The sequence below is a fragment of the Clostridium sp. UBA5988 genome, assembly GCF_002435615.1.
Lineage (GTDB): Bacteria > Bacillota > Clostridia > Clostridiales > Clostridiaceae > Clostridium_J > Clostridium_J sulfidigenes.
In genome coordinates, this window is record NZ_DJBA01000014.1 from 1 (window position 1) to 115,343 (window position 115,343).

The following is a 115,343-nucleotide window of genomic DNA, read 5'->3' on the forward strand; positions in this document are numbered from 1 at the left end:
ATCGCAATCAAGCCAACTCATATTACGATTTTACAATTAGAAAAGTTAATCGTAAAGGAGGAGCATAATGTTACAATTAAAAAACATATTTAAAAGTTATACTACAGGCGAATTTACTCAAGTTGCATTAGATGGAATAAGCCTAAAATTTAGAAAATCTGAATTTGTTGCAATTCTTGGACCAAGTGGCTCTGGAAAAACAACATGTTTAAATGTTATAGGTGGTCTTGACCAATATGATGAAGGTGATTTAATTATCAATGGTAAATCTACAAAAAATTTTAAAGACTCAGATTGGGATGCCTATAGAAATAATAGTGTTGGATTTATTTTTCAAAGTTATAACCTAATTTCTCACTTAAGTATAGTAGATAATGTAGAAATGGGAATGACCCTTAGTGGAGTTTCAAATACAGAGAAGCACAAGAAAGCTCTTGAGGTATTAGAAAAGGTTGGCCTAAAGGACCATGTTCACAAAAAACCAAACCAATTATCAGGAGGACAAATGCAAAGAGTTGCTATAGCTCGAGCTCTAGCTAATGACCCTGATATAATTTTAGCAGATGAACCTACTGGTGCTTTGGACACTCATACAAGTATTCAGATTATGGAGCTTATTAAAGAAATTTCAAAGGATAAACTTGTTGTTATGGTAACTCATAATCCAGAGTTAGCTAATGAATATGCTGATAGAATTGTTGAATTTAGAGATGGTGAGATAAAATCTGATAGCAATCCATTTTATGATGACTTAGATACTTCTGATTATAAACTTAAGAAAACAAGTATGAGTTTCTTTACTGCTTTAAAACTATCTGGCAAAAACATATCTACAAAGAAATGGAGAACAGCACTTACTGCTTTTGCCTCAAGTATAGGTATAATTGGTATTGCCTTAATACTTTCATTATCAAATGGATTCGATAAACAAATTGGAGAATTTGAAAATAGTACATTATCTGGTTTTCCAATAATGATTAATCAAAAAACCGCCGAAGTTGATATGGATGCAATGAGAGAGCAACACAAAGAAGCAGTGAGTAATTCCGTAAATGAAAATCAATTTCCAGATGTGGATTACATTTATCCTTATGACCCTAGTAAAAATAGTATTGAACACACAAATGTATTTACTGATGAATACATAGAGTATATTGAAAATATTGATTCATCTCTGCTTTCTGGAATGTCCTATACAAGACTTGTTAATATGAATCTTTTAAAATCTGATGGAAAAACTGCAACTCCAGTAAATACATCTCTAATTAACTTTTCATCATATCCCAATAGTCTAAATTTAGATACTAAAGGATACCTTGAAAGCAATTATGATTTATTAGCTGGGTCATATCCTAAAGAAAAAACAGATCTTATTCTTATTGTCGATAGCTATAACAGACTTGACAACTCTATGCTAGAAGCTTTGGGTATAGATTCTAAATCAGATACTGTAAGTTTTGATGATATTATAAACAAGGAATTTAAATTAGCTTTAAATGATGATTACTACAAACAGATGGGCAATATATTTACAATAAACGGTACTCCAGACAATCTTATAGATATTTATAATAACGATAATGCTATTACTCTTAAAATTGCTGGTATAGTTCGTTCTAGCAAAAATTCAAAGCTAGAAATTCTTTCACCTGGACTTTCATATTCAGATGAATTATCACAATATTTTATTGATAATGCTAAAAACTCTAAAATTGTTAAAGCACAGCAAGATACTAATTATAATGTATTAACTGGAAAGCCTTTTGGAGATGCCACAGCTGGAACTAGTATGCCTACTAATCCAATGGCTGCAATGTCACCAATGGGAGGAGCTAGTAGTAGTACTCCTAATGTTACTAAAGATGACGTACTTTCTCAATTAGGTGCTACTTCTACCCCATTTGCTATAACCCTTTACCCTAAAGATTTTACTACCAAGGATAGGGTACTTAATTACTTAAATTCATGGAATGATGGAAATGCTGTTGAAGACTCTATAATATATACAGATTTAGCAGCTACATTCACAAAATTATCTGGCGGTATTATGGATTCAATAACCCTTGTTTTAATTGCCTTTGCCGCAATATCACTTGTTGTATCCCTTATTATGATTGGGATAATAACATACATTTCTGTATTAGAAAGAACAAAGGAAATTGGTGTATTGAGAGCATTAGGTGCAAGGAAGAAAGATATAACCCGTGTATTCAATGCTGAAACATTCATAATAGGTTCTTGTTCAGGATTACTTGGAATATTAATATCATACTTATTAACATTTCCAATAAATAGCGTTCTTAAGAATTTAACAGACCTTGAAGGTGTAGCAAAACTTAATCCAGTTCATGCTATAATACTTATAATTATAAGTGTTTCTTTAACATTGCTGGGTGGTGCTATTCCAGCAAAAATGGCTGCACGAAAAAATCCTGTAGAATCATTACGTACAGAATAGTATATAAATATATTTTTCCTCCTGGAGGATCATTTATTATTTTCTTATCCAACCCAGAAACTCCAAATGAACTTGCTCAAGGTAGAGTCGCATTTGAATGGTGGGAAGAAAAAATAAAGTAAATCCTACTAATAATTAATAATATTTCTAATGTACTATTATTCCTATGAATAATAATGAATAAGGCAATATAATTGTAGTGGATACCTTTCTCTAATAAAGTAAGGCTCTATAAAATTAAAAAATTAATTTTATAGAGCCTAATTTTATTTAGAAGTAATCTTTTCAAATCCTGCTATTCCAATAGCTCCTGGGCCACTATGAGATGTAATTACGCATCCTGCTTGAATCCATATAATCTTTCTAAATCCCTCTTCTTTAGCAATTCCCTCCATGTTATGTTTTATAGATTCATCAAGACCCAAAGTATAAATAAGATATAATTGTTCTTTATCAAAATTATATCTCTTAATATATTCTTTCATATACTTATCAGCAACACTACCCATTTTTCCATGAAGCTTTTGTGTAGAAATTAACTTTCCATCTATAATTTCAATGAGGGGTTTTATTTGTAGTAAAGTCCCTCCCAAGTATGCAGCATTGGATACACGCCCTCCAGCTCTCAGATATGCTAGATCACCAGGGATAAAAGATACCCTAGCTCTTGCCACGTAATCCTGAATTTCTTCAATTAAATTAGTTATCATTATATCTGGATGTTTTTCTATGATTTCAGCTGCTTTTAAAACAATTGATCCTTGACCACCAGTGACATTTAAAGAATCAACATGATAAATATCTTCCATTCCTTCTGAAGCAATAAGCGCATTTTGGTAAGCACAAGAGGCTTTAGATGTATATCCAATATGAAGAATAATACAACCTGGATTTGTTGCTGAAGTTGATGGTATTTTTTTAGTTTTTTTATAATAATCATAGACTTCTGTTACAGGTATTGAACCATCTAAATAAGATGAGTCTCCCATTATCACGTGCATGGGGATAACCTGAATATTATGTAATGTGGCTAAATCTAATGGAATATCTGCTCCACTCTCTGCTAAAATAATTATTTTTTTCACAAGTTTACCTCCATAAAATTCATAACATTTTTCATTTGTATAATTGACTGAAAAAGCTTTGCTAAATTTCTAAGATAAGGTTCTATTAATAATTTACTCGCATATTCTCAGAAACTCTACTAAGAACTTAGATACTTATATTTTACACACAATAATCCAGAAACATTCAAAATAAGCGAAACATAAAATCTTAAATCTTATAATTGACTTATATTTATTTTAGCATATGCTCCCAATGAGATTTTTGTTGATTCTCTGTAATAAAATACTCATTAAGTCTATCCTCTAACATTATTTTAACCATCCTATCAAATCCATGGGCAAGATTTAATAAATGAAGTTTATCTATATCATGCCAAAATACATGCCCTTCTTCACCATGCTCTATTAAATCTCCCTGGTATGAATGAGTTTTAAAAAGAAAAACCATATACCTTTTATTATCTTCTGCCCTATACCAATCTTTAACACCGCAAATTTCTAAATTATTTACTACTAGGCCAGTTTCCTCATTAACTTCTCTGATGGCTGAATCTACAATAGACTCACCCTTTTCTACATGTCCCCCTGGAAAAGCTATGCCAGTCCAATTTCCTTTAATACGGTTCTGAACAAGAACTTTATTATTTAATTTATCCATTATCATAACCATATTTGTTAGTTCTACATTCTCCATATATTACACCTCTTAAGTACAATTACATTTTGTAAATCCTATTTAAATACATTATATCACTATATAGTAAAATCCCTATCATATAATTATGTTATAATATAAGAATTAATGAAATTATTTACACTTTAACTATGATAATTTAAATGTGAGGTAAATATGAGTACTATAACTAAAACAGATATAGTTAATACACCAGTAAGTATTAACTTTAAGACTATTGATATGGATACAAATGATAAAAATATAATTAAAGATGAGATTATTAAAGCTAGTGAAACTGGTTTAGTAAATAGCTTAATCCATTCAAATTTAGCTTTAACACCAAAGTTAATAGTAAATGACTATTCAAAAGGTAGCAAGGTTTTAAATGAAATAACCTCTGAATTAACTAAATGTAAAGAGTTTTTTATTTCCGTTGCCTTTATTACAAGTAGTGGCATAACCCCCTTACTAGAAACCTTGAAATACTTAAATAAAAAAGGCGTTAAGGGTAAAATTTTAACTACAGATTATCTGAATTTCAGTGAGCCTAAAGCATTAAGGAAGCTACTTGAATTTTCAAATATTGAAATTAAGTTATATAGCAAAGAAAACTTTCATACTAAAGGATATATATTTAAATATGAAGATCATTATAAATTAATTGTAGGAAGTTCGAATTTAACTCAATCAGCATTAACAAAAAATAAGGAATGGAATTTAAAAATTTCCTCTTTAGAGGCAGGTTCCTTAACTGAAAATGTAATTGATGAATTTCAGGAGCTTTGGAAGGATGCTGATGACTTAACTTTAAATTGGATAGAAACCTATGAAGATATTTATAAAAAGCAAATTGAATACGCAAGAAAAAGTAACGTTCCAAGACTAGCACAATATAAGCTTAAACCAAATAAAATGCAGGTAGCTGCTATTCAAGGATTAAATAAGCTCAGGGCAAACGGTGCAGATAAGGCTCTCTTAATTTCTGCTACTGGTACTGGAAAGACTTATCTATCTGCTTTTGAGTTAAGAAATTATAATACTAAAAAAGCTCTATTTATAGTACATAGAGAACAAATAGCCAATCAAGGTTTAAATAGCTTTCAAAATGTATTTGGTGATACTCGAAGCATGGGAATTCTCTCTGGAAGCCGAAAGGAAATTAATAAAGACTTTATCTTTTGTACAGTCCAAACACTATCAAAGGATGAGGTGCTTCAAAGTTTTAGCAAAGATGAATTTGATTATATTATCATCGATGAAGTTCATAAGGCAGGAGCTAATAGTTATCAAAAGATAGTTGAATATTTTAATCCTAAATTCTTACTTGGCATGACAGCTACCCCTGAAAGAAGTGATGACTTTGATATTTTTAAAATGTTTAACTACAACATTGCCTATGAAATACGTCTTCAACAGGCCTTAGAAGAAGATTTACTTTGTCCATTCCATTATTTTGGTGTATCTGATATTAGTGTAAATGGCGTGGAATTAGAAGAAAAATCAGACTTTAGAGCTTTAGTAGCTGAAGAAAGAGTTAATCATATCATTGATAAAATTAATTTTTATGGATATTGTGGTGAAAGAGTAAAGGGGTTAATATTCTGTAGTGATAAAAAGGAAGCCATTCAACTTTCAAATATATTTAATACTCGTGGTTATAAAACAGTAGCCTTAACTGGAGAAAATACTCAGGATGAAAGAGAAGCAGCAATTCAACGTTTAGAGCAAGAAGAATTAAATAACTCTCTAGATTATATTTTCACAGTTGATATATTTAATGAAGGTGTAGATATACCTGCTGTTAATCAAGTTGTTATGTTAAGGCCAACTAAGTCAGCTATAATTTTCGTTCAACAATTAGGTAGAGGTCTTAGAAAACATAAATTTAAAGAATATGTTGTTATTATAGATTTTATAGGAAACTATAGCAGCAATTTTTTAATTCCCATTGCCTTATCTGGAGATAGAACCTTTAACAAGGACTCCATTAGAAAATATGTTATGGAAGGAACAAGGATAATACCTGGTTGCTCCACTATTAATTTTGATGAAATATCTAAAAAGAAAATATTTGAATCCATTGATAAAGCTAACTTTAATGATATTAAGCTAATTAAAGAAAATTACAATAATCTTAAGCAAAAGATTGGTAGAATACCAAGTTTAACAGATTTTGATACTTATGAATCTATTGACCCTTTAAGAATATTTGATAATAAAAGCCTGGGTTCATATTATAAATTCTTAAAAAAATATGAGAAGGACTATTATATAGAGCTTAATGAGTCTGAAGAATTATTTATTGAATTCATATCTAAAAAGCTAGCTTCCGGTAAAAGAATTCATGAACTGCTTATGCTTAAGCTTGCTATTAACCATGAAACTAATCTAATTCATAGACTAAAAAAAGAGCTAAAAGATGATTATAATATAGATTTTAAAGCTACCACTGAAACCAATGTAGTTAACGTTCTTACAAATGAATTTCCCACTGGCTCTGGTAAAAAAACTTATGAAAAGTGTGTTTTCTTAGAAGCGTGGGATTCTGATTATAGAATTTCTAAATCCTTTAAGAACCATCTTGAAAATAGGAATTTTAAATATATAGTTGAGGAGTTAATCCATTTTGGTATGGAAAGATATATGAAATTCTACAGTAAAAGTTATATGAATACTAGTTTTCAGTTATATCAAAAATATACCTATGAGGATGTTTGTAGATTACTTCAGTGGGAAAAAGGTGAAGTTGCACTTAACATTGGTGGATATAAATTTGATAAGACCACTAAAACCTACCCTGTATTTATAAACTATGAGAAATCTGAAGATATTACTGATACTATTAACTATGAAGATAGATTTCTATCTCCATCTCAGTTAATTGCTATATCAAAGTCAGGTAGAACAATAACTTCTGATGATATTGTACAAGCTTATAGAGCTGAAGAAACCGGTGTTGAAATGAGCTTATTCCTGAGAAAAAATAAGGATGATAAAATTTCAAAAGAATTTTACTTCCTTGGAAAAATTAAAGCTGTAGGAATACCTGTCCAATTCATTATGAAAAACACTAATAAAACTGCTGTGGAAATTAAATATCAATTAATTACACCTGTAAGAGAAGATATTTATGAATATATTACTTCATAAAGTAAAAGGACTTAGCAAAGTAATTTAATTTGCTAAGTCCCTTTTCTTACATATTCTTCAGAGCATCAATAACTAAAACATCCGCTGGAATCCACTTTTCACCGTCTAATTCATGAAAGGTAATCCACTTAGCATCATTATGAGCATTTAGATTTAATTTCCCACCAGAAATTTGGCAAATAAAACAATGCATAATAAGATGGAAACTATGATAATCATATTCTACTGTGGTTAAAAAACTTGATATTTTTATATCTAATTCTAATTCTTCCTTTATCTCACGAATAAGTGCTTCTTCTTTTGATTCACCAATTTCTATTTTCCCTCCAGGAAATTCCCACATATCAACAAAGTCACCGTATCCTCTACGTGTAATAAATATTCTATCATTATGTTTTATTACTGCTGCTACTACTTCTATTGTCTTCATATGTTCCCCCTCTTTTACTATGCTTTTTGTAAATACTAATCTACTTTTATTATATAATTAAGTTCATCTATTTTTCTATACTGTAGTTGATAAAGCTAATTCAATTTGTTGTTTATTTTAGTTAATTCAATATATATTTTCTTTATAGCTTGACCAATGATTAGTAAAAATGGTGCTATTATTATTAATATATTTGAAACTCCTACAATTTCAGTCCTGAATATACTAAACCATGAATTAGTTGGCACAGCTATAAAATTTAGCAATATTATTAAACCTAATAGTACAATGATAAATATTCTACCTCCCCATAAAAGTATATCTGAGCAAATCTTTAAGTATTTCATAATACCCTCCACCTATAATTAATTTCCTCTTTACAATTTATTTTAATTTTATAATATATTGTATAATACATTATATCATTCTGGTATAATAATTAGTTTGAAACATAAAATTAATAAGCACATGATTAATATTTATTTTTGTTAATCATGTGCTTTAGTGTAATCAATCTATTTAATTCTTTCATAAAATAAAATCAAATACTATAATAAATTAAGTTTATATTAAGTTCCACAGTAGGTTCGGTATGGGCACGTTGATGTTTCTGGTAATGTAGTGTAATAATCCAGTTCTCTAGAGTGATCATATGGTTTTGAGAGAGCATCTAATAGTCTTTCCATGACCCTATAATCTCCTTGATTTACTGCAGCTTCTAGTGCTTCTTCTACCCTATGGTTACGTGGAATTACCGCTGGATTACTTCTTTCCATAAGCTCCTTTGAGGAAATTTCCGATTCTTCTTGTCTCGTTAATCTCTCCTGCCATCGCTTATACCATTTATCAAATTCCTCTTTGCCAAAGAGTACATTATCCTCTATCTTTCCACTAGTTAATACACGGAAGGTGTTGGTATAATCTGCACCATGCTTTTTCATAGTACTTAAAAGTTCCTCAATTAAAGCTTCATCAGCAACTTCTTCATTAAAAATTCCAAGTTTTGCTCTCATTCCTCTAATCCAATTATTTTTATATAAATCAGCAAAATGTGAAACTTCTTTTTGTGCTAGCCTTAATGCCTCATTCTCATCAGTGTGTAACAATGGTAACAGAGTCTCCGCAAATCTGGCAAGATCCCATGCACCAATATTAGGTTGATTACCATAAGCATATCTACCCTGAATATCAATAGAACTAAATACAGTAGAAGGATCATAGGCATCCATAAAAGCACATGGCCCATAATCAATTGTTTCTCCACTAATTGTTACATTATCAGTATTCATTACACCATGAATAAACCCAACTAACTGCCATTTTGCAATAAGCTCAGCCTGCTTCCTAATTACTTGCTGAAGTAATAAAAGATATGGATTTTCTTTATCCTTTACCTGTTGAAAATGCCTTTGCAAAGTATAATCAGCTAAAGCTCTAACCTCTTCAATCGTACCCCATTTTGATGCGTATTGAAATGTACCAACACGAATATGACTAGCTGCTACACGAGTGAGAATTGCACCAGGTAACTCTGTTTCTCTCATTATTGACTCACCAGTTGTAACCACAGCTAAACTACGAGTAGTAGGAATACCTAGTGCATTCATTGCTTCACTTATGATATATTCCCTCAGCATTGGACCTAGTGATGCTTTTCCATCACCTCCTCGTGAATATGGAGTTCTACCTGAACCCTTAAGCTGAATATCAACTCTCTCACCTAAGGGAGTAATATGCTCACCTATGAGAACAGCTCTCCCATCACCTAACATGGTGAAATGGCCGAATTGATGTCCTGCATATGCCTGAGCAATAGGCATAGCTCCTTCTGGAATCTTATTTCCTGCAAGTATATCTACTCCATCAGTATTTTGTAGTTCCTCGGCATTCAATCCTAAAGATTTTATTAGCGGATAATTTAACATAACTAGTTTAGGTGATGGCACATGACTAGGTCTTTGCATTGCAAAAAATTTTTCTGGAAGTCTAGCATAACTGTTTTCCAAGTTGAATCCTGTATCTATTAATGCTTTTTTTTCTTTCATCCTGTCTCCTTTTCTTCTTCGTTTTATATAAATTATAGATATAAACTTCTATAATAACTACCCTCTTTTTAGTTTATACTTTTAATAATTATTTATTCTAATATGTTATTCATTAAATACTTATGTCTTTGTTTACTATTGAAATATCAAATTAAAGCTATCAATCTTAATATGAAATAAAAAGCAAAAAAGATGCTTCATCCTAAGATGATTAGCATCTTTTACCTTAATTTAAACTGTTTGTATATTCCATCTACTAAGGCATCATTACAGTATCAATTACGTGTATAACTCCATTTTTAGCCATAATATCAGTAATTATAACTTTCGCTCCATCAATAAATACTGAATCACCCTTAACCTCTATTTTAGCATTTTTTCCATTTGCCATGGTTATTTCCTTACCATTTAATTTGGCAACATCTGCAGCAGTAGCTTTACCTTTGAAAACATGATAAGTTAGAATATCTGTAAGCACATTTTTATTTTCTGGTCTTAATAGCTCATCAATTTTTCCTGCTGGAAGTTTTGAAAATGCGTCATCTGTAGGTGCAAACACTGTAAATGGACCTTCACTCTTTAGGGTATCCACTAATCCGGCTGCCTCTAAAGCTGCTGTTAAAGTTTTAAATCTGCCATCACTTGTAGCTATATCCACTATGTCCTTTGGTTCTGCCATTTCTTTCATGGTATCACTTTGAATATGTAAAATACTCTGTGCACTTGCCACTAAAGGCATTTGGATAATAAATACCATCATTGCTAACGCTACAATAATTTTAATTTTTCTTTTCATAATCATTCTCCTTTACTATTTGGGTTAGTGTAAAGTTTTTACACCCTCTTTTAAAATTTGTAACTTTTATTCCATATAAGTTTGCCCATTAAAAATCTAGATTATTCTAAATAAATATAAACGTACTTAATTAATATTTATCTCAAATAAATTCACAAAAAAAAATAGTAGCCCCAACCTAAATTGAAAGCTACTAATTTTAAATCCACATTATTCTTTAACAAACTCCCTGAGCCTAAAGCTACCTGCTGTAAATAACATAATAGACATTAAAAATATAATTAAGATAGGAACAATAATTTCCCCTGTATTTATTATTCTGAGTAGCCATGTAAATGGTGATATTACACTTATTCTACTTATTATTTCTGGAACATTATCAAAGCTATCTAACTCTGATCCAAAAATCCCCATACCAAAGGCAACTATTCCAAAAACAACTGTAGATAGACTTGCTAAGGTTACATTTCTAATCCATCTTGTTACTGCTACAATAATAGATGTTGTAACTAAACTACTTAGAAATATGATTAGTATTCCTTGAGGAATATTGTTGTTAGGAAGCTTTAATACAAGTGTTAAGATTATAAAAGCTGAGCAACTTAAAACTCCTTGAATTATAAAGGATGAAATAAATAAACTACCTAAAATAGTTATATCTGAATTACTAGTTGCTATGGTTCTTTTTAATACCTTTTGCTCTCTAAGTTTAATTATTTCTCCAGCAATAACGGAACCACCTATCATCATAAAATAACATAACATTAATACAGCCATCTTATAGTCTTCTTTACTGTCTACTTCTTCATCTACAATAACTGCAGTAGTAGAATTTGTGCTTAGCCCCTCACTTACTTCTTCCTCAACAACTCCAGATACATAGCTTGTTATAATATCTGCTGCCATTATTGAGCCACTAGCAGCCTCAGTCCTATAACACTTAATTTTAGGAAGCTCTCCATTATCTAATAAATCTTGAAAGTTATCTTCTATAACATAAATTGCTCCTAATTTATTTTCTCTAAGCAAATTAAAGTTATCTTCTATTTGACCCTCTAGTATACTTATGGAGTATTCTTCACTTAACCTTTCAATAACTTCAGTAGAGTGGTTTGAATTACTTTTATCTATAATTCCTATGCTTCCTGATCCGTGACTTAAACCTCCACCATTTATAACTAAAATCATAACAACAGGAAATAATAAGGTCATTAGTAACATAAATGGACTTTTTAATTGTCTTTTCATATTAATTAATACTAATCTTATTAAGCGCATACCTTTTTCCTCCCCTGAATTACTGCTTTAATTATTGCTGCAGAGTATATAATAATTGACATTGTAATTATAATTAATATCCATTTACCACAGCCTTTTAAATTTCCATTTAAATTATATAAATTAAATGCATTATTTAAATAATGTGTAGGTGTTAGCAACGCAATTTTATTCCCTTCACCTGAAAATATCTCTCCACTTATTAGGGGTAATGTAAATATTATAGTCCCTATTATTTTTCCATACTTAGGCCCAAATATAGTAGATATACTTTTAGACATAGATACTACTAGCATAGTTCCCATTAATATTAATAATATTAAATCTAAAATATTCCCTTTAAAACTTAATCCAGCTACTCTAAAGAAAATTATATATCCACTGATTATTATAAACACATATACTATTAAAGCTATAGTGTCATAAAAAAGATATTGTAATTTTGTAATAGGAGTTGCATTAATTCTTTTATCTAAATTTACGCTAATATCTGCATAACCACCTTGAATCATAGTAAATATCAGCATGGTAACTACAAATCCAATCATGGATGCTGATATCTTTTCATAGGGGTTATTGGTTTTTACAGTATCTATTGTAATATCTTCAACTATAGATGATTCCATAATTCTATTTAAATTCTCCATATCTCCACCAGCTATAGATACATATAAACTTTGATGATATCTATCTAATATTACCTTTAAAGTGTCAGTGGACATACCCATGCCTTCTACTTTTTTATTAATAATTATATCTCCCTTATTTAAAGATAAAACATTTTTCTCATATCCTTCTTTTATTACTAATTCCACATCTGGCTTTTTATCTACTATATTTACAACCTCTTTAAAATCATCACTGCCTAGAAGCTCTATAAGCTTTTTTGAATTTTCAGTGTTGTCTTCATCAACAATTTGAACATTTAACGCCTTAAGCTTTAATGGATTTTCATCATTCAAATTGTTAAAAAATGCCATAAAACATGCAAGTAAAATAGGAAATAAGATAAAATATGCTATGGTAACTACGCCATTTGCAAACATACCTTTAAGGGTAGTTTTTATATAATATAATGCCTTCATAGCTCTTCCCCCTAATCTCTTAAAGTTTTTCCTGTTAATGATAAAAATACATCTTCAAGCTTTGCCTCTTCATAACTAATCTTCTTTATATTAACAGTTTCTTTTTCTAATAATGAAAGCACACTAGCCAGCTTAAACTTTGAATCAATAGTTAAAGTAAGTACATTATCCTTATCTGATACCTTATCGATCCCCTCTAAATCCTTTAACTTCATTATTGTTTCTCCACTTATCTCTTGAGTTTCAATAATCACCTTATTGTTAGAGAAAACTGAAGCCTTAATCTCTTCTCTATCTCCATAGGATACTTCCTTGCCTAAATCAATTATAAATACTCTCTTGCAAAGCTCCTCGATTTCCTCCATATAATGGGAAGTATAAATTACTGTAGTACCCCAATCCTTACATATATTTTTTATGAAAGAAAATATATGATTTCTTGATTGCGGATCTACGCCAACGGTAGGCTCATCCAATATTAAAACCTTTGGATGGTGCAGAATTGATACTGCAATATTTAGTCTTCTTTTCATTCCACCTGAAAACTTCTTAACCTTTTGCTTTTTAGTTTCCTCTAATCCAGTTACTTTAAGGGCCTCTGCTATTCTTTCCTTCAAAAGTTTCCCCTTTAGTCCATATAAAGCTCCAAAGAACTCTAAATTATCATAGGCATTAAGGTCCTCCATTAGAGCTAACTCCTGTGGAACATATCCCATACATTCCTTTGCCTTAATTGGCTCCCTTAGAATATCATATCCACATATTTCAATAGTCCCACTATCTGGTGTTAATAAACTTGTCATAATATTTATTAAAGTTGACTTACCCGCTCCATTAGGTCCAATAAAGCCAAATATCTCCCCTTCTTTTACTTCATAACTAATATTATCTAAAACTAACTTATCATTAAATCTTTTACTAATGTTTTTTACTTCTATAATACTCATAAAATTACCCCCTAGACTTATCTTACTATTATAATAAGATACTTCCAGGGGGATAGCCATAACTTAAAGTCACTACATAAATGACTTAAGTCACTATTCCATTTTTAAAAGCAAAAATTGCAATCTGTGTCCTGTCTCTAAGCTTCAACTTTGATAGTATATTTGTAATATTATTTTTTATCGTTCCTTCTGATAAAAACAACTCTTCTGAAATCTCTTTATTAGTAAATCCTTTAGCTATTGCTTCTATTATTTTAAGCTCTTTCTCCAAAAGTCCATACTTATCTATATCACTTTTAATTACTCCATTACTTCCCATCATTTCTATGGCCACATCAGGATGAACTACCATATTACCTTTATAAGCCATTTTTATACCTTCATAAATTACATCATGGGAGCTATCCTTAAGCATATAACCAAAAGCCCCATACCTCATGGCTTCTCTTATATACTTCTTATCCTTAAAGGTAGTAAGAATTATAACCTTTATCTTTGTAAACTGTTCCTTAATAAGTCTTGTCCCCATAACCCCATCACAAGTTTTCATTCTTATATCCATAAGAACAACATCAACATCAGTGGTTTTGCAAACTTCCAAAGCCTTATAACCATTTTCAGCTATCCCAACAACTTCAATATCCTCATATACTGAAAGCATTACTTTCAAGCCTTCTCTTATTAACTTCTCATCATCTACAATTAAAAGTTTAATCTTCTCCATTCCTACACCTCCACTTCCCTTGGAACTATAACCTTAACAAAAAAACCATTGTCTTTGCTAGACTTCATATGAACTATACCCTCTATCTCCGCTACTCTTTCCCTTATACTTTTAAGTCCGAGTCCACTTTCCACAATTTTATCTGTTCCCACGCCATTGTCACTAAAGGATATTACAAATTCATCTTCTGTAAAGTTCATAATAACCTTAACCATAGTTGCTTTACCATGCTTTAAAGAATTTGATAAAATCTCTTGAATCATTCTATATAAATGATTAATCTGCTTAGTTGATAAATTCCAATCACCCTTTGATATAATGACCTTAACTTCTACTCCAGACATTCTCTCAAAGTTTTTACATACCTCTTGAAATCTTAAAATTCCTTGGTAATTATCATATTCATCAGGCTTTAACTCCCTTACAGCTCTCTTCACATCTTGAAAACTTTCACTAATAAAAGCCCTTAAATTTCCTATCATATCTTTCATAGAACTATTTTCTTTCTCCGCAATAGCTTCCATGGCAGATAACTGAATCATAGCAGTAGATAAAGTATGTCCAACACTATCATGAATTTCCCTTGATATTCTATTTCTTTCCTTTAATAAAGTTAATTCCTCAATAGACTCTACATACCCTTCAAGCTCCTTATTAGCTTCTATAAGTTTTTCATCTGAAACCCTAAGCTTATCATAAAGCTGCTGTGCTTCAACCTTTGTACTAAAAAGTCTAGATATATAACTTAAAAGAATAAAGAAGATTCCAAGTAAAACAAAATTAATAATGCCATCTTCAATAGGCCCACTAAACTTCGGATAAATTCCAAAAAATAAAATTATAAACCCTAATCCATACTTAACTATCTTAATTTTCAACGGGAATAAATCTATGGATACCCCTATTAAGTAAAAAATAATAGTTCCTCCAAAGTTCAGTTGTGCCAATGGTATAAATGCTAGCTCTATTATTATTGAAAGGATAGCACTACTCTCTTTCTCTAAATAAAACATTCTCAAATGATTATTTATAATAAATAATAGAAGAAAAACTAGACTTACTATGCTCTTATTTCCTACTTCTATAAACAATTGAAAGGTTAATATACAAAATGATATATATCTCATTAACAATAACTCTTTACTCTTTATCATAACGCTCTCCTAATATATATTTCTCTATATATTTATTTAAGCCTAAATCACATAAAATTACTAGTGTATCTTTTACATGATTATGTTTTGTTAACTTTACATATAAACACCTTGGGAAGATTTTACTCTTACTTTAAAAAATATTCCAATGCCTCAAGACTAATTACTGGTCTTAAGAGTTGCATTTTTTTCACTTCTTCATATTCGAACCCTGCAATACCATTTTGAAGTAATGATGTTCCATATCCCATTTCTTTTGCTCCATTATAAGAGAACAATACACAATACTCTGCTGCAAATCCGCTTATAACAAGAAATTCAACTCCAAGTTCTTGAAGCTTATCATGAAGCTCTGTCTTGAAAAATGCATTATTATACTCTTTATGTATAACAATATCATCTGTACTCTCATTAATAGAATCAACAAATTCAAACTTCTCAGAACCAGGCCCCTCTCCCACTTCTATATCCAATACTTTAACAACAGGCAATCCTTTTTCCCTAAACATACGTGCTGCCTCATTTATATACTCTACTGCATCATCAAATTCTCTTTGACATTTACAAAAGTCATAACATCCCTTTTGCATATCAATTATTAGAAACGCTGCTTTCATTCTTATACACCCCTTTAAATTTTTATATCTTACCCATGAAAATATATTTCCAATTTATATTAAAAACCAACAAATATATACTATTAAATTATAATACATTAAATAGTAAAAGTCTCAACTTTTTCAAAAATAAAACTATCTAATTTAATTACTCAATTACTTTAATGTTCTTACCAATGCACTTCTACTCTTTGAAAGAAGTTCATTCTTAATTAGAAAATTCCATACTGGCTCAAATTTTTTCCATGCACCTGCATAAGTGAAATGTTTTAATCTCATTCTAAGTTCTTCATGCTCCTTTGATGCCTTATATATATTTCTCCACTTATAAAAATCTTTATAGGCTCTATTATATCCACTTTCCATTTCTTCTTTTGTAATATTAGGGTGATTAAATACTAAATGCCTAGTATCGTATAATCTCCAATCCTTAGTAATAATTCTCTTATCTTCATCCATTTTATTAAATATCCCCGTACCAGGATAAGAAGTTTTAACCTAACATTTTGGATAAAAAAAAGAGCCGCAATTTGCGACTCCCTTTAATTTAAACTTTACTCTATGGATTTTAGTGCATCAATCATATTTATATTTTTTAATTTTATATGCATCATTATCATAACTAATATGGCAAAAAACATTGTAATTACTCCAGAGATTACATAACTGCTCATGTCTACAGTTGGTATCATCATCATATTGTCCATTTCTGCTGTACTCACTAAAAATACATATAATATTTTACCCATAACTGACCCTGCAAGTATACCTAATATTGTTAGTATTATGTTTTCTCTAAATATATACATGGCAACTTCATTATCATAAAAACCTAGTACCTTTATGGTAGATATCTCTCTTATACGTTCAGATACATTTATATTAATTAAATTATATAATACAACAAATGCTAAACTTCCAGAAGCAACTATTATTACTATCATAACTAAGCCTAAATCAGCAGATTCACTTAAGCTTCTTAACTTTGAAGCAAGGGTAACATTTACTACTTTATCATTGTCCATAAGGGTAGTAGATATTTTATTATCATCTTCTCTATTAGAATTCAACTTTAATAATTGTGCATTATATTTGGGAGCACTTTTAAATATCTCTTTATAATAGGATGGTGATAGATATATATAATGTCCAGCATAATTTTCTACTATATTGTCTACTTTAACCTGATGAGAATTATTATCCGAATCTGTTAAAGTTACATACTCCCCAGCAGATACCCCTAAAACATTTGCCAGCTTTTCATTTATAATTACTCCACTATCTGATAGTTTGTACTCAGTTCCAGTTTCTCTATGGTTTAATAAAATATATTTATTTAATTCATCTATATTTTCTGGTACATACATAATAGCACTTTGCTTACTTACACCTTCTTTTATGAAGGTTACTGAATCTTGATGAATATTTAAGCTACTTTCATATCCTTTTAAGTTATTTAGACTACTATCATATTCTGCATCTTCTTTTTTACTATTATTATCATCAAATACTACCATAGCATCATACTTTAATAATTTCCCAAATTGAATATCCATAACTGAAGAATTGGATTTTTCAAGAGATATACCTGCAACAAGCATAGCCATACATCCTGATATACCAAGTATTGTCATTAACATCCTTTGCTTATATCTAAAAAGATTTCTAAAGGTAACCTTTTGATTAAAGTTCAGTCTTTTCCATAAAGGAGTAATTCTTTCTAATAATATCTTTTTACCAACCTTTGGAGCTTTTATTCTCATTAAATTAGAAGGATTTTCTCTTAATTCCTCTTTTAATACAATTAATGATGCTCCTACTGTACAAAGTATTGAGGCTGCTAAAGACTGAATTATATAGGATGGATAATAGTGTATTTTTACCTTTGGTAATGCAAAGGCAGATGAATAAGCTTTACTAATTATATATGGAAGGATACTACTTCCAACTACAATACCAAGGACACTACCAACAATACTAGCCAGTGCTGCATAAACTATGAATTTCCTAGCTATTTCTAAATCCTTATAGCCTAAAGCCTTTAGTGTTCCTATTTCCACTCTATTTTCTTCCACCATCCTAGTCATCGTAGTTAAGCATATAAGTGCTGCAACTAGGAAGAAAAATACAGGAAATACTGAAGCTATCTTATCTAAGCTATCAATTGATCCTTTGTAAGTTGCATAACCAGGATTATCATTTCTATCAAAGAAATAATACTTACTATTATTTAAATCACTTAATTTTTCCTTTTCTTCATCTATCTCTTTTCGCCCATCTGCAAGTTTTGCTTTATTCTCCTTGATATCCTTCTCTCCATGAAGAAGTTTTTTCTCTGAAGCTTCAAGTTCCTTCTTAGCCTTATCAAGTTCTAACTGTCCTTGCTTTTTACCTTCCTCAAGGTCTTTTTTACCTTTTATAAGTTCCTCTTTCCCTATGAGTAGTTGCTTTTCAGCTGCTTTAAGCTGTATCTTGCCTTCATTAAAACTTTTAACTTTTTCCTCATAGGAAATTATACCTTGTTGATACTGAGTTATTCCAGCTACTAAAGTTTCTACCTTAGACTTATTCTCACTTGCACTTTTACTAGCACCTTCTACTCCTTGTGCCATACTAATCACTAAAGAAACATTAGTTGGGTCTTTTTCTAAACTACTTACTAAACTACCTAATTCATTTAAACCTAAATCAGGGTTAGATAAAGCACCTTTCCAATACTGAATTTTTTCCTTTGAAACTTTTTCACCTTCTTTAGTGTTCTTTGCTGTTTCTCTCATATCACTAGAAAGTGCATTGTATGTCCCTATTAAAACTTCTAAACTATATATTTGATTTTCATACTCTATCGTGCTTTTAGTTGGATCAATGCCTTGGTTTAAAAATCCTTCCTTAGCATTATCAAGTTGAATTTTTCCTGCCTCTAGCTGTTTCTCACCCTGTAAAAATTGCTCTTTTTGTTTATCAAGTTCTTTCTGACCTTTGTCTAACTCTCTTTCACCTTCAATTAATTTCAGTTCACCAGCTTTAATTTCTTGCTGATACTTTTCTGCAAACTCTTCATATTGATTTTTACCATTAATAAGCTTTGCTCTGCCTTCATCTAATTCTTTTTCAGCATCTTCAAGTTTTTTTTCACCATCTTCTATTTCTTTATAAGCCTTACTAAGCTCCTTTTCTGCCTCTAATTTTACTTCTTCAATTCTTTCTATCACTCTATTTGAGTATAGATTTTTAAGATACTTATTATTTTCCTCCATCTTATCCTTATACTCATCGCTATATGCACCAAGGTTAGCTACATTTTTAAATCGTACATATACTTCCGTATACACATCCATGGATATATCTAAGCTATTTAATATTGCAAAATAGTCTACACTTCCTTTTCCAACGGTAGTTGTTCCCCTAGATATATTTTCTATATACATAGGACTTTGTACAAATCCAACAATTTTAAAAGTTTTCTTCTTAAAGTATTTATTATCTAGCTCTTCATCAGATTCTATGGTGTAGGTATCCCCTATGTTTAAATTTTTATCTTCCTTTAAAGCATTTTCATCTAAAGCTATCTCACCACTATTTTTAGGCAATCTCCCTTTTGTAACAATTAATTTATTTATATTACTAGAGTCCTTCTCATCATATTCCATAAACTTAACCACATTATTTATATTAGTTAAATTTACGTCTATAGTAGATGTTCCAAAGTAATCTAAAATTTCATCCTTATTCTCAAGTAGCTTTAAATCATTTTCATTAAGACCTATACTAGACACTATCCTGCTATCCATTAGATTTTGCTCTCTAAAAAAGTCATTTATAGACTCTTTTAAATCTGGTCCACTAGATTTAATTCCAGAGTAAAAAGCAACTCCTAAAAAAATTATAGCAAATATTGATATAACCCTTGCTTTAGAAGATAATATTTCCCTTATTATTGATTTTTTATATGCTCCATTTTTCATCTTCTACCCTCTACCACTCTATGTCTTCAACTGAAACAGGATTTTTATTCACTTCAACACTTATAACCTTTGCATCCCTAATTTTTATAACTCTATCTGCAATAGGAGCAAGGGCTGAATTATGGGTTATAACAATTACTGTTGTCCCTGTGTTTTTACATGTATCCTGTAATGTCTTTAAAATCTGTTTTCCTGTTTTATAGTCAAGGGCTCCAGTTGGCTCATCACATAAAAGCAACTTAGGATTTTTAGCTATTGCCCTTGCTATAGAAACCCTTTGCTGTTCTCCTCCTGATAATTGAGATGGAAAATTGTTTTTTCTATGACCAAGTCCCACTAACTCAAGAGTTTTATCTACATCTAAAGCATCCTTTGAAATTTGTGTAGCCAATTCCACATTTTCCTTTGCAGTTAAATTTTGAACTAAATTATAAAACTGGAAAACAAACCCCACATCATGTCTTCTGTACTTTGTAAGCTGTCTCTTGTTAAACTTAGATATATCAACGTTATCAATAATTATTTCACCTTCATCACAAGTATCCATTCCTCCAAGTATATTGAGCACAGTTGTTTTACCTGCACCACTTGGTCCTAGAATAATAGTAAACTCTCCCTTTTCTATAGAAAAATTAATACCATTATTTGCTGCAATGGTAGTTTCTCCAACCTTATATCTTTTATATTCATCTTTTATCTCTATGTATGACATGTTGCCCTCCCTAATCAATACTACCTTTAAATACTCAATGTCATTAAATAGACACCTTGTTTAGTTAATGCTATAATTCAAGTATAAATAATATATGGATTAGTTACAATAATCACATATTTTCATAGTGTTATTAAATATACATTTTAGCGAGTTTTGTTTATTTAATAACATATAATTAATAATTGCTTTAATAAATACTAAAAAAGGATGAGTTAAATGGCAGGCGTTAAAGGAAATAGAAGAATTTTATATACTAAAAAAATAATAAAAGAAAGCTTAATTGAATTACTTAAACATAAGAAAATTCATGAAGTTACCGTTACTGATATCTGCAAAAAATCAGATATTAATAGAGGAACTTTTTATACCCATTATAAAGATACCTATGACTTACTTAAATCCTTAGAGGATGAACTATTTAATCAAATCTTAGAATATATCGAAGAAACCCCAGTTGAAGAATACAAAGATGTTTTATTACTTAAAGCACTTGAATTAATTCAAGAAAACAAAGAATTATGCCAGATACTATTCAGTAGACAAATGGAAAATAACATTATGGATCGTATTATTTACGTAGCAAGCAAATCTAAAATTGATAAGCTAGTTAGGGATTCAAAAGTAGATGATAAATTTTTAGATTACTTTATAAAATACTCTGTAGGAGGGGTTGTTTCAGTTGTTCAAACATGGCTAGACAATAATTTAAAGGAATCTCCTAAAGAAATAGTTAACATTATAAATAGTATTATCTCTTTTCGACCTTAATATTATAAATAACCTTTGTTTATTAAACATATTAGATGGTATATAATAATAGTAATAATGCGAATAATCCATAAGTGGTAACTTTACAAATAGAATTAAATGAAATATTAAAGTAATATATAGTTAAGGGCCATAGAGAGGAGGTATCCTATGAATTTTAAGCCCCTTCCAATAGGAATAGATAACTTTAAAAGAATAATAGATGATGGGTATTATTATGTAGATAAATCACTACTTATAAAGGATATTATAGATAATAAAGCTGGGGTAAATCTCTTTACTAGACCAAGACGATTTGGAAAAACCTTAAATATAAGCATGTTAAAATACTTTTTTGAAAAGGATGAAGAAGATAATGCTTATCTTTTTAAAGATTTAAAAATAATAAGTGAAGACGATAAATACACATCACAAATGGGTCAATATCCAGTGATAAATCTTTCTCTAAAATCATCTAAACAACCTAATTTTCAATTGGCTTATGAGTGTTTACTAAATGAAATTATTCACGAATTCAAAAGGCATGATTATGTTTTAAATAGTGATAAATTAACCTATGAAAAAGCTGATTATCTAAATATTATTAACAGAAGGGCTCCTAAAAGTCAGGTTGTCACCTTAATAAAGTTTTTATCTGAATGTCTCCAAAAGTATCACAATAAGAATGTAATTATATTAATTGATGAATATGATGTACCATTAGAAAACTCATTTTTCAGAGGTTTTTATGGTGAAATGATAGACTTTTTAAGATCACTTTTTGAATCTGCATTAAAAACTAATGATTATTTAGAATTTGCAGTTTTAACAGGATGTCTTAGGATATCAAAGGAGAGCATTTTTACTGGTCTTAATAATTTAGAGATAATCTCAATTTTAAATAAGTACTATGACGAATACTTTGGTTTTAAGCCTGAAGAAGCAAAAAAAATTCTAGAGGACTATAACTTAGAAGATAAAGAAAGTACAGTAAAGCAGTGGTATGATGGTTATATCTTTGGAGATGCGGAAGTTTACAATCCTTGGAGTGTTATAAAGTATGTTAAAGATTTATATATAGATAGAAATGAGTTTCCTCGCTCTTATTGGGCTAACACTAGTTCAAACAGCATTGTAAAAAGTTTAATAGAAAGAGCAGATGACGATACTAAATCAGAGGTAGAGGAGCTTATAGCCGGTAAAATCATTGAAAAACCTATACATGAGGATATAACCTATGGAGATATAGATTCTTCTATGGATAACCTTTGGAACTTTCTATTCTTTACAGGCTATTTAAAAAAAGCATGGATTAAAATGAATGAAAATAATGAAATAGTTGCTGGTTTAACTATCCCTAACGAAGAAATTAGATTAATTTATAAAAACACCATTTTAAATTGGTTTGAATCTGGAGTTAAAAGTAGAGATCTAACAAAGATGTATGATGCAATAGTCACTGGTGATGCAGTAACCTTTGAAAATGAATTAGTAGACCTCTTAACCGAAAGTATAAGTTTTTATGATGCCTATGAAAATTTCTATCACGGCTTCCTACTAGGCTCCCTAGTTAATATGAAAAGATATATTATAAAATCTAATAGAGAAGCAGGCAAAGGCAGAAGTGATATTGTTATTAGATATCCTAACAGTCGTGGAGCCGCAGTTATTTTAGAATTAAAAGTAGCTAAAAATATAAGGCAGCTAGAAGAAAAATGTGATGAAGCATTAAATCAAATAGAAGATAAACACTATGATAAACCTCTTCTAGAGGAAGGTTATAAAAATATAATAAAGTATGGAATAACCTTTTATAAAAAAGACTGTATGATTAAAAAACTTATATAGCTAAAAAAGACTATCTCATATTAAAAATTAATAACTAAATAAATAAGCTAAAAAGCTAGNNCTAGCTTTTTAGCTTATTTATTATCTGCCTATTTATCTTTATCTAATTGCTCTTTTACTAGTTTCATAATTTCACTATACTTACTATTTATAAGCCCATAGTTATCTTTAACATGTGGAACCATACATCCACTACAGTCCTTTATTCCATCTTCAGTAATTTTGAAATTACCACCACATTTATCAGCTAATGCGTAAAGTGGGCAATAACAAAATAGGCAATTAAACTCCTCAGGTTTATTAGTTTTGTGACAAGGGAAATATTCACATTCCTTATTTTGATGAAAAGCATAATGCTTACCTTCCCAATATTTATCTATCATTTTTTCTCCCCCTACCCTTTATCCTTAGTGTAAAGTTTTTTACACTATTTATCTTACACTTTTTATTATACAGTTTGTACTTTTAACAGTCAATTTATAGCATCTATAACCTTCAATATAGAATCAGCTGCTTTCTTTGAACCTCCAAAATTTAGACTTTTATACAAACTCTAGAGTTCATTTCATAAGCTAGTAGATATTTTTATTTATTTTCTAACAATACTTTTGGTTTACTTTTGATTCCCTTTATTCCAAGATTACCATAGATTTCACTAACTGTTCCTGCGGTAATAAATGCATCAATTTGTTCTTTTTTAATAAATTCCATAAGATAAGAAAATTCATTTCGTGTCATTAAACTTTCAATTTCATACTTGCCCTCAGCTTCTAATCCACCTTTAATTGGATATAGTGTTGCTCCACGTTTCATATCTTCTATTATAAATTTACGAATTAACTGATAATCATTAGAAATAACACAAACCCTTTTTCTAGAATTAAATCCTATCATAAAGTGCTCCAATATTAATCCATTGAGATAAGTTCCAATCAATCCTATGATTACCGTTCTTACATCATACACAAAAATTGCGGTACAACAAATAATTGCTCCTGCAATAGTAACTGATGAACCTAAATCAACGTGAAAATATTTGTTTACAATTTTGGCTATAATGTCTAGACCACCTGTTGATGCATTACGTCTAAATAAAATTGCTTGTGAAAAACTCAAAATCAACACAAAACATATAAGATCTAACCACTGATCCTGCATCAATGATTGGCTCATTGGCCATAACTTTTCTAGTATGGCAAGGAGCGGTGACAAAATCAAAGCAGAATACACAGTTTTAATGCCAAATTCTTTCCCAATTAGAAAGTAAGATAAAATTAATAAAAATGAATTTATAATAAAAATTAATACTGGCAATGGAATGGATGTAAGTAAATTAATTACTATTGATAAGCCAGTAATAGATCCAACAATTAATTTACTTGGAATCAAAAAGAAATGTACAGCTAATGCCCCAATAAACATACCTAATGTTAATATAGGTATTTCCTTAATAAAAGTTTTTACCCTTTCCCCCATTTTATCTCTCCTCAACCTCTAAGCTAACCGTTTATTTTCAAACACGATTAGTTTATTATAATTTAAATAATAAAATCGTTTACATGATTAATTTTAACATAAATACCTATATTTCGAAATGATAAATTTAACTTTTTTTAAAAATTTCAATTAATATTTTAAAGAATAAAATAATAAATTTTATTTTATAATTGAGATTTGTAATAAAACACTTTTAAAAAGGAGAGTAGATAGATTTGTGAAAACACAAATTTGCCTGCTCTCCCTTTAGGATATTAAAATTAGGTTGATATTTTAGAATTATTAACTTTAACTTGTACTATTTACATTCTAGTATTAGTTTCTTATTTTTCTAAATCATCCTTGCAAGATATTTTTTTCTTTTTAATAACAATTCCACCAAAACCAATAATTAATACAATTCCGCATAATACAAGGGTCCAGATATATCTTCTTGCGTATGTTATATCCCCTGTAGCTGGTAAAGTAGTTTCTTTATTCTCTGTTGGTGTCTGTTTGTCGTCCTGGTTATTAGTAGCCCCATCCAGAACTGTATCAGATATCACAATTGTATATTCAGATGCATGGGTAAAGGTCAGTTCCACATTACCATCTTCCTTAATATCGTCTGCACAGATGAATTCCATTTTTCCGTTCTCTTGATTATAGTAAAATAAGTTTGCATATAATCCTGCATTCTTCTTCTCCATATTGATGGTGAGAACTGCGGCAAATCCAAATTCTCCGTCATAGGAAAGACTGATATTCATGGAATAGCGCTCTCCTGTTACTTTGTTGATCACATCTACTGGAATGGCATTGGTATTCTTTTTTACTCCAAAATCAACATCTTTCAATTTGCTACTTGTGATGCTTTTTCCGTTCACCCTCCATGTAATTCCATTGCCCATGTCAAAGACAAGAGTGATGTCCTTGCCCCTGATAGTACCCAGCACTTCTCCAGGCACAACAGTAGAGCCATTCATATCTATGATAACCCTATCCTGTTCTTTTGCCTTCTCAATCTGTCCTTTGATGACATCCCATCCTTTTTTACTACTGTCATCTTTAAGAAATGGATTTTCATCATCCTTATTTGGAGGATTTTCCGACTGTTCAGTTGTTCCACTGCCAGAGTCTACTGCCTTCACTTCTGTTACTGTTGCTGATGTATTTCCTGCCTGGTCATAACCCGTTATGGCAATACTTCCTTTGAAATCTTTGTTAATGGTGAATTTTGCTTTACCCTCATTGTTCACCGATACATTTACTGCATCCTGTGCCGTTTTACCCTCCGGTGTCAGTATATAAGAAATATGATCCGCCCCGGAAATAGTATCACTTACAGGCACTGTCACATCCAGCCTGTTCTTATCAAATATTGAGTCAAGTAAGGAAGAATGTTCACTATAAGTAATCTCTCCTAACCTAGGCTTTACTGTATCCTTTTTCACTTCAATGGTCCTTGCATCGGTAATGTAACCCGTACTCATCTGTTTGAGATAATAGGTGTAGTTTCCATTCATATCTGCTGTAACAGTAAGAGCATTTTCCCATGAAGCATCTATTCCATTTGACACTGCAATTTCATAACCCTTAGGTGCATTTACTGTAACATTTCCTATAAACCAGCCCTTTAAACCCTTGTTGGTATCTGCAAGGCTAGCTGTTATACCACTATCCAATGTCAAATAGTCAATTTTAATGCCATTGATTGTGGTTGTTGCAGCAGTATAATTTGTTGTAGCTGCCACATCCACCTTTAGGGTATAAGTTCCTAATGCAGATGGTGCTTTAATTCCTGATAATTTTTTATTCTCATCAACTACCGTTCCTTCATACCATGTAAAAGTAAAATCTGCTCCACTATTAGAGGTAATGAAATGAGCTGGTGATGGCGTTTCAATAGCACCTCCGGTATAGGTAAATGTCTTTGGATAACTGCTATTTTCCACATATCCATTGCCCTGCTTTACCCTAATGGTCACAGTATCAGAAACTGCCACATAATTTGTACTCTCTGCCATACTTGCCGTAATAAGGGCTTCACCTGTTCCTTTAATGGTCACCTTTCCCTGTGAATCCACTGCCACCACCTCAGGTTTATCTGAGCTATAGGTTACAGCAGATTCCCCAGTTTTGGTTACGGTCAGATTAAAATCCTCATCTCCATAGGTTTTCTCAGCCACACCTTCCAATGAAAGGGTGGAAATGGCCTTTTCTATGGCAACATTCTGTTCCACTTCTTTCCCTTTAAAGCAGTTTGTATCATCTCTTGCAATGAAAGCTTTAATGGTATAGCTTCCAGCATTAATAGGAAGTCCTGATACATATGTGCTGTCTTTTGCCCCCTGCGCCTTGTAAGAATAAGTTACTGTTCCATTAGAACCTCCAGTGCTTAGCACAAAATCTTTACTACTTCCTTCTTCTATAGCACTTCCATCATAAGTGATTGTTTTTGACGGAGTAATAGTTACAGTAGGTTCATCATATATTTTAAATTTCACAGTTTCCGTGTTACTGTTACCCACCTGATCAGTTACCATTACAGAAATGGTATGATTTCCTTTTGTACTAACAGAAACATTATTTGTATCTTTAAAACTAGTTGTCTTTGTACTGTCAAAATCTGCTGGTGTCAGTACTACTGCAGCTTCGCCATCAATGCTGTAGGTCACTGACTTCAATCCTGATGATACCTCTTCATCTTCAACCGAAATACCTATTGCAACTGTTCCGGTATATGCCCAATCTCCAGCCTCTTTTAAAGCTGTACCAGAAGGTGTTAGTGTAACTGTGGGTGCTTTTGTATCCACAACAATCTTGCTATCTGCAGGCTGTAATGAAGCCTCTGCAATATTTCCTGCTGTATCTACTGCACTTATAGTATAGGTACCCATAAAGTCTTCCGTAGTGGTAAAGCTTAGGCTATATCCATCTTTCTGATTACCTGAAAGTGCTTTATCTACTACTGTTGTAGTTGTGCTGTCTGATTTTAATGTTACTATGATATTGTCTTTATCAAGTCCGCTATCCTTTTCCGTAATAGGAACAGTTACGGTAATCACTTCCTTACCCATTATGAAGTTCCATAGATTTACCACTGGATTATTTGTTCCTTGCTTATAAGAAGCTGTTCCAAATGTAGATACAGTGGTATCCATTTTAATGGTAACACTCTCTGTTTTTGTGTTTAATGCATTATCTGTAGCTGTAACCGTATAAGTATGAATGCCCTCCTTGCAGGAAATCTGGTTACTGCTATTATTCCATGCTGCAGTTAGATCTCCATCTGCTGACTGTGCGTTAAACAGATTCTGTTCTTCTCCATTATCTACCTTATAAGTCACAGATTTAATTCCGCTACCGGAATCTACTGCTTCTATCTTTATACTCTTTGCAGTGTTATACCAACCTGTTCCAAAGGCAGCACTTCCATCTGTAAGTGTTACAGTTGGTGCCGTATCCTCCACCGCTGCCTTCACTTCTGTTACTGCTATGGATGAATTTCCCGCCTTATCATAACCCGTTATAGCAATACTTCCTTTGAAATCTTTATTAATGGTAAATTCTGCTTTACCCTCACTGTCCACCGATACATTTACTGCATCTTGTGCTGTTTTACCCTCCGGTGTCAGTACATAAGAAATATGATCCGACCCAGAAAGAGTATCACTTACAGGCACTGTTACATCCAGCCTATTCTTTCCAAATATCCAGTCAAGGAAGGAAGAATGTTCACTATAAGTAATCTCTCCTAAGCTAGGCTTTACTGTATCCTTTTTCACTTCAATGGTCTTTTCTCCAGTAATGTAACCCGTACTCATCTGTTTCAGATAATAGGTATAGTTTCCATTCATATCTGCTGTAACAGTGAGCGCATTTTCCCATGAAGCATCTATTCCATTTGACACTGAGACTTCATAACCTGACGGTGCATTTACTGTAACATTTCCTGTAAACCAGCCCTTTAAACCCTTGTTGGTTTCTGCAAGGCTAGCAGCTACTTCACTATCCACTGTCAAATAGTCAATTTTGATACCGCTAATTGTAGTTGTTGCAGCAGTATAATTTGCTGTAGCTGCCACATCCACCTTTAGGGTATAGGTTCCTAATGCAGATGGTGCTTTAATTCCTGATAATTTTTTACTCTCATCAGCGGCAGTTCCTTCATACCATGTAAAAGTAAAATCTGCTCCACTATTAGAGGTAGTGAAATGAGCTGGTGATGGTGTTTCAATGGCACCTCCTGTATAGGTAAATGCCTTTGGATAACTGTTATTTTCCACATATCCATTACTCTGCTTTACCCTAATATTCACAGTATCAGAAATTGCTACATAATTAGTACTCTCTGCCATACTTGCCGTAATAAGGGCTTCACCTGTTCCCTTAATGGTCACTTTCCCTTCAGAATCCACTACTACCACCTCAGGTTTATCTGAGCTGTAGGTTACAGCAGATTCACCAGTTTTAGTTACCGACAAATTAAAATCTGCATCTCCATAGGTTTTCTCAGCCACACCTTCCACTGAAAGGGTTGGAGTTGCCTTGGAAATAGAAAATTCAGCAGTTGCCGTAATTTCCTTATAGTTGTCTGTTTCTGAGAATACAGCCTTCACTGTGTAGCTTCCAGCCATCATTGGCATTGTGTCTGTATAAGTGCTGTCTTGTGAACCTTTTATCTTATAATAATATTTAACATTGTCTATTCCATTAGTTGGGGACACTGGCACCGGTTTCTTTCCACTACTGCTATCAGTTGTATAAGTCCAGCTATCCATGGTTACAGAAGCAATACCTGGAGCTTTTTCAATCTGTATAGAAAGTCCAGAAGGTTGAGTAAGCTCATACCAGAGAGCATCCGTTCCACTGACAGAAAACGTGCCAGTCAAAGTTACATTTTGCTTACCAACAGATGCAGATTCTGCAGCGGCGGTGATACCTTTGTAATCATTAAGACTTACAGAGTCCGTAGTACTTACACCATTTAATGTTGCAGAAGAAATTGCTACAGACTTAGTTCCGTCATAATATTTTTTATTAAACTCTACATTTACTGTGAGGGGACATTTATCTACAGTGATCTTAATAGGTTTGCTTGCCATATTATAATCAGAATCCCCTGGATATACCACATATAGATTGTTTTCTCCAATTGAGAGTTTCTTTCCCTTTGTATCATAGGTGATACTTGCTTTACCATTGGATATGGTACCAGATGCAATGGGTTCACTTCCATCGGCATTTTTAGAAATCACTACGGTTCCAAGCACCGAAGTCTTTGAAAATGTTACTGGTACGGAAAGTACACTACCATAGGTCACTGCTGTGCTGCCTGACATACTCATCCCTGAATCATCCTTTATCTGAATTGTAAATGTCTTCTCATAATCCTTTAAGGAAGTAACACCATTTTTCACCACAGCCTTTAATATAAGAGTTCCTGTATGTGGAACACTAATATTGCTACCACTTAACACTGCTTCAGTGGTTCCTTTATCTATTATTTGCCAAGTAATATCTTTATTTGTTGCATTCTCCGGACTTACAGTGGCAGATAATGTACCACTAAAACCTGGAAGCCAATTAGAGGTATCAAGAGAAATATTATCTATAGGCGTAAAATAGTCTCCTCTAATATAAAATTTTCCGGAGGCGGTTCCTAATATAGGGATTACAGATGTTGCCCAATTACTGCACTTCATCGTTGTGTTTATAGTGCTGACAGTTGTTACTGAGCCTTCATAGGTCCCATTTACCGTCACAACCTTTGATACAACAGACCCCTCAGGAAGCCAAAGGAACAAGCGACCACTGCCATCTGTATACATATCCTTAATTCCATAAGGGTAAGGAGTCCCATTCTTTGTTACTGTAAGGGAGGTCACCAGTGCATTCCTAGATATAGTAGAATAAGAGCCAAGGGTGACAGTGGTTAGATATACATTCGTACCCTTTCCATCAGTAGGCTGTTTATGATCAAATTCTTCATATGAATTGACTAATGCCTGAGTAAATACGCTTCCTCCTGTAATTACCACATTGGTATATGTTCCTGTAACGCCACCTTGTTCAGATGCTATTGTACCGCCTTTCGCATTTACAGTGCCTCCTGCTATGGTTACACTACCTCTATTCTTAGAATCATAGATAGAGCCAATTCCCATTCCCGCGTTACTATTATTGCCCGTTATTTTTCCACCATTAATGATAACTGAAGCATAAGGATATGTAGCACTGCCCCTTTGATACGCAACTCCAATGGCTGCACAGCTTCCTGCATCAGCATTAACCTCTACAGTACCTCCTTGAAAAACTAGTCCTGTTACATTTTCCCTTCCATTTCCTGCACCAATACCCGCATTATATATTCCAAAAGCGTTGACTTTAAGAGTTCCCTCTCCGTCAAAGGTCAGTGTATTGCCTTTGTCTCCTTTATGAATAACCACACTTCCCTGGGTACTAGACATAGAACTTTCGCCCTTCATTAAAATTGTACAGTTTCCTGCTGAGTCCACATCAATGGCACTTCCCTCAGCTTCCTTAATACTAATGTTATCAAGGGTCAGGATAATAGCTGCACTGCTGTCCATGATGATACGCTGTTTTGTAGATGCAATGCCACTTTTCATACTAACAGTTGCACTTCCGGTTCCTGTAAATCTTAATATATTGGAAGCTCTATCATAATTATAATTACATCCAACTGCATTACTAACTACCAGATCACCGGTATCACTAAGCTCCGTCATATGGACATAAAGCTTCCTGTTTCCTTCTGGAATATTAACTAGATAGCAGCTGTCTGCCACCTTTGTAAAGCCTACCGTATCCATAGGTACTTCCGGTGATGTACCTTCATATAGGGACAATCCAGCAACCTCATAGCCCGTATCCGGGGTGATATAAATTAGCACCGTTTCCCCTGCTGCAAGACCCCTTGTCTTGGACATGGAAACTGTTGCATGGTCTGTAATACCTGCTGTCAATGTATAACTTCCACTGTTCTTTGTCAGTATTCCCTCTGCCTTGTCATCAGCTGTGGTAATAAGTGAACCAGTATAGATATCCCCTGCTGATGTAGATACCGCCGCTACAATAGCATTCTCCGGAAGCCACAAATATAGTTTTCCGCTTCCATCCGTTACCATGTCCTTATTGCCATAAGTATAAGCACCAGTTTGGGTATAGACTGACACACTGTTTATAGAAACAGCTGCGGTTACCCCACTTAATGAAACAGTAGTTTTATATAAATTTTCACTATTTTTATCTGTTGGTCTTGTGGTGCCCTGGGTAGAAACAATAGTTCCCCCTGTAATAGAGACACTAGGCTTTAATGATGGTGTATTATTTGTATAATAACCAATTCCATCATAACCCCATGCAGTTTCGGTGATAACCGTCCCACCGGTAATTGAAATGCTACCGTACATTTCATAGTATCTATAATAACCAATTCCAATGGCTGTACCTTTATCTGCCTTAGCATGAATGGTTCCTCCATTGATTTCAATGGAATCGAAGGAACCCACTCCATTTGCTGAACCTATGGCTGCACCACTTTCACTGGTCAATGCCTCTCCTGCTTTTGAAGTCAAATTCAAGGTTCCACCGTTTATGGTAATGCTGCCACAAAAATCATTATGAGTTCCATAGCCTATATTTCCACCGATTACTGCCGCACCATACCGGGTGGATGCCGTCATGGTTCCAGTGCTAGCTGCCGTAATATTAAGTGCTGCTCCCTGGGGAACACGAATAGCTGGACAATCCTTACCATCTACACTACTTCCCTGTGAAAAAGTGTTATTTCCCTTTAATGTAAGATTTAACTTTCCACCCGGAAACACTGTAATTGGTGAAGAGCTAGAAGAACTTTTCATAGCTGCATTATCTAAGGTAAGGTTTGCCGTTACCTTTGATGGAATAGAAATTACCTCTTTATAGGTAGAACCATCCTCACTGGTTCCCGAAATAGTAAGGGGCTTGTCCGTCAAAATAATTAAAGCACTTTCTGTTTTATATGGTTCCCCATATGCAGTAAGAATATCACCGCCCCATCTATAGTCCGTGCCCTCTATGCCTCCCGTTATCGTAAGGGTATGGGTCAGTGCGTTTGCAGTTATGATACAACTGTAGTCTATAGCAGACATCATAATCAGTACTGACAGTGTCACAGCCACAAACCGTTTCCACTTCTTTCTAACAGAGATATTACAACTTTCCTCTGATTTCTTTCCCTTTCTCATAAAATCCTCCATTTACAAATACCATTTTTTCATTATGATATTATTCTTATTTTTAAAATTATTACACATTAAAATATCTTATATTCCTCTAATTACACACTCTATATAAACAGAGTTCTTAGCTTCAGATTAGCTTCCTCTTTCTTGCCTCGGTAACAGCAGCTATTTTACTGTTCACTCCCAGCTTTTTAAAGTTCTGCTTATTATGATATTTCACATTCTCTACTTTGAGTCCTAATTCCCCAGCTATCTCTGCATTAGAAAATCCCTCCGCCTGTAGCTTTAATATTTTAAGAGAATTTTCACTAAATGATGCCTCCTCTGTAGCTAGCTTCAGATATCCAGGATAAGCAAGTGACATCTTCTCAGTCTCTATGAGTACTTCCTGGAAATATTCTGGATTTTTACTTTTCCATCCTGTTTCCTTCAACATCCGGATTACTGCTGCCCCTTCTCTGGATATAAGCCTTACAAAATGATAACTTTCTGCTTCAGTTAAGATTTCTTGGAAGTTCTCATCCCACTTAGAATCTCCCATGCGATACTTGGTAATGGCAAGCAAAAGTCCTGCTTCCATGGCTATATAAGTACGCTTCATAGCTTCAGCATAATACTGGAGACGTTGCAACAGACTCACTGCCTTTTCATATCTTCCCGTTAACAAGTAAATACGTACCTTGGTGAGATATTTAAAACGCTCCATTATAAAAAATTCTATTTCTTCCTCCGGTGCCTGTTCCATCCACTCTATCGCCTCTGCCGTCTTTCCTTGATATAGACCAATACGAATCTGCAAGGCACCAACATTGGATAAAAGCTTTGAAGTCCCTTCCTTCTCAACTTTTTTCTCAAAATTTAATAGCAACTCCTTTGCATCCTCTGCATGATCATTTAAGATATGTAGCCAAGAGAAAATTCCAACCCCTACAAAGCACTCCTCGATTTTTCCTCCTGCCTGTGCCTGCATCATCCCCTTATTAGTTAGATTTGCAATCTCATAACTGTCTTCACCTTTTTCTAAAAAGCTTTCTGCAAGGGCAAGATTCACAAGACCCTTCCCATGTTTTCCAAGGGTAAATTCAACGATTTTCCCAATACTCTTTGCTAGCTCTTTGTCCCGTCTGCTCCATTCACAGAAATCCTTTCCTCCATTCATCTGGGAGGGTAGGTTACTAGTAACGGAGAATTCAGGCAGACTAATACTTCTGTTCATTAAAAGAGTCCCAGCATTTTTCATAATATCCACAAGTGAACTGCTACCCCGATGTGGCAGACCGATGTCTAGGTAAATAATCAGACCCTTTGCTGCTTTTTTAGCACTACCACTTAAGGACCTTTCCATCTGCTTTAGTTCTTCATACCAGCGTTCACTTTCTTCTATATTTAGGAGCATGGATTGGAGCATGCTCATACCTACCATCAGTTCCATACTTTCCCTGATCTTTTCCTCCGGTAAGGCAAGATAATATTCCCTCAGTTCATAATAATAACCACTTGCAGGATTCTTCCTTGCATTGGAAATTAAAAGTCCTGCAATCCGCTCTATATCATGGCATGCCTCATACATTTTAAGGGCATTTGGGGTATCTCCTTCCAATTCATAGTAAAGACCCGCATTATAATAGAGTCGCTCCCATCTCTCCTTTTGATATGTGCGAAGGAGCCTTCTCCTCATGGAGCGTCTCATGGGAAGTCTAATTTCATAGTGGGTCCTTCCACCTGCTACTTCCTTCATAAAGATGAAGTTTCCAAGCTGTTCAGCTATGTTTATCATCCCCTCCACGTCATTTCTACCAGTAATCATCTCTGCCAGGCGCTTATCAAATTCCTCCACGATACACACCTGCATAAGAAATTCCTGAATCTCTAGCTCCCACTGGTCATAAACATAGCGATCAAGATAGTCCCAGAATTCATTTCTCATTCTTTCAATATAAGTTCCATCAAAGGGTCTGCCGGATGAAAGTTCCATAGCAATAAGCTTGGCTACTATTCCAATTCCACAACTCAGTCTCATGATTTTTTTGAAATCATCTTCCCTAAGTGTTAATCCCCACAGAGCCAAATATTCCGCCATCTCACCTTCAGAAAGTAATAAGTCCTCTTCCTCTATCACTGCAAAAACTCTCCGATAATAAAGAGGAATTAGCCAAGAAGGTATCCTACTTCTTCCCGATAAGATCAGCCAAATATCTTCCCTTTTTGCAAGTATCTCAATTTTTCTTATAAGTATTTCCCTTACCTCGTCAGTCCTTAACAGATGCAAATCATCAATGACCACGATGATTTTCTTTCCACTAGAAGGCATCTCCAGCTCTTCCTCACTTAGCTGTTCTGCAGAGTAATAATAATACCGTCTTTTCCCCATATAATCCCGGATAAAAGCTGTTTTGCCACAGCCTGATATTCCATAAATGTAAACTGTCTGAAATAAGGTCTGAGCTGCCTTCATTTTCTTATTTGCAATTCTTGGGCGTACATAGAGCTCCTCTTCAGCCTGTAACCCAAAATCTAAAAGCTTTTCTTTTTTCTCTTCCATTTTTACCTCATCCTTAAAATATATCAACCATTTACTTGATCCCTTTACAGGATAAGTAAAACATTTTATGTATTTTAATAGTTAAAATTTTACTTTATAAAAATTTTATCATAGGTATTTTTAAAAAGCCACTCCGCAAAAGGGTAGTATGAGGGTGTTTTTATAAATTCTTGAATATTTTTCTTATTTTATTGTTTGCACCGAAAAGAATGTTTGATCTAAAGCCACTACTTTCTTGAGTCTCCACTTTCAACTATTAAATAGCAAGCATATCTGGAAAGAATAACATCATATATTTCTCCTTATGCACCTGGTTCTAGCTCCACCATCTTTCCCACCTGGGAAAAATGGTCTGAAACATTAATAAAAAATAGCTACATAAGTTTAAACTCATGCAGCTATTTTTTATAAACACCTATGGTATGAAATATTTACTTTCTAACTACTTTGTCTCTATTTTTCTTATTAATAAAGTACTCTTCTGTAAGCAAATCCTCTCTTACTGAATTTGTAAATATTATATGATTTTTGTAACTTTCATTTTTATCTTTTCTTATCCAATAAGTATCTAAGAAACACATACCCTTTGAAGCTAAAAAAACTTCCCACTCATCCCAGTAATCTAAATTATAATACTCTAGATAACAATCCAAATTCATTCTATTATAAAGTATTATTCTGTCAACAATAAATTCTCTGATTACATCTGAAGGAACTTCTATTTTTGATTTTGGTATAAGCATTCCCTTACCACCTCTATTCTTTCCCTAAGTAGAGCTTTTAATTTTAAAATCACCTACTTAATTTATTCACGTATAATTCCTCTATATTTCACTGTATTAATTATACTTTATATCATTTAACAAAGGCTAGTACTGTTGACTAGCCTTTCCTTATCTCATTACAATATAACTCATCCATTTTTTCAATAAATTCTCCCCATGAAGGATTTATCTTTTTATCATTTTTTGATAAATAGTACAAGTATTTATAAATAATTCTTAACTTTTCTGTATATCCAATATTATTCTTTACTAAATAATAAATTACTTCATAAGGTTTAATCATAAAAACTTCTTCTAAACTTGTTTCTAATTTTTCTGCATCTTCAACTAATCTTATTGCATTTGAATCATGAGAGCAAAAATACAACAATTGCTTTGTAGCAATGTATGATAGTGATTTTACTTCACCTCTATCATCTCTGTTATCTATAGTTGGATTATAATTAGTATACTTTGCAATTTTTGATTCTATTGTCATTCTAACTATTTTCTCTTGCTCATTTAAATTTGAATCATAATAAATATATATGCTTGGTGGTATATCATTCTTTTTATTCTCTATTAAAGTTTTTATGCTGTTAGATTCGAACTCCCTATAAACAGCCTCATGTATACCTATAGGCTTAAAAGTATCAATAAATGGTTCTATCCAATAATTTTTATAAAATTCAAAGGGCACTGGTTTAATACCACTATGCTCCTTTGATCTATCAGGTGGAATGAATATATTAGCATCTATTAAAAATATTTGATTATTGTTTTTTAAAACTGATATAAAACCTAGATTTTTATATTTTAAGTTTACATCTTTAAATTTCATTCTTCAACCCCAAACATCTCTTCCATTTCAGCTATATCTTCAATATCAACATCTTCTACAACACCGAAATCATGTATTTTTTTATCAAACATTTCAAGGGATTCAATAAAATCTGATAATGATATTATTCCATCTTCATAGTTTCGAACTACTGTTTCAAGATCACTTCCATCCACACCTTTTTTCATAGTCTTAGAATTTAACAATTTAAATATTTCTGAATTGATACTGAGGCCTATAGTATAATATTCATCATTTTCATTTCTAGTTGGCTCATTAAATAATTCAGTATATTGCTCTCTTTTTATAGCATTTATTTCTAATAATCTTTTAACAATAGCCTTATATGGTAACCTGTATTCACAATGTAGTCTAGCAATTAATCTAAGTAGAGTTGATTGCTTCCACTTATACAATTGTAGCTCTCCATCATTTACTCCTTTTATTTCTTTTTCTAATTTATCTGTTGGCAATAGAAACTCAGCTGCAAATCTATTAGCCTTTAATTCTCTTATAGATTGCATATCATTTGATATTCTACATAAATGAACGCTTGACTCCTCATAATAATGATAAAGCTCATGTCCTAAAGCAAAAATTTGATTATCGTAATAATCATTTGTGTTTAGTCCAATGAATTTAGTCTTGCAGTCATCTTCCTTAATGCACACATATACTGCAGAAAAGAATAACTCATCAGTGTCACTATTTTCAATTGGAACATATATTAACTTTATACCTTTTTCTCGGATAAATTTTAATATACTATCCCCCATAGGAGCAGTACCAATATCTAATTCTCTTCTTTTCTCTTTTGCCATTTCAGACAACTCATAGATCTGTTTTGAAGACAAACTATTATTATCCATTATAAACTCTCCTTAACTGTTCATGCTTTTTTAAACAAAGCATCATGGAAATCATAGTTTCTAGTCCTTTTCTTTCTTCAGCAGTTCTAGCTTCACCTCTCATAGCCATAAATACATCTTCTGTTTGTTTATCTTCTAGTATACTGTCAAAATCTATCTCTAATACATCTAGAAGCTGCTGCAGCTGGTTTAGAGATGGAACGGTTTTACCTAACTCTATCCTACCTATAACTTGTCTGTTAATGCCTGTTAATTCACCTAATTGATCTTGGGTCATATCTCTTTCTTTTCTTCTTTTTGACACTATTGATGATAGTTTTTCTAAATCTATTTTCTTCATAATTACATTCACCTCACATAAAATGATACTATTTATATCACATATTATGCCTATCCTTAAGATAATGATACAATAAATACTCTTTTTTATCAATAATATTTATATACTTAATACTATATATGCTTAGCTCAAGTTGGTTAAACTATATTATAGAAATTTTTAAGCTTTATTATATAAGTAAAATCTTTTATACTTTATATCAGAGAATTATTCACTTCTAACTTGTACTATTTATATTCTAGCACCACTTTGTAAGAAATATACATAATAAAATAATTAATAGACACTCCTCTAGCAACTCCCAATATATTTCACAATGATTACTTCAATTTCTAAAACTATAAATCATTTAAAAATATTCTTATCCACACCTCTTGCAACTTTTCAAAGTAATAATCCACAGTTCTCACTTCAGCTGTTAACATTTTTCCTCCATCCATAAGTCTTGCAAATATTTTATTTGTTTTTGCTGGTATATAACCTATCTTTTCACCCTTTACTGTAAATAATTCTATAGCATATTTATCATATACATTATCAGGTTCTCTTTTTAACTTTACTTTATCTCCTTCTAATAAAATAAACCCATCCTTTACATAGTATTTCATTCCGGCTACCCTTATAGATTGAAGATATATAGTATTTTCAAAGGGCAATGCTAGTCCACCTGTTTCAATTATGTTGGCTAACTTCCCTCCACCACTATAGGTTGTTATTGATTTATCCATAACTCTGCTCCTTTAATATCTGACAAATACTCTTTTCAACCTGTGTAATCATTATTTCATAGTCATGTATATCATTAGTTATATCTTGCTTTTTCTCTTTAATATACTCATCATCATCTATAAGTTCTTTTATACTTAGAGGAAAGCTATGTTCTTCTTCATCTATAAACTTCTTTAGTTCATTAATCTTTTTCTTTAATACCACTATATTTTCTTCTATAGAAGTTACCTTAATATCTTCTTTAATCTCATTATGCTTTACTATTCCCTCAAGAATTATTAATGTTGCCAAATCATTATTCTCATAAGCGTCTTTAACTTTAAGCCATAACTCCATCATCTCTTCATTTAAACCTCTATTTACATCTGGATGCAGTATTTTAGCTAACCCCCTAAATATTTCTTTAACCTTTTTTACTTCCTCATCCGTTAATGATGGAAGTTCGAAAAACTCTCTAGAGTTCTTTAAATTATTACGCAGCTCCTCTAAATCTCGATAAAACTCTGCTAGTTCTTCTTCTAAAACTCTTTCTATTTCTTCAATATTTATTTCTTCACCTTTATTTTTACTTTTAACTATCAATGCTAATTTCTTCTTTAACCTTCTATACTTAATTTCATTTTCTAATCTTAAGAATATCAAAGCCCCTAGTTTACACATATAAAGACTCTCAAAATATTCTTTTCCCTTCTTTAAATCTTCCATTTTCTCATATAACTTTAGATACTCTTCATTTAATGTATTTAACTCTTCCTTAAGCTTTTGTATACCTGTTAATGAAACAACTATATCACTCATATAAACCTCTCATTAATATACTTTTATACTTCTAAATTAAACTATTTCAACTCTTCCATATATGTTAATTATATCATTTTTAGTTGGGATTTGAGATAGTTATAATAATATAGACTTGCTGTAAACCAATCGGTCTAAAAGTTAAAAAATATCTTGTAAAAATATAAGTATATTAGACCTAGTAAACTAAAAAAATGCAAATAAAAACCCTACTATCCGTAAAGTTAGATAGCAAGGTATTATATCTCTAACTAGCCAGTTTACCTGCCATAGCTTTCATTAGGTGAAGTATTCACTCAATCTTCTTTCTTTAACCTTCTCTCCTTTTTTAACTCTTTAAAAATATTAAATAATTGAATAACCCCAATAATTATCATTACTATAGACGTTAAGACAAATATTGCTATGGAAAATAACGCAAAATATCTAACATATGAAATTTCAGATAATAATGTAATAGCAACAAAAATAAAGAATGCTACCAGTGAAACTATTGCTGTTATTTGCATACTATTAAAAATTATATCCATGTAATCTTTTGAAAACTCTTCTTTATAGTTTAAAGTCTCCAATTCCTTTGAAATCTCTTTCCAATTCTTTTTAAAATCATTTCTTTCCTTCACATACCAATACCAGTTAATGATAGCCCATAAGGTTGTTATTATTGTAAGAATTATTGCAACAGTTGGATCTTTAATTTCTCTTTCTATAAAATATCTAAAGATAAGGTTTAATGGTGGTCCAGAACATATAATTGTGTTCCAAATTGGCAAATACAGTTTTGGCCTTAGAGCTTCCTTTAATTCTCTACCTATTTCTAATTCATCATCATCTTGAATCATTTGCTTTTTAATCTCCTAAATTCATAATCTTTGAAACACACAAGAGCTGTCACAAAACAGATATATTTTGTAATCCTCTTTAAATTATTTCAGCATATTTTACAATAACGACCTGATTCCATTATATAGTATTTGGTTAATTTAGTATATAAATAGTATGCATTTCATTGTATAATTTACAGTATATTACTTTGCATATGTACTTAATGATTTATTACCATAAAGATTATTACCTTATCTGATTTATTTCTGATAATATTGAAAAACCAGTAAATACTATCTATAGAGGTGGTTAAATGACAGAAATAGAAAAAGCCTATGTAGCTGGAATAATTGATGGAGAAGGAAGTATTATGTTACAGCGATTTCATACAAATCAATATCCTGCTCCTTGCGTATCAATAGCCTCCACTACCATAGAATTATTAACTTGGCTAAAAGACACTATTGGATATGGAGTAATAATAAAGAAAAAAAATTATAACCCTGAAAAACATAAATTATCATATTCATTTGTAATTAAACAGAATAATGCTATTAAATTACTAGAAGATATTTACCCTTACTTAATTATAGAATCTAAAAGAAAACGTGCAGAAATGATAATAACACAATATAAAGCTCTTACCCCTAGAAATGGTAGATATACAGATGAACAGCTTGCTAAAAAAGAGATGTTTTACGAGGAATTTATTAATGTAAAATAGCTACATCAGATTAAGTTGATGTAGCTATTTGTTACTGGTGGAGGCGATGGGTAACTATTACTACCCTCGACTTATTATAGTCTACTTAAAATTTCTAAATCTTTATCATTATATATATTAGATATTTTGGGCTCTGTATTTGCTATATATTTTGCATCTCGAATATTGAAATAGGGAGTAAATTCACTATTTTCAACATCAAATAATACTAATTGTACCACTCTCATCCCTGCTTTTAACTTTATTGCATTATGTCCATTGTTCCTTAATTCTAACGTTAAAGTACCTGAATATCCTGGCTGCACTATTGATGCAATATTTATTCCTAATCTATTTATTGATGATCTTGTGTAGACATGGCTCATAATATTATTAGGTAGCTTTACAAACTCAAAAGTACTTGCTAATACTAGTTGATTAGGATAAATAATAAAATCTTGCCCAAAATCTCTATATGTAGTATCAAAGAACCTCTCTATATCATTATTATTTACATCAATATAAGGTTCTCTTGTTTGTCTAGACATTTTAAATATATTGCCTATTCTTAAATCTACACTCGATTCTCCGATTTGCTCTTCATCTAAAATAGGTGTAATTATTAACTTTTTCTCTTTTAATAAACTATTAATTTTTTCTTTACTAACTAATGGCATTAATCCACCTCCTATGAATATTAGATGTTAGAGTTGCTTTTTTTATAAGACTGTTTATCAGATTTTTAACATCAATTTCCTTACTACTTCCATTGCAACTTCCCATAGTATTTTTTATGTCTTCAGAATTTAAAATATATGAAACCCATCCCGAATTTATTATGCTTACTGAATTAACTGGAACTCCATCAATTTCATTAGGAGGTATTATTAGCTTTATTTTTTCAACTAAAGAATCAATATCTTTAATAAATTCATCACTTTTATATATTAATGATTCAGAAACACTACCAATTTCCTTTAAAACAAAATCTATTATCCAATCTAAATTAGATTTTATATCATTCTCTAAATTTAATAGGTATCTATTATTAACAATAAGATTAATAACCTCATTTACTTGACAACTTGTAGCTCTAAATGGTTCTGTAATAGATTCCTCCCATTGTTTTTCATATTCTTCTAATTTATGTAATATTTTCTTGTCAATCTTTTTTAAATATCCAAGTTTAGATAATGTTGATATTCTTACATAGTTTCTAAAACTATCTCTAGGATGTGTAATTGAAAACCGTTGCAGAAATTGTGACTGACTTTTATTAATATCACTATAATAAATACTTATATTCTCACTTGCAAAAAAGCTTGCTAACCCATAAAATGTAATACCTAAAATATCTGCAACAGTTTCCTGTATCCAACTTCTCAAAATTATGTTTGGAATATTAGATTTTAATATTCTTTTCATTTCGCTCAAATTTTTCGTATATTCTTTCATGTGGGAATAAATATTACTAATATACTTATCTAAATCAATATTATTAATTATTTTTACTATTATTTTTTCAGATAATTCTAATGAGTAGTGTAAATCAAAATAATGTCCTAACTCATGTGCCATTATAGCACCACCCAATATATTATCCTGATGTAGCTTTGGAAATGCTAATTTAATAATATTAATATCTTCTTCTAATATTATTCCACATTTTTTTAATGCTTCTTTGAAATTTTTATCCATTAGTAATCCTACAGAATAGTTTAACTCCCACTGAGGTTCAGTTATGAAAATATGATCTTTTTCTGTATTATCTAAAAGTTCTTTAATTGGAATCATTATTTCCCTTGGATGATTCTTAACATCGCATTTTGCAATATAACCAACCCTACTATAAAAGGCTTGTATTACTTTAGATATTAATTTTAATTCAAAATTATTAATACCATTCTCATTATAATAACTTAATCTTTCATCTAATTTATTAGCTATATCTGACATATGATTAATAACTATCTCTATATTACTATCTGGATAGCTCATTAATCTTAATTCTTTAAATTTTATTATCAAAACATCAATTTGTTCTTTTAAGGTTATTAATTTATTAGAAATTAAACAATTCATATTCTCTCCCACACTTTTTAAATTCAGACTCTTTTAGACTTTTATTATTTAAAAATTTAACCATATTTTTCATATACTTTTCCATCAAAATTTTATTATAACAATCCCCTTGTGTCATTTTATCCATTTCATATTCTATTTCATCTATATATTGTATTATAGACTCTTTTCCTTCAAATTCACAAATATATCTGATACAATCATATGCATCATTTGGGTTCATATACTCACATTTTTCATATACACCATTATCATAGTTTCTCGCTACACTTAATATTTTTCTTTCAATACTAACTTCAACTTCTGTAACCTTTGAATTTCTTTCTATATAATTAAGTAACTTTTGAATTTCATAATCAATTAAAACTTCTCCTAAATCAAAAACATTTTTCTCCATAAAATCCCCTCCTAATTTAATTATATATTACTCTATACATATATCCAATTCTTTTTCAATATTATCTATTATATAGTATATTATGATTTCATTATAAAGTTTCTATCATATAAATTCTTAATATACTCTTTCTACTTTTTCTTATAACAGTATTAATTTTCTTTAATAAAATTAATACCCACGTTGAACACTACTTCAACGTGGGTATTATATACTACAACTTCTTTAACAAAGTCCTATATGAAATTTTTACACTCTGGAATGTTCTTAGTTACTACATACTCCCTAAATCTAGTTAAAAGATCTCTTATATCCTCTTCTGTAACTTTAGTAACTAATTGATTTTCCTTTAGTTCCTCCATCTTAACCTTAAACTCTTCTTGTATGAGTTCATTTATTATTGCAGTTACGAAATGCAAAAAAATTAGAATATACACGTGTATTTTAAATTAATTATTTATTCATTCGTATTTCTACATCTTTACGCTTAATAGTATAATAATTAAGTAATTCTAATAACTCATTATCATCTGTTAATTGTTCAATTTTTGTAAAATCATTTTTCCAAATCATTGGTTTTACTACTTCTAATTTGTCATTTGATAGATTTGTAAAGCATTCCCACCACTTATCTACCAATCCATTTTCTTCAAAATATAATCTATATATTATCATAGTCTCTGGCATATACAATAGTTTTTCAAATTCTTTCTCATCTTTTCCAAATGCCTTACAAAAAAAATTATATCCTTTTCCAACTTTTCCTTTAGTAGAATTCAATATTGCCTGTATAGTTCTAATAAATTTTCTGTTCCAATGCTTTCCTATATAATCTCTATTACTAAAATAATCTGGATCTTCTATCGGATGATATTTCATTGGGAATGAATAAATACTTGCTCCAAGCTCTTCGCAAAGATCAACATTTAACCGCAATCTTTTATATAACTCTACTGGAGTATCTTCGAAATTATATAAAATATAATTAGATAAGTCTTTATGCCCATGCTTAATTGCAGTTCTTACTGCCTTTTCATAAATTTCATGAAGCTTCCAACTATCAAAAGCTATTCTTACTGGACGAATAGGAATTTCAAATAATTTCTCCATATTTTCATCATTTATCAGTCTTGCATCAATTCCTTGATTAAAATCTACAAATCTTTTTCTTGGTTTTCTGTTATAAAATTGTTTAAACAAATCTTTTACTTCATCATAAGTTTCAAGTATCGTACTCTTCTTTGCAGTATAAAATTCCAACACACCCTTTTCCTCTAACAAGTCATAGATAGGTTGCATCTTCTCAACTCCATATTTATCTAAAAGTAACCTATATTGTTTAACAATAGCTCGAATATATCCTTTATCATTATATCCATCTCTTAAATTCTTAATAGCAATTTCAAACATATTTGGTGGAGTAAAAAGATTATTTTTAGTAAACCCTGCTTTTTGCATTTCATCAATTATTTGATTAAATTCGCAGGATGCTAAAACATTATTATCTAAAAGAAGTAAGTCTTTCTTTTCACCAAATCGTTCATTGGTCATTTTAATTTGCTCAGAAATAGGAATATACCTTTTATATTCTGGTTCTAATTTAGGTACAGCACAAAATTTACATTTGTTAACACAACCGCGTGTCATATACCCATAATAAGCATTACTAGCTGGATATTGATATTCTATCTCTTCTAAAATAGAATAATCTAAAGGTAAAGTATCAATGATTATATCATTATCATCCAATACTCTAGGTGTACTTAATGTTCCTACGTATGGTCTAATACCAGTTGCCTCTTCTACTCTATCTGGTAAAATAGATGCCATAACCCCGCCAATCATTATATCTTTTTCGGATTTACACAATTGTTTAGCAAAATTAATAGTTTCAATTGTAATATCCCAATAAAATGTAAATAATGTAGTTATATATACTCTATCCCACTTTCTATTCTGTGGCAAAAAATACTCCTTGTTATAGAAATATTTTCTATAATACTTTAATAATTCAGCAATAATAGGATTTTCTTTAACTAACGGTATCTCCTTAAAAGAATCCTTATTTCCTCTTCTTATATAATTACAAATTTGTAATTTGTATTTCTCCCAGAATATATTTTTATCATTAGCGTATAATTGTTTTAATAAGGATTCATATGTATCATTTAAAACTAGATCTATTAAATTTCCTTTAAAAAAGGTTACATTATCTCCCAACATCTTATAATAAGTTGAAATTTTCATTAATCCCATTGGTGGATATTTGTTTTTATAATTAGGTTCAATTAGTAATATATTTCTTCTCATTTGCTTAGTTCTTCCTGTATCTTAGCCACAACCATCTCTGCCATATCTTTTGGTAACATTGCTATAATTATAGAATATATTTTACTTATTAATTTTTGTTCTTTTCTACTATATTGCGATAATGATTGTGACATATATTTTTTATTTTTTTTATTTGTATTATCCTCATATAATGCTGTAGATTTTTTTTCTTTATTTTCTTCTTTTACACTATATTGATTTTCTAGCTCTTTATAAACTCTTTCAAAAACTTTATTTGCTTCTGCATCTTTTTTTCGCAATTCTAATTCACGATTTGCCTTTATTACCTTTTCTTTTTCGGTCTCTAGTTCTTTTTGTGCAGACTCTTTTGACTTTGCATTAATAAAACTAGCTTTTTTTTCCTTCTCCTGAAAATCTTGTTCTTTCTTCACATATCCTGCTTTTCTCTTAAAAGAACTTTTTACTTTACTTGCATAATGATATATCCTATAGAAATCAGAATACAAAATTGGACTTATTTCATCCTCAAATTCCCTCAATATAGCATTTGTATTAAAGTAATCTCGTCTAGCATTGGGAATTAATTCATTATGAACGGCAATTAATTCACCAATGAAATAAAAATTCCCTCGAGGTTCTTTAAAAAACTTAGGATATGATAAAGTTTCCTCATTTCCCACCTGAATATTTTCTTTTCTGATTCGGATTCCCCTCATTTTATTAATAATAGGAATTTGCTTTTCATACTTAGTGACTGCAAACCACATCCAGCCTAAAAGTTCTCCCCTTTTTGAAACAAATTTTTTGAAATCTAAGTCACTTACTTCATCATACATTGTTTTATTGTCTAGTGTACCTTCATATAACCTATTAGCATATGGCTTAAATAACTGATTTCCATTTACATCTATACGATATTCATCAATAACTAATCCTTCATTTTTCGAATATTCATATATTTTAGATCGATAAATAAAAGAATTGGCATATGGAACTGGTGCAACCGCTTCTAGATATTCACATACTCTTTCTTCGTCTAACAATTCATTACTTTCATTAATAACACCATCCAATACTACTTCAAAGAAATGTGACTCATTGTCACATTTTTCTTCTGTACATGTTATTACCATGTCAACTAATTCTGAGGCAGATGGTCTTTGACTAGTGTCATTAATCACTTCTCTTAATAATTTAGCATCCCACGTCATAATTGATTTTATGTCTTCACCAATAATAGAAGATGTAAATATCAATTTATCACAATATGCAAGACCGCCTAATCTACCTATCCCTCTAAAACCTTTATCTTCATTTCTATCTTTATCTGAATCAGCTATATTAGATAAAGTTTTCTTAAATTTATGCTTTCCAAGCCCGAATGCATTATCATATATACAAATTTTACGTTTACTATATTCAATATTAATATCAATACATGCCTCATCTTTAGTTATAATACCTTTTGAAATTGCCTTATCAATTGAATCAGCAGCATTTTGTATGTATTCACGATATATAATATAACTATTTTCATACATTGCTGTTGTTAAATTTTCAATTACATTTTTTCCTATTTCCGCCATAGCTCACCCCTCCTATTGTTTATATTGCTTATAAATAGGTTTTGGAAATTTAATATTTAACAATGACCTAAACACTGGATTTTGTACAATATATTCTCCTTGCTTTAAACGAGTCATCATATTTTTATATACCTGTGGTACATATTTGTAATCTGATTTTGCAATTTCAATTGCGTTGGTTCTGCCATATGCATGTGTAGAACAGTTTCCAGTTACTCTTGAGTGAATAGCACTTCTAAATTGTTCTGCTGAAAACAAAATAATTCCTAATGAACGTCCTCTTTCAGCAATATCTAATATCTGGCGCAATATTGGTGAACTTTTTGGTGTATCTTGAGAAGCATATTTATTTAATTCATCTATAAATATAACTATTTTCTTTGGTGGGTTAACATTATCTTCTTCATTAAACTGCCCCAACTGTAGGTCATATATTGTCCTAATTGTATTTCCAAAAACAAAGCCTTGCATTTCTTCGTTTAGTTTAGCGATATCTATAACATGAACTTCATTTTTCTTAATATATTTCAATGCTTCACCCATTCTAATTTCATCTTGCCCATGCACTGTACCGAAAATTTCATTGTTATATATTGATTTACGGACAATACGATTAAACTTTCTCCAACTAGCTACTGTAATTTCCTTATCTCCCTGTGTCCCCGCTTTGCATTTCTCTTGAACTTCTTCTAAAAAGTCATCCCAATCATCTAGTCTACCAAATCCCCCTTGATTTGAAATAATATAATTCAAAATAGAGTCCATAGACTGTGTTGGATCATCTAAACTTGCAAACATTAAATCCAAATTATCTTTATCATCTTCATATGAATATTTATACATTAAAGCCTTATTTAAGCGTTTTTGATCTTCCAAAGAATCCTTAGATAGATATGTATTCCCCATCTTATTACATGAATATGGATAATAGTACTTTACATTTTTAAATGGTTCTGGAGTCATTTCAAGTCTTTTATATAATTCAAAGGTTGCTATTTTTTCATCTTCATCTTCAAAATCATTGAATTCATCTAATGCTAATAAATCTTTTCCCTTTACATTAAATAACACAAAAGCGATATCTTCTTCTGATTTATCATTTATACATTTATCTTGAATAGCTTTTAACAAAAACATAGAATATGATGTTTTGGCCGCAAGTCCAGAAATGCCAGAAATATTTAGGTGAGCACCTTCAGGACCGATTAAAAATCTTGAATCCATTTTAACTGGTAATGTTACTCTGTCTGAATCACTTGTACCATTATACATTTCTAAATACCCACAAGTAACAGGATTTTTCACATTCTTCAATCCTAATGCCTCCGCCACTTCATCTTCATTTGCTAATTGCACCTGTGTATTATTTATCAGCGGAATATAAATATTTTCTGAATTACCAATAACCTTTACTTTGACATAGTTCATACCTATTCTGTGTGTGTTATCTATTGAATCTACATCACCAAAATCATTTGATATATAATCAGATAAAAAATTAGCTGTATCTGTAATATGTGATATTTCTTCTACAACACCATATGATATACTATTCCTAATATGATTAACTTTCACCACATCGAATGGATTAAGAATCATTTCCTGCTTAGTCCAAAAATAGAAATCATCAATAGTTGATGGAAACTTTTCTGTAGCAATAATTTTCCCAATAACTTTCCCCATAAATAGTTCCTCCAGTCTAAAATAAATTTAAAAACATAGTATTACTCAAATACTTACTTTTAGCAAATCTTTCTGTTACATACACTGGGTATAGATGATTAGCCCATCTAAAGTCCGAACCATAACATACTGGGTTTCTTTCATTAACTATATTAGATGTAATTAAATCAACCTCATCTGTATCTAAACCATTTTTTATTTGATTATCAGTAACAAGTATTTTTTCTATTTTTAATACACCATCAAATGCATTTGTTGTATACTTTTTCTCTCTAATCCTAACATACCAAATTGCATATTTCATTCCATCTAAACGTGGTGAACTATACATGTTAACTGGAGTTCTATGAAACAATGGTAAATCTGCAATAACGTTAGAATTATTTTTTCCTCTTTTATCTTTACAATTCTCTGGATTAAACGATTTTGAAGCTCCAACTACCCATCTAAAATTGCTTTTAAATTTACGTATTTCCCTATCACTTTTTAAATGGTCTACTTTATACTCTAAAGAACCATCTTTTAATAAATAGTTTTCATAATTAATTTTGCCATTAGCAACCAACTTACTAACCATATTAACTTCACAACTTATCATTAGGTCCTGAATAACTGCAATTCCTTTACTCTCTAATTTTTCTCCTTCTTCTTTTCTACATTGGTATGACAAAATATCTGTAAACTCTAGCCCATCAACTTGTAATCTTGAATTCGCATTGACTTTTTTCTTTAAATTAGTAAAAAACATCTCCTTCTTCCGCCAATCCTCCTGGTTTGCAACTTTTGGGAGCGTTATTACTAATCTCCTTTCAAAATCAAATGGCTTCATTTCTTTATTAATTCTCATACAACATCCAACCCCAACTTGTCCAGCTATGACTGGAAACACTTGATTTTTATACGCAATATCATCTACCTTAAAAGTTCTACGAGAACCATCTAAAAAATATGAAAAACATGGTTTTTCCCTTACTATACGATCAGCGTGGGGCTTCATATTCAATGAACTAATAGGCGGTGCTGTTTCACCGAATTTTTCCCAAGTTATTTCCTTATTGTCATCATAGTCAAAAGTTGGGACATCTATACCCTCAAATCCATACTTAAATGTTTTGAAACTTTTCCCATTTGTTTCCGATGCAATTGTATCCATAATACTACTCATACTCGCATTCTCCAAATATCCATTTTATTAAAAAAATTACACAATAAATCAATTTTTAGTATATCATTATTTCTCTACTTCATCAATTAAACACTGTAATAAACATCTTTATCTGAAAAAATAGCTTAATAAGAAAGTCAAATATTAGTACTTTTATAAATTCAATAAAAACCATATTTTAGTAAGCAATACCTAAGTATGTTTTTATTGAGTGATCAAAGCTATACTAAATATACATATAAGGTTTATACAGAACCATCTTTCCACTTTGCATAATTCTTATCATGCTTCCCTTAATTTCTTTTTTGGTTAATTATGTAACGCTTTATAAATATCCCATAATCTATAGTATCCTCTGCAATAAGTAAGCTAAATAAAAAATTATAGCAAAAGTTTCACCACTTATTGAATTACAATTTTCTATTTTTAATACTAAATTTAATTAAAAATAAGAACAAAAGAGTATTTGTTTGAATATATAGGCTAATATTATATATAAAAAATACCCTCGACTATTTCTGTCGAGGGTTTCATGGTGGAGGCGAGGGGACATATACATCCTACATCTCTGCAGGTACTGACTATATTTTCATCCTCTTATAATATTTTCTTTTAAAGTTAAACATTGTATAGGACACTTGGCGTATTATAGAAGCATAGTTTAGTTTGACATCTTCTATCCTAGTATTCCATAGATTGCTCCTTAGGAACCTATAAGTCGATACACGGCTGTTGAATTTCTTCACATACCACTCGGTATTGCCGTCAGCATCATCTGTTACGGTTTCACCGATAAAGCCAAGTTTTCACTTAGAAATTACTCTCTAAGGCGACTCTTTTGAATCGAACCCCTGTCCGAAAGCCATTCCACATAAGCATCTCCGAGTGCAGTCTCTATTTTAACATTCCCTCTATAGAACCCCTAGAGACCGGGTTTCTACTTCAGTAGCTTCATAAATTCCGTTCCATGGTCAAAGCTTTCCATGGCTCGGTTCCCCACTAATCGGCGCCCTATCCTAAGCCGTGGGACTCAAAGGTAGGACGAGCGGCTATATTAAGCTGCTAATGCAAAATTGTCTTCTGCGTTTATCTTTAATCCCATAGTTTTTTAAAGCGGGCCCATGAGTTCCCTCTACTCGCTTCCTATATGTCACGTACCCCCGTCGAAACCAGTACGCCCCCATGTTAGGTAGTGGTAATTATTAGTGATTACCACGTATATTCATTATAAACAATATCAATCCTTATAGCAAGTAAAGTTTTGTAAAAAATTTTATAGTGTTTATGGACATATTTCCTTTAGATTCTACATATGGTATTTGGCAAATCTATATATGTAAAAAAAGTACCACTTTTAATGATACTTTCACACCAAATATAAGTTTATTTTATCCTATATAGGTAGCTCAAACTATTTTATATAAGACATGTCGCTTAGTCTCTTTATGATATGTTTTCCATTGTCATCTTCTATAAAATGAGAAACTCCACCTGCAAATCCAAATAAATCACAGTTATTAAGATCATCTGGCTTAAGTCCTAACCACATAGCGTTGAAAATACTTAATGTATCCCCATGGGAAACAATAAGTATATTCTTATCCTCACTGCTCATTATATCATTGTAGAAAGGCTCTAGACGCTTCCAAGTTTCTCTTCTAGATTCAGCATCTGGTACACATCTATCATCAATTGTCTTTTCCCATGCTGTTTGATTTTCTCTAAGCCATTGTACACTTTTGCCTACAGCAGAACCAAGGTTACGTTCCCTTAGAGCTTCATTAATAACGGGTTCTAAGTTTAAATGTTTTGCTACAATTTCAGCAGTCTGTTTTGCTCTTTTTAAGTCTGAAGAATACATAACATAGACATTATCTTTTGAAAGTTCTTCCTTAAGTTTTATCCCAATGTTATTTGCCTGTTCTTTTCCTAGGTTAGTTAAATCCCAATCTGTCCATGAACCAATCATCCCATTGGTATGATGCACTGATTGAGTATGTTGAATGGTAATTATTCTTTTCATCCCTTACCCCTCCCCCTATTTAAACTTCCCATACTTCATAGCAAAATTCTATTGTGCAAAGGAAACTCCTGCTTATATTCGTTCCATTGAGTAGTTAAAGGGCTGAGGGTTAATAATATAAGTGCTTATTTAATATTTATTTAGATTAGCTTTTTTGCGAAAGCCCCTTTTACCTATATTTCTCTTTCATTTGTCTGTCTATATCTCTCTTAGCTGCTTTTTCTAGCATTACATCTCTCTTATCATAATCTTTTTTACCTCTACATACCCCAAGGTTAACTTTTACTTTACCGTCTTTAAGATATAAGCTAAGTGGTATTAGAGTGTACCCCTTTTGAGCTGTGAATCCTAAAAGTTTATCTATTTCTCCTTTGTGAAGAAGTAGCTTTCTTACTCTTAGAGGATCTTTGTTAAATATGTTTCCTTGCTCATAAGGGCTTATGTGCATATTTTTTACGAAGACTTCTCCATTGTATACATCTGCATAGCTATCTCTAAGGTTTGCTTTTCCAGCTCTTATAGATTTAACTTCTGTTCCTACAAGTACTATTCCTGCTTCCATAGCTTCTTCTATGAAGTAATCGTGTCTTGCTTTTCTATTTTCTACTAATGTTTTAGTTCCTAATTTCTTTGCCATGTTTTCACCTACTTTTATGATTAATATATAATTTTCTCATTATACATGTGATTTTACTAAATTTAAAATGTATTGTATAGTATAACCTATTTTTATTATAACCTAAATTATAAATCTTGTAATTATTAACCTTGAAATATATGAATTTTAATTCTTTAAAATGTTATAGACATATAAAAATAATTTTCATATTAATTCAATTTCTCCAATTCCCATGTTTTTATGTTTTTATGTTTTTATCCGATGACTACCAGCTCTAATACTCCCATCTTCTTTAAAATGGGATTAAAGAGCTGGTACGTCCCTGGATAACGATTTCTAACCTTCAGAGGGAGTAAAAACTCCCTCTGAAGCAAAGAACTCTGTTTATGTTCTTCCCTAGCTAAAGCCATTGATATAACTGCATCTAAGCCTCATAGGGAACACCTACATTTTAACTATATAAAATTTAAAATATTTATATAGAAAACTTTTTAAATAGCTCTATTTTTATATAGGAAACTATTTACCTATATAACTATATAACTAGGAAACTATTTAACTAGTTGTTGGCGCTGTGGGGGTTTCAGGGATTTCCTCAAAGATTTGGAGTAGAACTTAGAAGAGCTGTCTCACGGTAGAATTTTTTTAAACTCTACTTTGAGACAGCTCTTCCAAGTTGATTTGATTTGATTTGATGAATTATATAAGGATATTTTTTAAATCTGCTGTACCTTAGTTCAACAGAATTAATAACATAATATAAGAAACTCCACTTTTCAGTGGAGTTTCTTCCACTAACTAAAATTAATTATTGTCTCCCTCTATTGCAATTAAACCCCTTTTTACCATGTTGCAATGACAAATCAAAGATTTATTTTCTCGCTTTGCTCGAGAGGAAACTCCTTCTCACTTCGTTCAAATGAGTAAGTTCGAGTAACTAAATCAAAGATTTAGACTCTTACTTAGAATTCTACTTTGTTACCATAGTAAGTGCATTCAAATAGTCTTTCCATTGTTTTGTCGTCTATCTCTCTTGGGTTTGAGCCTGTGCATGCATCAAGTACTGCATTGTGAGCTATGAACTCAAGATTTGCTTTGAAGTCTTCTTCGGTAACACCGTATTCCTTCATTGAGTGAGGAATACTTAGTTTTGTATTTAAGTCATTGATCATTTCTATTAATGAATCAGTTAATTCTGAATCTGTATTTCCATTTAATTTTAACATTCTAGCTATGTCTGCATATCTATCTTCACATTTAGTTCTGTTGTACTGAATTACATATGGAAGGAAGATTGCATTTGCACATCCATGAGGAATGTGGAATACTGCTCCTGTTTTATGAGCCATGGAGTGAACTATTCCTAGTAGTGCATTTGAGAATGCCATTCCTGCAAGGCATTGAGCCTCGTGCATTAAGTTTCTTGATTTTTCACATCCATTATAAGAATCTATTAAGTGTTCTTTTACCATTTCAATTGCTTTTAATGCTAATGGATCTGAAAAGTTTGATCTTAGTGATGCTGTGTATGCTTCTATAGCATGAGTTAAAGCATCCATTCCAGTATGAGCAACTAGAGTCTTAGGCATTGTTTGTGCAAGTGCTGGATCTATTATTGCTATATCTGGTGTTATATTGAAATCAGCTAATGGATATTTAATTTTAGCTTTGTAATCAGTAATTACAGAGAATGCTGTAACTTCTGTAGCTGTACCACTAGTTGATGGTATTGCAACGAATTTTGCTTTTTGTCTTAATTCTGGTAGTCCAAATGGAATAACTGCTTGTTCAAAAGTAAATTCTGGGTATTCGTAGAATATCCACATTGCTTTTGCTGCATCTATTGGAGATCCTCCACCTATAGAAACTATCCAATCTGGCTCAAAGCTTCTCATAGCTTCTGCACCTTTCATAACTGTTTCTACTGATGGGTCTGGTTCTACCCCTTCAAATAATTCAACTTCCATACCTGCTTCTTTTAGGTAGTCTTCAACCTTTTGCAAGAATCCGAATCTCTTCATAGATCCGCCACCAACAACTACGAAAGCTCTCTTCCCTTTTAAAGTTTTCAGAGTTTCTAACGCTCCTTCTCCATGATATATATCTCTTGGTAATGTAAAACGTGCCATAATATGAACCTCCCTAATATAAACTTTAAATTTTGTTATTTATTTAACATTTATAATTTTAGTATACCACCTTTTTCTAAAAATACTAGTACTTTGTTAAAAATTTATCTGATTTGTTTAACTTTTTAACAATCTTTTTTTGATTTTCCCACTCTTTCATGTAAAATTATCCTATATTTTTATTTATTTCCCTTAATTTATAGCAAATTACATAAAAAAGAAGAGATAAAATCATATTTAATTTAATAAACAAAATTTTATCTCTTCTTATATAATGTTAAATTTTTATCCTTATGATTTTTTTCTATAAAAAATTTATTTTACTAATATTTTTCATAGTTTACTTTTTAACTATATTTTACTCTCCGAAAATTAAATCATCAATATCTAAGGACATTTCTTCTACCTCTTCTTCTACTTGTGGTTTAACTATTTCAAAGTAAATGTCGTGAGCGTCTATGTCAACCTTAGAGCAAACTACCTTAACTTCATCTCCTAGTCTGTAGATATTCTTAGTTCTCTCACCAACTAAAGCTAGATGCTTTTCATCATAGATATAGTAGTCATCATGAAGCTCACTAATATGAACTAAACCTTCTATGGTGTTAGGAAGTTCAACGAACATACCAAAGCTAGTTACAGAGGATATGATTCCTTCGAATTCTTCTCCAATCTTATCCATCATGTATTCAGCTTTCTTTAAGTCATCTACTTCTCGTTCTGCATCCACAGCCATTCTTTCTGTGTCAGAGGATTGTTTAGAAGCATCTATTACAAAGGTTCTTAATCTCTTCTCTCTCTTAGAATTTAATCCTTCGTTTATCATTTCCTTTATAATTCTATGAATTACTAGGTCAGGATATCTTCTTATTGGAGATGTGAAGTGACAATAGTATTTAGCAGCAAGACCAAAGTGTCCTACACATAAATGGGAATATTTTGCCTTCATCATAGATCTTAAAAGTAAGGTACTAACTACCGTTTCTTCCTTCTTGCCTTTAACCTTTTCTAGAATCTTTTGAAGCTCCCTTGGATGAATCTCATCTTCTTTAAATCTTACATGATATCCTAGGTTATATACGAATTCGCTAAAGTGTAACAACTTCTCCATATCTGGGTCTTCGTGAACTCTATAAACAAATGGTGCATTAAGCCAGAAGAAGTGCTCTGCTACAGTTTCATTACAGATTAGCATAAATTCTTCTATTATTCTATTGGCAATGGCTCTTTCACGAGGTAGGATATCTATTGGTTTACCAGTGTCATCTAGGATTATTTTACATTCTTCAAAGTCAAAGTCAATGGCACCTCTTGATAATCTCTTTTTATTTAAGAGTTCAAATAATTTACCCATGTTCTTAAAGTCTTCATGAAGGTGTTTAAATTTTTCTATAGTTTCAGCATCTTCATCTCTAAGAATCTTAGTTACATCAGTGTAGGTCATTCTTTCATTAGTTTTTATTACACTTTCAAAGATATCATGATCTACTACTTTTCCTGTAGGATCAATTTCCATAAAGCAACTAAGAGCAAGTCTATCCACCTTTGGATTTAAGCTACATACTCCATTGGATAGTTTTCTAGGTAGCATTGGAATAACTCTATCAATTAGGTATACAGAGGTACCTCTTTTAAAGGCTTCCTTATCAAGGACATTATTTTCTCTTACATAGTGTGATACGTCTGCAATATGAACTCCTAGCTTGAAGTTTCCATTTTTCAGAACTTCTACTGAAACAGCATCATCTAGGTCCTTTGCATCTTCTCCATCTATGGTAACCATAGTCACATCTCTAAGATCTCTTCTTCTGTCTATTTCACTTTGAGGAACCATATCTTCTATTCTTTCTGCATATTCCTCTACCTGTAATGGGAATTCTTCAGGAAGATTGTGCTTTCTAATTATAGTTAGGATATCTATTCCCTTATCTCCCTTTTCTCCTAGGATTTCAATGATCTTTCCTTCTGGATTTCTTCTTTTCTCTGGCCAGCTAGTGATTTCTACCACTACTATTTGACCTGATTTTGCTCCATTTCTATCATTTTTAGAAATGAATACGTCTTGACCTATCTTTTTATCATCTGGTACAACGAATCCAAAGTTTTTACTATCTTCATAGGTTCCAACTAGTTTTTTATTCTTTCTTTCAACAATTCTGATAATTTCTCCTTCAGATTTCTTACCGTTATTTTCATCTTTTAATACTTTAACTAACACCACATCATTGTTCATGGCACTATTTACATTACTAGCAGGGATAAATATATCTGGCCTATCTTCTTCTACAATTACAAAACCAAAACCCTTTTGGTGAGCAGCAAAAACCCCTTTAAGTATACCCATTCTCTCTGGAATACCATATAGCTCTGCTCTATTTTTTATTATTTCTCCATCTTTCTCCATTTCATTTAATAGGTTTGAAAAATCTTTAGATTCTTTTTTACCTATACCAAATATTTTAGACAACTCTTTTAAACTCATTGGTTTATAAGCTTTTTCTTTCATAAAGCTTATAAGTACTTCTCTTATATTCATAATGCACTTCCTTTCATATTTCTCTTATCTTTACGTAATATACCCTATTAATACATACTATTTTTTATATAATGCCAACCATCTCTAAAACTTCCGCTGAAGCTAAGAACTCCGTTATAATTAGTATACCTATTTACTATTATTGCTCTATTAAATTAATGTTATGTGTTTTTTACATTAGATATTTACATATTATATATAGTTTACAGTATATGCTATATAATTTCTATATTTATCCGATAACTACCAGCTCTAATACTCCCATTTTTTTAAAATTGGAGTTAAGAGCTGCTACGTTCCTGGATAACGATTTCCCCTAAAGGACAACGACTTCTAAGTATCAAATAAATTGATACTAAGAATTCTGTTAGTAACCTTCAAAGAAGCTAAGAACTCTGTTTAACTTCTTAAACATATGTTTTCCAAAAATAAATTTTATGCAAGAAAAAACCCATCGGGGGTAACCAATGGGTTTTTTCCTTGCAATAATATACAATTATATTCGACATAAAATAACTTGTATAACCCTTGGGGTTAGGTTATACGTATAAATAAAAAGGGGTTATTTATTCTATTTATATATATATTATATATATAATTTTATTTATTTTCAAGTAAATTTATAATAAAAAATATAAACTAATTGTTAATTTTTATATTTTATCTATATTTTTTGTATATTTTCTACACATTACACCAAATTACCTTTAAAATTCAATTTAATGTATATACAGTGAATATATCCCTATAAATTGTTTAATATTTCAATTTCTTCTTTAGTAAGCTCCCTATATTCGCCTTCTTCTAAGGTTTCATCCAGTTCCATAGGACCAAATTTAACTCTTTTTAGATATACAACGGACTTATCTAAAGCTTCAAACATTCTTTTAACTTGATGGAACTTCCCTTCCTGTATTGTAACTAAAACTTCAGAACCATCTTCTGTAGAAGAAATAATTTCTAACTTTCCTGGCATACACTTATAACCATCATCTATGACAATACCTTTTCTAAAACTTTCAGCATCTTTTTCGTTTACTTGCTTATCTATTTCTGCATAATAAACCTTATCTACATGGTTTTTGGGAGCGATTAACTTATGATTTAAAGCCCCATCATTAGTAAGCAATAAGAATCCTACAGTGTCCTTATCTAATCTTCCCACTGGAAATGGCTCAAAAACTTGATATTCTGGATCTAATAAATCTATAACAGTCTCATCATAATTATCAAAGGTTGCACTTACAACTCCTGCTGGCTTATTTAAAAGTAGGTAAACATACTTTCTATACATTACCCTTTCTCCATTTACTTCAATAACTGCTATCTCTGGATCAACCTTAGTTGAACTGTCCTTTACAACCTCTCCATCAACAACAACCTCTCCATTTTTACAACTAACCTTAACTTCCTTACGACTTCCATAGCCTAAATTTCCTAAAATTTTATCTAAACGTTCCATATTATACCATCCTTTATTAATAATTTTATCCGTATACTAACTTACTGCTTAAGTCTGTATTAAATACTATCAATAATATTATTATTAGTATTAGTATTAGCTAAAGTCCATTTTAACATTACTTTAAAAATATATCTAATATTTTAAACTAATTATAGGATATAATAAAGGCTGTTTAATAATTATTCACTTATCTTTATAAAATGTTGAGCCTGTACTTTAATATTATTGTTAGGGGATGCCATTTGAATAAGTAAGAATCTAAATCTTTGATTTAGATATTCGAACTTAGTTCTTCTAATTTATTAGAAGAACCTCCTAAAACATTTCTTTACTTAGGATTTATGAATGGTAAAATCGTTAAGCAACACAACTTGTTTGAGTGTATACGAGTTGTTGTGTTGTAGATTTTACCTTGAATAAATTCTCTAGTAAATCAATGCTTCGAAACGGCTGAGCGTCAATAATATAAGTACAGGCTCAACATTAACTTAAGATTTAGTTAATTATATTAAATTATTTATCTTCGCTAAATAATTTTTTGTTTCTGATGGTAGTTTGTAAAAATCACTGGAGTTACTTATTCCTCTGGATGCCATATTTCCTGGTCCAAAGTTATATGCTGCTAGTGCCATGTTTAGGTCATAATTATAGGTTTTAAGATAATCCTTTATGTGTCTTGTACCTGCATCAATATTTTGCTCTATGTTAAAAGGATCATTAACTCCATAGTGCTCTATGTTGCAAGGCATTAACTGCATTAATCCTTTAGCTCCTGCAGGAGATACTGCATTAGGATTAAAGTTTGATTCTGTTTTAATTATAGCTCTTATTAAATTCGCATTTACTCCATATTTAGTTGAAGCATCTGCGATGGCTTTTTCAATTCTTTCAGAGTCAGTACCTGTAGCACTTACCACTGTGGATGGAGTTACTCCTCCTATAGCTCTTACAATGACATTGCTGATATCATTTATACCATTAGAAGTACTATTATAAGCTCTATTATTTTGATCTATTCCCTGCTGAGTTTGTCTCTCTTTTTCACCCATGGCCTTTAGTAAAGATGCCATGATTAAACTAAATCCACTAGTGCTTGAAGAAGTATTGCTGTCTGAACCTCCACCAAAGCTTCCTGACATTAAACCTAGGCTCATTAGTCCAGTAAGGGCATCACTGCCAGTACCAGAACTTAAGGTATCGTTGAGAATACCCTGTCCGTTAACATATTGATTTTGAGTAATTCCATTGTTTACTGAACCTATACTACTATTAGTATTTCCATTTGTAGCTATGCTGTTTATATAGTTATTTATTCCTCCATAAACACTACCCACATCGTAACTCATTACTTCATCTCCCTTGTTTCTTTATACCTTATTTGGCATCCTTCACTTAATTATTTATTTATTTATTTAAGATGCCTTATTCCTTACACTGAATTTCATAAATGGAATAGTCATCATAGGCACTCTTAGAGTAACAGCTTTTACATAATGCCAATATCTTATAAAACCCTTTATAGAAAGGCATAAAGGTATAATAATTTTTCTTACTATACTTTTGTATTAGCTTCCATTCTCCCTTTTCCATTAAATAAAATTCATATAAATTATCTTTTCCACCATCACATTCCACATAGAAGTTAACATCTTCATTGCACCTTATTACTTCTTTATCTAAGGTTATCTTGCAGTTAGTTACTGGAACTCCTTGTAATACGTCTAAAATCAATTCCTTTTTACAATCATACTCTTTAGTACTAAATACATTTTTACAATATATTTTTACCGTATATACTCCTGCACATTTTGGAATTAGTTTAAACTTTTTATCATTACTAAATTCCGTAGTTTCAACTTCTCTGCCATTGATTTCAACCTTATATTTAGTTAAAGTATTGCTAGTGTTTTCTGTTATTACCTCTAAGACTATTTCATCACCTATAAGATACATATACTTCTTTTCTGTAAGAATATAATCTATCTTAGCTGGTATATATTCTTTACAATCTATATATATCACTGAATGTACATCGTAGTCTCTCTTAGATTTTAGATGTTTTACCTTAACTTCTATTTCATATTTTCCTACACTAGTAGGAGTGAACTTAAAATTATCTTCTTCGTTATATTCTATGAATTGGACTTCCTTACCTTCTTTTTTCACAATAAATTCATATAATAAATTTCTTGAGCCAGTGGCTTCAACATTTACCTTAACTGGTTCATTTATAAGAAGTTGCTTGTCCTTATTTAGCTTGATTTCTTTTATATATACATTTTGTGCGCAATCTTCATCTATAACAAAGTCCATAATTGCCTTCTCTTCATAATCGTCCTTATAGGTACTATCCTTTACAAGAACTTCAACTCTATATAAGCCACTTTTTTCTGGAATCCATTTATAACTGTTGTTAGTAGTAAAATTTGAACTACTATGATAATTTCCATCTACTACAAACTTATAGAGCAATTTATCTCCACCAGAGCATATTGCCTTAAACTCTATAGGTGTTTTTTCAAGCTGTGGTGAGCTTAAATCAGAAGTGAAGTTAAGAATTTTTATAGGTTTATATTTATCTACAGTATAATGTATTATCCCCCTATCATCAAAATTCTCATGGGAATACATGTCCTTCACTAAACATAAAAGCTTATACTTACCTGGTAGTATTTCTGTGAAGCTCACTAGTCTCTTACTTGAAAAATCTTGGACTACATGCATGTTTCCATATTCATCAATCTTCATAAATTTGTATAACACAACTCTATTTTCATCAAAGCGTGCATCAATTTCAAAGGTTAATTCATTACCTACTATCAGCTCTTCTGTTAAGCACTGTATATTGTTAATTCTTATTTCATCCATGGGTAATACCTTAAAGGTCGCATTTTTAAAGTCATCAAATTGATGGACTGAACCCTCTTCTTTGCTCTCTATAAGAATCTCAATATCCCCTTCACGGTTTGGGGTGAAACTTAAACTAGTATCCATAGAATAGTCTCTTATTAAATTCCATTTACAATCTTCTTTTATCCAATACTTACAAAGGATAGGTAATTTGTTAGGTACGACATCAATTTCTATCTTTTCCCCTAACTTTATTTCATTATTACTAATTATAATATCTTTTATTAGTTTTTCTTCTACAGAGCCTATGATAAAGTCCATTCTAGATGTAAATTCAATGGGTTTTTTTCCATTTCTTTTTTTAGATTGTACCATTATCATGTATTTGCCATCTTCCTTAGGGGTCCAATAGGTAAAATCCTCCTCATGGAAATCTCTAATGGTTTCCCAACCTCCATCACAGTTTATTATAAATTTATATAATAAATCATCTGACATTTTATTTTCTATATATATCTTAATTTCAGTCCCCTTCTCCTGTGGGCTTGATAGGCTTGTACCAATAATCATTTCATTCATACATATTCCCCCTAGAATGTACATATACATCCCTAATTGATTAAATTGTTATAATATTCTTACATAAGCATAGCTATATTATACTACACTTACATATTATGTAACAACCTATGAAGATATTTATATGCGATAATTCATTAGACAAAATCCTTGTAAAAAAACACTTGTAAATTATATTTCTACAAGTGTTTTCTTAATTTATGTTTTTCTATTATTCTCTTAGACTTCTTTCTACAAGCTTTATTAAATTATCTCTAAGGCTTATATTATCGTCTTCATTTCTTTTTTTATGTTTTCCTGTCTTTCCTCCACCACGTCTTACCTTGGCACTTATATGTCTTTCAAAGAGTAATTTGTCTATATTGTTCTCTGAAAATATATATCCCCTTGGACTTATGGCATAGGATTTTTTACCAAGAACCATAGCTGCTACCCCATAATCTTGAGTTACTACTATATCTCCTCTTTTAGCTTCGTTGGCAACCTTCATATCCACGGCTTGAAAGCCACTATCCATAATTATAACTTCACCATATTCTAAATTTATCACATGATGTATATCACAATAAATTTTTAGTGGAACCTTATAGGTCTTAGCTACCTCTTCTATAATACCTCTTCCTGCACATCCATCACCATCAACTATAATAGTCATAATTAAATACCTAGCCTCTCTATTAGAGACCTTTGAAGCTTTTCATAACCTGGTTTACCAAGTAGAGCAAACATGTTTTTCTTATAGGCTTCTACCCCTTCTTGATCAAAAGGATTTATTCCTAATAAATATCCTCCTATGGCACAGGATTTTTCAAAGAAGTATATAAGCTCTCCTAGGGCCTTAGGATTTAAAGCTTTCATATTTATAATTATATTAGGAACTCCGCCTTCTACATGGGCAAGGACTGTTCCCTCCATAGCTCTTTTATTTACAAAATCTATAGTCTTTCCTGCTAAGAAATTAAGTCCATCCACATTTTCTTCATCTTCCTTTATTGATAAATTTATTTGTGGTTCTTCTACATTTATTACAGTTTCAAATATATTTCTCATTCCATCTTGAATATATTGACCCATGGAGTGAAGGTCTGTTGAAAAGTTAACGGATGCAGGGAATATACCCTTTCCATCCTTACCTTGACTCTCTCCATAAAGTTGCTTAAACCACTCTCCAAAATATTGTAGACAAGGTTCATAGTTTACAAGAATTTCTGTAGTTTTCCCTCTTTCATATAAAAGATGTCTTACCACTGCATATTTATAACAAATATTTCTATGTACATCTTCATTACTAAAGTTTTCTCTTCCATTTCTAGCACCTTGTAATAGCTCATCTATATTTATTCCTGCCACTGCAATTGGAAGTAATCCTACTGGTGTTAAAACGGAAAATCTTCCACCAATATCATCAGGAATTATAAAGGTTTCATACCCTTCTGTATCAGCTAATTTTTTAAGAGCGCCCTTTGCCTTATCCGTTGTTATAAAAATTCTATTTTTAGCTTCTTCTTTGCCATACTTTTTCTCAATGATTTCTTTAAATATTCTAAAGGCTATGGCAGGCTCTGTAGTAGTTCCTGATTTTGAAATAACATTTATAGCAAAATCCTTCCCATCTATGAGCTGTATAAGTTGAGACAAATAAGTAGAACTTATATTGTTTCCTGCAAAGTATACTGCTGGAACCTTTCTTTTATCCTCATCCATACTATTAAAGAAGGGGCCTGTCATTGCTTCTATGACAGCTCTAGCTCCAAGATATGAACCTCCAATGCCTATTACTATAAGAACTTTAGAATTTTCCTGTATCTTTTTAGCTGCAACCTTTGCTCTTTCAAACTCAGCTTTATCATAATTATTTGGTAGGTCAAGCCACCCTAAAAATTCATTACCAGCACCACATCTGTTATGCAGAGTGTTATGAGCTGCTGTTATCATAGGTTTTAAATTATTTATATGTGACTCCGTAACTGCCTCTTGAAGGTTTTTTATATTTAAACTTAAAGAACTAGTCATTTCTAATTGCCTCCTATAAAATGATTTATTAGGTATCTAAAAATAAATAACAAGTCAAAGATGGTAAGATACCTTATATTATCAAAATCAAAAAACTTATGTATATTATATAAACGCTAAGCAGCATTATTCCATTTCTCTTAGAGTATCTTCCATTAGTTGATATAGGTAAGATTATAAGTAGCATCAATAATAGAGCCACTGGAATATCTAAAAGTATAGTCTGGTTAAAGCTTATAAAAGATGTATTAAATATGTGAATATTTCTAGAGCTTAGTACTAATCCACCCCTAGCTAAAATACTACTGGCAGCTATAGTCATGGTTATATTTAGTATGTTTGCACCAATGACATTACCAACCGCTACTCCACTTTCCTTCTTATATATAGAAGTTAAAACAGTAGTTAACTCTGGTAACGATGTTCCTAAGGCCATAATGGTTAAACTAATCACTCCTTCTGTGACTCCATAATACCTGGCAATAATCTGTGCATTTACCACTAACAACCTAGCTCCACATCCTATAAGTATTGCTCCTATTATAAATACAACTATATGTTTTGCAAATTCTCTCTTTTTTACTCTTCTTCTAACACTAATTTCATCTATAGTAATAGCAGTCTCATCAGGAATTTCAAGGGACTTTTTAGCACCCTTTATATTTTTTCTTATATAGTACACAAGTAACCCTAAAAGGACTACCCCTTCTATTCTATTAATATTTCCATCTGTAGAAAAAAGTAATAGTAAAACCATAGATACTACCATCATAAAAGCTCTTGGCATAAACCTCTTCTTTTCTACCTCCACAGGCATTGCAATCATTGAAATAGCAAGAACAAGCCCTGTATTACAAATTATTGCTCCTATAGCATTACCTACTGCAATCTCTGGAGATCCCATAATAGTTGCCACTGAAGCTATAAAAAACTCTGGAAGAGTAGTTGCTAAACTTACAATGGTTGCTCCTATAATTATTTTTGGTATTCCTGTTATCTCAGCAATCCACATAGCTGAGTCTACAAATATATCTCCGCCCTTTATTATTACTATAATTCCTATAATAAACATTACTATAGGTAAAAACATCTCCATTATATCCTCCACCCTCTTTTGTCAGTATACAATATTATGTAAATTATTTCAAACTACCCTATATACTTATAATAATGGCTAAAACAAATAAACTCAATGAATTTTAACATATTCACCGAGTTTATCTTCATCTTATATTCCTTTTTCTTTGCTGTACCATTTATAAACTATTTTTAGAGAATTGTCTAATGCTTCTATAGTTAAAATATCTATCTCATTTTCTTCTATTACATAAAAGAATGATCTATCTTCTCCAATTAATATATTTGTCATAGTATTATTAGTAAAGTTAATATTTATGCATTTTATATTTTCATCATTTATTACTCCTCCAAGAACTTTGTAATTCTCAGTAGCACTTACCTTTATTTCCATTACATTCACTGTAAAAGGAGCATATTTATCTACCTCTTTTATAGAAGTTGCTATGATGTTATAAGAACTTTCTACTTTACTTAATTGGCATAACCCCTCATAGTTTTTACCATTGTCCTCATATAAAAACATGACTAATTTATCCTTTTGTATATCTGATACATTTAGAATAGATATTCTATCTTCACCTATGTTAAGGTTCTTAGATAGAAGATAGGTTATCTTGTCTGTTAACTTTCCTTCAAAGGGCTGTTCATCCTTTATAGGGAAGTTACCACTTTTTATCTCCATGGTTTCTTTAAATAAATCATTCTTAATTAGAATAGCTGTAATTAATAAGAATAATCCTATAACTGAAATCATAAAAATTCTTCTATTTTTCTTAATTGTTTTTTCATTTTTGATTTTGTACTTCTTCTTGTTTTTATATCTCTTCTTAAGTTTACTCATATAACATTCCTCTTTAGGTTATTTGAATGCAGCGGCGTACCATTTGTAGTGAGCTCCATATTTATCATCTATTTTTTCTACTTCATAAAGTCTAAATATTATATATTGAGTCCAGTTATATCCTGGATTTGCTCCTATAGATAAGATTAAAAAGGAAGCTCCAAAGGAACCTGTCACAGTAAATATGACTTCATTTCTTGCTTCTGCAGGTATATCTTTACCTTCACTATAGGTTCTAGAGATAGTGGCTCCAGTACTATTTGCAATATTAACTACTCCATAGGAAGATTGCCCACCTCTAGCGTAGTTAATTTTTGATATTTTATCAGTACCTAGTAAAAACTCAGTATATAGATGTATCTTAGAATAGGATAATTCTGATTCAAAACACCACTCTGCTTCTTTAGCTTCCACCTTTCCATAGGCATATGAAACTCCCTCTTCCATGAGGATTTCTTCATAACCCTTATTAGACATAACTGGTTTTTTAATATTCTTTTCTCTATTTAAATTTTCTCTTTGAGAGTTTTTTGTGTTATAGGTAATCTTTGAACCATCAGGATAAATTATTTCATAGGCAGATTTATTAGCAAAAGTATTAATCACCTTTTCTGTGTATTCTTCTCCACTAAAGATATTTTTTAGAGATTTAAAAGCTTTCTTTAAGGCAACTTTATCTCCCTTTAGTATTTGATTTCTATAGTATTCCTTATTATTTCTAAAGTCTTTATCAGTTATATCTTCTATGGAATTATCTAATATCACTTCTAAATCACACTGTTCTAGTCTTTCTACTATTTCATCAAGTCTTATATAAAACTTGGCATCTTCTTTGTCTAATCCTTCCCTTGTTAGCTTTAATAACTCTTCCTCATCCACAGGAGTAGTTCTCACTTCATCACATATTTCAATTATCCTCTTATCATCATTTTTTCTCTTATTACTTTGTAATGCTAAAACCTCTATAGGTGAGTTAACTATAAAAGAAGTGATAAATATTACTAAAACAATCACCTTAAAATTCTTCACATCAGCACTCTCCATTCCTATGACTTTAAATTTATTATTCCTAGAGAATGGATTTTAAATTCTTAAAAGTTATTGTTTATTAATTTTTCATAATAAATAAGAGGTGGAAATCCACCTCTTATTTATCCTCTACACTATTTCCTCTACACCATCTTTTACAAAGCTCTGCTTTCTTGCTGCAAACAACTTCTTCTGAACCACAAGTAGGACAATTATCCTTGTCTTGCTCATAATTTATATCATACACATCTCCACAATGAAGGCATTTAAATTTACAAAAAGTAGCTCTGTAGTTGCCACCACTTATTCTTATAGCATTTCCTTCTGTTAAAGCGATAGCTATCTTCTTCCTTGCACTGTCAATAATATTTTGGAATGTTTGTCTTGATACTTGCATTCTTTCAGCACATTGTTCTTGATTTAATTCTTCAATATCTTTAAGTCTCATAGCTTCAAGTTCTTCTACCTTTAAAACTGTTTCTTTAATTTCACATTTAGGCTTTCCCCATGGAACAAAATAAGTATCCTCTGGGAAAAACTCTACTCTTCTAAATTTTGTTGGTCTTGGCACTTTAAATCCTCCCTGCATTTACTACATAATCCTATAAACATTATATCAGAATCATATATTTCTACGTTACTTTCTTCTTCTATTCTTTTATTTAATTTAAGATAGTCAAAATTTAAATTTTGACTATCTATATCAATTATACTATTACATTTATAACATTTAAAATGAATATGCAGGGGTTTGCCACTAAATATTTTCATTTTATAATAATTATTCGTTACAGTGACCTTCATGTTGATGTTCTGTACAAACGCTACCTGTTGATTTCAATTCACCATTTACAAATTTTTGAACTACATCATCACTAAGTCCTTGTGCACCAACTACAACTTCAATTCCATTTTCGTTAAATAAATCTTGTGCTGTTTCTCCCATACCACCTGCAATAATAACATTTACCTTTAAATCTCTTAAAAATACTGGAAGAAATCCTGGTCTATGTCCCGGATTTGGAGTAAAACTTTTTTCTAAAGACTTACCCTCTTCTACTTCATATATTGTGAATCCTTCACAATGTCCAAAATGCCCACTTACATATTTCTCATCACTTGCAACTGCTATTTTCATTAAAAATTCCTCCTTTTATTTTACCTAAATAATTTTAATTTAATATATTAATTTAATATATACTTAGTCATATTACTCCACATAGCTTCAATAGCTTTTTCAGCTATGCTATCCTTGTAGAAAGTTATAGGTTTTAATTCATTTATAGACTTCATAACCATGTCATCATAAGGAATTTTACCTACTAAAACTATTTGATTTTCATAAATAAAGTTTTCTATTTCCTTTGTAACTTCTTCATTTATATCAAATTTATTTACACAAACCATGGTAAAAACTCCAAAGTGTTTACACAGCTGTACTACTCTCTTTAAATCTTCAAGACCTGATTTTGTAGGCTCTGTTACAACTAAAACTGCATTTGAACCTGTTATTGAAGCTATAACAGCACATCCAATACCTGGTGAGCCATCAATTATAGTTAACTTTTCATCCTTATTAAATCTCTTACCATTTTTTCTTAATTCAGTTATTAATTTTCCTGAACCATCACTGCCTATACCCATTTCTGCCCTTGAAATTATGCCTTTATCTAGCTCTGTAATGAAGGTATCTGCTGTCTTTTCATCCTCTAGTTTTATTGCATTTACAGGACACACTAATGTACATGCTCCACAGCCTTCACAAAGAAATGGATTTATAGTAAAGTTTTCTATGGCATTAAATTTACAAACACCTTCACATTTACCACACTTAATACAAATGCTTTCATCTATTGATGCTTTTTTTCCACCTACAAATTCATCTTTTTCAATATCTTTTCCCTTGTAAAAGAGATAAAGATTGGGAGCATCTACATCACAGTCTATTCTTAATACATCTTTTTCAAGTTCAGCTAAAGCTGTTGCAATGGTGGTTTTTCCTGTGCCACCTTTTCCACTTAAAACTACTAATTCCAAGATAGCACCTCCTTTACTCCCTCTGAAAGCTTATCAAAGATCTTCTTATGAACTAAATAATCATAGAGTATCTCTCCCTTAGAATAAAGTACTGCTGTAGCCTTATCGTAAGGAATTGTTCCTATTAATTCTATATTTTCTTCTTTGCAATACTTTTTCACAATATTATCTTTTCCATCATCCTTATTTATAACTATGCCAAAGGGAATATCATACATTTTCACAAGTTCCACTGCCATCTTTAAGTCATGAAGACCAAATTCAGAAGGCTCTGTAACAAGTATTGCCCCATCAGCATATTTCAAAGAATTTACCACATTACAAGAAGTTCCTGGTGGGCAATCTATTAAATTAGTTCCCTTAGATAATCCATTAAGTAACTCTCTAATAACAGGCACTGCCATTGGCTCGCTTATATTTAAAACACCTCTGCTACAGTTTATATCTCTTACTGATCCTTTTTCAATCTTACCCGTTTCTCTTTCACCATAGGTTATAGCACCATATTTACATGCAATTTCGCATGCTCCACAACCATGACATAACTTTTGGAACAGCATAATATCATCTTTAACCTTTGCTAGAGCATTAAATTGACAAGCTTTTACACAATCTCCACAGTTAGTGCATTTGTTATCATCTATGATTGGATATTCTACCATTACTTTTTCTTTTGTATCTACTATAGGCTTTAGGAATAAGAAACCATTAGGCTCTTCCACATCACAATCTATATAATTTGCCTTTAGAGCAAGAGCAAGATTAGTAGATACTGTGGTTTTTCCTGTACCGCCTTTTCCACTAAGTACTGCTATATTCACTACCTATTCATCTCCAATCTAGTGAGCTCCGTGATGTGCAGGACCAGACATTTTTATTTCTTCAAGTTCACCTTTTTTATATTTTTCTATAGCCTCAGCTATAACTATACCATCACACTTATATGCCTTAACTCCTGATTTTTCAATGATTTCAAAAGCATTAGGTCCAAGATTTCCTGTGATAATAACATCTATGTTTTCATCAATTAATTGATTAGATGCAGAAATACCTGCTCCACCACTAGCATTTTTGCCTTGGTTTTCTAAAACTTTAATTTCTCCACCTTCAGTATCATGAATTTGAAAATACTCACATCTTCCAAATCTCATATCAAGTAAATTTACAATAGTTTTTCCTGCTGCTGAAACTGCTATTTTCATTTTCCATTCCTCATTTCTTTATTAATAATTCTTTTATGTGATTTTCATTATTGGCATTTGCTAATTATATATTACTACCACTTTTAGTTATTGTCAAATGCCAATTATAATTTTTTATAAAAAAAGCAGCTATGAAATTTCTATATTATATAGAAACTTATAACTACTTTCTTTGGGTGTGATTTATTTAAACATGTTAACATGTATAAATACATTAGGGTTTAAGGGATATTACTCTACCCATCAATTGATAGAGTAATATCCAATCTATTAGAATATTTATATTACTCCCACTCAATAGTTGAAGGTGGTTTTGAAGTTATATCATATACAATTCTATTTACTCCATTAACTTCATTTACAATCCTTCTAGATACCTTATCTAATACATCATAAGGGATTCTTGCCCAGTCTGATGTCATTCCATCAGAAGATGTAACTCCTCTTAAGGCTACTGTATGGCTATAGGTTCTTTCATCCCCCATAACTCCTACTGATCTTATATTAGGTAAGCAAGCGAAGTACTGCCAGATTTCACTTTCAAGGCCAGCATTTGCAACCTCTTCTCTAAATATAGCATCTGCTTCTCTTACTATGTGTAACTTCTCTTCTGTAATTTCACCAAGTACTCTTATTGCAAGTCCTGGTCCTGGGAATGGCTGTCTCCATACTAAGTGGTGTGGAATTCCAATTTCCTCTCCTACAGCTCTTACTTCATCTTTAAATAACTCTCTTAATGGCTCTATTAGTTCAAATTCTATGTCCTCTGGAAGTCCTCCTACGTTGTGGTGACTCTTAATTGTAGCTGATGAATTAGTTCCACTTTCTACAACGTCAGCATAAATAGTTCCTTGAACTAAGAAATCCATTTTACCAAGTTTATTTGACTCTTCTTCAAAAACTCTGATGAATTCTTCTCCAATGATTTTTCTTTTTCTCTCTGGATCAGAAACACCTTTAAGTTTTCCAAGGAATCTCTCTTGAGCATTTACTCTGATAAGGTTCATATCGAAGCCTTCTCTAAAGATTTTCTCAACTTGATCTCCCTCATCTTTTCTAAGTAGACCATGATCTACAAATACACAAGTTAGGTTTTTACCTATTGCTTTATGAACAAGTACTGCTGCAACAGATGAATCAACTCCACCTGATAGAGCGCAAAGCACTTTTCTATCTCCTACTAATTCTTTAATTTGTGCAATCTTTTCTTCTGCAAAGGCAGACATAGACCAGTCTCCCTTAACTTTACATACATTGTATAAGAAGTTTTTAAGCATTTCTGTTCCAAATAAAGTGTGTTGAACTTCTGGGTGGAATTGAACCCCATAAAGTTTTCTTTCTTCATTTGCCATTGCAGCTATAGGACACTCATCTGTATGACCTATAATTTCAAAGCCTTGTGGTGCACTTTCTATAAAGTCAGTGTGACTCATCCAGCATTGTTTTTCTTTTATTCCATTAAATAATTTATTATTTGTGTTTAAGTTAACATCAGTTTTTCCATATTCTCTAACAGTAGCAGTCTTAACAACTCCACCTAAAACATGGGACATAAGCTGAGCACCATAACAGATTCCTAGGATAGGAATGTTTAATTCAAATAATTCCTTATCTACTCTTGGAGCGCCCTCTCCGTAAACACTGTTAGGACCACCAGTAAATATTATTCCCACAGGATCCAATTCTTTTATTTTTTCAACAGAAGTATTATATGGAATTATCTCACAATATACTCCATGCTCTCTTACTCTTCTTGCTATTAATTGATTATATTGACCACCAAAGTCAACAACTAATACTAATTCTCTATCCATAAATTAAGCTCTCCTTCTTAGATTATTGATTTACACTATAATTTGGAGCTTCCTTAGTAATTACTATATCATGTGGATGACTTTCTCTAAATCCAGCTGAAGTTTGAACTACGAAGTTTGCAGTTTCATATAAATCTTTTAGTGTAGGTGCTCCTAAATATCCCATTCCTGAGCGAATACCACCAATTAATTGGTATATAGTATCTACTACGCTACCCTTAAATGGAAGTCTTCCTTCAACACCTTCTGGTACTAATTTCTTGTTATCTTCTTGGAAATATCTATCCTTACTTCCGTTTGCCATAGCTCCTAAAGAACCCATTCCTCTATATACCTTGTAACTTCTACCTTGATATATTTCTATTTCACCAGGTGCTTCGGCGCAACCAGCAAACATTGAACCCATCATACAAACTTTTGCTCCAGCAGCTAATGCCTTAACGATATCTCCTGAATATTTTATTCCTCCATCAGCTATAACTGGAACTCCTGATTTTTCTGCTTCTTCAACACAGTCCATAACTGCTGTAAGTTGAGGAACTCCAACTCCTGCAACTACTCTTGTAGTACAGATAGATCCAGGTCCTATACCAACTTTAACACAATCTGCTCCAGCTTCTATTAAAGCTCTTGTACCTTCTGCTGTTGCAATATTACCTGCTATAACTTGAAGCTCTGGATATTTTTCTTTAACTTCTCTTACTGCATCTATAACACCTTTAGAGTGTCCATGTGCTGTATCTATAGTAATGACATCTACGTGAGCTTTAACTAAAGCATCAACTCTTATCATCATATCCTTTGTAACTCCTACTGCAGCTCCACAAAGTAATCTTCCTGAAGCATCCTTTGCAGCATTAGGGAATTTCACAGCCTTTTCTATATCCTTTATAGTAATTAATCCTTTAAGATTAAAATCTTTATCTACTAAAGGTAATTTCTCAATTTTATGTTTTGCAAGTATTGTCTTAGCTTCTTCAATACTTGTTCCCTCTTTTGCAGTAACTAGATTCTCACTAGTCATCACTTCACTTACTTTTTTACTATAATCAGTTTCAAACACTATATCTCTATTGGTAATTATACCAACTAATTTTCCATTTTCAGTTACCGGCACTCCAGATATTCTATATCTTGACATTATGTTTAATGCATCTTGTATAACATTATCTTTTCCTATGGAGAATGGATTTACAATTACTCCATTTTCTTGTCTTTTAACTGTATCTACTTCGCTTGCTTGAGCTTCTATAGACATATTCTTATGGATAATTCCAATTCCACCTTCACGGGCCATAGCTATTGCCATCTTACTTTCAGTTACTGTATCCATTCCAGCACTTATTAGTGGTAAATTAAGAGCTATAGTTTTAGTTAAGTTTGTTTTAAAGCTAACATCCTTTGGTAAAACTTCAGATTTATTTGGAACTAATAATACGTCATCAAAAGTGTATCCTTGTTTTAATATCTTTGCCATAATTTAAATCCTCTCCTTCTATATTATTTTCTTTATAATTAACTTTAGTTATACTTATAATCTGAAATCAATTAAAATTATATAATTAAATTCTCTAACATAGTTTTTGTTTATATTTTAAATTTAATTAAAACATAAACAAAGACATGCTTAATTCACTTTCCACCCATAATATAACTCCTTTAGAGTTCATACTATGTACATACAAGTAAAATTAAGCATGTCCATAAATTCATTGAAATCTATAACATGATTACTTTTACTCATAGTCAGAAATTTATCGGTTTCCGGTAGAAACTCCTTGCCATATTCAAGGGATATATGAGTTATTTATTCATAATTTATTAATTGATTACACCTATTTTATTTAAAATAAGTATGTTTGTCAAGGAAAACTTTTAACCTATTTTCTAAATTTTGTAGAAATTTATCGACTTATATAATAATTATACATTACTAATGAGAATTTTTCCATTATCTCACTATAATTAATCCAAAAATTATAGTGAGATAATGTATATTTATACTTAAAACTTTAAAATAAATCAGGTAAGGCTTCCCCTTTAAGCCTAAATGTTTTTTCTTCCTTGTTAAATAAAATATTATTCTCATAAGAACCATTCTCTTCACTAGAAGCATCCTTTGGCATCTTACACTGATATTTTATCACAATCTGAGTTTTCACCTTTATATCTGGAGGTAGCTTAATATTATAGCAGTTTTGACCTAAATTCGTTCCAATACTAGTTATAGTACACTCCATAGGCACTAAATTACCGCCTTTAAGAGTATATACCTTTATCTTGCTTAAATCCTGTAAATCTATATCCTTATTTATTCTAAGTTCCACATTTACATTACTAGATAATATAGTAGCTACAGAGGCTATATTAACCATCATATCATTAGCTATACGTACTTCTCCTTCAGTGACACCATATCCACTACTTGTGACTCCATTATCTAAACCATGTATTAAGTCTATTACTGGAGATATTAAATTCACTTTAGGGGTTTGTATGCCCTTCGTAACATCTTCTTTACGCAAATTTTTATAGGCTATAACATTATTATCTCCAAAGGATAAAGTTCCGCTTTTGTCTTCTTTAGGATTTATTATAAAGCTTACTTTATAGGATTCATCATTAGCTTTATATTTTCCATCACCTTTACTTTCATAGACAACAGTTGGCCCTTCAATTGTAGCTATTCCATCTTTATAAGATTTAACACTGGAAACCATGGTAAAATTATCACCTAAGTTCAACTTTAATTCTGTTGGAATTTCATAAGTCATATATCTTCCTTGAGATATTATTCTATCGGCTAAGTCATCCATTAAAGTATTCTCTATATCCTCACCACTTTTATCTTCACTTATAAAATAGTTTTCTAAAGTTTCTCCCATTTCTTTATGCAACTCATCTAAACATTTATTTCCCTTCTTTAAATTTAAGCTCATGATATTATATTTTTCATCACTTAAATCAGGAATGTTCTTATCATTGTAGTTCAAATGATCCGATGCAATTAATACCATATATTTATCTGCATCAGGATTTTTACCATCAAGTATTGCCTTTGCCTTTACCATAGCTGCACCTATCTGCCTTGCATTGTTATCCTCTGGTCCTTTATCTTCAATATCTATAGCTTGAATCATTTTTATCATTTCATTTCGATTATTAGTTAGCTCAGAATGTACTTCATATATATTATTAAAAGTTATTAAACTAAAATTTACATTATCACCTACTAAACTACTATTATTTATTAATGAATTTACTAAAGCAGTTTTTATCTCATCTAACTTTCCACTTTTAAGCATAGACTTTGATACATCCAACACTATGGCTATATCTTTTTTCCTCATATTGCTACTATCTTCAAAAGTAAAATCTTCTCCTATTACATCATAGGTTACCTTTATTTCATCTCCCGGATAAGCCTCTACTTCACTTGGGCTTGTTAACTTAGCTCTAATATTAGGTAATTCATTTTTGTCTATATTAATACTTATACTAGGTACTGGAGCAGTTATAATCTCATTATCTTTCCAAGGGAAACTCACTGTAGACCCTGCAAAGAGTTCATGCTGCCCTGTTACTTCACTTTTAATTATGAATTTAAATGGTACAGGATCTGCTTCATAGGTAACTTTGCCATTTTTAACCTCACCATCAGTTTTATATAATATATTATCTATATCTACATTATTTCCTCCAATATTTAGAGTAAAACCTGATTTAAGATTCATTTCCATTTTTACATTATTAATGGCATAGGTAGCTAAGATTTCTGTAGCTATATGCTTAAATACATTATCAATGGCACCGTCACTGGATGCAAAAAAATTGCTATCCCCTCCACCCATGGATTCATGGATTTGCTTTAGTGTTTTATTTGCTTCACTTTTTTCATTTCCTAAACCATATCCTATAGAAAATACATTATTTGCTGTTCCTCTTATAATTCCACCAATGGTGGTTGCATAGAAAATAGTCTTATCAGTTACTTTGCTTCCATCCCCAGCGAACCTAGGATCTGTATTATCTGCCGCAGTATAATATTGTTTATTTTTTGATTTTACTGAATAAAATGTTGGTAATCCATCAGACATTAACACTACAGTTTTATTAGCATCAGGGTTTCCATATTCAAGCATATATTCAGCTTTTCTCAATCCTTCTCCAGTATTAGTTCCTCCCAAAGCTTCTAGATTATCTATCATAGCTGGAAGGTTTTTATTATCTATATTTATAAACTTATCACTAATAGAAATATAATTAGGTATATGATGACTATTCCTATTATCAACATTGGTTACACTTTTATAACCATCTTTACCATTAGGATTTATAGCAGCTTCACTTGAATAGGCTACTATCCCAATCTTTAAATTAGGCACATCCTTCATTTTATCTACAAAGTTCTTAGCTGCTTTTTTTAGCTCTTCTATCTTTGTAGAGTATGCGCCATTGACTTTGACCCATTCCGCCATACTCCCAGATACATCTAGTACTAATACTATTTCTTTAGCTGGAACTACGGCTTCAAAGGGTTTAGGAATTATTTCTCCACTTATTGTAATGTCTTCTCCTACCTTAGGGAATTCAGGGGATACTGAATTTATCTTTACCTCAAAGGCTGGCTTTGTTGCTACTTCAGCGCTGGCATTTGATGCAGAAGTTATAACTAAGGTAGCTGTCATGCAGAGAATAATACCTATGCATAATATTGCTTTATAACCCATTCTTTTTTTCATTTTATCCACCTCCATCACCATTTATAGGTTGCTAACAGACTTCCTTGCTTCAGCGTGAGATTTATTCCCAATGAAGCTTAGTTCATTCCTGCTTATGACTATTTCTAAATAAAAAACTCTCTTTTACTGAATAATCTATATCCTCTGCTTTTAATGACAATCTAATTTCTATACTCTTTAAAATGTCATCTGAAATCTCTATATGATGTAAATGTGAACCTATAAGCCTTTTACCATCTTCTTTTGTAGATAGATAAACATTATTTTCTTCAATGATAAATTCAGCTCCTTCATTAGTTACTGTGCCATCATCTTCAACCTTTGAAAAGGTTATAGTTTTTACAGTACCATCAGATTCTTTCACTTCACATTTAGTAGCTGCCATGGCATGTTTAGATATACTATCTAAAATAACCTTAGCTTCATATTGAAGGTCTGATCTAGTGTTTATCTCCTCTAGCTTTTTTTCATTAGAAAAGAAAAAGGAGAATATGAATGAAGTAACTATAGCTAAAAGTCCTAATGCTATCACTAATTCTATTAAGGTTACTCCTTTTTTCTTTCTATTTAAAATCATAATCCCACTACCTTATAACTTATTTTTCTAGTGTCCATTTTTCCTTTGTAATCAAATCTGTAGCTAGTATAGTTCTCTCTGTTACTAAGTTTTTACCTTGAGTAAAGATAAAATCTAATACACCCTTATTCTTATTATCCTTTATCTCCTCTTCTGATAATTTAGCAGTTCCTATTAACCCCTTAGAATTCTTTATATTTATATCTTTTTGAGATATAATGGTCCCTTTATAATTCGTAGTTCCATTGTAGTTTACATCACCCTTTGTCACCACTATATAAGTTATGTCCTTAGATTCACCCCTATTAAATTCTTTATTATAGGTTGCCTCTTTATTTTCATGTCTTAAAATAAGCTTATCATCATTAATTTCAATGTCCCTATTTTCATCATCATTTAATAGAATTACCATGTTTTCTAACTGAATAATGTTACCCCTATTAGCAATTAATGAAGATACACCATCCCAGTTTATTTGATTTTCTACAGTATAAATAGCCTTACCCTGTTGAAATTTATCCACATCAAAGTCTTCATTTCCCATATAATAAACAGCTTGTACAAATCTTTTCTTCATATTTTCTACTTTGTCAAGTTCTTCGGTATTTAGGCTTGCTGAATTTCCATGGGCTTTTCCTCCTGAAATATAGGCTCCAGCAGTATAGGTTTTCTGTGGAAGGGATATTCCCTTTGCTCTTATACTTGCATCACTTGAATTACTATAATCTACAAAGTGCTCTGCTTTATCTATCACATTTAAAGGTTGTCCTTCTGAATTTTTGGTTATAAGGACTAAGGGATCTAAATACTCATATTGGCTATCCTTATAATTCCCATTAGAATCCTTGGCATAGGCCTTATAATTCCCCTTTAAGGCTACAGACTCTCCAGTCTGATAAGGCTCTCTATGAGTCTTAATGTAAGCAGAACCCATTAGGTAGGCACTGTCAGTAACTGTTAAATCGCCCTTATTATTAGGCCACTTCATGGAATTAATTATTATAGAACTAGAACCCCTAACAACCTGTCCATTGTGTGTAGGCATATCAATTTTCAAATCATTAAAACCATAAAGGTTTTTTATTTTAATTTTTGCATCACTAGCTCCTATAACTAAATCGTTAGCTAGATATATCTCAGCCTTACTGCAATCTACATCTATACCACTATCCACATCACCCTCTGCTAAATTACCTAAGAATATATTCTCAGCATAAATTCTATTATCAACTTCTGTAAGTCCTAAAGTTACAGGCTTAAGGATTACCTTACTTTTGTCAACGGTAATATTAGCAGCAGTATTAACTTGTCCATTAAATTCTATATCGGTATCACTTATCTCAATTCCACCCTTATACTTATCTACCGTTGGGTTTTTAGCCATATCCTTACTTCTTAAACCCTGAATCCAAAGGTTTCCGTCCACTTCAACCTTACCTTCCTTAACATGGGATGAATCAGTAGCAATAGTTAAGTTTCCATCAGCAGCTAAAGCATAGTTTATTAATTCAGATGTGCTTCCATCGGCTTTATCAAGGATCCTGTAATCCTCTGGCGTAACTAAATTATAAGCTACACTTACCATTCTCTCTTTGCCTTTATCATCTTTATAGGTAGAAGTTATCTTAACAATTTTATAATCTAAATCCCCTTTTTTTACTGTCGGAGCCTTTAACTCACACTTAACTTCTGCCTTATTACTATTTACTACATATTCTCCAGATACATAATCTATAAGATTATCATCTATATAATCCTTATAAACCCCTTTGAAAATTTCATTTTGCTTCTTTATTGTAGTCTCATTATTACCTGCCGCTATGCCTTCCTCTATAGCTATCTCTACTACTTTAGTTATTCTAGCATAGGCCTTATCAATTCCAGATTCAGCAGAATAGAGATTTTTAACCCTATTGTTCTCTTCTACTCTTAGCTTATAGTTTGCATAGGTGGCCCCAAGCATAGCCAGTGCTAAGGTAGCTAATATACCAAACACAGCTATTACAAGTAACATAGATGAACCTTTAGTCTTTCTTTTTCTCATCTTCTCCCTCCTCTTAATTTAATAACTCTATTAAAACCCCTTTTTAATTAGTTATTCTACTTAAGTAGTTCTAAACTCATATTTTCTACTACTTCCCCATTTTTATTAGCTCTTAATTCTACAAAGTATAACTTTCCATTTATAATATTCTCACTATATTGAACCCCTTCAATTAATTCTACTTGTCCATTAAATTTAGAAATTATTATATCTTGCCTTTCAGATACTTTTTTCTTATTATATAGATATATCTTTAAGTTTTCTGTATGGCTCTTATTATCTACACTTAAATTTAACTTCTTTTCACTGTCCTCATTTAAACAGATAAGTAATGCTTTCTCTTTTGGTGTAAGAATAACAATGCTACTTTCCCCATAAGTAACATTTATCTCCCCCGCTTCTTTCATTTCAATAAAGACTTCCTCTGATGGTGTAGCTAAATTATCTGATAGTTTTTTTATAGCTTCTCCTATAACCTCCTTACCATTTGATATGGATATAGATCCATGATGATAATATATAGTTCTATCAACTTCCATTTCACTAACCTTATTATTAATGACCTGTGACTTTTCTTTTATAAACCCCTCTATGGAAAATCCATTTATTTCGCCACTTATTGAATATATTAATTTATTATCTTCCCCTGTAGCTTCACTTAAAGTAATGCCATTATTTAAAGACTTTGATAAAGCACTTGAAAAATTATCTATAGCTTTAATATTTTCTATGGTTTCCTGAAGTACTGCCTTAGCCTGTTGTTTATTTTCTGTGGATTTATTTATTTTTACAGAAGTTAGTACTAAATTAGCTATAGGAATAAGAATAATTGAAATTAGAGCAAAGCTAATTATTACCTCTAGAAGAGTAAACCCTTTCTTACTTTTTCTAGATTTAGTAACTTTATTTATTAACATACTCCACCTTTCCTTCTGGTGTTATTTGCACCCTTGGACTAGTTTTATCATCATCAATTATGGTAAGTGAAACTTTCTTATCATTAGCATTATTTATTACCTTTATATTTGCTCCTACCTTATCATCAATACCTATACGTTTAGATGAGTATATTGCAATATTTATGTTTTCCTCATCCACATTCCTAAGCTCTATACCATTTTTACTATAATCTGATGGATAGCTAGATTTCTCTGTTTTGTACTTAATATAGTACTTACCACCTTCCTTATTTACTTCAATTTCCACATCTACCTTTTTATTTTCATCATTGTATATATAACTTTCTCTAGTTAAATCATTTTCCTTACCTAAAGTTAAACTTGGTAAATCCGAATTCACACCCTTTAAAGCCATGATTAGAACATAATTATTTCCTTCACTAGTTCTTGATGCCATGGAGCTTTGACTTCCTTCTAAAAAAGGATTTTCCTTTCCATACTCCTCATCAAAAGTCCATTTTAAGTACTTTGAATCTTCATAAGGATTAATTTTTGGTATGGAGTAAAATTCTAAATCTAAAGTTCCAGAGACTTCATCATTTCCTGAGGCTGTTATGTTTATATTTGGCATAGCTAAAATTCTTTCATATTCTGATATTAGCTTTACAAACTTAGCAACGTTTTTATAGGTACCATTAAAGGATACAGATACCTTCATTTGCTCTACCTTATTTCCAGTTGACTCTCCTTTATCACTTTTAGTAGCTTGTTCTTCTCCAAGGTCTTTAGTTTCCTCTAGTTTTTCTTCCACATCTTCCTTGGTCTTTTCTTTATTAGACTCCTCTACTACTTGCTCTAGAGATGGCTGTTCCTTAGTGTCTGCTACTTCTGAAAAATAAGCTTCTATTGGAGAAACAGTAACCTCTGAAAAAGTTAAACTTCCCTTAATTCCAGCATCATTTAATAGTTTATTTAGCTCTATTATTATTCTATCTTGATAGATCTTAGGATATAAAAGCATAGATTTTGAACCTATACTATCCTTTAATATTTTTATATCACTTTTATTCTTTGTAATAGTATTTATATTTGAAAGCATTTCATTATATTTCTTATTTAGCTCTGATTCTTCCTGTTTAATTTCTTGCAATTTAGCATATTGCCTTTCATAAACCAGTTTATAATATGCTGTACATATAATTATGAGGACTAATACTCCTAATAAAAATTTTTCTCTTTTACTTACTTTCATTATAGTAGGCCTCCTTTAGTTTACAGGTCATAGTAAAGGTAAATACTTCTTTTTCACCATCACCTAAGTCTGACACTATTCCACCTATATGAGATTCTTCTATGAATTCAATATTATTCATATTATGTTGAAACTCAGCAATAGCCTCTCTATTTGTAGCTGAAGCATTTATTTCTATAGAACCTGCTGCAAAATTCATAGATTTAAAATACACTTCTTTTGGAAGGGTATAATTTATCTCTTCAATAAAGTCTGGACTTAATTTATTTCTATCAATTATGCCATGGAAAATTTCATTTAACTTACTATTATAAGTAGAAAAGGTTTTTTTCTCTGTAGCTACCTCTAAACTTTCCTTATAACTTTCTACAAAAGCTTCTTCATTAATTTTATTATTAAGATCACTTATTGATTTTTCAGCTCTATAAATTCCAAAAGTATTAAATGACAAGGTTACTATAATACCTGCCCCAACTATTGCTGCTGCACTAAAAATGGCTTTTTTTACTCCTGCATCGCTTTCTTTATTTGTATCCACATAGAAAAAATTCAAATCATTCATAATCTCACCTACAATCTTACTAATGCACCTAATGCATTAACATACTCTTCAATGGTTGTTGTATTTACATTTTTACTAAATTCTATATTGTTAGCTGTAATTATTTTTGTAGTTTCTATTCCAGTCTTTAAGGCTATATACTCATCTATTCCTCTTAACTTAGAAGTGCCACCGTATAAATATATATGACTTATCTTTTTCCCATTACTTTTATTAGTATAAAATTGAATAATTCTATTTAAATCCTCTAGCCAGCCCTCTATGACTTCTACTACTCCATCATTAAGCTGATTTTCTTTCCTACGCTTTCCTACTTCAACCTGAGTCTTCTTTATTTCCTCTGCTTCCTCCATAGAAATTCCATTAAAATCTGCTATAAACCTATCTATCTCTATTCCACCAATGGGCATAACCCTTATAAATTCTAACTTGTTATTATTAACTATAGATAAATCTACACTTTTATAACCAAGGTCTAAATACAATATGGACTCCTCTTTATTTATTAAATCTACATTATATATGTCTGCAATGCTGCTTAGCTTTCTTATGGAGTTGTTACTTATATCCAAAGCATAGGGATTTAAAAGTAGTTTTTCAGCTAAGTTTCTATAGGATTCAATGAGATTTTTAGGATATATAATAGTAAATATCTTTTGCTTTCTCACCTCATCCACCATAACTTCCTCTAACCTCATAAATTGAATTACATAGTTATTTAAATTTATAGCTAGAAACTGCTCTATCTCATAATTAACTAAGGTTTTTAATTCTTCATTATTCTCCACATAAGGAACTATAATCTCTCTACTTATGATTGTAGATGAGGAGGAAACTAAAGCTATATTTTTAGTTCTCACCCCTGAGGTTTTCATTTCTTCCTTCAACTTAAGTAAGATGGATTCTTCGTTAAAAAGCTCCCCATCTTGAATAATATCCTCTGGAGATTTTATTTTCCTCATATTATAAATCTTTAATTTTCCACCCTTAACTTGTCCCTCTACTATTTTTATATCACTAGAGCCTATGTCAAGACTCACAAGTCTTATACTCTTAGGCTTAGCCGGTTTACTATCATCAACTTTTTTTATTCTTTTAAATTTTAGATCCTGTAACTTTATATCTCTGTTCCATATGGATTCCTTCTTAGAATTTTCAACATCAATATCTTTATGATAACCCTCCTTATTTAGTAAGGTACCATTATCTATATTTACTTGAATTTCCTTATTCTTTAATTCTTCACTGACCTTAGATTTACTAAACAAACTCAAAATTAGCACTCCCTTCTTCTTCAAATCCTTTATACTTAATTAACAATATTTATATCTATTTTATATACACTAAGGCTCTAATAACTTAGCACCCTAGATAACTTTCAAATTCATTATTTTTCTTTCATAACTTCTATTAATTTTCATATATCTTCTTTATTCCCCGAGAAATACTATGAATAATATTATTTTTTCATCATTAAATTACATTGCACAATTTAAAATTTTCTTCATTATTCTTAAATTGAATATTTACATATATACCTATTTAAATATGAAACTATAAGTCTATATAACTATTTGACTATGATTCTATAAACAGAGTTCTTAGCTTCTATGAAGCTTTAGAAATCGTTATCCAGGGACATAACAGCTTTCTACTTCCACTTTAAAGAAGATGGAAGTATTAGAGCTGGTAGTCATCGGATAAACCTATAAAACTATTTAAATATATAGCTATTTAAACTTTTCTATATTTACCTATATAAATAGTTAACTATTTGTTGTGGTATCAATGATTTGTAGTGTTTTGCTATCTTAGTAGTTATGTATAATCTCTAAAATTTATATGTTTTTAGCTTTTTATGTTTTTATGTTCTTCCATGGTGAAAGTGTTCATATAAGTGGCGTTTAAGCTTGTAGAGAAATATTTTTATTTATTTTTAGAAACATAAGTGTAAAGGGTGGCTTTACACTTATGTTTGGTGTATAAGATATGTTGGATAAATTATTTTGTATTAGCTTTAACCGAACCATCAGCACCAATTGTTATTTCGTAAGTAGTTGCTTTAGCAGTAGCTTTTGTAACTTTTTCAAAACCTGGTGCAGCTTGAGGTGCTTTAACTTCTTTTAATGCTTCTTTAATAATACTTTTGCAATCTTTACCTTCACTATCTGTAATGCTTACTACAGTTGTATTTGTATCATCCAATACTCCCTTATCAGTAAATGCATATGTTATTTTTCCATCACCTTTTATAGTTTCATCTGAAACTAACATCAAAACTGTTCTTTCAATAGTTTCACAGCTTTGTTTATCTGCTTTAACCTTAGAGTTATCTCTTACTGCTGAGAAGTTTGGTATAGCTATTAATGCTATGATTGCCATTACTGCTAGAACTATGATTAGTTCTATTAGTGTAAAACCTTTTTTCTTTTTGTTGTTTGCTCTTTTTATCATTTTAAATGACCTCCTAATTATTTCTTTTTATTTCTAAAGGGTTTCCCCTGGTTAGACCTGTTATTTTGTTTTACATTACGTTGTACATCTCAAACATTGGAGTTAGGATGGAGATTATTAAAAACCCTACTACTACTCCCATTATTACTAGCATTATTGGGTCTAGGATTGTGGTGAAGGCTTCTATTGCTCTTTCTAGCTCTTCGTCGTAGAAGTCTGCTGTTTTGCTTAGGATGTTGTCTAGTTCTCCAGCTTCTTCTCCAATTTTTATCATGGACCCTAGCATTGGTGGAAATAACTGTGATTCCTTTATGGCATCGGATAGTGTATCTCCAGCTAACATTCTTTCTTTTACTGTTTTTAGTTTTACATCTGCATATTTATTTTCTAGTACTGCAGATACTACATCTATGGAGCTGGCTATGGATAGTCCCGCTCCTAAAACTGTAGATAAGCCCCTTGCAAATCTTGATACTACAATCTTTTGATTTAAGTCTTTAAAGAGAGAGTTTTTCAGTTTATATTTACTGTACATATAAATTCCAGCATCAACTCTCTTGGTGTAATATTTAAAACCTACTACTATCCCTACAATAACAAGGCCTATTAATATACCGTAATGCCTTATACCATCTCCTAGAGATAGTACTATCTTTGTCATAGCTGGAAGGTCTGAACCTGCTGATTCAAACATATCCATAAACATTGGCATTATATAGGTTAGAATAAATACCACTACAAACACTGTTACTGTGGCTAATATGCCTGGATAGATTAAGGCATTTTTTAATTTACCATTCATCTTAGTTTGCTTTTCATAGTAAGTGGCCATCCTATTCATGATGGAATCTAGAGTACCACTTTGTTCCCCAACTTGAATCATGCTTATAAGTAAGGTTGGAAATTCATTAGAGTATTTACCCATGGCTACAGATAATTCTTCACCTTTTCTTATATCTTCATCTACTTTTACAAGGACTTCCCTCAGCTTCTTGTTAGGTATTTGTTCTGCTAAAAGACTTATAGCATTAGTTATGGAAACACCGGCTTCTATCATGGTAGCTAGTTGTCTACAAAATATAGAAATATCCTTGTTATTAACCTTATTTCTCTTTCCTAGAATAATCTCCTTACCGCCTATAGCTTCCTCAATGGATAGAGGTGAATATCCACTAGATACCATAAGGTTAAGTACCTCTTCCCTACTCCTACATTCATGTACTCCTTGAATAACTTCACCCTTAGAGCTAATAGCCTTATATTTATATTTAGACATAATTTAGTTCTCCTTCCTCTACAAGTTATCCATAAATATTATCTTCATCATTTCTTCCATGGTGGTTTCACCTTTAAGAACTAACTCTCTACAACTATCTGATAAAGTCTTCATACCCTTTTTAACCGCTTCATCCTTTAGTTCTTCTGGGTTATTAGATTTTATAATCAAATCTTTTATCTCTCTATCTACATTCATTATTTCATAGACTCCAAGTCTGCCACTATAACCAGTATAATTACAGCTAGCACAACCCTTGCCTCTATGAAGAGTTACTTTATCATCACTATTTAAGTTAAGAAGTTTCCTTTCAGCTTCATCCCCCTCATAGGCTTCCTTACAGCTTGGACATATTCTTCTCACCAGCCTTTGAGCTATTACTCCTTTTATGGCAGTGGCCACTAAGAAAGGTTCAACTCCCATATCTATAAGTCTTATTACTGAGGATGGTGCATCATTTGTGTGTAGTGTACTAAGAACAAGGTGTCCTGTTATGGCAGCTCTTATACCAATTTCAGCAGTCTCACTATCTCTCATTTCCCCTACCATTACTACATCAGGGTCTTGTCTTAATATAGACCTTAAGCCTGCAGCAAAGGTAAGTCCTACCTTACTATTTACATTTACTTGATTTATTCCATCCATGGAGTATTCCACAGGATCTTCTACAGTAACTATGTTCTTATTAATATGATTAAGTTCCCCTAAAATAGTATATAGAGTGGTGGATTTTCCGCTTCCTGTAGGTCCTGTTACTAAAATTATTCCATGGGGTGCAGATATGATGTTTTCAAGATTTTTTATATTTTCACTACTCATGCCCAGATTATCTTTTCCAATTTTATAGTTGCTTCTATCTAGTATTCTTATTACAACCTTTTCTCCTGTGATAAGAGGTATTATAGACACACGCATGTCTATGTTTTTATTATTGATTACAGTAACTATTCTTCCATCCTGAGGAATTCTTTTTTCAGCTATGTTAAGATTTGCTAGAATTTTTATTCTAGTAACTATGCCTGGAAGCACATCAATATTTAAAGATGATATTTCTTCTAGCTGACCATCTATTCTATATCTAACTCTTATATATTTTTCATAGGGCTCTATATGAATATCTGAAGCTCTTTGTTCCACTGCATTTTTAAGTAGGGAATCTACTAGCTTTACTGTGGGAGCATTTTTAACTTCATCAATCTTTTCTATATCTTCCGTCTTATTATGAAACACTATCCTAGACCTGGTTATCTCTTCTACAGCACTTTCCACATTTCTATCTGAATAATACTTTTCCGTAGCCTTATGGATGTCATCCTTTGTGGATATGTATGGCTCCACCCTTAGTCCTGTAGTTATAGCTACATCATCCATGGCAAATATATTTAAAGGATCTGATACAGCTACCTTTATTACTCCATCAGCAGTATAAAAAGGGAATAATTCATATTTTCTACATAAGCCTTCGTTAACTAATTTTACAGCCTTAGAATCTACATCTATATTACTTAAGGTTACTCTTTCAATACCTAACTGTTCTTGAAGTACCTCTATAATAATATCTTCTGTTACTATTCCTTCATCGATTAATAATTCTCCCAGTTTCTTTCTCTTTACCTTTTGAATCTCTAAGGCTTCTGATAATTGTGACCTGGTAATTTTATTTGCCTTTACTAGCAAGTCACCTAGTCTGACAGTATTCCTTGCCATTTCTCTCCACCTCACCTTTACAATTAATTTATTTGTCCTTATCTAAAAGTTTTATACTTCTTTTTATTTCTTAAAACTCCTTATATTAAATGAAATTTAAAATATATTGTTCTCCAATGATTAAAACTATATATGCTCCCATAGCCAAGCTAGGCCCTAAAGGAATATACTCATCCTTTGACTTCTTTTTTGATGCAATTAACATAACTGCAATTGTTCCTCCTATAATGAAGGATATGAGTAAAAAATATATCTCTAATTTCCATCCTAGAAATAATCCACATAATACTGCTATTTCAATATCTCCAACACCCATGCCACCAGTTAAAACATATATTAAACCAATAACCCCTAGGCCTATTAATCCCCCAATAATATAGTTAGTTATACTATGGGAATATGCTACAGTTTCTATAAGGATAAAGATTATTCCCACTGCCATTCCACTATAAACTACACTAGAATATACATCTGTAGTATCATAATCAATGAGGGCTATGACTATTAAAAATAGAGTTAAAAGGGAGTACTTAAAAAAGCTTACCCCTATGCCATATCTTAGATATATTCCTACTAATAAAATCCCTGTAAGCCCTTCTACTAAGGGATATCTCATAGAAATCTTAGAATCACAATATCTACATTTACCCTTAAGCCATAGATAACTTACTATTGGAAATAAATCCCTCCATTTTAATCTAGTATCACAATTTCCACAATGGGAAGGTGGACTAATTAATGACTGATTGTTAGGTATTCTATAAATACATACATTTAAAAAACTTCCTATTACTACTCCATATAAAAACACTATAAAACCCATAATTTATTATCCTTTTACATTTATTTCTATTTACAAATGATTATACTATATTTTTACATATGTGTATATAAAATACACGCAGAAAAACCGACTAAATTTATAATTTAGCCGGTTGTACCATTAACTCAACAACTTTCAAGGTACCCAAATAAAAAAGTTGCATCATTGTATCTAAACTTACTTTCTTTTTATATAAACTTACTTTCATTTTATACAAATTTATTTTACATTTATATGAATTTGTTTTATTGTTGTATAAATTTATAAATGTTAAACATATTATACTATATTATGTATTATATTTCTATATACTTTCCTTGTTATGTGTTATTTTATTACATCTCTCCTTAAAATCCACTATTTTAAAGGTTTTTATAGACTTTGTAGATAATTAAATTGATAAAATTTGGAGAGATTTATGTGAACATTAATTATGGATGTAAAAAAGACTTCCATGAAAACTTCATGAAAGTCTTAATTTTATTTAATATTTAATTTTAGTACATTCCGTCCATTCCCATTCCTGGTGCACCTGGCATTGGAGCTGGGTTCTTTTCTGGAATATCAACAACAGCAGCTTCTGTTGTTAAGAATGTTGATGCTACAGATGCAGCATTTTGAAGTGCGCTTCTTGTAACCTTAGTTGGATCAACTATTCCAGCTTTAATCATATCTACATATTCAGCATTTAATGCATCATAGCCTATTTCTGTAGCTGAATTTCTAACTCTTTCAACTACTACTGAAGCTTCTGCACCAGCATTTGTAGCTATTTGTCTTAATGGCTCTTCAAGAGCTCTTCTTACAATGTTAATACCTACTTGGATTTCTGAAACCTCTGAAGTTAGTTTAGCAACTGCTTCTATTGCATTGATATAAACAGTTCCACCACCTGCAACGATACCTTCTTCAACTGCAGCTTTTGTAGCAGCAAGAGCATCTTCAATTCTTAATTTCTTTTCTTTTAATTCTGTTTCAGTAGCAGCACCAACTTTGATTACTGCAACTCCACCAGCAAGTTTTGCAAGTCTTTCATTTAATTTTTCTTTATCAAATTCAGAAGTTGTATCTTCCATTTGTTTCTTAATTTGATTTACTCTAGATGTTATATTTTCTTTTGCACCTTTTCCATTTACGATAACAGTGTTTTCTTTAGTAACTTTAACACTATCAGCTCTTCCTAACATTTCAATAGTTGCATCTTTAATGTCGTGTCCTAATTCTTCTGAAATTACTGTACCACCTGTAAGTATTGCTATATCTTCAAGCATTTCTTTTCTTCTATCACCAAAGCCTGGAGCTTTAACAGCAACACATGTAAATGTTCCTCTTAATTTATTAACTACTAAAGTAGCTATTGCTTCACCTTCAACATCTTCAGCAATTATTAAAAGTTTTTTACCTTGTTGTACTATTTGCTCAAGAATTGGAAGTAATTCTTGGATGTTAGATATTTTCTTATCAGTTATTAAAATGTATGGATTATCAAGTACAGATTCCATCTTATCTGTGTCAGTTACCATATATGCACTTAAATATCCTCTATCAAATTGCATACCTTCAACAACATCAAGTTCAGTTCCCATTGTTTTAGACTCCTCTACAGCTATAACACCTTCGTTACCTACTTTATCCATTGCTGTAGCTATTAGAGCTCCAACTTCCTCGTCTGCTGCTGATATAGCTGCAACTCTTGCTATGTCTTCTTTTCCATCTACTTGTCTAGAGTATTTTTTTATTTCTTCAACTGCTGTATCTACAGCCATTCTTATACCATTTCTAAGTAACATTGGGTTTGAACCAGCTGTTACATTCTTAAGTCCTTCTCTTATAATAGCTTGAGCAAGTACTGTAGCAGTTGTAGTTCCGTCTCCAGCTACATCGTTTGTTTTGTTTGCAACTTCTTTTACAAGTTGTGCTCCCATATTCTCATATGCATCTTCAAGTTCTATTTCTCTAGCTATTGTAACACCATCATTTGTTATAAGTGGTGAACCGAATTTTTTATCTAATATAACGTTTCTTCCCTTTGGTCCTAAAGTTACCTTAACTGTATCTGCAAGTACGTCTACACCTCTTTGCATAGCTCTTCTTGATTCTTCTCCGAATAAAATACTTTTAGCCATATTCATTTACCTCCTATGATATGTGAATTTCTTAGCTTATCATTAAAATTATTTTTCTTTACACTTATTAAGATATATTACTCTTGTAATATTGCTAATATATCTTCTTGCTTTAATATAATATATTCTTGTCCTTGGAATTTAACTTCTGTGCCTGCAAATTTAGAAAATAATACCTTATCTCCTATTTTCACTTCCATCTTAATTTCTCTTCCATGAGAATAAGTTCCTGGACCTACTGCAACGACTTCTGCCTCTTGTGGTTTTTCTTTTGCAGTACCTGCTAGAACTATTCCTCCTTTAGTTATTTCCTCAGATTCTAATCTTTTGATTACAACTCTGTCGCCTAATGGTCTGATATTCATAAAAAACCCTCCTATTGTTAATTATTTATATAATTTTTTTATTTATCTTTATTTATTAGCACTCACGACTATTGAGTGCTAACTACAATATAATAATATATAATTATTATTTTATAAGCAAATCTTTTATTTTAATAGAACTTGGTAAAATAAGCGAATATATTAAAATATCTCACTCATGGTAATATTTTCTCTTATTTTCTCTTATTTTTGCCTTCATGCTTTAATACTCTATGGAAAAAGTCTATAATGCTATGTCCTTTAAGTATTCCTACTAAAAATAGAGCTCCTGATACTACCCCTATAATTATCATAGATACATAGTCCCCTCTATGTATACCGTGGCCAAACATGGCAGATGTGATTATCCATGGTAATCTACCAGCAGAAGAATATAATATAAAATCACTTAGAGTTACATTGGATATACCAGCTACATAAACTAATATATCTTTAGGTATTCCAGGTATAAAGTATATGACAAAGATAACTATATTATTACTTCCAGCATCTAATATCCTCTTCATCTTAGTTAAATTATTTTTTTCAATAAGCTTATTTATATACTTTTTCCCGAATAATTTAGCTATAAAATAAGCAACTACACTTCCAAGAATTATCCCTACAGCAGAGGCAATTCCTCCTACTAAAGGTCCGAATATATATCCCCCTGCTACTTGAACAACTTCTCCTGGTATAAAGAATATTATTACTTGTATCATTTGTAGTACTACAAAGGCAATTATACTATAACTACCAAAGGATAGTATTAATTTTTTTAATTCTTCTGGATCTCTAAATACAGTAAATTTCTTGGAAAACTCCCAATAGGCTATTAATAACACTACTATAACTATAGTCCATATTACTCCATTTGTTACATACCTTTTTATCTTATTTTTATTCTCCATACCTTTCCCACCTTGTATACCCTTAGTTTATGTTCTATATATCAACATATTTCTAACTTAATCTATTTTTATATTGTTTTCTCTTGCATAATAAAATAAGTATTGTTGTGCAAATCCAGATAAGCTACCAAACTTCTCTCTTGCAAACTCCCTTATTTTAGGCAATGATACATCTGGTGCCACATAAAAGAATTGCATTGCTCTTTTCACCCATACATCCACTGGGAATGCTGAGTATTTCCCCATAGAAAATAGCATTATACAATCTGCTACCTTAGGCCCTACTCCATTAAAATTTTTAAGACCCTCATGACATCCATCATCATCACTTTGTTTCATTGCATTTAAATCATAGGTACCACTACTCAAATCTTCTAGTGCCTTATATATATACTTAGCTCTAAATCCAACCCCTAAAGCTTCTATATCTTCTACTGTAGCTCTTCTAAACTCCTCTAAGGTTGGAAAAGCGTAATATGTATTTCCCTTGTACTTTATAGATTTGCCAAATACTTTACTTATATTCTCTATAGCTCTTTTTATCATAGGGATTCTATTATTTGCAGATATAATAAAAGATATTAGCATTTCAAAGGGATCTTGCTGTAGTATTCTAATTCCTACACCAAATTCTACTGCTTTTTTTAAAAGTTCATCCTTCTCAAATTCTTCTTTTATAGCTGAATAGTCCCTTTCTAGGTCAAAATAATTTAGCCATATGTCATTAAAATCCTTTAAATCCGTATTATATATAACTACATCATTATTCCTTTTCTCAATTTCAATAACTTTTCCAAAGGCTACACCTATATAATTATTATTATCTTGTCTGTTCCATCTAAAACATTGTCCGCAATCGAAAATATGGGGAAGTTCAAAATTCTTTACATCCTTTAATATAACTTTTCCACTTTCTTCAATAGCTTCTTTAAAGTCCATCCATATCCACCTCCTTGAAATAACACTTATGAAATGCTAGTTTAAAAATAGTGCTAAGGATATTCTCAGCACTAAGTTTTAAAATTATTCTCAATTACTGTTTATTTCTCTCTCTTGTTACTATGTTATCTAATATAACTGCACCTTTTTCTACTATATTAAGACATCTTGTTTCATCATTTCTATATAATTCCTTTAATTTATCACAATTTAATGAATTACATTCTTTATTAAAGTTTTCAATGAATTCTTGAGTAAGGTTTTTTACATAATCGCTTTCATGGGCTCTTTCCTTTGTAAATAAGATACCTAAAGCAGAAATTGCTCCTGTGATAACTCCACAAGTGGATTCTACACCCATTCCCCCACCGAAAGCAGCCATGGTTTTAAAAGTTTCCTTACTTAAGTTTAAACCATATTCCTCATTAGCAGCATATAGCATAGTCTCTGCACAGTTTAAATCATATTCTTCTCCATAATATTTTTTTACTACATCTAATAACATATTTATGCACCCTACTTTCCTATTAATTAGTCCTAAACTTCAGAGAAGCTAAGACCTCTGTTTATTATAGTTTTAGTCATAAATCTATGACTCCAAAAATTTCTTTAAATGTATTAGAAATCTACTAGTTTTCAGTTTCATTATACTATATTTATCATATAAAAAAGCCATATTTTAAAGAATTTCACATAACTTTAAAATATGGCATGATTTTATTAATTCTGATTTAAAATTACTTACTTAATTGCTGATCAATAGCTTTAGCAGCTTTTTTACCAGCTTCCATAGCAAGTATAACTGTAGCTGCACCTGTTACAGCATCTCCACCAGCATATACTTTTTCTTTAGAAGTAAGTCCTGTTTCTTCCTCTGCAACTATGCATTTATATTTATTAGTTTCTAAGCCTTTAGTTGTAGCTGGAATTAATGGGTTTGGTGAAGTTCCTAGTGACATGATAACAGTGTCACAGTCTAATGTAAACTCAGAACCTTCTATTACTTGTGGTCTTCTTCTTCCAGATGCATCTGGCTCTCCAAGTTCCATTCTTACACATTTCATTCCTTTAACCCAACCATTTTCATCCCCAAGGATTTCTGTAGGATTAACTAATAAATCAAGGATAACTCCTTCTTCTTTAGCGTGATGTACTTCTTCTACTCTAGCTGGAAGTTCAGCTTCACTTCTTCTATAAACTATATGTGTTTCTGAACCTAGTCTTAAAGCTGTTCTAGCAGCGTCCATAGCAACGTTACCACCACCAACTACTGCAACGCATTTACCAGATTTAATTGGAGTAGCATATTCATCTTTAAATGCTTTCATTAAGTTATTTCTAGTTAAGAATTCATTTGCTGAGAATACTCCATTTAAGTTTTCTCCTGGAATTCCCATAAACTTAGGAAGTCCTGCTCCTGATCCTATAAATACAGCATCAAATTTCTCATCATTCATTAATTCATCTATTGTAACTGTTCTACCAACAACTACATTTGTTTCTATTTTAACTCCTAATTTTCTTAGGTTGTTTACTTCATGTTTAACAACGGTATCCTTTGGTAATCTGAACTCAGGAATTCCATAAAGTAAAACTCCACCTGGCTCATGTAAAGCTTCAAATACAGTTACATCATAACCCATTTTAGCTAAGTCTCCAGCACAAGTTATTCCTGATGGACCTGATCCAATTACAGCAACTCTCTTATCTTTCTTTTGAATTTCTTGTGTTAAATCTACGTTGTTATTTCTTGACCAGTCTGCTACAAATCTTTCTAGTTTTCCTATAGCAACTGCCTCACCTTTTATTCCAAGAACACATTTACTTTCACATTGTAATTCTTGAGGACAAACTCTTCCACATACTGCTGGAAGTGCTGTATATTTATCTAAAGCCTTTGCAGCCTTTTCAAACTCTCTTTCTTTTACATGATGAATAAACTCTGGTATATCTATTGCAACTGGACATTTAGATACGCATGGTTTATTTTTACAATTTAAACATCTAGAAGCTTCTTGAACTGCTTCTTCTTCAGTGTAACCAAGACAAACTTCTTGAAAGTTAGTTGCTCTTACCTTTGGATCTTGTTCTTGTATTGGAGTTCTTTTCATTCTATCCATTAGTTATTTCCTCCTATTTTGCATCCTTTTTGTATAGAATCCTTTTGTATTTCTTCTGTCTTATACATAGTTGTTCTTTTTAATGCTTCATCGAAGTTTACTTTATGTCCATCAAACTCTGGTCCATCAACACAAGCAAATTTAGTTTCTCCATCAACAGTTATTCTACAAGCACCACACATACCTGTTCCATCAACCATGATTGGGTTCATACTAACTATTGTTTTTATACCTAATTCTTCTGTTAATTTACATACAAATTTCATCATTATCATTGGTCCTATAGCAATTACTGTATCGTATTTATTGCCTTCTTCAACCAAAGATTTTAATCTATTAGTAACCATTCCTTTAAATCCATAGCTACCATCATCAGTTGCTACATAAACATTGCCTGCAACATTTTTCATATCTTCTTCTAAAATAACCATTTCTTTATTTTTAAATCCCATGATTACGTCAGCTTTAATTCCGTTTTCATGTAACCATTTTACTTGAGGATATACTGGTGCAGCTCCAACTCCACCTGATATAAACATTATTTTTTCATTTTTTAGCTTATCTTTGTCTTCTTCTAAAAGTTCAGAAGGCATCCCTAAAGGTCCAACAAAGTCAAAGAAAGAATCCCCTTCTTCATATTGTTCCATAGCTTTTGTAGTACATCCAATTGTTTGTACAACTATTGATACTGTTCCATTTTCTACATCTGTGTCACATACTGTTAAAGGTACTCTCTCACCCTTTTCATCCATTCTTATTATAATGAATTGACCTGGACGAGCTGATTTAGCTACTCTTGGAGCTAAAATCTTCATCATAAATATTGAAGGTGCCAAAATTTTCTTTTCAACAATTTTATACATAGTACTTTCCTCCGTATTTTAAACATATTTTGTTTTTATATGAATTTAATATTTCACCATTTTAATTCATATCCTTTGCCAAATATAATATTATACTATTTTCATTGAAATTTATATATGAACATTAGATATTTATTTAACATAGTGATTACAAACGCAAAAATAAACAGCGCAATAATGATAGGATTCTTTACCACATTACACTTGTCCAATAAACTAACTTAAATCTCCATATATCCTTAAATAATACGACTTAAATCCTTTACATGAATATACATTGTGTCGGTTACACTTATATTTTATAATTTTATTTAATTATAGTCAACCATATAGTAAATTAAATATTATAAATTTTCAAGCAAATAAATCCATTTTTTATAAACATCCTCTTGAATTCCAGTTATTCTTTCAAACTTCTGGTGATTCCATTTAAACTATACTCCTTTTATTTTTAAAAATCTACAATAAATTATAAAATGCATTGTTATAATTTTATCTATCTTTTATTTTTTTAATTATATTTAATTTATTTTCACATAAATAAAAGAGTAAAGATAAATTATTCTTTACTCTTTTGCTGTAATATCTTTATGCTATTATTATTTACTATAATCGAAGAATCCTTTTCCAGTTTTTCTTCCTAATTGTCCAGCTCTAACGAATTTTCTAAGTAAGCTGTGTGCTCTGTATTTTGAATCTCCAGTTTCTTTATATAATACATCCATGATTGCTAAGCAAACATCTAGTCCAATTAAGTCACCTAAAGCAAGAGGTCCCATTGGATGATTTGCTCCAAGCATCATAGCTTTATCTATATCTGCAGCACTTGCAATACCTTCTGCATAGATGCAAACAGCTTCATTTATCATAGGTACTAAAATTCTGTTTACTACAAATCCTGGAGCTTCTTCTACTTGAACTGGCTCCTTAGATATGTTAATAACTAATTCATGCATTGCATCATATGTTTCTTGTGATGTTCCCATTCCTTTTATGATTTCTACAAGTTTCATAACTGGAGCTGGGTTAAAGAAGTGTAGTCCTATAACTTTATCAACTCTCTTTGTAGCAGTAGCAATTTCAGTTATAGAAAGTGAAGATGTATTTGTAGCCAGGATTGCTTCTGGTTTACAGATTTCATCTAATTCTTTAAATATTTGTTTTTTGATTTCCATATTCTCTACTGCAGCTTCTATTATTAAATCTACATCATCTAATAAGCTTAATTCTGTAGTTCCACTAACTCTTGATAAAATTTCTTCTGCTTGTTCTTCTGTTATTTTACCTTTTGTAGCAAGTTTTTTAATATTTTTTTCTATCATTCCAAGACCTTTTTGTACGAATTCATCCTTTATATCTCTAACTATTACCTCATATCCTTTAGCGGCAAAAGCTTGAGCTATTCCTGATCCCATTGTACCTGCGCCTAAAACACATATCTTTTTCATATTAAACACTCCTAACATAATTTTGTATTATGGATTATAGACTATTACAAATCTATATTACCACATTTTTATATATTTATATTTATATTTATCAAAAATAACTCAATAAATATAAATATATGTATACAATTTTCAACGAAATTAGACTTTTATTCAATATTTAACAAATGAGGGGTATATACATCTCCGTATATCCCCTCATCTTATGTTAATTAGTGTACTATAAAATTCAATTAATCTAAAGTCTTATAAATTTACTATTTGTTCATCTCTTTATATTGAGCTATCATTTCTGGAATAACTTTAGCAAAGTCTCCTACTAAAGCTACGTCAGCAGCTTTCATGATTGGAGCATCTGAATCTTTGTTAATAGCTATGATGTAGTTAGAATCTTGCATTCCAGCTAAGTGTTGGATTGCTCCAGAAATTCCGCAAGCTATATATATAGTAGGTCTTACAGTTTTTCCTGTTTGTCCTACTTGAACTGCTTTTTCTACCCAGCCATTATCAACAGCTGCTCTTGATCCAGCTAAAGTTCCTCCCATTACGTCTGCAAGTTCTTGAAGTAAAGCGAAGTTTTCTTTACAGCCAACTCCTCTTCCTCCTGAAACTACGATATCAGCTTCAGTAATGTCTACCATTTCTTTTACTGATTTAACAACTTCTATAGTTTCTGTTCTTATATCAGAAGCTGATAATTCAACGTCAAATTTTTCAACTTGGAAAGTTCTGTTTTCATCTTTAGCTAACTTTTCGAAAACTCCAGGTCTTACTGTAGACATTTGTGGTCTATGATCTCCACAAACGATTGTAGCCATTAGGTTTCCACCGAAAGCTGGTCTTGTCATTAATAAGTTGTTAGTTTCTGCATCTACATCTAGAGATGTACAGTCAGCTGTAAGACCTGTTGAAAGTCTTCCTGCAACTCTTGGTCCTAAATCTCTTCCAATGAAGCTAGCTCCAATGAATAGGATTTCTGGTTTTTTAGCATTTACAACTTCGTTTATAACTTTTGTATATCCATCAGTTGAATAGTGAGTTAGTAACTCATTGTCGCATACTAATACTTTATCTGCTCCAAAAGCTCCTAATTCTTTAGTCATTTCTTCTATATTTTTATGTCCAAGTAATAATGCTGTAAGTTCTACTCCTAACTTGTCAGCTATTTCTCTTCCTTTTCCTAATAATTCTAAAGCAACCTTTTGTAATTCTCCGTCTCTTTGCTCTGCAAAGACCCATACACCTTTATAATCTGCTATATTCATGGTAATTTCCTCCTTAACTATATCTTAGATGAAGTGTTTTTCTTTTAGTTTTGAAAGCGCAATTGAAGCTGCTTCTTTTGGTGATACTTCAAATATTTCACCTTGTCCTTTAGCTTCTTTAGTCATTGATTTTTTAACCTTTGTAGGTGATCCTTTAAGACCAAGTAGGTTAACATCAACGTTAATGTCTGCTACAGTCCATACTTTAACTTCTTTTTCTTTAGCCATTGAGAATATGTTTTTAATGTTCATATATCTTGGCACGTTTAAAGTTTCGATTGCAGTTAATAGAACTGGAGTGTTAACTCTGATATTTTCATATCCATCTTCCCAAGCTCTTCTTACGTTTAATACGCCTTCTTTTTCTTGGCTAACTGCTTCAACATAAGTTATTTGAGGCATTCCTAAGTGTTCAGCAATTTCTGGTCCAACTTGTGCAGTATCTCCATCAATCGCTTGTCTTCCAGCGAATATTATATCATAATCTAAGTTTTTAATAGCTGCAGCTAAAGCGTGAGATGTAGCTAATGTATCAGCTCCAGCGAAAGCTCTATCTGTAACTAGTATAGCTTCGTCTGCTCCCATTGCTAATGCTTCTTCTAAAGCTACTTTTGCTTGTGGAGGTCCCATTGTTATAACAGTTACATGTCCACCATAAGTATCTTTTAATTGTAAAGCTCCTTCTAAAGCGTTTTTGTCATCTGGGTTTATTATTGAAGGAACACCATCTCTTATAAGAGTTCCTGTTTTTGGATCTATTTTAACTTCATTTGTATCTGGTACTTGTTTTACACAAACAACTATTTTCATCTTTCACTACCTCCTATTTCAATATGCTTCCTGCGATAACCATTCTTTGAACTTGAGAAGTTCCTTCGTAGATTTCAGTTATCTTAGCATCTCTCATCATTCTTTCAACTGGATATTCTTTAGTGTATCCATATCCACCAAATAATTGAACAGCCTTAGTTGTAACATCCATAGCTACTTCTGAAGCATATAATTTAGCTCTAGCAGCATCTACTGAGTATGGCATACCCATATCTTTTTTGTATGCAGCTTTGTATACTAAAAGTCTAGCAGCTTCAATTTGAACATCCATATCAGCAACCATCCATTGAAGTCCTTGGAATGCTGCTATTGATCTTCCGAATTGTTTTCTTTCTTTCATGTAAGCAACAGCTTCATCTAAAGCTCCTTGAGCTAGTCCTAAAGCTTGAGCTGCTATACCAATTCTTCCTCCATCAAGAGTTTGCATTGCAACAGCAAATCCTTTTCCTTCTTTTCCAAGTAAGTTTTCTTTTGGAACTATGCAGTTTTCAAATACTAATTCAGTAGTAGATGATGCTCTTATTCCTAACTTCTCTTCAACTTTTCCTATTGAGAATCCAGGGAAATCCTTTTCAACTATGAAAGCAGATATTCCTCTAGTTCCTTTTGATTTATCAGTCATTGCAAATACTACGAAGATATCAGCAACTCCACCGTTAGTTATGAATATTTTTGAACCGTTTAATACGTAGTGATCTCCTTCAAGTACAGCTGTTGTTTGTTGTCCAGCAGCATCAGTACCTGCGTTTGGCTCAGTAAGACCAAATGCACCTAGTTTTTCACCTTTTGCAAGTGGTGTTAAATATTTTTCTTTTTGCTCTTGAGTACCAAATTGATATATTGGTGCTCCACATAAAGAAGTGTGTGCAGAAACTATAACTCCTGTAGTTCCGCAAACTTTAGAAAGTTCTTCTACAGTCATAGCATAAGATACGTTGTTTCCACCTGCTCCACCGAATTCAGTTGGGAATGGAATTCCTAACATGTTGTATCTAGCCATTTGCTCTACGTTTTCCATTGGGAATCTTTCTGTAACATCTATTTCAGCTGCTATAGGTTTTACTTCATTAATAGCAAACTCCCTTACCATTTGCTTTACAAGTTCTTGTTCCTTAGTTAATGAAAAATTCATTATAATACCTCCTACTTATACGATTATCTATTTCGATTATCTATTCTTAAAATTCTTGTCTCTCTTTTCAACAAAAGCTGTCATACCTTCTTTTTGGTCTTCAGTAGCAAAACACATTCCAAATGCTTCAGCTTCATATAATACTGCACTATCAATATCCATTTGCAAGCCTCTATTGATAGCCGCTTTACATTGGCTTATAGCTATAGGAGCATTCTTAGCTATTTTATTAGCCATAGCTTTTGCTTCATCTAAAAGTGTCTCTGGTTCTACTACCTTGTTTACTAATCCAATTCTTAAAGCTTCTTCAGCATTGATCATGTCACAAGTGTAAATTAATTCTTTTGCAATTCCTTCACCTACAAGTCTTGATAACCTTTGAGTTCCGCCAAACCCAGGAGTTATTCCAAGCCCTGCTTCTGGTTGTGCAAACTTAGCTTTAACTGATGCAATTCTAATATCGCAAGCCATTGCAAGTTCACATCCACCACCTAATGCAAAACCATTAACTGCAGCTATAACAGGTTTTTCAAGTTTTTCAATTTTTCTAAAAACCCCATTCCCAAGAATACCAAATTCTTTACCTTCAATAGCATTCATTTCTTTCATTTCTGAAATATCAGCTCCAGCAACGAAAGCTTTACCTTCTCCTGTAAGAATAACTGCATAAATTTCTTTATCCCCAGAAATTTCTTGGATAACACAATCAATTTCTTTTAAAGTTTCTGTGTTTAAAGCATTTAATGCTTTAGGTCTGTTTAGTTTAACTAAAGCCACATTTCCTTCTTTTTCCAAGACTATGTTCTTATAATCCATTTCTAAAATCCCCCATGCAATTTTTCAGGTGTTAGCCGCCATAAATCGTTATTATTTTAACAAAAAAGTGATTAAGGTTCTAATACCTTAATCACTATTATAGACTGTTTATAATTCTTTTTCAACCTAATTTATATTTTATTTATGTTTTTTAATGAATCTTTTTACTTAATTCATATAATTAAATTCAAAAAATTCCTGACAATACAAATTTTAAGAAATTCGTATTGTCTTTTTTTAGTATTATAGGAATTCTTCTTCTTTTTCACGCTCATTTAATAAGTAACTTAAAGTCATTAAACTTTCATTAAGATGTACATTCTCTACAATAACATCCTCGTTAACCTTTAGATCTATAGGTGCAAAATTCCATATTCCCTTTACGCCATTCTTTATTACCACATCTGCTACCCCTTGGGCTCTATTTTTAGGAACACAAATTATGGCTATGTTAATCTTTTCTCTCTGTAAGAAACTATCTAATTCGTCCATATCTTTAATTTCGATATCTCTTATTTTAAGTCCAATAAGTTTTACATTTACATCAAAAATACCTTTAAGATTAAATGCCATCTTATCAAAGGTTGTATAGTTGGCAATTGCTTGACCTATATTTCCAGCTCCAATTATTACAGTGTTATACTCTTTGTTAAGGCCTAATATAACAGAGATTTGATATAATAATTCCTTAACATTATATCCATAGCCTTGTTGACCAAAATCTCCAAAACAATTTAAATCCTGTCTTATTTGTGAAGCTGTAAACCCAATTCTTTCGCTTAGTTCTTTAGAGGATATTCTATCAACTTCATTTTTATCTAATTCGCGCAAATATCTGTAGTACTTAGGTAGCCTTTTTATTACAGCCATAGAAATGCTTCTTTTCTTCTCCACCTCTTATCAACTCCTTATATATATTCTTTATATATTCTTTATTTATTCTTACTGCCTTTTATTTTCATGTTTTTCATACTATAATTCTCTATTAAATATTATTTAATATAACTATTCTACTCTCATATTAAAGGGAGGTTTTATTCATATAGATATTATACTATATGATTACGGATTTGTTATACATTTTTTATCAAATAAATAAACTATAATGCTATATTGTACATTTAAAATACTTTATTGTATATATAAATTATAAATTTTTTTAACTTTTTATCATAAATAATCTATAAAATTTAATAAACTTAATTTTTATACCAATTTTACTTTTCATTGTATTATATATAACAATGTTTCCTATTACTCACAATACCCATTCCTCCGCTGTACTATACAAATTATTTTAAATTTCTAACTTTCATGTTAAAATGCTAGTAGGACGGTGAAAAAAATGATAGTTTTAAGTTGTAAAAATATAAGTAAATACTTCGGAATAGATATGATTTTAAAAGATATTACCTTCAACGTAAATGAAGGTGAAAAAATAGGATTAATAGGTGCTAATGGTGCAGGTAAATCAACCCTATTTAAAATTTTAACCAATCAAATGGAATATGATAGTGGTGAGCTATATATAGATAAATCAAAGGAACTTGGATATCTTTCTCAAAACCTTTCTCTAGATTCAGATAATACCATATATACTGAACTTCTTTCTGTGTTTAAGTCACTGATAGATATGGAGGAAAGATTACACAATTTAGAAGAAAAGATGAAGGAACCTTATGATGCTGCTAAAGAAGATTATCACAATAAGATTATAGGTGATTATACTACTTTAACAGATGTTTACGAAAATCGTGGTGGATACACTTATAAAGGTGAAATTAGTCGTGTACTTAAAGGACTGGGCTTCACAGAAGTTGATTTTGATAAATCCATATCTATATTAAGCGGTGGTCAAAAGACTAGAGTTGCTTTATGTAAGCTCCTTCTTAGAAAACCTGAAATCTTGCTTCTAGACGAACCTACAAACCATCTTGACCTTGATGCAATAGAATGGTTAGAGAACTACCTAAAAGAGGTTAAAGGCACAATTATAGTAATTTCCCATGATAGATTCTTCCTAGATGCTATCACTAATAAAACTATAGAACTTATAGGTGGAACTGCGCAGTGCTATAACGGAAATTATACAGCCTTTATCGACCTTAAAGAGAAAAATAAAGAAGTAATGCAGAAGGCTTACGACCTTCAACAAGCAGAGATTAAAAGACAAGAAGAAATCATAACTAAGTATAAGTCCTTTAATCGTGAGAAAAGTATAAGAGCTGCTGAAAGTCGTCAAAAAGCCTTAGATAAGATAGAAAGAATAGAAGCACCTATCAAAGATGCTAAGGCTTCAAAAATAAAGTTTGAAACACAAATAAAAAGTGGTAATGATATTCTTTATGTAGAAAATTTAAGTAAAAGTTTTGGTGAAAAACTTCTATTTCAAGGTTTAAATATGGATATTAAACGTGAAGAAAAAATTGCTCTTATAGGTGAAAATGGTCGTGGTAAAACTACTTTATTTAGAATAATCATGGATAAAATACCTTCAGATAATGGGGTTAAGGTGTTAGGTAAAAACGTATTTGTTGGATATTACGATCAGGAGCAATCTAATTTAAACATTAATAAAACTATTTTAGATGAGGTTTGGGATGATTTCCCTCATATGACTACTACAGAGATACGTTCGGCTCTTGCAGCCTTCTTATTTACAGGGGATGACGTATTTAAGTCCATATCTACCCTTAGTGGTGGAGAGAAATGTAGAATTAATTTACTAAAACTAATGCTTTCTAAAGCTAATTTTCTTCTTCTAGATGAACCTACAAACCACTTAGATATTGTCTCTCGTGAGGCCTTAGAAGATGCAATCTTAAACTATGATGGCACAATAATTCTCATATCCCACGATAGATACTTCTTAAATAAAATTATAAATAAAATCTTTGAGCTTAATGAGGGTGGAGTGAAAGAATACTTAGGCAACTATTCCTATTACATAGAGAAAAAGAAAAACCCTTTAAGGTTTGAGGATATAGAGGAAGGTTCAGGCATTACTAAGACTCAGTTAAAGCTAGATAAAAAGAAAAAACGTGAAGCTGAAAAAGCTGAAAAAGAAAAAGCTAATACTCTTAAAAATATTGAAAACAAAATAGCAGCTACTGAAGAATCTCTTGAGGAGCTTCAAGGCCAGCTATGCCTTGAGGAAGTATATTCCAGCCCTGAAAAAAGCATAGAAATAAATAAAGAAATACAAAAAACTGAAGAAGAACTTCAAAACCTATATGATCAATGGGAAGAACTAGCTTAGGAACTTCTTCAAAATAAATCAATTAAAATAAAAGCTGAGGATGCACTTATATTATTAAAGTACATCCTCAGCATTTTATATAAGATTAATGATTTATTTTGCAAAAGCTCATTATTTATTTTAATCTATCTTTGCACATGTTGTAAAAATACTTATGCATAGATAAATCCTCTGTTAACTCCGGATGAAATGATGTTGCTAACATATTGTTTTCTCTACATGCTATGATTTTTTCATCTAGTTTACATAGCACCTTTACCCCTTCATGCGCTTTTTCAACGTAAGGAGCTCTTATAAATACTAGAGGTATTTTTTCTCCACTGACACCTTCCACTATTTCATCCGTTACAAAGCTGTCTAATTGAGAGCCATAGGCATTTCTTCTTACCTCTATACCCATAACACCTAAATGGTTGTAATCACTTCCTAGGATGGATTTAGCGAGAATTATCATACCTGCACAGGTTCCCCATACTGGCATCCCACTTTCAATTTTGTTTTTTAGTGGAGATAGCATGTTAAAATCCCTTAATAGTTTTCCTATGGTAGTACTTTCTCCTCCTGGAATTATAAGGCCATCTATATCCTCTAGATCCTTCACATTCTTCACTCTTAAGGCTGTGGCTCCACTTATACTATTAATCTTATCTACATGTTCTTTTACAGCTCCTTGTAAATCTAGTACACCTATAGTTATCATTGTACTACCATCCTCTTGATGCATATAATTTGCCATCTGGTAGATCCTTAGTATTTATACTGTACATAGGTTCTCCTAAATCCTCAGAAACTTGTGATAAGATTTCAGGATTATTATAGTTTGCTACAGCATGAACTATAGCCTTAGCTCTTTTTTCTGGATTCGCTGATTTAAATATACCAGAACCAACGAAAACTCCATCACTTCCAAGTTGCATCATTAAAGCTGCATCAGCTGGGGTAGCTACTCCACCAGCAGCAAAGTTAACTACTGGTAGTCTTCCATGGTTGTGAACATAAACTATTAAGTCATATGGTGCACCCATTTCTTTAGCTATAGTCATAAGCTCTTCCTTCGGTGTGTTTTGTACTTTCCTTATTTCACTCATCATAGTTCTCATATGTCTTACAGCTTCTACAACATCTCCAGTACCAGCTTCTCCTTTAGTTCTTATCATGGAAGCACCCTCACCTATTCTTCTTAGTGCTTCTCCTAGGTTTCTAGCTCCACATACGAAAGGCACATTAAATCCTTTTTTATCTATGTGAAATAAGTCATCCGCTGGAGTTAATACTTCACTTTCATCTATATAATCAATCTTAATAGCTTCTAATATTTGTGCCTCTACAAAATGACCTATTCTCACCTTTGCCATTACTGGAATAGATACAGCCTCTTGAATTTCTTTTATCATCTTAGGATCTGACATTCTAGCAACGCCACCTTGCTTTCTAATATCAGAAGGCACACGTTCCAAAGCCATTACAGCAACTGCTCCTGCTTTCTCTGCAATTATAGCTTCCTCAGCATTAACTACATCCATTATTACGCCACCCTTTAGCATTTCTGCTAGGTTTTTGTTTAACTCTGTTCTTGTATTCATTTATATTCCCCCTACAGCATAGCACAAAATTGTATGTATATTTTGTATCTATTCATTTAATCTCTACAATACAATTATTCCATAAACGTCATATTAAATCAATACAATTTCATAAATTTAGTTATTTTATGTTATTTGTATGGGTACAATATAAAAAAGTAGAATGAATTTCTTCATTCTACTTATATACCCTATAATTTTATTTCACGTAACCCTTTTAGTTTTTATCCCTATAAACTAAATATATATATAAACATTAAACTAGACTTTTAAACATTAAACTTTTTAAATTAAACTAACTTTCTTTCAACTATTTCAGTTACTGCAAAGCTAGCAACGTCATCTGCATATTTTCCTGGTCCGAATCCTGCATCGTATCCTAATTCTTTAGCAAGTTCGTGAGTTATTCTTGGACCACCACAGATTAATACAACTTTATCTCTTAAACCTTCTGCCTCTAATAACTCTACAAGGTTAGTAAGGTTTTGGATGTGTACATCCTTTTGTGTAACTGTTTGAGATACTAGAAGAACGTCAGCTTTTAGCTCGATAGCTTTCTTAACGAACTCTTCGTTTTCTACTTGGCTTCCTAGGTTGTAAGCTTCGATACCTTTGTATCTTTCAAGACCATAGTGACCAGCGAAACCTTTCATGTTCATGATAGCATCGATTCCAACTGTGTGAGCGTCTGTTCCTGTTGAAGCTCCTATGATAACTACATCTCTTCCGATGTGCTCTTCAATGTATTCTCCAACTTCTGACATAGACATAGTATCTACTTCTACAGTTTGAACATGAATTTCTTCATAGTTAACAGTATGAGTTAATGAACCATATACTACATAGAATGTGAACTCTTTATCTAGTGCTCCGTGATGAGCAACGTTTGGATCTTTAAGTCCCATTGATTTTGCAAGTTGAATAGCAGCTTCTATTCCTCTTTCATCATCTTTAACTGGTAAAGTAAGACTCACTTGAACCTTTCCATCGTTCATAGTATCTCCGTAAGGTTTAAGTTTAGTTAGATCTAAATTAGTATCGTAATCTCTAACTTCTGTTGAATATAATCCACCACTCATTATCTGTCTCCTCCTAACATTAAATCTATAAATGGGTTGAAGTAATTAGCTTCCTTCTCAACAACTCCATCTAATCCTTTTCCTCCGTTTAGAGGTCTCTTAATACCTGCAAATTTACCTTGCTCTAAAGTACTGAATAAACCTTCTTTTTCTATTACAGATAATAGATCAGCAGCTTTTCCTAGAACTTCATCAACTCTTGTTTCCATTATTCCACCTTTTTTGAAAGTGATTTCTGAACCAAGGTCTTTCATTGTATGGAATATATATTGTGCATTATCAATAGATAGTGCTCTATCACTCATAAATGGAGTGTGTATAGCTTCTGTTAGCATTCCTAATAAGTGTAATTTTTGACCAGTCATTATTGTAACCATGTTAAATAATGCATCTTGTACTTGACCCTTGAATATATCTCCAGTCATGAACTTAGTTGGAGGCATGTATTTAAGTGGTGCTTTAGGGAATATTTCTCTAGCCATTTGTGCTTGAGCAAGCTCATATAGGAATCCATTTTCAACATTTGGATTTATTTCAAATGCGTGTCCTAGACCCATTTGCTCTTCTGGAAGTCCTGCAACTAAAGCAAATTGCTCATTGATGAATTGAGAAGCAAGTACTGTGTGAGCTTCTTCAACAGCATCAGCAGTTGTTAAGTAGTTATCTTCACCAGTGTTGATTATAACTCCTGCAAAACCATTGATTACTCTTGAGAAATATTGGTCAACTATAGTTCTTTGCATGTTGATATCTCTGAAAAGAATTCCGTATAATGCATCGTTAAGCATTACGTCAAGTCTTTCCATAGCTCCCATAGCAGCTATTTCTGGCATACATAATCCTGAACAGTAGTTACATAATCTGATGTATCTTCCTAATTCTTCTCCAACTTCATCTAAAGCTGATCTCATAAGTCTGAAGTTTTCTTGAGTTGCAAAAGTTCCTCCGAATCCTTCAGTTGTTACTCCGTATGGAACGTAGTCAAGTAAGCTTTGTCCTGTTGTTCTAATAACAGCTATAACGTCTGCACCTTGTTTTGCAGCAGCTTTAGCTTGAATTATATCTTCATAGATATTTCCTGTAGCAACGATAACATAAAGGTATGGACCTGTTTTATCGCCGAATTTTTCAAGGTAAGCTTCTCTCTGGCCTCTGTTAGCTTTGATTGTAGCTACCATGTTTTTAGCAACTTTTTCAACTGCCATTTTTATTTCAAACATATCTTTCATAGGTAGTTTAGTTAAATCTAATTCATTTTTAGCTACTTTTTCTGCTATTTCTTGTGGAGTTAATCCAGTGTTAACCATAGCATTACCTACTAATACAGCAACTCCAACAGATAATCCGTTTCCAGCTTTAATGTTTTCTACAACTACGTTTGGTAGTGGTACTCCAAATTCATCTACGCCATCTATACCTAATAATCTACATACAGTTCTTTCTACAGCTACTGTAGTATGTCTGTCTATGAACTTTTGAGTGTCTTGAGCTATATTCTTTGATGATTCTCTAGCTTTAGCAACTAGATTTAAATCTAAATTTAATTTACTTTCCATTGTACTCCTCCTCATAATATGTTTTCGCTATATTCACTATGTCTTTTTCTAATCCTAATAGCATCGCTATATTTAGCGCATCCTTAGGTACTTGATTTGTCTTAGATACTCTTTCAAGTTTATATTCCATATGCTCTTGGATAATTTCAACTGAATGAGTCTTATTAAGATCAATCTTATATTTTAGTTTCTCAAAGTCTATATTTTTTAGTCCTACAACTTGATAATGAACCATAGGTTCTTCTACCACACCATCATAATGGGTAGATATTATGCTAGCAGTATTAAATTTTTGTAGATAATTTGCAAGAGATTTTACAAGGTAATATCCTTCTTTAGGGTTTGTTCCCCTAGCGAACTCATCAAGAGCTACAAATCCATCTCCACGTTTTACACACTCTACCACTTCTTTTAATTTAATTATCTCAGCTCCAAAAGTGCTCAATCCCTTAGATATAGATTGCATATCGTCTGAAACAAAATGAATAAAATCTAATACTGGATAAGTTGCTTTTTTTGCAAATACAAAGAAGCCCAATTGTCCAAGAAATAGGTTTAAAACAATAGTCTTTAATGCTACACTCTTTCCCCCCATATTAGCTCCAGTTATCACCGTAGTTCCTCCATGAAGCTGTATATTAACAGGAGAGAATGCTTTTCCTTTTTTCTTAAGGATCGCTTCAATTTCAGGATTTATTCCATCCTCTATATCAATATTCATCTCTTTAACTATGTTAGGTTTAACACAATTGTATTTAATAGCAATGCTTGCCTTTGCCATTAATAAATCTAAAATACCTACCACTTTTAAATTTTCTGATATATATCTACTAAAGGAGGACAATTTAGAAGTAAGTTCTTTTCTAATATGTAACTCTTCTTCTTCCTCTTGAATAACAATATCTAATCGCTCTTGTTTTAACTTTTCAATAAGACCTTCATCATTGCAAGAAAAAATTGCTTTTTCCTTTTCACCTTTTAGTTTTCTTATCTGAGAAAGTTTTTCACTATATTCTTCATAAATATAGAATGTAGATAAACGTTTTTTGCTTGGGTCTAATATATCTATTACTTCTTCTAGGGAATGAAGCTTAATTTTACCTACAGATAAATTAATATTATCTAAGACTAATTTAAGCTCTTCCAAAAGCATAGATACATATTTAACCTCATAAAGTTCAACTTCATCTAATATTTCTACCTTCTCTGCTCTTCTTAATGTATTTCTTATATCTTTAATCTTGTGTAGAAGTCTTACTATATCGTTAAACTCATCATGATATTCATTCATATGACCTATCATCAGCTCAACGTTAGTAAGCTCTTCTACCAATTTATCATACTCATTAATTCTAAAAGGCTTTATCAGCTTCTTTTCCTCAGTACCATAAGGAGTTATTATACCAAGCTCATCCATGATAAAGGAAAACCCTATTTGAGCCCTTTGTTCATTATCTAAAAACTTCATATTATTTCCCCCCTAATACATCAAATACTGGAACATTGACAGCTTCTCTAAGACCTTTTAAGAATTCATCCTTTGGAAATTCATATCCATAAGGTGATTTTGGATTTGAAGTTATGCAAACCACAGTTATCTTATTTAGGACCTTTATGACTCCACCTTGCCTATGGAATCTATAAAGGCTTTCACTACTAATAAATAGCTTAGTACCATCTTCCACAAGAAAAGTTATATCTTTATATAGGTTAGTAGAAGTCATGATATTTTTAATAAGTTTGTCAGAAACTGCACCTTTAATAACCACATGGGATACTTGTTCACTCAAAGCTTCTACAATTTCTTTTGAAGCCTCTAGGGCAGTTAAAACCTCTAGTACTTTATAGGTACCATCCTTATAAATGATGCCTACGATTCCTGAATCACATATTTTTGTTGCGACATTTAAAATAGACCTATCTTGCTCATGGGGTAAACTTAATAGATCCATAGTATGTTTTGTCTCACTTATGACGGTCTTCATACTTCTTGATAGAGCGGCTCCTGTAGATAACACTGTAGCTTCTGTTATGGCGGGTGAAGCAAAGGTCTTTCTACTTAAAGCTCCATCTACTATTACAAGATCACACTGAAGACTTAATAATTGATCTTTTATATTGGTCATATATGAATTCACGGAAGGTCCTCCTAAATCCACATAACCATCACTTAAGGCTTTACAAATAACAACTTCTCCCATAGGAGTATTTATTCCTGTAGTTCTTACAATCTCTCTTGTGAAATCACTATTTAAAAGACATTGTTTGGCTGTAGCAATCACAGTCCCCTTTTCAATATATATCTTAGGTTTCTCTGTAGCCGTAACCCTGTCTAACTCTTCACCATCTCTCCCTATAGAAGTTAGGCCAAGGGACACAGAGCCCCTAGCCTCCTTCAATATATGGTTTAAAGTCGTAGTTTTTCCCACATTTTTATTCATACCTATAATAGATACACTTTTATATGGTTTCAATAACTTTAAAATTTCATTCATTAAGATCACTTCTAACTATATTCTAGTGAGCGTGTCTTTCGTTTCTTTCTAATCCTGTTGGTTCTAAAGCAAGTTTTTCACCGTTTAATAATCCAGCAACTCCAACTTTATGAACTGATTTCTTACCTGTACAAACATCACAAGTACATCCTGGAGTGTAGTTTGTTGGCTCAGAGTAAGTAGTTATAACTCCTTCAAAGTTTCTAAGTATTACTTTATCATGGCTTTGAGAAATTACATAGTTTGGCATAACTGGAGTTTTTCCACCGCCGCCTGGAGCGTCAACAACGAATGTTGGTACGCAGTATCCAGAAGTATGTCCTCTTAATCCTTCAATGATTTCGATACCTTTAGAAACTGGAGTTCTGAAGTGCTCTAGTCCTAATGATAAGTCACATTGATAGATGTAGTAAGGTCTAACTCTGATTTTAACTAAATCGTTAACTAATTGTTTCATTGTGTGAACACAGTCATTTACTCCTCTTAGAAGTACTGATTGGTTTCCTAGTGGTATACCAGCATTAGCCATTCTCTCACATGCAGCTTTAGACTCTTCTGTGATTTCGTTTGGATGGTTAAAGTGAGTATTTAACCAGATTGGGTGGTATTTCTTTAACATATTTACAAGTCCATCAGTAATTCTTTGTGGCATAACTACTGGTGTTCTTGAACCAATTCTGATTATTTCTACGTGTGGTATTGCTCTTAATTTGCTGATGATGTACTCAAGTACTGAATCGTCAACTAGTAAAGCATCTCCACCTGATAATAGAACGTCTCTGATTACTGGTGTTTTGCTGATATAATCTATAGCTTTATCTATTCTTTCCATTGGCATGCAGTCATCGCTTTGTCCTGCAAATCTTCTTCTTGTGCAGTGTCTGCAGTACATAGAGCATTGGTCAGTTATAAGAAGTAATACTCTATCTGGATATCTATGAGTTAATCCAGGTACTGGAGAATCTGTATCTTCGTGTAGTGGGTCTTCTAAATCTGCAGCAGATTTATGAGCTTCTAATCCTGTTGGGATAGCTTGTAATCTTACTGGGTCATTAGGATTGCTTGGATCGATTAATGATAAGTAGTAAGGAGTTATAGCCATTCTTAAAGTTTCAAGACATTTTTTAGCTCCTTCTTCTTCTTCAGCAGTTAACGGAATATACTTCTTTAATTCATCTAAAGTTTCTATTCTGTTTTTTGTTTGCCATTTCCAGTCAAACCATTGTTCATCTGTAACGTTTGGAAATAATTCTTTTCTACGAGTTGTATTCATTAATTGTTACCCCCTATAATTTCACATTTATATATATTAATTTTATTAATTAATCAATTATAATCTACGGATTAAACGTATAATTCTTGGAATATAGCTCTTAGAGTTTCGTTTTCTCTTAACTCTTGTAATGTTATTTCAGCATGTCCTTTAGTATATCCGTTTCCTACTATCATAGTTACGTCTTTACCTACACCCTCAGCTCCTAAAGCAGCTTTAGTGAATGCTGTAGCCATTGAGAAGAAGTAAACTATACCGTCATCTTTAACTGGTAATATAGTTGACATTTCTGTGTTTTGAACGTTAACTATGTTTATAGATACATCAACTTCTTCGCCGTTGTTGTTAGCTAAAGCTAAGTTCATTACGTCGATAGCTTTAGTAGCATCTCCGATAACTATTTTCATGTTTAAGTTTAATCTTCTTAATCTTGCAGCTTCTTCTTCGTTTCTAACTAAACCAATAACGTTTCCTGTTGGTCCAACTCTTTTAACTGCTTCGTAGCAACATAACATTCCTGATTTTCCTGCTGCTCCTAATAAAAGAACTGATTGTCCTGGTCTAACTAATTTAGCAACTTGAGCTGGAGCTCCTGCTACGTCTAGTGCAGCTAGTGCTAAAGTTTCTTCCATGTCTTCTGGAAGTTTAGCATATAATCCGCTTTCGAATAATATTGCTTGACCTTTAATTTCTACTCTATCGATGTCTGGTTTAATATCGATGATTTCATCTATTTTAAGTGGAGTTAATGAAAGAGATACTAATGTAGAGATTTTGTCTCCAACTTTAAGATCAGTTTTTCCTTCTAATGCAGCTCCTATTTTAGCGATTCTTCCGATAAGCATTCCGCCTGAACCAGTTACAGGGTTTTGCATTTTTCCTCTTTCTCCAACGATTTCAAGGATTTTTGCTTTTATTTTTTCTACATCGTGTCCAGCTTCTTCTTCTATTTGTGTAAAGCTTGCTGAGTCAACGTTTAAAGCTTGAACGTCGATAAGTATTTCATTATCATATATTTCCATTGTATTGTCTATTTTTAAAGCTGGTTGTGGTAATACTCCTGCTGGTGTTATTACTCTGTGAGTTCCATATTTACATCCTTTTTTCATTAAAAACACTCCTTTTTACTTTAGTCTCAATAAATTTTTTTCTACTTAATTATTGTTTATTATATTTTTAATCTTATACGTTAAAAATAACTTCTTATATTATGCTTCAAATTATAAAGCTTTAAGTCCTAATATTTCTCTTGCTTCTGCTGGAGTTGCAATTTCTCTTCCTAATTCTTTAGCTATTCTTACAGCTTTTTCAACTAGGTCAGCATTGCTTTCTGCCATAACACCTTTTGATAGGTATACGTTATCTTCAAATCCAACTCTTACATGTCCACCTTCTATCATAGACATTGCAGCTAATGGGAATTCATTTCTGCCTATTCCTGATACTGTGTAAGTGCTTCCTGCTGGAATACTTTCTTTCATGAATACAAAGTCTCTCATTCCAGCACTTATTCCACCATTAACTCCCATAACGAAGTTGAAGTGCATTGGTGCTTTTATGAATCCTTTTTTATGAAGTCTGATGGCCATGTCAATCATACCTTTATCGAATACTTCGATCTCAGGCTTAACGTTTAACTGAATCATCTTCTCCCCGAATTCTTTGATTGTGTTCTCTGTATTA

93 protein-coding genes, 1 other RNA gene and 2 riboswitches (1 of these 96 running past the window's edge) are annotated in these 115,343 nt (G+C 31.6%); of the genes, 6 read left to right on the plus strand and 88 right to left on the minus strand.

Annotated elements, in window-relative coordinates; translation table 11 throughout:
• Positions 1–67: 67 nt before the first annotated feature.
• Positions 68–2,458, plus strand: a complete 2,391-nt coding sequence (locus tag B3J31_RS02115) for an ABC transporter ATP-binding protein/permease (protein ID WP_346868308.1) — start codon at positions 68–70, stop codon at positions 2,456–2,458.
• 266 nt (positions 2,459–2,724) lie between these two features.
• On the opposite strand, the gene B3J31_RS02120 is transcribed toward B3J31_RS02115, so the two are convergent.
• Positions 2,725–3,543 carry a DegV family protein gene (locus tag B3J31_RS02120; RefSeq protein ID WP_346868307.1) on the minus strand — a complete coding sequence of 273 codons (819 nt, stop codon included), beginning with the start codon at positions 3,541–3,543 and terminating at the stop codon, positions 2,725–2,727.
• Positions 3,544–3,757: 214 nt separating this feature from the next.
• Positions 3,758–4,219 (minus strand): NUDIX domain-containing protein, encoded by a 462-nt coding sequence (locus B3J31_RS02125; RefSeq protein ID WP_150845834.1) that lies wholly within the window; start codon positions 4,217–4,219, stop codon positions 3,758–3,760.
• A 156-nt stretch (positions 4,220–4,375) separates the two neighbouring features.
• Here B3J31_RS02125 and B3J31_RS02130 point away from each other — a divergent pair, with 156 nt between their 5' ends.
• The gene (locus tag B3J31_RS02130) at positions 4,376–7,351 is read left to right on the plus strand and encodes a DEAD/DEAH box helicase (RefSeq protein WP_346868306.1); all 2,976 of its coding nucleotides are present in this window, start codon (positions 4,376–4,378) and stop codon (positions 7,349–7,351) included.
• 46 nt (positions 7,352–7,397) lie between these two features.
• Here B3J31_RS02130 and B3J31_RS02135 read toward each other — a convergent pair whose 3' ends face one another.
• From B3J31_RS02135 to B3J31_RS02195, 13 genes are all read right to left on the minus strand, one after another.
• The gene (locus tag B3J31_RS02135) at positions 7,398–7,781 is read right to left on the minus strand and encodes an NUDIX domain-containing protein (protein WP_150845836.1); all 384 of its coding nucleotides are present in this window, start codon (positions 7,779–7,781) and stop codon (positions 7,398–7,400) included.
• 95 nt (positions 7,782–7,876) lie between these two features.
• Entirely contained in the window at positions 7,877–8,128 is a 252-nt protein-coding gene (locus B3J31_RS02140) for a hypothetical protein (protein ID WP_035131257.1), read from the minus strand.
• A 222-nt stretch (positions 8,129–8,350) separates the two neighbouring features.
• Positions 8,351–9,826 carry a protein adenylyltransferase SelO gene (locus tag B3J31_RS02145; protein WP_346868305.1) on the minus strand — a complete coding sequence of 492 codons (1,476 nt, stop codon included), beginning with the start codon at positions 9,824–9,826 and terminating at the stop codon, positions 8,351–8,353.
• A gap of 256 nt (positions 9,827–10,082) precedes the next feature.
• Positions 10,083–10,514 (minus strand): fasciclin domain-containing protein, encoded by a 432-nt coding sequence (locus tag B3J31_RS02150; protein WP_414632084.1) that lies wholly within the window; start codon positions 10,512–10,514, stop codon positions 10,083–10,085.
• Between the two features lie 318 nt (positions 10,515–10,832).
• Positions 10,833–11,900 carry an ABC transporter permease gene (locus B3J31_RS02155; protein WP_150845840.1) on the minus strand — a complete coding sequence of 356 codons (1,068 nt, stop codon included), beginning with the start codon at positions 11,898–11,900 and terminating at the stop codon, positions 10,833–10,835.
• Positions 11,891–12,985 carry an ABC transporter permease gene (locus B3J31_RS02160; protein ID WP_150845841.1) on the minus strand — a complete coding sequence of 365 codons (1,095 nt, stop codon included), beginning with the start codon at positions 12,983–12,985 and terminating at the stop codon, positions 11,891–11,893. The genes B3J31_RS02155 and B3J31_RS02160 overlap by 10 nt, the downstream gene beginning before the upstream one ends.
• Positions 12,986–12,996: 11 nt before the next feature.
• A complete protein-coding gene (locus B3J31_RS02165) occupies positions 12,997–13,932 on the minus strand; it encodes an ATP-binding cassette domain-containing protein (RefSeq protein WP_150845842.1) in 936 nt (311 codons plus the stop codon).
• 85 nt (positions 13,933–14,017) lie between these two features.
• Positions 14,018–14,656 (minus strand): response regulator, encoded by a 639-nt coding sequence (locus B3J31_RS02170; protein WP_150845843.1) that lies wholly within the window; start codon positions 14,654–14,656, stop codon positions 14,018–14,020.
• A 2-nt stretch (positions 14,657–14,658) separates the two neighbouring features.
• Positions 14,659–15,810 carry a histidine kinase gene (locus B3J31_RS02175; protein ID WP_150845844.1) on the minus strand — a complete coding sequence of 384 codons (1,152 nt, stop codon included), beginning with the start codon at positions 15,808–15,810 and terminating at the stop codon, positions 14,659–14,661.
• A gap of 128 nt (positions 15,811–15,938) precedes the next feature.
• The gene (locus tag B3J31_RS02180; protein ID WP_346868304.1) at positions 15,939–16,427 is read right to left on the minus strand and encodes a cysteine hydrolase family protein; all 489 of its coding nucleotides are present in this window, start codon (positions 16,425–16,427) and stop codon (positions 15,939–15,941) included.
• 156 nt (positions 16,428–16,583) lie between these two features.
• Complete coding sequence (locus B3J31_RS02185; RefSeq protein ID WP_346868303.1) at positions 16,584–16,886, minus strand: hypothetical protein; 303 nt, start codon at positions 16,884–16,886, stop codon at positions 16,584–16,586.
• A 95-nt stretch (positions 16,887–16,981) separates the two neighbouring features.
• The gene (locus B3J31_RS02190) at positions 16,982–20,392 is read right to left on the minus strand and encodes an FtsX-like permease family protein (RefSeq protein WP_346868302.1); all 3,411 of its coding nucleotides are present in this window, start codon (positions 20,390–20,392) and stop codon (positions 16,982–16,984) included.
• A 10-nt stretch (positions 20,393–20,402) separates the two neighbouring features.
• Positions 20,403–21,104 (minus strand): ATP-binding cassette domain-containing protein, encoded by a 702-nt coding sequence (locus B3J31_RS02195; protein ID WP_150845848.1) that lies wholly within the window; start codon positions 21,102–21,104, stop codon positions 20,403–20,405.
• A 219-nt stretch (positions 21,105–21,323) separates the two neighbouring features.
• On the opposite strand from B3J31_RS02195, the gene B3J31_RS02200 reads away from it, so the two are divergent.
• Complete coding sequence (locus B3J31_RS02200) at positions 21,324–21,875, plus strand: TetR/AcrR family transcriptional regulator (protein ID WP_346868301.1); 552 nt, start codon at positions 21,324–21,326, stop codon at positions 21,873–21,875.
• Between the two features lie 150 nt (positions 21,876–22,025).
• Positions 22,026–23,702 carry an AAA family ATPase gene (locus tag B3J31_RS02205; protein WP_346868300.1) on the plus strand — a complete coding sequence of 559 codons (1,677 nt, stop codon included), beginning with the start codon at positions 22,026–22,028 and terminating at the stop codon, positions 23,700–23,702.
• Positions 23,703–23,791: 89 nt separating this feature from the next.
• Here B3J31_RS02205 and B3J31_RS02210 read toward each other — a convergent pair whose 3' ends face one another.
• From B3J31_RS02210 to B3J31_RS02260, 11 genes are all read right to left on the minus strand, one after another.
• A complete protein-coding gene (locus B3J31_RS02210) occupies positions 23,792–24,085 on the minus strand; it encodes a cysteine-rich small domain-containing protein (RefSeq protein ID WP_035131288.1) in 294 nt (97 codons plus the stop codon).
• Between the two features lie 202 nt (positions 24,086–24,287).
• Positions 24,288–25,178, minus strand: coding sequence for a YitT family protein (locus B3J31_RS02215; RefSeq protein WP_346873563.1), 891 nt, complete (start codon positions 25,176–25,178; stop codon positions 24,288–24,290).
• A 344-nt stretch (positions 25,179–25,522) separates the two neighbouring features.
• Positions 25,523–33,433, minus strand: coding sequence for a hypothetical protein (locus tag B3J31_RS02220; protein WP_346873564.1), 7,911 nt, complete (start codon positions 33,431–33,433; stop codon positions 25,523–25,525).
• Positions 33,434–33,557: 124 nt separating this feature from the next.
• The gene (locus B3J31_RS02225; RefSeq protein WP_346866845.1) at positions 33,558–35,972 is read right to left on the minus strand and encodes a LuxR C-terminal-related transcriptional regulator; all 2,415 of its coding nucleotides are present in this window, start codon (positions 35,970–35,972) and stop codon (positions 33,558–33,560) included.
• A 431-nt stretch (positions 35,973–36,403) separates the two neighbouring features.
• Complete coding sequence (locus B3J31_RS02230; RefSeq protein ID WP_346866844.1) at positions 36,404–36,715, minus strand: hypothetical protein; 312 nt, start codon at positions 36,713–36,715, stop codon at positions 36,404–36,406.
• Positions 36,716–36,854: 139 nt separating this feature from the next.
• The gene (locus B3J31_RS02235; protein ID WP_346866843.1) at positions 36,855–37,577 is read right to left on the minus strand and encodes a hypothetical protein; all 723 of its coding nucleotides are present in this window, start codon (positions 37,575–37,577) and stop codon (positions 36,855–36,857) included.
• Positions 37,574–38,446: an ImmA/IrrE family metallo-endopeptidase gene (locus B3J31_RS02240; protein ID WP_346866842.1), complete on the minus strand. Its 873-nt coding sequence runs from the start codon at positions 38,444–38,446 to the stop codon at positions 37,574–37,576. Before B3J31_RS02240 ends, B3J31_RS02235 begins: the two co-directional genes overlap by 4 nt.
• Positions 38,439–38,786: a helix-turn-helix transcriptional regulator gene (locus B3J31_RS02245; RefSeq protein WP_346866841.1), complete on the minus strand. Its 348-nt coding sequence runs from the start codon at positions 38,784–38,786 to the stop codon at positions 38,439–38,441. Before B3J31_RS02245 ends, B3J31_RS02240 begins: the two co-directional genes overlap by 8 nt.
• 338 nt (positions 38,787–39,124) lie before the next feature.
• Complete coding sequence (locus tag B3J31_RS02250; RefSeq protein WP_346866840.1) at positions 39,125–39,514, minus strand: HIRAN domain-containing protein; 390 nt, start codon at positions 39,512–39,514, stop codon at positions 39,125–39,127.
• On the minus strand, positions 39,507–40,313 hold the full coding sequence (locus tag B3J31_RS02255; protein WP_346866839.1) for a hypothetical protein: 807 nt from the start codon (positions 40,311–40,313) through the stop codon (positions 39,507–39,509). The genes B3J31_RS02250 and B3J31_RS02255 overlap by 8 nt, the downstream gene beginning before the upstream one ends.
• Before the next feature lie 296 nt (positions 40,314–40,609).
• A complete protein-coding gene (locus B3J31_RS02260) occupies positions 40,610–41,155 on the minus strand; it encodes a hypothetical protein (protein WP_346866838.1) in 546 nt (181 codons plus the stop codon).
• 296 nt (positions 41,156–41,451) lie between these two features.
• On the opposite strand from B3J31_RS02260, the gene B3J31_RS02265 reads away from it, so the two are divergent.
• Positions 41,452–41,862: a hypothetical protein gene (locus B3J31_RS02265; RefSeq protein WP_346866837.1), complete on the plus strand. Its 411-nt coding sequence runs from the start codon at positions 41,452–41,454 to the stop codon at positions 41,860–41,862.
• Positions 41,863–41,936: 74 nt separating this feature from the next.
• On the opposite strand, the gene dcd is transcribed toward B3J31_RS02265, so the two are convergent.
• The 53 genes from dcd to B3J31_RS02530 form a co-directional block, all read right to left on the minus strand.
• The gene (gene dcd / locus B3J31_RS02270; RefSeq protein WP_346866836.1) at positions 41,937–42,518 is read right to left on the minus strand and encodes a dCTP deaminase; all 582 of its coding nucleotides are present in this window, start codon (positions 42,516–42,518) and stop codon (positions 41,937–41,939) included.
• On the minus strand, positions 42,505–43,923 hold the full coding sequence (locus B3J31_RS02275; RefSeq protein WP_346866835.1) for a hypothetical protein: 1,419 nt from the start codon (positions 43,921–43,923) through the stop codon (positions 42,505–42,507). The genes dcd and B3J31_RS02275 overlap by 14 nt, the downstream gene beginning before the upstream one ends.
• The gene (locus tag B3J31_RS02280) at positions 43,904–44,320 is read right to left on the minus strand and encodes a hypothetical protein (RefSeq protein WP_346866834.1); all 417 of its coding nucleotides are present in this window, start codon (positions 44,318–44,320) and stop codon (positions 43,904–43,906) included. The genes B3J31_RS02275 and B3J31_RS02280 overlap by 20 nt, the downstream gene beginning before the upstream one ends.
• Before the next feature lie 236 nt (positions 44,321–44,556).
• On the minus strand, positions 44,557–44,739 hold the full coding sequence (locus tag B3J31_RS02285) for a hypothetical protein (RefSeq protein ID WP_346873565.1): 183 nt from the start codon (positions 44,737–44,739) through the stop codon (positions 44,557–44,559).
• A gap of 34 nt (positions 44,740–44,773) precedes the next feature.
• The gene (locus tag B3J31_RS02290) at positions 44,774–46,630 is read right to left on the minus strand and encodes a hypothetical protein (RefSeq protein WP_346866832.1); all 1,857 of its coding nucleotides are present in this window, start codon (positions 46,628–46,630) and stop codon (positions 44,774–44,776) included.
• Entirely contained in the window at positions 46,627–48,198 is a 1,572-nt protein-coding gene (locus tag B3J31_RS02295; RefSeq protein ID WP_346866831.1) for an ATP-binding protein, read from the minus strand. Before B3J31_RS02295 ends, B3J31_RS02290 begins: the two co-directional genes overlap by 4 nt.
• Before the next feature lie 12 nt (positions 48,199–48,210).
• On the minus strand, positions 48,211–49,881 hold the full coding sequence (locus B3J31_RS02300) for an ATP-binding protein (RefSeq protein WP_346866830.1): 1,671 nt from the start codon (positions 49,879–49,881) through the stop codon (positions 48,211–48,213).
• A 16-nt stretch (positions 49,882–49,897) separates the two neighbouring features.
• Positions 49,898–51,046, minus strand: a complete 1,149-nt coding sequence (locus B3J31_RS02305) for a hypothetical protein (RefSeq protein WP_346866829.1) — start codon at positions 51,044–51,046, stop codon at positions 49,898–49,900.
• Between the two features lie 839 nt (positions 51,047–51,885).
• Positions 51,886–52,220: a transfer-messenger RNA gene (gene ssrA, locus B3J31_RS02310) on the minus strand.
• Between the two features lie 237 nt (positions 52,221–52,457).
• Positions 52,458–53,069 carry a histidine phosphatase family protein gene (locus tag B3J31_RS02315; protein ID WP_346866828.1) on the minus strand — a complete coding sequence of 204 codons (612 nt, stop codon included), beginning with the start codon at positions 53,067–53,069 and terminating at the stop codon, positions 52,458–52,460.
• Positions 53,070–53,238: 169 nt separating this feature from the next.
• A complete protein-coding gene (smpB, locus tag B3J31_RS02320) occupies positions 53,239–53,706 on the minus strand; it encodes an SsrA-binding protein SmpB (RefSeq protein WP_035131317.1) in 468 nt (155 codons plus the stop codon).
• A gap of 944 nt (positions 53,707–54,650) precedes the next feature.
• Complete coding sequence (locus B3J31_RS02325) at positions 54,651–55,817, minus strand: iron-containing alcohol dehydrogenase (RefSeq protein WP_346866827.1); 1,167 nt, start codon at positions 55,815–55,817, stop codon at positions 54,651–54,653.
• Between the two features lie 358 nt (positions 55,818–56,175).
• Complete coding sequence (rnr, locus tag B3J31_RS02330) at positions 56,176–58,353, minus strand: ribonuclease R (RefSeq protein ID WP_346866826.1); 2,178 nt, start codon at positions 58,351–58,353, stop codon at positions 56,176–56,178.
• A gap of 745 nt (positions 58,354–59,098) precedes the next feature.
• Positions 59,099–59,815, minus strand: coding sequence for a 16S rRNA pseudouridine(516) synthase (locus tag B3J31_RS02335; protein ID WP_346866825.1), 717 nt, complete (start codon positions 59,813–59,815; stop codon positions 59,099–59,101).
• Between the two features lie 506 nt (positions 59,816–60,321).
• The gene (locus tag B3J31_RS02340; RefSeq protein ID WP_242844078.1) at positions 60,322–61,164 is read right to left on the minus strand and encodes a lytic transglycosylase domain-containing protein; all 843 of its coding nucleotides are present in this window, start codon (positions 61,162–61,164) and stop codon (positions 60,322–60,324) included.
• A 76-nt stretch (positions 61,165–61,240) separates the two neighbouring features.
• Positions 61,241–63,247, minus strand: a complete 2,007-nt coding sequence (locus tag B3J31_RS02345; protein WP_346866824.1) for a triple tyrosine motif-containing protein — start codon at positions 63,245–63,247, stop codon at positions 61,241–61,243.
• A gap of 211 nt (positions 63,248–63,458) precedes the next feature.
• On the minus strand, positions 63,459–63,902 hold the full coding sequence (locus B3J31_RS02350; RefSeq protein ID WP_346866823.1) for a YaiI/YqxD family protein: 444 nt from the start codon (positions 63,900–63,902) through the stop codon (positions 63,459–63,461).
• 2 nt (positions 63,903–63,904) lie between these two features.
• Positions 63,905–65,260 (minus strand): glucose-6-phosphate isomerase, encoded by a 1,356-nt coding sequence (locus tag B3J31_RS02355; RefSeq protein ID WP_346866822.1) that lies wholly within the window; start codon positions 65,258–65,260, stop codon positions 63,905–63,907.
• Between the two features lie 73 nt (positions 65,261–65,333).
• Positions 65,334–66,356: a calcium/sodium antiporter gene (locus tag B3J31_RS02360; protein WP_150845370.1), complete on the minus strand. Its 1,023-nt coding sequence runs from the start codon at positions 66,354–66,356 to the stop codon at positions 65,334–65,336.
• 132 nt (positions 66,357–66,488) lie between these two features.
• The gene (locus B3J31_RS02365; RefSeq protein ID WP_346866821.1) at positions 66,489–67,181 is read right to left on the minus strand and encodes a hypothetical protein; all 693 of its coding nucleotides are present in this window, start codon (positions 67,179–67,181) and stop codon (positions 66,489–66,491) included.
• Between the two features lie 18 nt (positions 67,182–67,199).
• On the minus strand, positions 67,200–68,210 hold the full coding sequence (locus tag B3J31_RS02370) for a hypothetical protein (RefSeq protein ID WP_346866820.1): 1,011 nt from the start codon (positions 68,208–68,210) through the stop codon (positions 67,200–67,202).
• Between the two features lie 118 nt (positions 68,211–68,328).
• Positions 68,329–68,781 carry a DUF134 domain-containing protein gene (locus B3J31_RS02375; protein ID WP_150845363.1) on the minus strand — a complete coding sequence of 151 codons (453 nt, stop codon included), beginning with the start codon at positions 68,779–68,781 and terminating at the stop codon, positions 68,329–68,331.
• On the minus strand, positions 68,751–68,981 hold the full coding sequence (locus B3J31_RS02380; RefSeq protein WP_346873566.1) for a Fur family transcriptional regulator: 231 nt from the start codon (positions 68,979–68,981) through the stop codon (positions 68,751–68,753). The genes B3J31_RS02375 and B3J31_RS02380 overlap by 31 nt, the downstream gene beginning before the upstream one ends.
• Before the next feature lie 10 nt (positions 68,982–68,991).
• Complete coding sequence (locus tag B3J31_RS02385; protein ID WP_150845361.1) at positions 68,992–69,348, minus strand: NifB/NifX family molybdenum-iron cluster-binding protein; 357 nt, start codon at positions 69,346–69,348, stop codon at positions 68,992–68,994.
• 47 nt (positions 69,349–69,395) lie between these two features.
• The gene (locus B3J31_RS02390; protein ID WP_346866819.1) at positions 69,396–70,247 is read right to left on the minus strand and encodes an ATP-binding protein; all 852 of its coding nucleotides are present in this window, start codon (positions 70,245–70,247) and stop codon (positions 69,396–69,398) included.
• Positions 70,238–71,068 carry an ATP-binding protein gene (locus B3J31_RS02395; RefSeq protein WP_346866818.1) on the minus strand — a complete coding sequence of 277 codons (831 nt, stop codon included), beginning with the start codon at positions 71,066–71,068 and terminating at the stop codon, positions 70,238–70,240. Before B3J31_RS02395 ends, B3J31_RS02390 begins: the two co-directional genes overlap by 10 nt.
• 18 nt (positions 71,069–71,086) lie before the next feature.
• Positions 71,087–71,449 (minus strand): NifB/NifX family molybdenum-iron cluster-binding protein, encoded by a 363-nt coding sequence (locus B3J31_RS02400; RefSeq protein WP_150845358.1) that lies wholly within the window; start codon positions 71,447–71,449, stop codon positions 71,087–71,089.
• A gap of 284 nt (positions 71,450–71,733) precedes the next feature.
• Positions 71,734–73,263: a glutamine-hydrolyzing GMP synthase gene (gene guaA / locus B3J31_RS02405; RefSeq protein WP_346866817.1), complete on the minus strand. Its 1,530-nt coding sequence runs from the start codon at positions 73,261–73,263 to the stop codon at positions 71,734–71,736.
• Positions 73,264–73,285: 22 nt separating this feature from the next.
• Positions 73,286–74,740, minus strand: coding sequence for an IMP dehydrogenase (guaB, locus tag B3J31_RS02410; protein ID WP_035130442.1), 1,455 nt, complete (start codon positions 74,738–74,740; stop codon positions 73,286–73,288).
• Between the two features lie 246 nt (positions 74,741–74,986).
• A riboswitch (purine riboswitch) is annotated at positions 74,987–75,085 on the minus strand.
• A 190-nt stretch (positions 75,086–75,275) separates the two neighbouring features.
• Positions 75,276–78,005, minus strand: coding sequence for a VWA domain-containing protein (locus tag B3J31_RS02415; RefSeq protein ID WP_346866816.1), 2,730 nt, complete (start codon positions 78,003–78,005; stop codon positions 75,276–75,278).
• Positions 78,006–78,087: 82 nt separating this feature from the next.
• Positions 78,088–78,582 carry a prepilin-type N-terminal cleavage/methylation domain-containing protein gene (locus tag B3J31_RS02420; RefSeq protein ID WP_346866815.1) on the minus strand — a complete coding sequence of 165 codons (495 nt, stop codon included), beginning with the start codon at positions 78,580–78,582 and terminating at the stop codon, positions 78,088–78,090.
• A gap of 19 nt (positions 78,583–78,601) precedes the next feature.
• Entirely contained in the window at positions 78,602–80,626 is a 2,025-nt protein-coding gene (locus B3J31_RS02425; RefSeq protein ID WP_346866814.1) for a hypothetical protein, read from the minus strand.
• A gap of 56 nt (positions 80,627–80,682) precedes the next feature.
• The gene (locus B3J31_RS02430; protein WP_346866813.1) at positions 80,683–81,543 is read right to left on the minus strand and encodes a type II secretion system protein; all 861 of its coding nucleotides are present in this window, start codon (positions 81,541–81,543) and stop codon (positions 80,683–80,685) included.
• Positions 81,530–82,777, minus strand: coding sequence for a type 4a pilus biogenesis protein PilO (locus B3J31_RS02435; RefSeq protein ID WP_346866812.1), 1,248 nt, complete (start codon positions 82,775–82,777; stop codon positions 81,530–81,532). Before B3J31_RS02435 ends, B3J31_RS02430 begins: the two co-directional genes overlap by 14 nt.
• A complete protein-coding gene (locus tag B3J31_RS02440) occupies positions 82,764–83,339 on the minus strand; it encodes a PilN domain-containing protein (protein ID WP_150845333.1) in 576 nt (191 codons plus the stop codon). The genes B3J31_RS02435 and B3J31_RS02440 overlap by 14 nt, the downstream gene beginning before the upstream one ends.
• Positions 83,340–83,347: 8 nt before the next feature.
• Positions 83,348–84,613, minus strand: coding sequence for a pilus assembly protein PilM (gene pilM, locus B3J31_RS02445; RefSeq protein ID WP_346866811.1), 1,266 nt, complete (start codon positions 84,611–84,613; stop codon positions 83,348–83,350).
• Between the two features lie 727 nt (positions 84,614–85,340).
• Positions 85,341–85,793: a type II secretion system protein gene (locus B3J31_RS02450; RefSeq protein WP_346866810.1), complete on the minus strand. Its 453-nt coding sequence runs from the start codon at positions 85,791–85,793 to the stop codon at positions 85,341–85,343.
• 70 nt (positions 85,794–85,863) lie between these two features.
• Positions 85,864–87,069 carry a type II secretion system F family protein gene (locus B3J31_RS02455; RefSeq protein ID WP_346866809.1) on the minus strand — a complete coding sequence of 402 codons (1,206 nt, stop codon included), beginning with the start codon at positions 87,067–87,069 and terminating at the stop codon, positions 85,864–85,866.
• An 18-nt stretch (positions 87,070–87,087) separates the two neighbouring features.
• Entirely contained in the window at positions 87,088–88,776 is a 1,689-nt protein-coding gene (locus B3J31_RS02460; RefSeq protein WP_346866808.1) for a GspE/PulE family protein, read from the minus strand.
• An 85-nt stretch (positions 88,777–88,861) separates the two neighbouring features.
• Positions 88,862–89,599 carry a prepilin peptidase gene (locus B3J31_RS02465; RefSeq protein ID WP_150845328.1) on the minus strand — a complete coding sequence of 246 codons (738 nt, stop codon included), beginning with the start codon at positions 89,597–89,599 and terminating at the stop codon, positions 88,862–88,864.
• Between the two features lie 97 nt (positions 89,600–89,696).
• Positions 89,697–89,781, minus strand: a riboswitch (cyclic di-GMP riboswitch).
• 315 nt (positions 89,782–90,096) lie between these two features.
• Positions 90,097–91,725, minus strand: coding sequence for a chaperonin GroEL (gene groL, locus B3J31_RS02470; RefSeq protein WP_346866807.1), 1,629 nt, complete (start codon positions 91,723–91,725; stop codon positions 90,097–90,099).
• Positions 91,726–91,802: 77 nt separating this feature from the next.
• A complete protein-coding gene (groES, locus tag B3J31_RS02475) occupies positions 91,803–92,090 on the minus strand; it encodes a co-chaperone GroES (protein ID WP_346866806.1) in 288 nt (95 codons plus the stop codon).
• A 194-nt stretch (positions 92,091–92,284) separates the two neighbouring features.
• A complete protein-coding gene (locus B3J31_RS02480; RefSeq protein ID WP_346866805.1) occupies positions 92,285–93,001 on the minus strand; it encodes a TVP38/TMEM64 family protein in 717 nt (238 codons plus the stop codon).
• Between the two features lie 57 nt (positions 93,002–93,058).
• On the minus strand, positions 93,059–93,940 hold the full coding sequence (locus B3J31_RS02485; RefSeq protein ID WP_346866804.1) for a DNA-3-methyladenine glycosylase: 882 nt from the start codon (positions 93,938–93,940) through the stop codon (positions 93,059–93,061).
• A 94-nt stretch (positions 93,941–94,034) separates the two neighbouring features.
• A complete protein-coding gene (locus tag B3J31_RS02490; RefSeq protein WP_346866803.1) occupies positions 94,035–94,445 on the minus strand; it encodes a C-GCAxxG-C-C family (seleno)protein in 411 nt (136 codons plus the stop codon).
• Between the two features lie 232 nt (positions 94,446–94,677).
• Positions 94,678–96,060 (minus strand): NADPH-dependent glutamate synthase, encoded by a 1,383-nt coding sequence (gltA, locus tag B3J31_RS02495; RefSeq protein ID WP_346866802.1) that lies wholly within the window; start codon positions 96,058–96,060, stop codon positions 94,678–94,680.
• Entirely contained in the window at positions 96,060–96,923 is an 864-nt protein-coding gene (locus B3J31_RS02500) for a sulfide/dihydroorotate dehydrogenase-like FAD/NAD-binding protein (protein ID WP_346866801.1), read from the minus strand. The genes gltA and B3J31_RS02500 overlap by 1 nt, the downstream gene beginning before the upstream one ends.
• A 599-nt stretch (positions 96,924–97,522) precedes the next feature.
• On the minus strand, positions 97,523–98,371 hold the full coding sequence (locus B3J31_RS02505) for a 3-hydroxybutyryl-CoA dehydrogenase (RefSeq protein WP_150845321.1): 849 nt from the start codon (positions 98,369–98,371) through the stop codon (positions 97,523–97,525).
• A 257-nt stretch (positions 98,372–98,628) separates the two neighbouring features.
• Positions 98,629–99,636, minus strand: a complete 1,008-nt coding sequence (locus B3J31_RS02510) for an electron transfer flavoprotein subunit alpha/FixB family protein (protein WP_346866800.1) — start codon at positions 99,634–99,636, stop codon at positions 98,629–98,631.
• A 24-nt stretch (positions 99,637–99,660) separates the two neighbouring features.
• On the minus strand, positions 99,661–100,446 hold the full coding sequence (locus B3J31_RS02515) for an electron transfer flavoprotein subunit beta/FixA family protein (RefSeq protein WP_346866799.1): 786 nt from the start codon (positions 100,444–100,446) through the stop codon (positions 99,661–99,663).
• A 13-nt stretch (positions 100,447–100,459) separates the two neighbouring features.
• Positions 100,460–101,599: an acyl-CoA dehydrogenase gene (locus tag B3J31_RS02520; RefSeq protein ID WP_035130496.1), complete on the minus strand. Its 1,140-nt coding sequence runs from the start codon at positions 101,597–101,599 to the stop codon at positions 100,460–100,462.
• Between the two features lie 36 nt (positions 101,600–101,635).
• Positions 101,636–102,415, minus strand: coding sequence for a short-chain-enoyl-CoA hydratase (locus B3J31_RS02525; RefSeq protein WP_035130499.1), 780 nt, complete (start codon positions 102,413–102,415; stop codon positions 101,636–101,638).
• A gap of 243 nt (positions 102,416–102,658) precedes the next feature.
• The gene (locus B3J31_RS02530) at positions 102,659–103,309 is read right to left on the minus strand and encodes a redox-sensing transcriptional repressor Rex (protein ID WP_346866798.1); all 651 of its coding nucleotides are present in this window, start codon (positions 103,307–103,309) and stop codon (positions 102,659–102,661) included.
• A gap of 451 nt (positions 103,310–103,760) precedes the next feature.
• On the opposite strand from B3J31_RS02530, the gene abc-f reads away from it, so the two are divergent.
• Entirely contained in the window at positions 103,761–105,674 is a 1,914-nt protein-coding gene (gene abc-f, locus B3J31_RS02535) for a ribosomal protection-like ABC-F family protein (RefSeq protein WP_346873567.1), read from the plus strand.
• Between the two features lie 115 nt (positions 105,675–105,789).
• Here abc-f and pdxT read toward each other — a convergent pair whose 3' ends face one another.
• The 9 genes from pdxT to B3J31_RS02580 form a co-directional block, all read right to left on the minus strand.
• On the minus strand, positions 105,790–106,410 hold the full coding sequence (gene pdxT / locus B3J31_RS02540) for a pyridoxal 5'-phosphate synthase glutaminase subunit PdxT (RefSeq protein WP_346866796.1): 621 nt from the start codon (positions 106,408–106,410) through the stop codon (positions 105,790–105,792).
• Entirely contained in the window at positions 106,379–107,257 is an 879-nt protein-coding gene (pdxS, locus tag B3J31_RS02545; RefSeq protein WP_346866795.1) for a pyridoxal 5'-phosphate synthase lyase subunit PdxS, read from the minus strand. The genes pdxT and pdxS overlap by 32 nt, the downstream gene beginning before the upstream one ends.
• Before the next feature lie 290 nt (positions 107,258–107,547).
• Entirely contained in the window at positions 107,548–108,336 is a 789-nt protein-coding gene (locus B3J31_RS02550) for an OAM dimerization domain-containing protein (RefSeq protein WP_035130508.1), read from the minus strand.
• Complete coding sequence (locus B3J31_RS02555) at positions 108,336–109,892, minus strand: lysine 5,6-aminomutase subunit alpha (protein WP_346866794.1); 1,557 nt, start codon at positions 109,890–109,892, stop codon at positions 108,336–108,338. Before B3J31_RS02555 ends, B3J31_RS02550 begins: the two co-directional genes overlap by 1 nt.
• Entirely contained in the window at positions 109,882–111,360 is a 1,479-nt protein-coding gene (locus B3J31_RS02560) for a MutS-related protein (protein ID WP_035130514.1), read from the minus strand. Before B3J31_RS02560 ends, B3J31_RS02555 begins: the two co-directional genes overlap by 11 nt.
• Before the next feature lies 1 nt (position 111,361).
• Positions 111,362–112,387, minus strand: coding sequence for a hypothetical protein (locus B3J31_RS02565; protein WP_035130517.1), 1,026 nt, complete (start codon positions 112,385–112,387; stop codon positions 111,362–111,364).
• A 22-nt stretch (positions 112,388–112,409) separates the two neighbouring features.
• Entirely contained in the window at positions 112,410–113,660 is a 1,251-nt protein-coding gene (ablA, locus tag B3J31_RS02570) for a lysine 2,3-aminomutase (protein WP_150845314.1), read from the minus strand.
• A 71-nt stretch (positions 113,661–113,731) separates the two neighbouring features.
• On the minus strand, positions 113,732–114,769 hold the full coding sequence (locus B3J31_RS02575; RefSeq protein ID WP_346866793.1) for an L-erythro-3,5-diaminohexanoate dehydrogenase: 1,038 nt from the start codon (positions 114,767–114,769) through the stop codon (positions 113,732–113,734).
• Positions 114,770–114,880: 111 nt separating this feature from the next.
• Positions 114,881–115,343 carry the 3' portion of a 3-keto-5-aminohexanoate cleavage protein gene (locus B3J31_RS02580; protein ID WP_150845313.1) on the minus strand. The gene runs 362 nt beyond the window's last position, so 463 of the gene's 825 nt are visible here — the last part of the coding sequence; its start codon lies beyond the right edge, outside the window; it ends in the stop codon at positions 114,881–114,883.

What these genes read in the sequence shown, in the direction of transcription:
- B3J31_RS02515 (WP_346866799.1), bottom strand. Translation starts at nt 100,446, where the DNA reads ATGAAAATAGTTGTTTGTGTAAAACAAGTACCAGATACAAATGAAGTT.
- B3J31_RS02525 (WP_035130499.1), bottom strand. Translation starts at nt 102,415, where the DNA reads ATGGATTATAAGAACATAGTCTTGGAAAAAGAAGGAAATGTGGCTTTA.
- B3J31_RS02560 (WP_035130514.1), bottom strand. Translation starts at nt 111,360, where the DNA reads ATGAAGTTTTTAGATAATGAACAAAGGGCTCAAATAGGGTTTTCCTTT.
- B3J31_RS02430 (WP_346866813.1), bottom strand. Translation starts at nt 81,543, where the DNA reads ATGTTAATAAATAAAGTTACTAAATCTAGAAAAAGTAAGAAAGGGTTT.
- B3J31_RS02255 (WP_346866839.1), bottom strand. Translation starts at nt 40,313, where the DNA reads ATGAGTGATATAGTTGTTTCATTAACAGGTATACAAAAGCTTAAGGAA.
- B3J31_RS02355 (WP_346866822.1), bottom strand. Translation starts at nt 65,260, where the DNA reads ATGACTAGTTCTTTAAGTTTAAATATAAAAAACCTTCAAGAGGCAGTT.
- dcd (WP_346866836.1), bottom strand. Translation starts at nt 42,518, where the DNA reads ATGCCATTAGTTAGTAAAGAAAAAATTAATAGTTTATTAAAAGAGAAA.
- B3J31_RS02340 (WP_242844078.1), bottom strand. Translation starts at nt 61,164, where the DNA reads ATGAGTTACGATGTGGGTAGTGTTTATGGAGGAATAAATAACTATATA.
- B3J31_RS02195 (WP_150845848.1), bottom strand. Translation starts at nt 21,104, where the DNA reads ATGTCATACATAGAGATAAAAGATGAATATAAAAGATATAAGGTTGGA.
- B3J31_RS02365 (WP_346866821.1), bottom strand. Translation starts at nt 67,181, where the DNA reads ATGAGTAAACTTAAGAAGAGATATAAAAACAAGAAGAAGTACAAAATC.
- guaA (WP_346866817.1), bottom strand. Translation starts at nt 73,263, where the DNA reads ATGGATAGAGAATTAGTATTAGTTGTTGACTTTGGTGGTCAATATAAT.
- B3J31_RS02165 (WP_150845842.1), bottom strand. Translation starts at nt 13,932, where the DNA reads ATGAGTATTATAGAAGTAAAAAACATTAGTAAAAGATTTAATGATAAG.
- B3J31_RS02360 (WP_150845370.1), bottom strand. Translation starts at nt 66,356, where the DNA reads ATGGAGATGTTTTTACCTATAGTAATGTTTATTATAGGAATTATAGTA.
- B3J31_RS02480 (WP_346866805.1), bottom strand. Translation starts at nt 93,001, where the DNA reads ATGGAGAATAAAAATAAGATAAAAAGGTATGTAACAAATGGAGTAATA.
- smpB (WP_035131317.1), bottom strand. Translation starts at nt 53,706, where the DNA reads ATGGCAAAGAAATTAGGAACTAAAACATTAGTAGAAAATAGAAAAGCA.
- B3J31_RS02135 (WP_150845836.1), bottom strand. Translation starts at nt 7,781, where the DNA reads ATGAAGACAATAGAAGTAGTAGCAGCAGTAATAAAACATAATGATAGA.
- B3J31_RS02295 (WP_346866831.1), bottom strand. Translation starts at nt 48,198, where the DNA reads ATGGCGGAAATAGGAAAAAATGTAATTGAAAATTTAACAACAGCAATG.
- B3J31_RS02150 (WP_414632084.1), bottom strand. Translation starts at nt 10,514, where the DNA reads ATGAAAGAAATGGCAGAACCAAAGGACATAGTGGATATAGCTACAAGT.
- B3J31_RS02335 (WP_346866825.1), bottom strand. Translation starts at nt 59,815, where the DNA reads ATGGAACGTTTAGATAAAATTTTAGGAAATTTAGGCTATGGAAGTCGT.
- B3J31_RS02280 (WP_346866834.1), bottom strand. Translation starts at nt 44,320, where the DNA reads ATGGAGAAAAATGTTTTTGATTTAGGAGAAGTTTTAATTGATTATGAA.
- B3J31_RS02500 (WP_346866801.1), bottom strand. Translation starts at nt 96,923, where the DNA reads ATGTATAAAATTGTTGAAAAGAAAATTTTGGCACCTTCAATATTTATG.
- B3J31_RS02250 (WP_346866840.1), bottom strand. Translation starts at nt 39,514, where the DNA reads ATGGATAAATCAATAACAACCTATAGTGGTGGAGGGAAGTTAGCCAAC.
- B3J31_RS02230 (WP_346866844.1), bottom strand. Translation starts at nt 36,715, where the DNA reads ATGCTTATACCAAAATCAAAAATAGAAGTTCCTTCAGATGTAATCAGA.
- B3J31_RS02565 (WP_035130517.1), bottom strand. Translation starts at nt 112,387, where the DNA reads ATGAATGAAATTTTAAAGTTATTGAAACCATATAAAAGTGTATCTATT.
- B3J31_RS02450 (WP_346866810.1), bottom strand. Translation starts at nt 85,793, where the DNA reads ATGATAAAAAGAGCAAACAACAAAAAGAAAAAAGGTTTTACACTAATA.
- groL (WP_346866807.1), bottom strand. Translation starts at nt 91,725, where the DNA reads ATGGCTAAAAGTATTTTATTCGGAGAAGAATCAAGAAGAGCTATGCAA.
- B3J31_RS02465 (WP_150845328.1), bottom strand. Translation starts at nt 89,599, where the DNA reads ATGGGTTTTATAGTGTTTTTATATGGAGTAGTAATAGGAAGTTTTTTA.
- B3J31_RS02215 (WP_346873563.1), bottom strand. Translation starts at nt 25,178, where the DNA reads ATGGGGGAAAGGGTAAAAACTTTTATTAAGGAAATACCTATATTAACA.
- B3J31_RS02140 (WP_035131257.1), bottom strand. Translation starts at nt 8,128, where the DNA reads ATGAAATACTTAAAGATTTGCTCAGATATACTTTTATGGGGAGGTAGA.
- B3J31_RS02205 (WP_346868300.1), top strand. Translation starts at nt 22,026, where the DNA reads ATGAATTTTAAGCCCCTTCCAATAGGAATAGATAACTTTAAAAGAATA.
- B3J31_RS02175 (WP_150845844.1), bottom strand. Translation starts at nt 15,810, where the DNA reads ATGATAAAGAGTAAAGAGTTATTGTTAATGAGATATATATCATTTTGT.
- B3J31_RS02265 (WP_346866837.1), top strand. Translation starts at nt 41,452, where the DNA reads ATGACAGAAATAGAAAAAGCCTATGTAGCTGGAATAATTGATGGAGAA.
- B3J31_RS02420 (WP_346866815.1), bottom strand. Translation starts at nt 78,582, where the DNA reads ATGATTTTAAATAGAAAGAAAAAAGGAGTAACCTTAATAGAATTAGTG.
- B3J31_RS02130 (WP_346868306.1), top strand. Translation starts at nt 4,376, where the DNA reads ATGAGTACTATAACTAAAACAGATATAGTTAATACACCAGTAAGTATT.
- B3J31_RS02145 (WP_346868305.1), bottom strand. Translation starts at nt 9,826, where the DNA reads ATGAAAGAAAAAAAAGCATTAATAGATACAGGATTCAACTTGGAAAAC.
- B3J31_RS02300 (WP_346866830.1), bottom strand. Translation starts at nt 49,881, where the DNA reads ATGGGGAAAGTTATTGGGAAAATTATTGCTACAGAAAAGTTTCCATCA.
- B3J31_RS02190 (WP_346868302.1), bottom strand. Translation starts at nt 20,392, where the DNA reads ATGAAAAATGGAGCATATAAAAAATCAATAATAAGGGAAATATTATCT.
- B3J31_RS02455 (WP_346866809.1), bottom strand. Translation starts at nt 87,069, where the DNA reads ATGTCTAAATATAAATATAAGGCTATTAGCTCTAAGGGTGAAGTTATT.
- B3J31_RS02400 (WP_150845358.1), bottom strand. Translation starts at nt 71,449, where the DNA reads ATGAAAATAGCAGTTTCAGCAGCAGGAAAAACTATTGTAAATTTACTT.
- B3J31_RS02325 (WP_346866827.1), bottom strand. Translation starts at nt 55,817, where the DNA reads ATGGCACGTTTTACATTACCAAGAGATATATATCATGGAGAAGGAGCG.
- B3J31_RS02210 (WP_035131288.1), bottom strand. Translation starts at nt 24,085, where the DNA reads ATGATAGATAAATATTGGGAAGGTAAGCATTATGCTTTTCATCAAAAT.
- B3J31_RS02485 (WP_346866804.1), bottom strand. Translation starts at nt 93,940, where the DNA reads ATGGACTTTAAAGAAGCTATTGAAGAAAGTGGAAAAGTTATATTAAAG.
- B3J31_RS02125 (WP_150845834.1), bottom strand. Translation starts at nt 4,219, where the DNA reads ATGGAGAATGTAGAACTAACAAATATGGTTATGATAATGGATAAATTA.
- B3J31_RS02240 (WP_346866842.1), bottom strand. Translation starts at nt 38,446, where the DNA reads ATGGATAATAATAGTTTGTCTTCAAAACAGATCTATGAGTTGTCTGAA.
- B3J31_RS02555 (WP_346866794.1), bottom strand. Translation starts at nt 109,892, where the DNA reads ATGGAAAGTAAATTAAATTTAGATTTAAATCTAGTTGCTAAAGCTAGA.
- B3J31_RS02520 (WP_035130496.1), bottom strand. Translation starts at nt 101,599, where the DNA reads ATGAATTTTTCATTAACTAAGGAACAAGAACTTGTAAAGCAAATGGTA.
- B3J31_RS02155 (WP_150845840.1), bottom strand. Translation starts at nt 11,900, where the DNA reads ATGCGCTTAATAAGATTAGTATTAATTAATATGAAAAGACAATTAAAA.
- B3J31_RS02385 (WP_150845361.1), bottom strand. Translation starts at nt 69,348, where the DNA reads ATGAAAATAGCAGTTGCAAGTGATGAGAAATATGTAAGTGGGCATTTT.
- B3J31_RS02460 (WP_346866808.1), bottom strand. Translation starts at nt 88,776, where the DNA reads ATGGCAAGGAATACTGTCAGACTAGGTGACTTGCTAGTAAAGGCAAAT.
- B3J31_RS02235 (WP_346866843.1), bottom strand. Translation starts at nt 37,577, where the DNA reads ATGAAATTTAAAGATGTAAACTTAAAATATAAAAATCTAGGTTTTATA.
- gltA (WP_346866802.1), bottom strand. Translation starts at nt 96,060, where the DNA reads ATGGATAGAATGAAAAGAACTCCAATACAAGAACAAGATCCAAAGGTA.
- B3J31_RS02380 (WP_346873566.1), bottom strand. Translation starts at nt 68,981, where the DNA reads ATGAAAATATTTAGTGGCAAACCCCTGCATATTCATTTTAAATGTTAT.
- B3J31_RS02490 (WP_346866803.1), bottom strand. Translation starts at nt 94,445, where the DNA reads ATGTTATTAGATGTAGTAAAAAAATATTATGGAGAAGAATATGATTTA.
- B3J31_RS02185 (WP_346868303.1), bottom strand. Translation starts at nt 16,886, where the DNA reads ATGGATGAAGATAAGAGAATTATTACTAAGGATTGGAGATTATACGAT.
- B3J31_RS02290 (WP_346866832.1), bottom strand. Translation starts at nt 46,630, where the DNA reads ATGAGAAGAAATATATTACTAATTGAACCTAATTATAAAAACAAATAT.
- guaB (WP_035130442.1), bottom strand. Translation starts at nt 74,740, where the DNA reads ATGGCAAAGATATTAAAACAAGGATACACTTTTGATGACGTATTATTA.
- B3J31_RS02115 (WP_346868308.1), top strand. Translation starts at nt 68, where the DNA reads ATGTTACAATTAAAAAACATATTTAAAAGTTATACTACAGGCGAATTT.
- B3J31_RS02505 (WP_150845321.1), bottom strand. Translation starts at nt 98,371, where the DNA reads ATGAAAAAGATATGTGTTTTAGGCGCAGGTACAATGGGATCAGGAATA.
- pdxT (WP_346866796.1), bottom strand. Translation starts at nt 106,410, where the DNA reads ATGGCAAATTATATGCATCAAGAGGATGGTAGTACAATGATAACTATA.
- rnr (WP_346866826.1), bottom strand. Translation starts at nt 58,353, where the DNA reads ATGAATATAAGAGAAGTACTTATAAGCTTTATGAAAGAAAAAGCTTAT.
- B3J31_RS02415 (WP_346866816.1), bottom strand. Translation starts at nt 78,005, where the DNA reads ATGAAAAAAAGAATGGGTTATAAAGCAATATTATGCATAGGTATTATT.
- B3J31_RS02350 (WP_346866823.1), bottom strand. Translation starts at nt 63,902, where the DNA reads ATGACTATTATAGTTGATGGTGATGGATGTGCAGGAAGAGGTATTATA.
- B3J31_RS02305 (WP_346866829.1), bottom strand. Translation starts at nt 51,046, where the DNA reads ATGAGTAGTATTATGGATACAATTGCATCGGAAACAAATGGGAAAAGT.
- B3J31_RS02440 (WP_150845333.1), bottom strand. Translation starts at nt 83,339, where the DNA reads ATGAATGATTTGAATTTTTTCTATGTGGATACAAATAAAGAAAGCGAT.
- B3J31_RS02575 (WP_346866793.1), bottom strand. Translation starts at nt 114,769, where the DNA reads ATGAAAAAAGGATGTAAATATGGAACTCACAGAGTAATAACACCAGCA.
- B3J31_RS02550 (WP_035130508.1), bottom strand. Translation starts at nt 108,336, where the DNA reads ATGAGTGGTGGATTATATTCAACAGAAGTTAGAGATTACGATACTAAT.
- B3J31_RS02225 (WP_346866845.1), bottom strand. Translation starts at nt 35,972, where the DNA reads ATGGAAGAGAAAAAAGAAAAGCTTTTAGATTTTGGGTTACAGGCTGAA.
- pdxS (WP_346866795.1), bottom strand. Translation starts at nt 107,257, where the DNA reads ATGAATACAAGAACAGAGTTAAACAAAAACCTAGCAGAAATGCTAAAG.
- B3J31_RS02315 (WP_346866828.1), bottom strand. Translation starts at nt 53,069, where the DNA reads ATGAAAAGAATAATTACCATTCAACATACTCAATCAGTGCATCATACC.
- B3J31_RS02275 (WP_346866835.1), bottom strand. Translation starts at nt 43,923, where the DNA reads ATGAATTGTTTAATTTCTAATAAATTAATAACCTTAAAAGAACAAATT.
- B3J31_RS02220 (WP_346873564.1), bottom strand. Translation starts at nt 33,433, where the DNA reads ATGAGAAAGGGAAAGAAATCAGAGGAAAGTTGTAATATCTCTGTTAGA.
- B3J31_RS02435 (WP_346866812.1), bottom strand. Translation starts at nt 82,777, where the DNA reads ATGAAAGTAAGTAAAAGAGAAAAATTTTTATTAGGAGTATTAGTCCTC.
- B3J31_RS02510 (WP_346866800.1), bottom strand. Translation starts at nt 99,636, where the DNA reads ATGAATATAGCAGATTATAAAGGTGTATGGGTCTTTGCAGAGCAAAGA.
- B3J31_RS02200 (WP_346868301.1), top strand. Translation starts at nt 21,324, where the DNA reads ATGGCAGGCGTTAAAGGAAATAGAAGAATTTTATATACTAAAAAAATA.
- B3J31_RS02170 (WP_150845843.1), bottom strand. Translation starts at nt 14,656, where the DNA reads ATGGAGAAGATTAAACTTTTAATTGTAGATGATGAGAAGTTAATAAGA.
- B3J31_RS02245 (WP_346866841.1), bottom strand. Translation starts at nt 38,786, where the DNA reads ATGAAGAAAATAGATTTAGAAAAACTATCATCAATAGTGTCAAAAAGA.
- B3J31_RS02260 (WP_346866838.1), bottom strand. Translation starts at nt 41,155, where the DNA reads ATGATTCAAGATGATGATGAATTAGAAATAGGTAGAGAATTAAAGGAA.
- B3J31_RS02180 (WP_346868304.1), bottom strand. Translation starts at nt 16,427, where the DNA reads ATGAAAGCAGCGTTTCTAATAATTGATATGCAAAAGGGATGTTATGAC.
- B3J31_RS02160 (WP_150845841.1), bottom strand. Translation starts at nt 12,985, where the DNA reads ATGAAGGCATTATATTATATAAAAACTACCCTTAAAGGTATGTTTGCA.
- B3J31_RS02345 (WP_346866824.1), bottom strand. Translation starts at nt 63,247, where the DNA reads ATGAATGAAATGATTATTGGTACAAGCCTATCAAGCCCACAGGAGAAG.
- ablA (WP_150845314.1), bottom strand. Translation starts at nt 113,660, where the DNA reads ATGAATACAACTCGTAGAAAAGAATTATTTCCAAACGTTACAGATGAA.
- abc-f (WP_346873567.1), top strand. Translation starts at nt 103,761, where the DNA reads ATGATAGTTTTAAGTTGTAAAAATATAAGTAAATACTTCGGAATAGAT.
- groES (WP_346866806.1), bottom strand. Translation starts at nt 92,090, where the DNA reads ATGAATATCAGACCATTAGGCGACAGAGTTGTAATCAAAAGATTAGAA.
- B3J31_RS02425 (WP_346866814.1), bottom strand. Translation starts at nt 80,626, where the DNA reads ATGAGAAAAAGAAAGACTAAAGGTTCATCTATGTTACTTGTAATAGCT.